General features: G+C 68.9%; 71 protein-coding genes (1 of these 71 cut by a window edge). 41 read left to right on the forward strand and 30 right to left on the reverse strand.

The features are described 5' to 3' along the window. Positions 1-142, reverse strand: partial view of a rhodanese-like domain-containing protein gene (locus G6O54_RS04105; RefSeq protein WP_250846712.1) — the start only. Its footprint begins 239 nt before the window's first position; 142 of the gene's 381 nt are visible here — the first part of the coding sequence; its start codon is at positions 140-142; the stop codon falls past the left edge of the window. A gap of 849 nt (positions 143-991) precedes the next feature. On the opposite strand from G6O54_RS04105, the gene G6O54_RS04110 reads away from it, so the two are divergent. The 7 genes from G6O54_RS04110 (at position 992) to G6O54_RS04140 (ending at position 10,558) form a co-directional block, all read left to right on the forward strand. Next, the gene (locus G6O54_RS04110; RefSeq protein WP_165220417.1) at positions 992-2,155 is read left to right on the forward strand and encodes a DUF1559 domain-containing protein; all 1,164 of its coding nucleotides are present in this window, start codon (positions 992-994) and stop codon (positions 2,153-2,155) included. Between the two features lie 121 nt (positions 2,156-2,276). Then, positions 2,277-3,299: a TolB family protein gene (locus tag G6O54_RS04115; protein WP_165220420.1), complete on the forward strand. Its 1,023-nt coding sequence runs from the start codon at positions 2,277-2,279 to the stop codon at positions 3,297-3,299. Between the two features lie 163 nt (positions 3,300-3,462). Further along, positions 3,463-5,505, forward strand: a complete 2,043-nt coding sequence (locus G6O54_RS04120; protein ID WP_165220423.1) for an alpha-amylase family protein — start codon at positions 3,463-3,465, stop codon at positions 5,503-5,505. A 185-nt stretch (positions 5,506-5,690) separates the two neighbouring features. Then, complete coding sequence (locus tag G6O54_RS04125; protein WP_165220426.1) at positions 5,691-6,149, forward strand: hypothetical protein; 459 nt, start codon at positions 5,691-5,693, stop codon at positions 6,147-6,149. A 296-nt stretch (positions 6,150-6,445) separates the two neighbouring features. Beyond that, complete coding sequence (locus G6O54_RS04130; RefSeq protein WP_250846713.1) at positions 6,446-7,444, forward strand: DUF1559 domain-containing protein; 999 nt, start codon at positions 6,446-6,448, stop codon at positions 7,442-7,444. Positions 7,445-7,478: 34 nt separating this feature from the next. Then, positions 7,479-7,874 carry a hypothetical protein gene (locus G6O54_RS04135; protein ID WP_165220429.1) on the forward strand — a complete coding sequence of 132 codons (396 nt, stop codon included), beginning with the start codon at positions 7,479-7,481 and terminating at the stop codon, positions 7,872-7,874. A gap of 20 nt (positions 7,875-7,894) precedes the next feature. Next, positions 7,895-10,558 (forward strand): carboxymuconolactone decarboxylase family protein, encoded by a 2,664-nt coding sequence (locus tag G6O54_RS04140; RefSeq protein ID WP_165220432.1) that lies wholly within the window; start codon positions 7,895-7,897, stop codon positions 10,556-10,558. Positions 10,559-10,626: 68 nt separating this feature from the next. On the opposite strand, the gene G6O54_RS04145 is transcribed toward G6O54_RS04140, so the two are convergent. From G6O54_RS04145 to G6O54_RS04155, 3 genes are all read right to left on the reverse strand, one after another. Beyond that, the gene (locus G6O54_RS04145; protein WP_165220435.1) at positions 10,627-11,061 is read right to left on the reverse strand and encodes a retropepsin-like aspartic protease; all 435 of its coding nucleotides are present in this window, start codon (positions 11,059-11,061) and stop codon (positions 10,627-10,629) included. A gap of 73 nt (positions 11,062-11,134) precedes the next feature. Next, entirely contained in the window at positions 11,135-12,415 is a 1,281-nt protein-coding gene (locus tag G6O54_RS04150) for an aminotransferase class V-fold PLP-dependent enzyme (protein WP_165220438.1), read from the reverse strand. An 88-nt stretch (positions 12,416-12,503) separates the two neighbouring features. Continuing rightward, on the reverse strand, positions 12,504-14,327 hold the full coding sequence (locus G6O54_RS04155; RefSeq protein WP_165220441.1) for a glycoside hydrolase family 9 protein: 1,824 nt from the start codon (positions 14,325-14,327) through the stop codon (positions 12,504-12,506). 193 nt (positions 14,328-14,520) lie between these two features. Between G6O54_RS04155 and G6O54_RS04160 the strand changes: the two genes are divergently transcribed. The 6 genes from G6O54_RS04160 to G6O54_RS04185 are packed head-to-tail and all read left to right on the forward strand — an operon-like array spanning position 14,521 to position 19,846. Beyond that, complete coding sequence (locus tag G6O54_RS04160; protein ID WP_165220444.1) at positions 14,521-15,933, forward strand: sugar porter family MFS transporter; 1,413 nt, start codon at positions 14,521-14,523, stop codon at positions 15,931-15,933. Then, the gene (locus G6O54_RS04165) at positions 15,930-16,883 is read left to right on the forward strand and encodes an ROK family protein (protein ID WP_165220446.1); all 954 of its coding nucleotides are present in this window, start codon (positions 15,930-15,932) and stop codon (positions 16,881-16,883) included. The genes G6O54_RS04160 and G6O54_RS04165 overlap by 4 nt, the downstream gene beginning before the upstream one ends. After that, complete coding sequence (locus G6O54_RS04170; RefSeq protein WP_165220448.1) at positions 16,880-18,637, forward strand: class I mannose-6-phosphate isomerase; 1,758 nt, start codon at positions 16,880-16,882, stop codon at positions 18,635-18,637. The genes G6O54_RS04165 and G6O54_RS04170 overlap by 4 nt, the downstream gene beginning before the upstream one ends. Before the next feature lie 6 nt (positions 18,638-18,643). Then, positions 18,644-19,219: a glucose-6-phosphate isomerase family protein gene (locus G6O54_RS04175; protein WP_165220450.1), complete on the forward strand. Its 576-nt coding sequence runs from the start codon at positions 18,644-18,646 to the stop codon at positions 19,217-19,219. Positions 19,220-19,229: 10 nt separating this feature from the next. Beyond that, a complete protein-coding gene (locus G6O54_RS04180) occupies positions 19,230-19,637 on the forward strand; it encodes a phosphomannose isomerase type II C-terminal cupin domain (protein ID WP_165220452.1) in 408 nt (135 codons plus the stop codon). Further along, positions 19,634-19,846: a type II toxin-antitoxin system HicB family antitoxin gene (locus G6O54_RS04185; protein WP_165220454.1), complete on the forward strand. Its 213-nt coding sequence runs from the start codon at positions 19,634-19,636 to the stop codon at positions 19,844-19,846. Before G6O54_RS04180 ends, G6O54_RS04185 begins: the two co-directional genes overlap by 4 nt. A gap of 81 nt (positions 19,847-19,927) precedes the next feature. Here G6O54_RS04185 and G6O54_RS04190 read toward each other — a convergent pair whose 3' ends face one another. After that, positions 19,928-21,466 carry a glycine hydroxymethyltransferase gene (locus tag G6O54_RS04190; RefSeq protein WP_165220456.1) on the reverse strand — a complete coding sequence of 513 codons (1,539 nt, stop codon included), beginning with the start codon at positions 21,464-21,466 and terminating at the stop codon, positions 19,928-19,930. A 220-nt stretch (positions 21,467-21,686) separates the two neighbouring features. Here G6O54_RS04190 and G6O54_RS04195 point away from each other — a divergent pair, with 220 nt between their 5' ends. The 5 genes from G6O54_RS04195 to G6O54_RS04215 all read left to right on the forward strand — a co-directional run bounded on the left by G6O54_RS04195 (position 21,687) and on the right by G6O54_RS04215 (position 27,926). Beyond that, positions 21,687-22,607: an NAD(P)-dependent oxidoreductase gene (locus G6O54_RS04195; RefSeq protein WP_165220457.1), complete on the forward strand. Its 921-nt coding sequence runs from the start codon at positions 21,687-21,689 to the stop codon at positions 22,605-22,607. 1,106 nt (positions 22,608-23,713) lie between these two features. Then, a complete protein-coding gene (locus G6O54_RS04200; RefSeq protein WP_165220458.1) occupies positions 23,714-24,010 on the forward strand; it encodes a YbeD family protein in 297 nt (98 codons plus the stop codon). A 157-nt stretch (positions 24,011-24,167) separates the two neighbouring features. Next, positions 24,168-25,307, forward strand: a complete 1,140-nt coding sequence (locus G6O54_RS04205) for an arsenate reductase/protein-tyrosine-phosphatase family protein (protein WP_165220459.1) — start codon at positions 24,168-24,170, stop codon at positions 25,305-25,307. A gap of 887 nt (positions 25,308-26,194) precedes the next feature. Then, entirely contained in the window at positions 26,195-27,247 is a 1,053-nt protein-coding gene (gene queA, locus G6O54_RS04210; protein WP_165220461.1) for a tRNA preQ1(34) S-adenosylmethionine ribosyltransferase-isomerase QueA, read from the forward strand. Between the two features lie 175 nt (positions 27,248-27,422). Further along, positions 27,423-27,926: a DUF5658 family protein gene (locus G6O54_RS04215; RefSeq protein WP_165220463.1), complete on the forward strand. Its 504-nt coding sequence runs from the start codon at positions 27,423-27,425 to the stop codon at positions 27,924-27,926. On the opposite strand, the gene G6O54_RS04220 is transcribed toward G6O54_RS04215, so the two are convergent. The 7 genes from G6O54_RS04220 to G6O54_RS04250 form a co-directional block, all read right to left on the reverse strand. Beyond that, positions 27,895-30,915 carry a secretin GspD/PilQ domain-containing protein gene (locus G6O54_RS04220; protein WP_165220465.1) on the reverse strand — a complete coding sequence of 1,007 codons (3,021 nt, stop codon included), beginning with the start codon at positions 30,913-30,915 and terminating at the stop codon, positions 27,895-27,897. The genes G6O54_RS04215 and G6O54_RS04220 overlap by 32 nt on opposite strands. Before the next feature lie 363 nt (positions 30,916-31,278). After that, the gene (locus G6O54_RS04225) at positions 31,279-31,995 is read right to left on the reverse strand and encodes a DUF3568 family protein (protein ID WP_165220467.1); all 717 of its coding nucleotides are present in this window, start codon (positions 31,993-31,995) and stop codon (positions 31,279-31,281) included. A gap of 166 nt (positions 31,996-32,161) precedes the next feature. After that, a complete protein-coding gene (locus G6O54_RS04230) occupies positions 32,162-32,530 on the reverse strand; it encodes a hypothetical protein (RefSeq protein WP_165220469.1) in 369 nt (122 codons plus the stop codon). 13 nt (positions 32,531-32,543) lie between these two features. After that, entirely contained in the window at positions 32,544-33,146 is a 603-nt protein-coding gene (locus tag G6O54_RS04235; RefSeq protein WP_165220472.1) for a hypothetical protein, read from the reverse strand. Positions 33,147-33,150: 4 nt separating this feature from the next. Beyond that, positions 33,151-33,708 carry a hypothetical protein gene (locus G6O54_RS04240; protein ID WP_165220475.1) on the reverse strand — a complete coding sequence of 186 codons (558 nt, stop codon included), beginning with the start codon at positions 33,706-33,708 and terminating at the stop codon, positions 33,151-33,153. Positions 33,709-33,727: 19 nt separating this feature from the next. Then, on the reverse strand, positions 33,728-34,207 hold the full coding sequence (locus G6O54_RS04245) for a type IV pilin protein (protein ID WP_165220478.1): 480 nt from the start codon (positions 34,205-34,207) through the stop codon (positions 33,728-33,730). After that, complete coding sequence (locus tag G6O54_RS04250) at positions 34,204-35,298, reverse strand: type II secretion system F family protein (protein WP_165220481.1); 1,095 nt, start codon at positions 35,296-35,298, stop codon at positions 34,204-34,206. Before G6O54_RS04250 ends, G6O54_RS04245 begins: the two co-directional genes overlap by 4 nt. 255 nt (positions 35,299-35,553) lie before the next feature. On the opposite strand from G6O54_RS04250, the gene G6O54_RS04255 reads away from it, so the two are divergent. From G6O54_RS04255 to G6O54_RS04300, 10 genes are all read left to right on the forward strand, one after another. Next, positions 35,554-36,024, forward strand: coding sequence for a type IV pilin protein (locus G6O54_RS04255; RefSeq protein ID WP_165220484.1), 471 nt, complete (start codon positions 35,554-35,556; stop codon positions 36,022-36,024). A 185-nt stretch (positions 36,025-36,209) separates the two neighbouring features. Next, positions 36,210-37,721, forward strand: coding sequence for a hypothetical protein (locus tag G6O54_RS04260; RefSeq protein ID WP_165220487.1), 1,512 nt, complete (start codon positions 36,210-36,212; stop codon positions 37,719-37,721). Then, complete coding sequence (locus G6O54_RS04265; protein ID WP_165220490.1) at positions 37,718-38,347, forward strand: GspMb/PilO family protein; 630 nt, start codon at positions 37,718-37,720, stop codon at positions 38,345-38,347. Before G6O54_RS04260 ends, G6O54_RS04265 begins: the two co-directional genes overlap by 4 nt. Then, complete coding sequence (locus G6O54_RS04270) at positions 38,344-38,988, forward strand: hypothetical protein (protein ID WP_165220493.1); 645 nt, start codon at positions 38,344-38,346, stop codon at positions 38,986-38,988. Before G6O54_RS04265 ends, G6O54_RS04270 begins: the two co-directional genes overlap by 4 nt. A 60-nt stretch (positions 38,989-39,048) precedes the next feature. Continuing rightward, positions 39,049-40,785, forward strand: a complete 1,737-nt coding sequence (locus G6O54_RS04275) for a GspE/PulE family protein (RefSeq protein WP_165220496.1) — start codon at positions 39,049-39,051, stop codon at positions 40,783-40,785. Positions 40,786-41,385: 600 nt separating this feature from the next. Further along, positions 41,386-41,928 (forward strand): hypothetical protein, encoded by a 543-nt coding sequence (locus G6O54_RS04280; protein WP_165220499.1) that lies wholly within the window; start codon positions 41,386-41,388, stop codon positions 41,926-41,928. 157 nt (positions 41,929-42,085) lie between these two features. Continuing rightward, a complete protein-coding gene (locus tag G6O54_RS04285) occupies positions 42,086-43,021 on the forward strand; it encodes a hypothetical protein (protein WP_165220502.1) in 936 nt (311 codons plus the stop codon). Further along, positions 43,018-43,356, forward strand: a complete 339-nt coding sequence (locus G6O54_RS04290; protein WP_165220505.1) for a hypothetical protein — start codon at positions 43,018-43,020, stop codon at positions 43,354-43,356. Before G6O54_RS04285 ends, G6O54_RS04290 begins: the two co-directional genes overlap by 4 nt. Before the next feature lie 748 nt (positions 43,357-44,104). Next, on the forward strand, positions 44,105-44,311 hold the full coding sequence (locus tag G6O54_RS04295; RefSeq protein WP_165220508.1) for a PDDEXK family nuclease: 207 nt from the start codon (positions 44,105-44,107) through the stop codon (positions 44,309-44,311). Between the two features lie 139 nt (positions 44,312-44,450). After that, entirely contained in the window at positions 44,451-45,200 is a 750-nt protein-coding gene (locus tag G6O54_RS04300) for an SDR family NAD(P)-dependent oxidoreductase (RefSeq protein WP_165220511.1), read from the forward strand. A 94-nt stretch (positions 45,201-45,294) separates the two neighbouring features. Here G6O54_RS04300 and G6O54_RS04305 read toward each other — a convergent pair whose 3' ends face one another. After that, positions 45,295-48,573, reverse strand: coding sequence for a tetratricopeptide repeat protein (locus tag G6O54_RS04305; protein ID WP_165220514.1), 3,279 nt, complete (start codon positions 48,571-48,573; stop codon positions 45,295-45,297). A gap of 511 nt (positions 48,574-49,084) precedes the next feature. On the opposite strand from G6O54_RS04305, the gene G6O54_RS04310 reads away from it, so the two are divergent. Both G6O54_RS04310 and G6O54_RS04315 read left to right on the forward strand, forming a co-directional pair. Beyond that, the gene (locus G6O54_RS04310; protein ID WP_165220517.1) at positions 49,085-50,113 is read left to right on the forward strand and encodes a DUF1559 domain-containing protein; all 1,029 of its coding nucleotides are present in this window, start codon (positions 49,085-49,087) and stop codon (positions 50,111-50,113) included. A 167-nt stretch (positions 50,114-50,280) separates the two neighbouring features. Further along, positions 50,281-50,685: a hypothetical protein gene (locus tag G6O54_RS04315; protein ID WP_165220520.1), complete on the forward strand. Its 405-nt coding sequence runs from the start codon at positions 50,281-50,283 to the stop codon at positions 50,683-50,685. 73 nt (positions 50,686-50,758) lie between these two features. On the opposite strand, the gene G6O54_RS04320 is transcribed toward G6O54_RS04315, so the two are convergent. The 3 genes from G6O54_RS04320 to G6O54_RS04330 are packed head-to-tail and all read right to left on the reverse strand — an operon-like array spanning position 50,759 to position 54,036. Next, positions 50,759-51,361 carry a hypothetical protein gene (locus G6O54_RS04320; protein ID WP_165220523.1) on the reverse strand — a complete coding sequence of 201 codons (603 nt, stop codon included), beginning with the start codon at positions 51,359-51,361 and terminating at the stop codon, positions 50,759-50,761. A 45-nt stretch (positions 51,362-51,406) separates the two neighbouring features. Beyond that, entirely contained in the window at positions 51,407-53,569 is a 2,163-nt protein-coding gene (locus G6O54_RS04325; protein ID WP_165220526.1) for a xanthine dehydrogenase family protein molybdopterin-binding subunit, read from the reverse strand. Then, positions 53,566-54,036, reverse strand: a complete 471-nt coding sequence (locus tag G6O54_RS04330; RefSeq protein ID WP_165220529.1) for a (2Fe-2S)-binding protein — start codon at positions 54,034-54,036, stop codon at positions 53,566-53,568. The genes G6O54_RS04325 and G6O54_RS04330 overlap by 4 nt, the downstream gene beginning before the upstream one ends. Positions 54,037-54,344: 308 nt before the next feature. On the opposite strand from G6O54_RS04330, the gene G6O54_RS04335 reads away from it, so the two are divergent. Then, complete coding sequence (locus G6O54_RS04335) at positions 54,345-54,767, forward strand: hypothetical protein (RefSeq protein ID WP_165220532.1); 423 nt, start codon at positions 54,345-54,347, stop codon at positions 54,765-54,767. 13 nt (positions 54,768-54,780) lie between these two features. Here the strand turns inward: G6O54_RS04335 and budA are convergent, their stop codons facing one another. Both budA and G6O54_RS04345 read right to left on the reverse strand, forming a co-directional pair. After that, complete coding sequence (budA, locus tag G6O54_RS04340; RefSeq protein ID WP_165220535.1) at positions 54,781-55,605, reverse strand: acetolactate decarboxylase; 825 nt, start codon at positions 55,603-55,605, stop codon at positions 54,781-54,783. A 159-nt stretch (positions 55,606-55,764) separates the two neighbouring features. Beyond that, positions 55,765-56,271, reverse strand: coding sequence for a hypothetical protein (locus tag G6O54_RS04345; RefSeq protein ID WP_165220539.1), 507 nt, complete (start codon positions 56,269-56,271; stop codon positions 55,765-55,767). A 216-nt stretch (positions 56,272-56,487) separates the two neighbouring features. Between G6O54_RS04345 and ybaK the strand changes: the two genes are divergently transcribed. From ybaK to G6O54_RS04360, 3 genes are read left to right on the forward strand one after another with little or no spacing between them, the layout of a single operon-like run. Next, positions 56,488-56,976: a Cys-tRNA(Pro) deacylase gene (gene ybaK, locus G6O54_RS04350; protein ID WP_165220543.1), complete on the forward strand. Its 489-nt coding sequence runs from the start codon at positions 56,488-56,490 to the stop codon at positions 56,974-56,976. 4 nt (positions 56,977-56,980) lie between these two features. Beyond that, complete coding sequence (locus G6O54_RS04355) at positions 56,981-58,663, forward strand: DUF885 domain-containing protein (protein WP_165220546.1); 1,683 nt, start codon at positions 56,981-56,983, stop codon at positions 58,661-58,663. A gap of 22 nt (positions 58,664-58,685) precedes the next feature. Beyond that, positions 58,686-59,801: a hypothetical protein gene (locus tag G6O54_RS04360; RefSeq protein WP_165220549.1), complete on the forward strand. Its 1,116-nt coding sequence runs from the start codon at positions 58,686-58,688 to the stop codon at positions 59,799-59,801. A gap of 68 nt (positions 59,802-59,869) precedes the next feature. Here the strand turns inward: G6O54_RS04360 and G6O54_RS04365 are convergent, their stop codons facing one another. The 6 genes from G6O54_RS04365 to G6O54_RS04390 all read right to left on the reverse strand — a co-directional run bounded on the left by G6O54_RS04365 (position 59,870) and on the right by G6O54_RS04390 (position 67,081). Continuing rightward, positions 59,870-62,389 carry an ATP-binding protein gene (locus tag G6O54_RS04365; protein ID WP_165220552.1) on the reverse strand — a complete coding sequence of 840 codons (2,520 nt, stop codon included), beginning with the start codon at positions 62,387-62,389 and terminating at the stop codon, positions 59,870-59,872. A gap of 397 nt (positions 62,390-62,786) precedes the next feature. After that, positions 62,787-63,350 (reverse strand): IS200/IS605 family transposase, encoded by a 564-nt coding sequence (gene tnpA, locus G6O54_RS04370; protein WP_165220555.1) that lies wholly within the window; start codon positions 63,348-63,350, stop codon positions 62,787-62,789. Positions 63,351-63,542: 192 nt separating this feature from the next. After that, positions 63,543-64,451 carry a lipase family protein gene (locus G6O54_RS04375; RefSeq protein WP_165220558.1) on the reverse strand — a complete coding sequence of 303 codons (909 nt, stop codon included), beginning with the start codon at positions 64,449-64,451 and terminating at the stop codon, positions 63,543-63,545. 68 nt (positions 64,452-64,519) lie between these two features. Beyond that, on the reverse strand, positions 64,520-65,113 hold the full coding sequence (locus tag G6O54_RS04380) for a leucine-rich repeat domain-containing protein (protein ID WP_165220561.1): 594 nt from the start codon (positions 65,111-65,113) through the stop codon (positions 64,520-64,522). Positions 65,114-65,283: 170 nt separating this feature from the next. Then, positions 65,284-65,937, reverse strand: a complete 654-nt coding sequence (locus G6O54_RS04385) for a DUF1345 domain-containing protein (RefSeq protein ID WP_165220564.1) — start codon at positions 65,935-65,937, stop codon at positions 65,284-65,286. A gap of 40 nt (positions 65,938-65,977) precedes the next feature. After that, entirely contained in the window at positions 65,978-67,081 is a 1,104-nt protein-coding gene (locus G6O54_RS04390; RefSeq protein WP_165220569.1) for a Gfo/Idh/MocA family protein, read from the reverse strand. A 356-nt stretch (positions 67,082-67,437) separates the two neighbouring features. Here G6O54_RS04390 and G6O54_RS04395 point away from each other — a divergent pair, with 356 nt between their 5' ends. Next, complete coding sequence (locus G6O54_RS04395; protein WP_165220572.1) at positions 67,438-68,337, forward strand: sugar phosphate isomerase/epimerase family protein; 900 nt, start codon at positions 67,438-67,440, stop codon at positions 68,335-68,337. Between the two features lie 34 nt (positions 68,338-68,371). On the opposite strand, the gene G6O54_RS04400 is transcribed toward G6O54_RS04395, so the two are convergent. Next, positions 68,372-70,519: a hypothetical protein gene (locus G6O54_RS04400; RefSeq protein WP_165220575.1), complete on the reverse strand. Its 2,148-nt coding sequence runs from the start codon at positions 70,517-70,519 to the stop codon at positions 68,372-68,374. A gap of 361 nt (positions 70,520-70,880) precedes the next feature. Here G6O54_RS04400 and G6O54_RS04405 point away from each other — a divergent pair, with 361 nt between their 5' ends. Beyond that, complete coding sequence (locus G6O54_RS04405) at positions 70,881-72,284, forward strand: tetratricopeptide repeat protein (RefSeq protein ID WP_165220612.1); 1,404 nt, start codon at positions 70,881-70,883, stop codon at positions 72,282-72,284. Positions 72,285-72,315: 31 nt separating this feature from the next. On the opposite strand, the gene G6O54_RS04410 is transcribed toward G6O54_RS04405, so the two are convergent. Beyond that, the gene (locus G6O54_RS04410; protein WP_165220615.1) at positions 72,316-73,458 is read right to left on the reverse strand and encodes a hypothetical protein; all 1,143 of its coding nucleotides are present in this window, start codon (positions 73,456-73,458) and stop codon (positions 72,316-72,318) included. A gap of 244 nt (positions 73,459-73,702) precedes the next feature. On the opposite strand from G6O54_RS04410, the gene G6O54_RS04415 reads away from it, so the two are divergent. The 3 genes from G6O54_RS04415 to G6O54_RS04425 all read left to right on the forward strand — a co-directional run bounded on the left by G6O54_RS04415 (position 73,703) and on the right by G6O54_RS04425 (position 80,101). Next, positions 73,703-75,475: an SUMF1/EgtB/PvdO family nonheme iron enzyme gene (locus tag G6O54_RS04415; protein ID WP_165220635.1), complete on the forward strand. Its 1,773-nt coding sequence runs from the start codon at positions 73,703-73,705 to the stop codon at positions 75,473-75,475. Positions 75,476-75,823: 348 nt separating this feature from the next. After that, positions 75,824-78,841, forward strand: a complete 3,018-nt coding sequence (locus G6O54_RS04420; RefSeq protein WP_165220638.1) for a protein kinase domain-containing protein — start codon at positions 75,824-75,826, stop codon at positions 78,839-78,841. 63 nt (positions 78,842-78,904) lie between these two features. Then, on the forward strand, positions 78,905-80,101 hold the full coding sequence (locus G6O54_RS04425; protein WP_165220641.1) for a hypothetical protein: 1,197 nt from the start codon (positions 78,905-78,907) through the stop codon (positions 80,099-80,101). Positions 80,102-80,125: 24 nt separating this feature from the next. Here G6O54_RS04425 and G6O54_RS04430 read toward each other — a convergent pair whose 3' ends face one another. Together G6O54_RS04430 and G6O54_RS04435 are read right to left on the reverse strand one after the other, a co-directional pair. Further along, positions 80,126-81,583 (reverse strand): RecQ family ATP-dependent DNA helicase, encoded by a 1,458-nt coding sequence (locus tag G6O54_RS04430; RefSeq protein ID WP_165220644.1) that lies wholly within the window; start codon positions 81,581-81,583, stop codon positions 80,126-80,128. 278 nt (positions 81,584-81,861) lie between these two features. Next, positions 81,862-85,020: a PVC-type heme-binding CxxCH protein gene (locus G6O54_RS04435; protein WP_165220647.1), complete on the reverse strand. Its 3,159-nt coding sequence runs from the start codon at positions 85,018-85,020 to the stop codon at positions 81,862-81,864. 582 nt (positions 85,021-85,602) lie between these two features. Here G6O54_RS04435 and G6O54_RS04440 point away from each other — a divergent pair. Continuing rightward, a complete protein-coding gene (locus G6O54_RS04440; protein ID WP_165220650.1) occupies positions 85,603-86,232 on the forward strand; it encodes a mobile mystery protein B in 630 nt (209 codons plus the stop codon). A 231-nt stretch (positions 86,233-86,463) separates the two neighbouring features. Here the strand turns inward: G6O54_RS04440 and G6O54_RS04445 are convergent, their stop codons facing one another. Beyond that, on the reverse strand, positions 86,464-86,922 hold the full coding sequence (locus G6O54_RS04445) for a hypothetical protein (protein WP_165220653.1): 459 nt from the start codon (positions 86,920-86,922) through the stop codon (positions 86,464-86,466). Beyond that, a complete protein-coding gene (locus G6O54_RS04450) occupies positions 86,919-87,275 on the reverse strand; it encodes a winged helix-turn-helix transcriptional regulator (RefSeq protein ID WP_165220656.1) in 357 nt (118 codons plus the stop codon). Before G6O54_RS04450 ends, G6O54_RS04445 begins: the two co-directional genes overlap by 4 nt. Before the next feature lie 117 nt (positions 87,276-87,392). Between G6O54_RS04450 and G6O54_RS04455 the strand changes: the two genes are divergently transcribed. Then, positions 87,393-88,142 (forward strand): SDR family NAD(P)-dependent oxidoreductase, encoded by a 750-nt coding sequence (locus tag G6O54_RS04455; RefSeq protein WP_165220658.1) that lies wholly within the window; start codon positions 87,393-87,395, stop codon positions 88,140-88,142. Positions 88,143-88,328 lie beyond the last annotated feature (186 nt).

The raw sequence follows: 88,328 nt of genomic DNA on the forward strand, positions 1-88,328 counted from the left end.
CGATGGCGCAGAAGGTCCTCTCCATCGGCTCGCGCACGTCCAGCAGCGTCATCGGCTCGCCCGACCGGAGCCGTCGCTGGACATCCAGCGGCGCCAGCTCGGGGATCTCCGGGAAGGGGTTCGGATCGCTCGCGGGGCTCACGGTGCGGCCTCGGCTGGTTGGGGCGTGGGCTTCGTCCCGACTCACTTGGCGGCGATCGGGATCGCGAAGTCGCCGAGCATGTTCCGCCAGACTGAGTGGATGTGGTTGGCGTCGTTCTGCGTGTTATTGAACTCGTAACAGGTTAACGAACGATGGCGCCGCCGCCAGATGCCTCCGGGACGAATCGGCCCGTCGACCCGCTCCCCGACCTGGTGCGAATCAGGACCCGTCGCGACCTCGTGCCGGGCTTCGTGGGCGATCCCCTCGGGGTCTGCTCGAGGCCGCCGCACGCTGCAACGTGCCGGCCTTCCGGCCTGGATAGAGGGGACCGGATACCGACGCCGCCGTCGCCGGGCCCTCGGACCATGTCGCGGTCGAACCGCGCACATACGAGCGAGGTTGGCCACATTCTCGGGGCGTCTTGTTGACAATGCATATAAATCCTGTATGACTAGTATGAAATAAGGGTGACGGCTACGGGGCCGGGCATCAACGGAGGAGACTCGGAGAGTGAGTCTCGCGGCAACGAACTCGGGACGGAGAGTGAGGAGGATGATGATGGGCCGATCTCGACGCCTGGTATGCGTCGCGGTGGTCGTGGCCGTCGTCGTGGGTTTTCCCGGATGCGGTAGCGGGGACGGCCAGCCCCCGAGGGGCTCCATCGTCACGCCGCCCCGAGACGGCGCCGGCGATGTGCCGAAAGGTGCGGAGAAGTCGGCCGGGAAGGGCGTGGTCAAGCCCACCGGGAAGAAAGGGACGACCGGCCCTTGATCCCGCACGCGATCGCCGGGGGATTGTGCCGGCAGCGAGAGACCTTACCGAATTCACCCTTAACGGCTGGAGGCTCACATGTCACACCGCAGCGCGTCGCGAATCCGGACGGGCCGAGGCTTCACCCTGATCGAACTCCTGGTCGTGATCGCGATCATCGCCGTCCTGATCGCGCTCTTGCTCCCGGCCGTGCAGTCGGCCCGCGAGGCCGCCCGTCGGGCCCAGTGCGTCAACAACCTGAAGCAGCTCGGCCTCGCCCTGGCGAATTACGAGTCCGCGAACTCGTCATTCCCCATGGCCTGGTTCTGGAACTTCTGCGAACAGGGGGCCACCTGCAACGGCTTCGGATCGCCCGACATCGGGGACGGCTTCGGGCCCCTGGTCGCCCTCCTGCCGTACTACGAGCAGGGCCCGCTTTGGAACGCGTACAACACGAGCGTCCAGCTTTACGGTGACACGAATTCGACGATCGACGGGACGGGAGTCGCGACCCTCTGGTGCCCCAGCGACGGGTCGATTCAGGGATATCGCGCCGTCTACGCCCCGAACGAACTCTTCAACAACCTGCCCCACCCCATCACCTTTTCGAACTACCGCACGAGTTGGGGCTTCTGGACCGGGAAGTCCACCGGGGCCCAGGGCACCGGCGAAGCGGTCGCCGACAATGCCCATCGACTTACCGCCCTGGCCCAGTTCAACGGACCCTTCGTCCCCAACGGGTACGGGACGGCGGGCGGCGCCGTCCTCACGAGCCGGAAAGGCGTCGCCAGGGCGCCGGTGCGACTCGCCGCGGTCACCGACGGGACGAGCAACACCATCGGGTTCAGCGAGCTGGCGCACGGCCTGCTCTCGAACGTCGTCCCGACGGGCGGTTCGCACTCCCCCTTCGATGACCGAGGCTGGTGGGTCGGGGGGAATCTCGGCGACTCGAGCTACACGCACTACTGGCCCGTCAACCCCCAGAAGCGAAGCAACGTCCGCCCGCAGGATCAGGGCACCGCGTTCCTCCACGGTGCATCCAGCTTCCACCCCGGGGGAGTCAACGCGGCGTTCGTGGACGGCTCGGTCCGTTTCATCAAGGAAACGATCGACACCTGGTCCTACGATTCGGCGACCGGCTATCCCGTCGGCGTGACGAAGGACGCCTCGGTTTGGGTCCCCGGCGTCGGCACCAAGGTCGGGGTCTGGCAGGCCCTCGGATCGATCAACGGCGGCGAGGTCATCAGCGCCGATCAATACTAGGCCACGGACGGCGGCGCAGAAGGCGAGGCGGGGCAGGGGATGGATCCCCGACCCCGCCTCGATTATTACAACAGCATCAGGGACAATCCATCATATTTTTGTCACCAGGAGAGAGCATACCATGAAGCGTTTCGCCGCAAGCCTCGCCGCCGCGATGGCGTCCGTGGGGCTCGGGATGCCGTGTTCGGCCCTCGACGAGCCGAAGGGGCGTCCGCAAGCCCCCGCGAGCACGTCTCAGGAGCTACCCGTCCGGGAGGTCCCGGGCGTGGCGGAGGGCGGCGAAGCGTACTTCTCGCCCGACGGCAAGGCCCTGATCTTCCAGGGGAAATTCCCCGGGGACTCGGCGTTCCACGTCTACACGATCAACATCGACGGTTCGAACCTCAGGAAGATCAACGACCGGGGTGCCGATGCCTGTTCCTTCTTCCGGCCCGACGGCAAGGCCCTGGTATGGACCTCGACGCGGGACAACCTGGACCTCCCCCCCGGGAATTTCTCCGACCCCAAGAATTACCCGCAGGGCGCCGAGCTCTACCTCTCCGACCTCGACGGCAGGAACGTGACCCGCCTCACGCACAACCGCGACTACGATGCGGAGGTCACCTACGCCCCGGACGGCCACAAGATCCTCTTCGGCCGCCAGATCGGCGGCAAGATGGACCTGTGGACGATGAACCCCGACGGCTCGGACCAGCGGCAGATCACCTTCTCGCCGGACTTGCAGGAAGGGGGTGCGGTCTACCTTCCGGACAGCAAGACCATCATCACCCGGGCCTGGAAGAAGTCCGAGGAGCACCTGCCTTCACGAGACATGCAAGTCTATACGCTCAATGAAGACGGTTCGGACTGGAAGCAGATCACGTCCGGGCCCGGGACGCACTGGGCGCCCTACCCGGCTCCGGACGGGATTCATGCGGCCTACGTCAAGTTGCTGCCGCCGCGCAACTTCGAGATCGTCCTGCTCAACCTCAGGACCGGTGAAGAGCGTCAGCTCACCAGCAACCCGGCGTTCGACGGCTTCCCCGCGATCTCGCCGGACGGCAAGCTCCTGTCGTTCTCCTCGGGCCGGGATGCGAAGCCGGGGACGCGGAAGATCCGCCTCTACCTGATGGACATCTCGTCGTTGGGCATCGGACCGAAGTGAGGGGATGTGGCCGAGCGCCCTGCCGGGGACCGTCGCAAGCCCTCACACCGGGAGGGCTCGCGAGCCACTTGCCCCGGCCTGGCGGGCGCGGCATCCTACGGTCAGGTCCGCGGATCTCCATCCTCCCCTGGCACGCCTCCCTCCCCACCCCGGTGAACTCCCAATGATCCCGCCCCTCCTCCGGCGTCGTCGCGCCCCACGCCGTATCGCGCTCGCCCTGGTCCTGCTCACGACGCCCGCCCTCGTCCGCGCCGCGGACCCGCCCCGACTTCGACGATCGGAGAGCTTCCTCGGCATCCACTTCGACTTCCACGCCGGTCCCGACTGCAAGGAGGTCGGCAAGAACACCACGCCCGCGATGGTCAACCGGATCATCGACCTCGTGAAGCCGGATTACCTTCAGATCGACTGCAAGGGACATCCCGGCTACACGAGCTATCCGACGAAGGTCGGCAATCCCGTCCCGGGCTTCGTCGGCGACCCGCTCCGGGTCTGGCGCCAGGCCACCGCGCGGCGGGGCGTGGCCCTCTATACGCACTACTCGGGCGTCTACGATCAGCACGCCGTGGAGGCGCATCCCGACTGGGCCGCGACCCACGCCGACGGATCGAAGGACGCGAACGCGACGACCCCATTCGGCCCTTACGCCAACTCGCTCCTGATCCCCCAGCTCCGCGAGCTCGCCGGCGCCTATGGCGTGGACGGGGTCTGGATCGACGGCGACTGCTGGTCCGCCGTCCCCGACTACGGGGATGCCGCGGCGCGGGCGTTCCGCGCGGCCACCGGCTTCACGAGCCTGCCGAAAGGCCCGGGCGATCCTGCCTGGCGTCCTTTCCTGGACTTCCACCGCGACGCCTACCGCGATTACCTCCGCCGCGTCGTGGCCGGCGTGAAGGCCACGAATCCGGGCTTCCAAATCTGCTCCAACTGGGCCTTCACCGATCACATGCCCGAGCCCGTCTCGGCCCCGGTGGACTTCCTGTCGGGCGACTTCTCGCCGCAGGACAGCGTGAACTCCGCCCGGCTCTCGGGCCGCTATCTGGCCCGGCAGGGGATACCCTGGGACCTGATGGCCTGGAGCTTCACCACCATCCCCAGCAAGACGACCACGCCGGGCCGCAACACCAAGTCCGCGGTCCAGCTCCAGCGCGAGGCCGCGGTGATCCTGGCCCTTGGGGGGGGATTCCAGGCGTATTTCGTCCAGCGACGCGACGGATCCGTGGACCTCGACCGCATGCCCGTGATGGCCGAGGTCGCCGCCTTCTGTCGCGCCCGGCAATCTCTCTGCCACCACGCGCAGGCCGTCCCCCAGATCGCCTTGCTCTTCTCCACGCCGGCCCACTATCACGGCGTGAATCAGCTCTTCAGCCGCGACAACGAGCGACTGGGCGGAATCCTGGCGGCACTCCTGGAGTCTCGACACTCGGTGGAGGTCCTCGGCGAGCATCATCTCGCCGGCCGGCTGGACGACTACCCGCTCATCGTCGTGCCCGAATGGGAATACCTCGCCCCGAGCTTCATCGCCGACCTGAAGGGCTACGTGAAACGGGGCGGCAACCTCCTGCTGGTCGGCGCCGAGTCCGCCGCGCTCTTCGCCGACGCGCTGGACGTCAAGCCGGACTCGGCGACTCCCTGGGGCATCCACCTGGAGCACGAAGGTTCCATCACCGCCCTCCCAGGCACCGCCCCAGGTTTCATCCTGGGACACCGGGCGAAGCCGTTCGGCACGCTCCACCCGACCGACACCGACAGGGCGGCGAGCCGCCCCGCCGGGGCCATCGCCTCGTCCGGGAAGGGGAAGATCGCCGCGACCTTCTTCCCCATGGGGCGTGCTTACAACCACGAGCCGAACGGCAAGGCCCGCGCCTACCTCGACGCCCTCACTCGGTCGCTCTTCACCGATCCGATCGCCGTCGTGACCGGCTCCCCCGCCTCCGAGGTGGACGTCCACGTCGCCACAAAACAGGGCCGGCTGCTCGTCAACCTGGTGAACGCCTCCGGCCCGCATCGGACCGAGCCGGTCTTCGATGCCATCCCCCCGGTCGGCCCCCTGGACGTCGTCCTCCGCGTCCCAGCCCGACCGGCCCGCGTCACGCTCGAGCCCTCCGGCGTCGAACTGCCATATCGGCATGAAAGCGGACACATCCGATTGAGCGTCCCCGGCGTCGCCGTGCACGAGGTCATCGTCGTCGAGCCCGCGAAGTGATCGCGATTCTTGAATTTTCAATTTTTCCAATCTTCCCAGAACCGCGGGGTGACCACTTGTTCGCCGGCCGTCGATTCGCTTAGCTTATCTCACCCAAGCGGCCCGGAGGCCCAGCTCGACGTCCCTGATCGGGAGGAGCGGGCAACCTTCGCCGTCACGTTCCCTCGTGTGAGAGACGCACCCCGGTGCCCAGGTTTTGCCCCTCCAACTGGACGTCGACGCGCCTCATCGGGACGGCCCTGGCCCTCCTGACGGTGGTCCTGTGCGCGCCGGATCAGGCGAGGGCGGGGTGCTCTCACGGCACGGCCGAGCTCCCGGGAATCCACGATCCGCTCGCGTTCCTGCGGCAGACACAGGCCCTGGGAGCGATCGTGGATCCCGATGAAGACGCCGAGGCTCGTTCGCCCAGGAAGGGCTCGCCGGGCCGATGCCATGGGCCCTCATGCTCGGGCCGCTCGGGTTTGCCAATCGTGCCGGCCTCGGTCGTCTCGCCCCGGTTCAGCCAGTGGGCGGCGGTCCATCCTCCGCTCCAGCCGGCCGCGCTCGCTCGCGACACGCTCCGTGCCGACGACCGAGTCGTCTGGTCCAATCCCCTCGCCGATCCCATCTTCCACCCTCCCCGCGTGGCCTGCCCCGCCTCCTGACCGTCGGGGCGAGCCTTGTAGGCCTGCGCCCCCGACTGATACCCCGAGTCTCGGCGGCGCTCTTCCCACGCCGCCTCCTCGACACCGTTGACTCGTCCTCGCCGTGCCCTGCGTTCAGGGCACGAGGGACCGTCCATCCACGCGCCCACTGATCCACGGCATCGAGCCAGCTCGCGACGTGATCCGTCCCGGGGTGTCCTGCATCCTCGGGGCATCCGACGATCGCGACCGGATCGGGGTGCGCGCCTCGTCAGCCTTCGACATCCATCATCGCCCCGTACTCGAGAGGATTCACCATGAAGTCCCGGATCATGCGCGCCGGTTTCACGCTCATCGAGCTGCTCGTCGTCATCGCCATCATCGCCGTCCTGATCGCGCTGCTCTTGCCGGCCGTCCAGTCGGCCCGCGAGGCGGCCAGGCGTGCCCAGTGCACGAACAACCTGAAGCAGCTCGGGCTGGCCGTGCATAACTACCTCAGCTCGCACGGCCGCTTCCCGATCGGCCGCGGAACGCGCCCTCCCCGTCCGTACGACATCACGTCGCGATACAACTACTCCGGCTTCGCCCAGCTCCTGCCGTTCATGGAGCAGAAGCCCCTCTATGACTCGATCAACTTCAACCTGACCATCCCCGTGCAGGATGGGAACACGACCGTCCTGGTCACGACGGTCAGCTCTTTCCTCTGCCCGACGGAGAGCCAGCAGGTCCCGTCCGGGACGGCGGGGACGAACTATCGGTTCAACGAAGGGGCCAACACGCTCTATTCCTACGGCGAGACCGATACCGGCTCGGTGAACACGGACCAGCCGGCGCCCAACGGTCCGTTCTTCCCCGAGCGGTCCATCCTCCTCAGCCAGGTGACCGACGGGACGAGCGGGACGGCCCTCGCCTCGGAGAAGTTGTTCGGCGACTTCAACCAGGGCATCCCGACGATCCGCCGCGACGTCTACGTCGGCTCCACGTGGCCCCCGAACATGGAGCAGGCGTTCCTGGACTGCGAGGCCACCGACAATTCCAGCATCCCCACCAACGGCGAGTCCAACGCTGGCACCCCCTGGATCGACGGGTTCCTCCACACCTCGATCTACAAGTCGAACGCGACGCCCAACAAGAAGTCCTGCTACTTCTACCCCGCGCGGCTCGTGATGACGGTCTCGAGCAACCACCCCGGCGGGGTGAACGTGGCGATGTGCGACGGCTCGGTCCGCTTCGTCAAGGACACGATCAACCGCAACACCTGGCGGGCCATCGGCTCGATGAACGGCGGCGAGGTCGTCTCGGCCGACCAGTATTGACCCGGCCCAACCCCTCGCGACAGGAGATACGCCCATGAATAACGTCGACACTCGCCGTGCCGCCGGTCGGATGGTCTTGCTGACACTGGCCGCGGCCCTCGCCGGCTGCGAAGGCACCTCGGCGCCGGCCGTCGCGCCCCAGGAGAAGGCCCGTCAAACACTGGACCAGGCCCTCACGGCCTGGTCGGAGGGGAAGACCCCTGAGGCCGTCAAGGCAGGGAGCCCCTCGATCCTCGTCGAGGATCCCCAGTGGAAGAAGGGCCTGGCCTTGAAGAAGTTCGCCGTCAAGGGGGACGGCAAGCCCTCCGGCGCCGAACGCATCTTCACCGTCACCCTGACGCTGTCCGACTCCGGCAAGGAGAAGGTCCAGGAGGTCGACTACAAGGTCGGCACGGACCCCATCCTGACCGTATTCCGATCCATGTTCTGATCATCCGGGAGATCCACCTCATGTTGAACCGTCGACTCCTTGCGCCCCTGGCGGCGATCCTCCTGGGCGCGCCGGCCATGGCCGCGGCCGGCGCGAACGAGCCGCTCGCGCCGCTCTCGAACGCGGACGCCTGGAAAGCCCTGCCGGAGGCAACCGCAGGCACGGGCCAGGCCCTCCCCGCCTGGGCGCGGAGCCTCGCCCGCGAGATGCCCCGAACCGCCGCGGCCATGCTGCGGGTCGATTACGTCCAGCGGGCGAAGAGCCCGCTCGACCCGAAGCTCCGCGCCGCCATGCGATGGACGGCCGCCCACGCAAACCACTGCGCCTACGCCGAGTCCTACGCCCTGGCCGATGCCCGCCGCGCCGGCCTCTCGGATGAAGCCGCCTCGGCGCTTCGCACCGGCGATCTCTCCGGCTGGTCGCCCGCCGAGCGGGCGGCCCTGGGGTTCGCCCGCAAGATGACCGTGGCCTCCTCAACCGTGACGGACGATGAGTTCGCCGCGCTCGTGAAGGCGTACGGAGAGAAGGACGTCGTCGCGATGGTCCTCCTGCTGGCCTACTCGAACTTTCAGGATCGGCTCCTGACGTGCCTGGGGACCGCGGTTGAGCCCGACGGGCCGTTGCCTCCACAGGACGTACAGTTTGCCCCGGGCGGTCTGCAGGGGCAGATGCTCGCATTCCCGAAGAGCAACTCCGCGCTCGCCAGCCCGACCGGCAGGGATATCGTCCCGGACGACCCGAAGTGGGCGGCCGTCGGCTACGACGACCTGCAGGTGAAGCTCGAACGGCAGCGGAACCGGACCACTCGCGTCCGGGTCCCGACCTGGGACGAGGTTGTCCGCGGCCTGCCGGCCGACTTCCGTGCGCCCCAGAAGCCGGTCCGGATCGTCTGGACGCTCGTCTGCCTGGGCCACCAGCCGGAGCTCGCCTCCGCCTGGGAAACCCTGATGCGTACGGCCGGGGCAGAGTCGCGCGGGAAGCTCGATCGGGTCTTCTCCCAGGGCCTTTTCTGGGTCGTCACGAAGACGGTCGACTGCCCCTACTGCATGGGCCACTGCGAGATGAACTGGGAGGTCGCCGGCCTGGACCGGTCTCAGATCGCCGAGCGGAGCCGCCTGCTGGCGGGCGACGACTGGTCGAGCTTCCCGCCCGAGGAACAGCGTGCCTTCGCGTTCGCCCGCAAGCTGACCGGCGATCCGGGGTCGGTCACGCGGGACGACGTCGGCCAGGTGATCCGCGACTTCGGCCTCGCGCGAGGCATCAACGTCCTCGTCTACGCCTCACGGTGCAACTACATGGTCCGGGTCTCCAACGGCTTCCAGCTCAGCCTGGAGCGTGACAACGTGTTCTTCGACTACTACTCGCAGGAGAAGCCCGCGGCGCCCGCCGCGGTCCCCGTCGCGAGTCGGATCGACGAGGAGACCTGGAAGCGCCTGCCGGCGGCCGTCACCGGCGGCGGCCAGCCTCTCCCCTCCTGGGCGCACGCCGTCGCGACCAGGTTGCCGCGCACGACGGCCGCGATGCTCGAGCTGGATCATGCCCAGCGGACGAAGAGCCCCCTCGATCCGGCCCTGCGGGCGAAGATGCGCTGGGTCATCGCCCACGCCAATCACTGCTCGTACTCCGAGGCCACGGCCCTGGCCGACCTGAAGCGCACCGGCGCGGACGAGGCCGTCCTGCGGACCCTCACCGGAGATCCGGCGGCCTGGCCCGAGGCCGACCGCGAGCCGCTTGAATTCGCGCGGCTGCTCACCGTCGCCGCGCCGACGATCGGCGACGACCTGTTCGCCCGGCTCCGCGAGCGGTTCGGCGACAAGAAAGTCGCCTCGATGGTGCTGCTCGGGGCCTACGGCAACTTCCAGGATCGCATCATCCTGGGGCTGAACCTCCCGCTCGAGCCGAACGGGCCCCTGGCTCCCGTCGACGTGAAATTCGCGCCCGGGTCCATCCAGATGACCCCTCCGCCGCTGGTCCGGAACGAGAAGCCGAAGCTGCTGGATCACGGCGACACGGTCGTGGACCGCGACCCCGAATGGTCGGAGCTGTCCTACGACGAGCTCCAGTCCCGGCTCGAACGCCAGCGCGGGCGCTCGACCAGGCTGCCGATCCCGAAGTGGGACGACGTGAAGCAGAAGCTCCCGCCGGCCATGACGGCCCGGCCGATCAAGGTGGTCTGGACGCTCGTGTGCCTGGGATACGTCCCGGAGCTGGCGCTCCCCTGGAGCAACGCGACGAGGACGCTCTGGGCCGAGTCCCCCACCGACCGTGTCTTCGAGGAGAGCCTCTTCTGGGTGGAGACGCGGGCGATCCGCTGCAACTACTGCATGGGCCACTGCGAGATGCTCATGGAAGTGAGCGGGCTCGACAAGTCGGAGATCGCCGACCGCACCCGCCGGCTCGCGAGCGACGACTGGTCCGCGTTCCCGCCGGCCGAGCAGCGGGCCTACGCCTACGCCCGCAAGCTCGCCAAGTCGCCCTGGCAGCTCACCTCGGCGGATTACGCCGCCCTGGAGAGTGACCTCGGCTCTGAACGCGCGATGTCGGTCTTCTGGTGGCTCTGCCGGGGCCTCTACATGACCCGCGTCTCGGACGGCTTCCAGCTGCCGCTGGAACGCGAGAACGTCTTCCGGAACTTCTATCCGCCGGGGCCGGTCCAGGCTCAGGCCGGCCCCGCCGCGAAGTGACGGACGTCACCTCGACGAGCCGTTCCATCCGGGGCGGCTCGTCTTTCCGCGTGGCCCGCGTGCGCCTTTCAATAGAGCTCGTAGCTATGCTCGCCGCCATGCGCCGGATTCCCGATCAGCGTGCGGCTCCGGAGGTCGACGACGAAATCCAGGTGCGCCAGCGGCAACTGGCCAATCAGGACCGGAATACCGTCCGGGACTTCCAGCACGTCCATCGTGCAGGAGCGCCCCTGGATGGTGAGCCGGACTGCCTCGTAAAGAGAGGCCTCGGCCACTCCCGTGCTTGTCCGGATTCGCTTCCTGGTGACAGGGCTGAGCCCCAGTTCCTTGATCAGCCTCGTCGGCAGGGAGAGGAGCGTTGCACCCGTGGCGACGAGGGCATCGGGAATTGTGATCGATCTGGCTTGCTCGGCGGATTTCAACTTCTGCTCGACGGCCCAAAGATCCTCGAGATTCTCAATCTTCACTTCCGCCGTCACCCGTCCCACGTCTTGCGTCCCCATCGGTATGCCTCCATCGGGAGCACCAGCCCGGTCGGCCTGCCCTCATTCGATCGTGGGCCCCGATCAGATCACCTCACCCAATCGCCTTGATTGCCTTCAGCACCGACTCGGCGAACACATCCACATCCTCAATCGACGCATCCACGTTCGGCGTGGCGCGGATGCCGTCGAACTCGTCGTGGGTGATGGCGACGGTGACGATGCGCCTTTTCTCCCAGAGCCACTCCGTCAGCTTGCCGGGCTTCAGGCCCTCGACATGGAGGAGGCCGATGCCGCTGGCGCGTTCGGTCTCCTGCGGGGAGAGGAGCCGGGCCCTCGGATTGGCGTCGGCGATCTGGGTGGCCCACCGGGATCGGAGGTAGCGAAGCCTCGCGATCTTGCGGTCCGCGCCGATCGATCGATGGAACGCCAGCGAGCCGGCGATCGCGTTGTGGATGGCCGCCGGATGGGTGCCGATCTCCTCGAACTTGCGGATGTCGCCGGTCAGCGACTCGGGCGCCGCCAGCAGGGGCCAGACCTTGGGGATCATCTCCTTGCGGACGTAGAGGAAGCCGGTGCCGATCGGGGCCAGGAGCCACTTGTGGAGGCTCGTCGCGTAGAAGTCGCAGCCCAGGTCGTCGCGGCGGAACGGGAAATGGGCGAAGGCATGGGCCCCGTCCACGAACGTCTGGATTCCACGCTCGCGAGCCATGGCCACGACCGCGTGGACCGGGAGGATGTTCCCGGTCAGGTTCACGACGTGGGTGATCTCGACCACCTTCGTCCGCGGCGTGATGGCCTCCCGGAAGCTGGCGATGACCTTCTCGGGCGACGGGGCCGGGCCGCCGAAGGAGACCGTCTTCACGACCACGCCGTCGCGGCGGGCCCGCTGGGCCCACATGTTGAGCATCCGCGGGTAATTCTGGTTCGAGACGATGACCTCGTCGCCCCGCTTCAGGTCGAGTCCATTGATGAGGATTCCGAGCGACTCCGAGGCATTCCGCGTGATCGCCATCTCTTCCGGGTCGCAGCCGAATTCTCGCGCCAGCTCGCGTCGGACGGACTCGATCCGGGGCTCGAGGACCTGCCACATCTGGTGGGCGGGCGCGACGTTCGAGAACCGGAGGTCGCGGAACATCGCCTCCAGCACCCCGATCGGCGCGGGGGCCACGCCGCCGTGATTGAAGTTGATCAGCGTGCGGTCGGAGTCGAACGCGCGGCGGATCTCGGCCCAGTAGTCCTCGACCTCGGCCAGTTCGTCCGGGTGCCGACCGGCTCCGATTTCGGCGGCCCGGACCAGCCGTTTCGACGCGTCCGCCGCGAGACATGCGGCACCAATTCGGGCGAGGAACCCGCGACGATGACTCTCAAGCATGCTGCCGCCTTCCGGTTTTCGTGGACGCCGCTGCGTCCGTTCCTGGCACCCCGATCATCGAGGATTGACGGGCTCGTCGTCCAGAGGGTCAGCCCCCTCGACCGCCGAGGATGGCCATCAAGATCGCCGAGGCCGTGCCGTCCATCGTCGGCTCGTTCGTGACGTAGTCCTTGAGATCGTCGTGATAGACGGCCCGGGCATCCTGGAAGGGCCCCAGCGGGTCGGGCTCGGTGATCGACACGCCGAGCTGGGACCGGAAGATCCGCTCGTAGACCGGGCCGTCCACGAGCGCCCCGCGGACCGACCGCCCGGTGAGCCGCGTCGTCTGGAGGTGAACGTCGCCCGGGGACCTGCCGCCGACGCCCGAGAACATCGCGAATCCCCACGGGTTGCGGCCGAGCAGCCAGTCGCGGTTCCTCGCGGCCAGTCCCCGGAACGACGCATCGCCGGACATCCTCTCGTAGAGCTCGCACTGCGTGACGAGGGCCACCACCAGGTTGTTCGAGCACCAGATGAACGGCACGCCCACGCGGTACGGGTTGCCGAGCCCGGCCTTCACGCATCGTTCGATCCCCACGCGATAGTAGCCCGCGAGGCGGTTGCGAAACTCCTCGTCCACCTGGTCGTGGAGCCGGTAATGCCCCAGGTTCATGAACGGGTAGAAGCCGTAGTGCGGGGCCCGCTCGAGTCCCATCCAGCCCTCGGCCGCGGCGAGCGCGGCGTACCGTTTCGCGTCGCCCAGATAGCCGGCCTCGCCGGTGGCGCGGTGCAGCTCGGCCGCCCCCCATTCCATGTCATCGGCCCAGGTCGATTCCTCGTAGCGGTACGGGGCGCCGTAGGAATTGCCCTGCTGCGAGCCCTCGCGGTCCCGGCCCATGGCATAGACCTCCCGGCCGGCCTTCAGGCAGCGGTCCGCGAAGGCTCGCTCGCGCGGGTCGTCCTTCCAGACCTGATACGCCAGGGCCATGGCCGCCGCGTAACGCCCGGCGATGTTCGCCACGCCCGTCGATTTGCTCTGGTACTTGCCCAGGCCCTGGGGCCGACCGTCGGCGAAGTAGACGACCCGGGCGCCTCCCTTTCCCCAGCCATAGTCGGCGATCTCGTCCTGGGGGAGCCGGAACCCGGCGTGATCGCGATCGTCGGCGACCTGGTGATAAAGCTCGCCGGGCCCCGGATGGAGCTTCAGCATCCACTCCAGCCCCCACCGCGCCTCATCCAGGAGGTCCGGCACGCCGTTGCCGCCGGGGTCGCCCTGGGCGTCCACCCGATCCGCGAGCCCGGCGGACCTCGGATCGCGACGGCGCGTCCCTTCCAGGTAAGCGACGAGCATCTGCGCCGTCGCGTTGCCCGAGGTCATGTGGTACTTGAGCAGGTCCGCCGCGTCATGCCAGCCGCCGCGGGCGTCGATCTCGGTCCCGGCCGCGCGCGGGCCGTAGGCCGTACGCCCGTCGAGCTGGTGGCACTTCGACTTCAGCCAGGGATTGTATCCGCACCGCTGCTGCCTCATGAACTCGAGGAGCGCGTCGGGCAGCTCCGCGAGTGGCTCCCGCGCGATCGTGAAGGGGAGCGAGCGACTCGTCCCCATTCGGAGGACGTAACGCCCGGGCTTCGTCAGCGAGGTGAAGTCGAGCTCGGCGTGCGACGTGAACCGCCCCCACGACTCGCCCGGAAGGACGGCCGCGCGGCCCTCGAAGGCGGGTCCGTCCGAACCCTCCGGCGTGACGACGAATACCGGGGGCAATTCGGCCTCGGAGAATGCCAGCGCGACCTTGACGCCGCCCGGCGAATATCCCAGCTGGCTCGCACGGAGGAAGACCTCGGCGGCCGACGAGGGGACGGAGCCGAACATGACGGCGGCGATCACGGCCGCGACTCGGATCGGTTGGCTGCGGGATCGGGTGGTGCGTGTCATCAGAAGAACCTCGAGGGCCGGTCGGCATGGTCGCAGCCGCGATCGTAATTCCCGGGCTTCCTTTGCGTCGAGCCGGCACCTCCCTGCATTCCGCCGGGGATCCGCTAAGATGGGGGATGGTCCGGAGGCGATTCGGCCTCGAATCTCCCGCGCGGCCGGCCTCGGACCGGACCAGACTTGCGATGAGGCAGACATGACCAGCCCTTCCTCCGCGAGCCTCCCGACGCACGATCGGGCGGCGGCGGCCCGCTACGTGCTCTTCGCCACGGGCGTGACCGCGATCGGCGGCTTCCTGTTCGGGTACGACACGGCCGTGATCAACGGCGCGAACTCGTACCTCAAGGTGCACATGGGGCTGACGCCCACGCAGGAGGGACTGGCCGGTGCGAGCGCCATCCTCGGCTGCATCCCCGGCGCGATGTTCGCCGGGATCCTGAGCGATCGCTTCGGCCGCCGGACCATGCTCTTCGTCTGCGCCTTCCTGTACGCCATCTCGGGCGTCCTGTCGGCGATCCCGCGGAGCTTCGAGCCCTTCCTGGCAGCTCGCTTCGTCAGCGGCCTCGGCATCGGCGCGTCGTCGATGATCTGCCCGGTCTACATCGCGGAGATCGCCCCGGAGCGGTATCGCGGGCGGCTCGGCACGCTCTTCCAGCTCGGCATCGTCTCGGGGATCTTCCTGACCCTGTTCATCAACCGGCAGATCCAGGCCCTGGGCGACGAGGCCTGGAACACGACGACCGGCTGGCGCTGGATGCTCGGGATGGAGGCCGTCCCCGCGGTCGCCTTCATCGGCCTCCTGCTCGCCGTGCCGGAAAGCCCGCGATGGCTGGCCCAGCGCGGGCGAGAAGACGAGGCGAGGGCCATCCTCGAACGGGCGGGGGGACCGGAGAACGCCGGACGTGAGATGGCCGCCATCAGGGCGGCGGGGACTCAAGAGGAAGGCCGTTTCTCCGAGCTCCTCTCCGGCCCTTTCCGCAGGCCGCTCGTGCTGGCGATGCTGCTCATGGCCTTCTCGCAGTTCTGCGGGATCAACGCCGTGATGTACTACTCCACCAAGATCTTCGCCACGGCCGGCGGCGACGCGGATGCGGCCTTCACCTCCTCGGTCTGGGTCGGACTCGTCAACCTGCTCTTCACGTTCGTCGCCATCGGCTTCGTGGATCGCGCGGGGCGTCGTCCGCTCCTGCTGGTGGGGACCGCGGTCCAGGCCGTGGCGCTCGGGCTGGTGGGCTGGATGTTCCAGACGCATCAGCACGGCCACGGGCTCCTGGCGTGCATCATGCTGTTCATCGCCGCGTTCGCGATGTCGATGGGGCCGATCGGCTGGCTCTTCGCCTCCGAGGTCTTCCCCAACAAGGTGCGGGGGCGGGCCATGTCGCTCGCGGCGCTGACGATCTGGGTCTCGTGCTTCATCGTGGCCCAGACATTCCCCATGCTCCACGACAACCCGTCGATCGGCCCCGCCCGGACGTTCTGGATCTATGCGGCGGTCAGCCTGTCGTCGTTCCTCTTCGTGCTCGGCTGGATCCCGGAGACGAAGGGGCGGACGCTCGAGGAAATCGAGCGGATGTGGGAACGTCGCGAGGCCGGGGGATACCGCCCATGACCATCCTCGCCTGCGACATCGGAGCGACCCGGATCAAATTCGGCCTCGTCCGCGACGGCCGCGTGCTCGACCGCGACTCGATCCCGTCCCGATCGGAACGAGGGCTCGCCGAGCGGCTTCCGGACCTGGCCGCGGCGCTCCGCGGGCTGTCGACCAGGCTGGGCGTTGCGATCGCCGATTGCGAGGGCATCAGCGTCTCGATCGCGACGCTCGTGGATGTGGCCTCGGGGAGGCTGCTGGCGGAATACGGCCGGTTCCGCGACATGCCCTCGCTGGACCTTCGGGCCTGGGCCCGGTCCGAGTTCGGGCTCCCCCTCGCGCTCGAGAACGACGCCCGGATGGCGGCCATCGGCGAGTGGCGTCACGGCGCGGGCCGCGGCAGCGACGACCTCGTCATGATCACCTTCGGCACCGGGCTCGGGACGGGCGTCGTGATCGAGGGCCGCGTCCTCCGCGGCCGGCACGCGCAGGCCGGCTGCCTGGGCGGACACCTGACGGTCCGTTACGGCGGCAGGCCCTGCGGCTGCGGAAATGTCGGCTGCGCCGAGGCCGAGGCCTCCACGGCCACGCTGCGATCCGTCGCCGAGCAGGCTCCCGGCTTCGACCGCAGCTCGCTCCGTCACGCCGCGAAACTCGAGTACGACCTCGTCTTTCGCGAGGCCGCCGCCGGAGACCCGTGCGCGGTGGCCATCCGCGATCAGAGCCTGCTCGTCTGGTCCTCGCTGGCGGTGAACCTGATCCACGCGTACGATCCGGACGTCCTGATCCTGGGCGGCGGCATCATGGCGAGCGCGGAGACCATCCTCCCCGCCATCCGCGATTTCGTGGCACGACACGCCCACACGCCCTGGGGCAAGGTGCGGGTGACGGCCTCGCAGCTCGGCGATGACGCCGCACTCGTGGCCGGGGAATGGCTGCTCCGCGAACAGGCCCTGGATGTGAACCCATGAGACGATCGACTTACGATAGGTTCCCCTTCGTCGCGGTCCCGGACGGTGAGGACGCGTGCGTGACCGGCTGGGACGCGATTGCGGATCGATTGCGGAAGGCCGTGGCAAAGCGGCACGCGGCCAGGTCCGTCCTGGCGGTGGAATGCTACCCGGGCGTCCACGAGGCCGATCTCGCACGCGAGCTGGAGACGCGGCTGGAGCCGGCCCTCGTGTTGCGATCGGCGGATGCCATGCTCTCGCCCCAGAAGGTCGACGACTTGGTCGCGCCGTTCCTCGGCGGCGACGACCGCGTCTTCGGCTTCTTCTGCGGCCTGAAGCTGCCGCAGTTCTTCGACGCCGACCGCGTGCGGCGGGCTCGCGAGGCGATCGATCGGGTCGAGGAGGGCCTGATCGTGATCGTCGGCTGCGGCGCGACGCTGATCCACCAACCGGACGTCCTGGTCTACGCGGATCTCGCCCGCTGGGAGGCGCAGATGCGATTCCGCCGCGACGAGGCCAGCAATCTCGGCGTCGAAAACCGCACGCTCGCCGCCGGCCTGCAATACAAGCGGGCCTTCTTCGTGGACTGGCGCGTGGCCGATCGCTGGAAGCGCCCGCTCATCGCCCGATGGGATTTCGTCCTCGACACCAATAACCCCCGGGAGCCGAAGCTCGCCGAGGGCGAGGCCGTGCGCCGGGGATTGCGGCGGGCCGTCACGCGGCCGTTCCGCGTCGTCCCTTTCTTCGACCCCGCCCCCTGGGGCGGGCAGTGGATGAAGGAGACCTTCGACCTCGATCGATCGGCGCCGAACTACGGCTGGTGCTTCGATTGCGTGCCGGAGGAGAACAGCCTCCTGCTCGGCTTCGGCGACGTCCGGCTCGAAATCCCCTCGATCGACCTGGTATTCGACCAGCCCCGGGCCCTCCTGGGAGAGGCTGTCCACGCTCGGTTCGGCGACGAGTTCCCGATTCGCTTCGACTTCCTGGACACGATGGGAGGCGGGAACCTCTCGTTCCAGGTCCACCCGCTCACGGAGTACATCCAGCAGCAGTTCGGCATGCACTACACGCAGGACGAGAGCTACTACATGCTCGACGCCGGCCCCGAGGCGAGCGTCTATCTCGGGCTCCGCGACGGCGTGGACCGCGCGGCCATGGCTCGCGACCTCCGCGAAGCCCAGGGAGGCGGAGCCCCGTTCCCGGCGGAGCGGTACGTCAACCGCTGGCCGGCGCGGAAGCACGATCACTTCCTCATCCCCGCCGGGACCGTCCATTGCAGCGGAGCCGAGTCCATGGTGCTGGAGATCAGCGCGACGCCCTACATCTTCACGTTCAAGATGTGGGACTGGGGCCGGCTCGGCCTCGACGGCCTGCCCCGGCCGGTCCACCTGGATCACGGGCTCGCGAACGTCCAGTGGGACCGCACGACCGACTGGACGAGGGAGAACCTCGTCAATCGCATCGAGCCCGTCGGCCGCGGCGACGGCTGGCGCGAGGAGCGCACCGGGTTGCACGAACGCGAGTTCATCGAGACCCGCCGCCACTGGTTCACCGGGACCGTCCCGCATGATACTCGCGGCGGGGTGAACGTGCTGAACCTCGTGCAGGGCGAGGAGGCCGTCGTGGAGAGCCCGGCGGGGGCCTTCTCGCCGTTCCTCGTCCGCTTCGCCGAGACGTTCATCGTGCCCGCGGCCGTGGGGCCTTACACGATCCGGCCCCACGGCCCGTCCGTCGGCCTCGAATGCGCCACGATGAAGGCTTCTGTCAGGACCTGATCCGCCATGCTCGCCATCGACGAGATCCTCTCGCGCTACGATCCGTCCACGGGGGCACTCGACGGCAAGCCGGCCGTGCGCCGGCACCTGGCGGACCTCCGGGGCTGCTTCGCGGATGTCCGTGCCTACGAGTCCGCGCTCGAACGCGGCAACCCGCTGGTCTACTCGGTCGCGGCCGTGGAACCGGCCCGCGGCGAGGGGGACCTCGGTTACGGCATCGGGCTGATCGTTCCCGGCAAGGTCGGCCGCGAGTACCACATGACGAAGGGCCACCTCCACGCCTGGCGGCCCGCGGCCGAGTTCTACTTCGGCCTCTCCGGCGAGGGCGTCATGCTCCTCGAGGACGAGGCCACCGGCGCGAGCCGCATGGTCCGACTTCGACCACACGAGGCGGTCTACGTCCCGGGCCATACGGCCCATCGGACGATGAACGTCGGCGCGGTCCCGCTGACCTACCTGGGCGTCTACCCGGCCCGCGCCGGCCACGACTACGGCGCCATCGCCGAGCGGAATTTCCGCGGCCTCGTCGTCGAGTCCGGCGGACAGCCCACCCTGGTGGATCGGGCGTCCTTCATCCCGTGAGCGAATCATCATGCCAGACTACGTCATCAAACCGATCCCGGCCGAGATGCCTCCCGTCTCCTTCGTCGAGCGCCCCTGGGGAAGCTTCAAGCAATATGCCAACAATCAGGACTGCACCGTCAGCCTGATGACCGTCCTCCCCGGCCAGCGACTCAGCCTCCAGTCCCACACCGGCCGCGCGGAGCTCTGGATCGTCCTGGACGACGGGGCCGTCGTCCAGGTCGGCGACGAGGAGTCCGTCCGCCAGGCCGGTGACGAGGTCTGGATCCCGGCCAACGCCACGCACCGCCTCTCCTGCCGCGGCGACAGGCCGGTGCGGGTCCTCGAGGTGGCCTTCGGCAACTGGCAGCAGGACGACATCACGCGGTACTCGGACGACTATGCGAGGCCGATGGCCGGCACAGGAGGCGATCGATGAACCGAGGACTCACGATGAACGTCGCGCGCGAGGGGGACGGCTTCGTCGCTCACTGTCCCGAACTTGACATCGCGAGCCAGGCAGATTCCATCGAAGCGGCGAGGGACAACCTGCGCGAGGCGATCGACCTCTTCCTTCAATGTGCCCCCGATGACGAGTTGGAAAGGCGGCTGAAGGACAAGAGAAACGGGAGTCCGCAGATATTGTAGGGTGTGTCAAGCGAAGCGTTGACACACCCTATAAGGGACGTTCATATCATCGCCGGTGGATAGTTGACTTCGACGCCCGGCTCACTTCCCCCCGAAATGCTCCTGCAAGAACGCCAGGTCGAGCTCGGGGTAGACCGGGTATGAGTCGAGCAGGCCGGTCACCCGGGCACGGGCAGCTTTCTCGACATTCTCATCGAGCGTGTATTTCGCCTTGTCGCGGCCGCCCGACTTGCTGGTGCCCGGGGTGATGGCGCGGAGGACCTCGGCGACGACGGAGGCGACCTCAGTCATCTCGGCGGGGCCCATGCCCAGGGTGGTGACGGCCGGCGTGCCGAATCGGAGTCCGCTGGTGTACCACGGGCCGTTCGGGTCGAACGGGATCGGGTTCCGGTTCAGGGTGATCCCGCACCGCCGGATGGCCTCCTCGGCCTGCCGACCGGTGATCCCCAGGGCGGAGCCGACATCGACCAGGACGAGGTGATTGTCGGTCCCGCCGCTGATGACCTTGAGGCCCTGCTTGAGGAAGCCTTCCGCGAGCGCCCGCGCATTCTCGACGATCTTCGCGGCATAGGTGGAGAACTCCGGCCGGAGGGCCTCGGTGAAGGCCACGGCCTTGGCGGCCATCACGTGGGGCAGGGGGCCGCCCAGGACGAGCGGACAGCCGCGGTCCACGTGCTCCTTGAACGCCTCGTTGCAGAGGACCAGCCCGCCGCGAGGCCCGCGCAGGGTCTTGTGCGTCGTGGTCGTCACCACGTCGGCGTAGGCGATCGGGTTCTCCTCGCCCGTGAGGACCTTGCCGGCGACCAGGCCGGAGAAGTGGGCCATGTCCACCATCAGGACCGCCCCGACCTTGTCCGCGATCTCGCGCATCCGGCGATAGTTGATATTTCGCGGGTAGGCGCTGAAGCCGGCCAGCAGGATCAGCGGCTTCACCTCGAGGGCCTGCTTCTCGATCGCGTCGTAGTCGAGGAGCAGCGTCTCCCGGTCCACCGTGTAGCCGTGGGCCTCGAACATCTTGCCCGAGGCGTTCAGCCGGTAGCCGTGCGTGAGGTGGCCGCCGGAGGCCAGGTCCATCCCGAGGAGCCTCTGGTTCCCCAGCGCGTGGCGGACCTCGTTCCAGCGGGCGATCGGCATGTTCGTCCAGTCGGCCGGCACCAGCTTGTCCGGATCCTCGGCGCCGAGGATCTTGGCCATCGCCGGCAGCTCGACCTTCGCCCGGAGGATCGCCCAGAAGGCGACGAGGTTGGCGTCGGCCCCGCTGTGCGGCTGGGAGTAAGCATGCGCGGCGCCGAAGAGCCGGCGGGCACGCTCGTTCGCCAGGTCTTCCACCGAATCCACGTTGTCGCAGCCGGCGTAGAACCGGTGATGGGGGATGCCCTCCGCGTACTTGTCCGTCAGCAGGTTCCCCATGGCGCACTGAGTCGCCAGCGACGAGTAGTTCTCGCTGGCGATGAACTTGATGTTCCGCCGCTGGTCGGCGAGCTCCTGGACGACGGTCCGCGCCACATCGGGGGCGACGGCGGCGACCGTCTGGAGATTGGCGAGATACGCAAGGAAGCCCGGCGCGACCTCCGCAACCGACTTGCGACCGAGATACGACTGGATCAGTGATTCTTGCATGGATGGCCCTGGTGTCGGGATCGAAGGAGGGTTGAAGCGGGATCGCCGCGGATGGCGAGCGTCTCGCAGGCTCCTTCGCGGTCGGTATAATCGGGCGAGGAGAAGAGATTGTAATGGCCCGGGACGCACGGGCTCAAGACGTCCTGGCCGCGGCGGGAGTCCGGCTCGGGCAAAGTCTCCTCAACGCAACATCATCCCGCAACTGATCTTGGAGACAGCCATGGATCTCTCGTTCGCCCCCGGCAAAACCCGTATCGGCTGGATCGGCACGGGCGTGATGGGTTCCTCCATGTGCGGCCACCTGATCGCGACGGGATATTCGGCCACGGTTTACAACCGGACCGCGGAGAAGACACGAAGCCTGGCGGAGAAGGGGGCCTCCGTCGCCTCCTCGGTCGCCGAAGTGGCCCGTTCGTCCGACGTCGTCTTCACGATCGTGGGCTACCCCCGCGACGTCCGCGAGGTGATCCTGGGGGCCGAGGGGATCGTGGAGTCCGCGAAGTCGGGGACCGTGGTGGTCGACATGACCACGAGCGAGCCCGCGCTCGCCGTCGAGATCGAACGGGCGGCCAGGGCGAAGGGACTTCACGCCGTGGACGCGCCGGTCTCCGGCGGCGACATCGGCGCCCGCGAGGCGCGGCTGTCGATCATGATCGGCGGCGACAAGGCCGTCGCCGAGGCCCTCCGGCCGCTCTTCGAGGCCATGGGGAAGGTGATCGTCTACCAGGGCCAGGCCGGTTCGGGCCAGCATACCAAGATGGTCAACCAGATCCTGATCACGTCCGGGATGATCGGGGTCTGCGAGGCCCTCCTCTACGGGCATAAGGCCGGGCTCGACCTGAACACCGTGCTCGAGAGCGTCTCCAGCGGCGCGGCGGGCTCATGGAGCCTGGCGAACCTCGGCCCGCGGATGATCGCCGGGAACTTCGAGCCGGGCTTCTTCGTCGAGCACTTCCTCAAGGACATGGGCATCGCCCTGGCGGAGTCGCGGCGGATGAAGCTCGCCCTCCCCGGCCTCGCCCTGGCCGAGCAGCTCTACCGGGCCGTCGAGGCCCAGGGCCTGGGTCGAAAGGGAACCCAGGCCCTCCTGCTGGCCCTGGCCGACCTCTCCCGCGTGGACTGGCCGACCCGACCTCGATAAGTCTTCTATCCCACTCGTGGCATTCGGGCCTCTCACCCCCGCCTTCTCCTCATCCTGCCCGCATTTACCTCGGCCCGAGGCAAACATTGCCCGCGAAACGTGCAACACCGAGCGCAGCCGCGCGAAAAGCGCCCGCTCGGTGTTCTTCTCCGTTTTTTCCGCAATGCCTTAATAAGAGAGACTCTTAAGTCTGATAGAATTCGGCGATCAGGAAGTTGCGGAACCGCGGCGCGCGACTTGCTCAACGATCGTTTGGAGCGATCGTGCCCGCCAACCCCGGCCACGCCGACGACTCAGGAGACCGAGAATGCTGATGTTGTTCTGGACCCCCTACCATCTCCTCCGGTCGTTCACGAAGAACCGACTCACGTCAGACCGATAACTCCTCTTCGAGGAGCCCGGACCAACCGCCCACGAATGCCGCCAACCTCTTCCGGCCTTCTGTCCGTGTCCCGCCGGTCCTGCAACCCATCTCGGATGCGTCATCGAATCGAGACGCGGGATCCGTCGGCAATCGGTTCCGTGCATTTGCGACAGCAAGGCCCGGCCAAATCCACAACGGGGCAAGAGGTCCCGACCAGGATCCCTTGAGATCAAGCCGGGCGTCGGTTATATCTTAGGTTTTCCCTCCGACTTGATCGTGACGCCGTCGGATACCTGGAACCGCAGGTCCTGATTTTCGAAAGCCCCGAGGAGAACGCATGGCCAGTCGTCGCCGTGGAAAGGGTCGCCGCAAGGTCGGCCGGAAGAAGCGTCGGATGCGCAGCCGGATCCGCCATCGCAAGAAGTAATGCCCGCCATCGCTTTGAGGCGTAACCGACCGGTACGCTCGCCGTTGGACGCGACCCCACCTGGCCGTCATGCCCGGCGCGGATCGTCCAGGCGACGCTCCCCGCCTCAGCCCCACCAACCAGGCGATTCCGATGCATGCCCCGGCGCCGGCCCTTCTCGGCTCCGGGGCCTTTTTCGTTGGGTTGAGGCCGCGAAACCGAGGCGACAGCGAAAAACGACGTCATCGATTTGTCTCCGATTGGGTCCGCCTCCTAAGATGAATTGGTGAATCGCCAGCTCGCGACAGGACCGCGGATCTCGCGGAAGAGGGGCCCATGGAAGAAAACGTCGATCATCGCCCTTCGGTGGAACTGCTCGAGTCGACGCATCTGTTCCCGGGCGTCTACCGGATCAAGGCCATCGGCCGAAGTACCGGCGATTTCGAGCGGCGGGTCGTCGAGGCCGTCGTGGGCCATCTCGCCGCGCCGTCGGAGCTGGATCACTCGGTGCGGAGCACGCCCGGGGGGCGGCATCTCGCCGTCACGCTCGACATCACGGTTCAGAATGCGGAACAGGTTCGCTCCATCTATGCCGCGATCCGAGAGCTGGAAGGGCTGACGCTCCTCTTCTGAATGGTATCCGCGCCAAATCATCGCCCTCCCTCGATTTCATTTCCTCTCCCGGAACCCTCGGCTATGATGCTCAGGCGGCCGGCGAGACGCCGCAAGGGCCATTCATGCGTGGCGTGCAACGGGCCCGCTCAGGACTCCTCGAGGACCCCGGCAAGCGATGATCGAAGCCTCCTCGACGCCCTCCCCCCCGGCGCAGTGGATTGACCTTTCGCGGTGTGACGATCCGCGCGACGCCGTTCACCAGTCGGTCGCCTGCCTGGCCCAGGGCGGTGTGCTCGGCGTCGTGACCGAGGCGGCCTCTGCCCTGGCGGCCAGTACCCTGAGCCCCGGGGGACTGGGCCGGCTTCGATCCCTCTGCCGACTGGCCGAGGACGAGCCGCTGCCGGTCCTGGTGCGCGGGGCCGAGGAGTCACGCGACTGGGCCCCCGCGATGCCCGCCGCCGGTCGACGACTGGCCGAAAGGCTCTGGCCCGGTCCTCTGGTGCTGCAACTTCCCGAGGCGGCAAACGCGGGGCTCTCCGGCCGGCTGCCGAGTGAGGCCCGGGACCTGATCGCCCCTTCGGGGGAGCTCGCGCTCGCCTGTTCTCCGGAGCCGTTCCTGCGGGGCATCCTGGAGCTGATCCCCGGCCATCTGGCCATGGGCAAGGCCTCCGAGAGTCAGGCCGCGTCCGGGACTTCTCCGGGCCTCCGCGGACTCCGCGGGCTCGACCTGGTCGTCGATTCGGGTTCCATCCCGTCGGGCCGGGAGAGCACGCTCGTCCGCGTCGACGGCCAGGGCTGGTCCATCCTCCGTCAGGGGGCCATCGACGAACGGACGCTCGTGCGGATGTCCTCCCGGATCATCCTGTTCGTGTGCACCGGCAACACCTGCCGCAGCCCGATGGCCGAGGCGATCTGCAAGTCTCTGCTCGCTCGCCGGTATGCCTGCGACGCGGAACAACTGGAAGAGAAGGGGATGGTGGTCCTTTCCGCGGGGGTCGCCACCGCCGGGGGCTCTCCGGCCACGAGCCAGGCGGTGGAAGTCCTACGGTCGCTGGGCGGGAACCTCGGGTCGCATCGCAGCCGCCGGGTCACGGCCGACCTGGTCCGCCAGGCCGACCACCTCTTCGCCATGACGATGGACCACCTGGACGCCCTGCTCGACGTGGTCCCCGAGGCGGCGCCCCACGCCATGCTCCTTGACCCACAGGGCCGCGACGTCCCCGACCCCTTCGGCTCCGACCAGGAGGTCTACCGCCAGACCGCCCAGGCCATCGAGGCCATGATCCGAGAGCGACTCCGCGAGCTCGAGATTTGAATCACGCTTCGATCGATCGGGGCTCTTCTCCCCGCCCCGAACTCCCGAGAGGGAAGCGTTTCTACCACGGATAGCGCGGATGGCACGGACGGGGACGGGGGGAGGAATTGAGCCAGAGATGGACACCGATAAACACTGATTCGATTTGGAATCAAATCCCGAATTCAGGTTAGGGGATCCCGACTCTCCGCCGGCCCGCTCCAACTCCAAATCCGACTCCGACCCCAGCCCCTTCATCCCCCCAGCCCCACCCCTTTCTACTTTCCCCTCCCTCTCCTCATCCCCATTCCTTCCCTCCGATCCCTCTCTCTCTCCCCATCGGTGTTCATCTGTGTTTATCTGTGGCTCAATTCCTCCCCCCGTCCCCATCCGTGGATCAAGCCCTCCGGATCCCATCTGCGGTCCTTCGCCGCCCGCGGCGGCTGGGACGTGTTCGAGTACTGGGCAAATCCGTTGGGGTGGACGGAGATGGTGCGCCGGGAGTGAGGCCGACGCGACCGGATTGGTTCTCAGGTAGAAGATCCCGGCGGCGGCCTGTGGTGGAACGAGAGCAGGCGGTCCCGCCGCAGGATTCCACTTTCGCCGCGAGGGGCTCGGGGGTAGCCTGGCTCATCGTCGGCCTCCCTGGGGACGAGTCTGGATGGGGCCCGGTCCCGAGCGGGGAGGTCCACGAGCCCGGGAAAGGGGGACAGGCGCCTCGAAGACTCGGAGCCAGTCCCCGTTTCCCTCAGCCCCCGGCCTTGTGGGACAGATCCTCCGTGCGCCAGCCCATCCTCGTCGAGTCCACGGCGTCCGGTGACTCCATCGGGCCGAGCCTGGTTCCGGGAGTGAAGGGGGCCTCGTTCGCGATTGCTTCCGCTCAAGCCCACCCCCCCGGAGCCACCCGCGTGCTCGCCTCCGAGTTCGACTTCGACCTGCCCGATGAGCTGATCGCCCAGCATCCGGCGGCGGCCCGCGAGCATTCCCGGCTGATGGTCGTCCGCCGCGACGGTGGCCGCATCGAGCACCATCGGTTCGACGAGCTCCCGGCGCTGCTGGGCGGTGGCGACATCCTGGCGAGGAACTGCACGAGGGTCGTCCCGGCCCGGCTGATCGGCCGCCGCGAGGCGACCGGCGGCAAGTGGGAGGGGCTCTTCCTCCGCGAGATCGAGGGAGGCGGCTGGGAGATCCTGGCGACCACCCGCGGCCGGCCCGCGGCCGGCGAGTGCGTCGTCATCGGCGAGGACGGCGATCGCGGCCTCCGACTGCGCCTCGAATCCCGCGGCGACGAGGGCCGGTGGGTCGTCCGGCCGATGCCCTCGTCGACGCCGTCGTCGTCGACGCTGGAGCTGCTCGATCGATATGGCCGGATCCCCCTGCCCCCCTACATCCGCAAGGGCCGCGCGGGCGAGGAGGATCGCGAGCGGTATCAGACGGTCTTCGCCCGGAGTCCCGGCTCGGTCGCGGCGCCGACGGCCGGGCTCCACTTCAGCGAGGGGGTCTTCCGGGACCTGGCCGCGAAGGGGATCTCGTGGGTCGACCTGACGCTGCACGTCGGCATCGGCACGTTCCGGCCGATGGAGGCGGAGCGGATCGATGACCACGTGATGCACGCCGAATGGGCGGAGCTGACCGCCCACGCCGCCCTTGCCCTCAACGCCCGCCGGGCCGCCGGCGGGCGGGTCGTGGCGGTGGGCACGACCTCGGCGAGGACGCTGGAGTCGGCCGCGGCCGGGGGCTCGATCGCGGCGTTCTCCGGCCCGACCGACCTGTTCATCCGCCCCGGGCACAACTTCCGGGGGCTCGACGCCCTGATCACGAACTTCCACCTCCCGCGGAGCAGCCTGCTGGTCCTCGTCAGCGCCCTGGCGGGCGTCGAGCTGATCCGCGCGGCCTACCGCGAGGCCGTGGCGCGACGCTACCGGTTCTTCAGCTACGGCGACGCGATGCTCATCGTCTGATGCCCCGAGATGGCGATGTTGTCGCGCGGAATCGGGGCGGTTGCTTCCGGTCATCAACGGGTCCCGGACGACCCACCCGGAGGTACTTTCGAGTGGCGGCCACACCTCGGCCCCCGGGCGAGGGGACGGACCCATCGCCGATGCACGATGCAGGCCACGAGGAACCACCGCGAACATGACCTACGGACGACCGGAACCCTGCGGAGCCGGATCCGGAGCCGGCGAGGCCCCGGCCACCCCTTTCCGTCGCGACATCCCCGACCGGCGGAGGCGACCGACGGGGCCGCTCGACGCCCTGCGGATCTTCGGCCGGCGCGGGCGAGTCCGCCGGGCCCCGGATCGGGTGGGGGCCTACTTCCTGGATCGATTCGACGCGACCACCCTGGCCTTCACCCTGGCGATCCTGGCGTTGAGCCTCATCGACGGCCTGCTGACGATCGAGCTGCTGGACCGCAACGGGGAGGAGATCAACCCCGTGATGCGGCACTTCCTGGGGCACGGCCACGGCCCCTTCCTGATGGCGAAATACTGCCTGACCGCGGCGGGGCTACCGTTCCTGGTCGTCTTCAAGAACTGGCCGTTCTGGGGCACTCGCTTCCGGGTCGGCTACCTGCTGCCGCTGGTCCTGGCCCTTTACGTCGCCCTGCTCACTTATCAGCTCCACCTGCTGCACGGCTGAGGGGCCGGGCATCGGCCGGCAGGAGCAGCCGCATCCCGACGTTCACGCCGCCCGCCTCCGCGAGCATGTCCTGGTTGAGCGCGGCGATCTCGCCGCCGCGGCCCGGATCGCCGAGCCGATCCTGGGCGATGCTCCGGAGCGTCTCCCGGCGACGGACGACGTGGATCACGAGGCCGGCATCGGCCGGGAGGACCTCAGCAGCCTCGGGGGCGGCCGGCGACGGGGTCGATGCGGCCGCGGTCGGCGCGGCGGCCGGCACGCCGGCCGATACCGGGCCGTAGGTCGCCGGCTGGATCGCGGCATCGCGGGTCGCCTGCCTGGCCGGTCGCGGCGCGGACCCGGACTGTGGCTGTGGCTGTGGCTGTGGCCGCGCCGGGGGCCGAGCGGCGGGGACGTCCTGGAGCTGGTCGCGGGGCGGGATCACCAGGCGGGTGCCGGCGCCCAACGCCCCGGGCCAGGCGACCGCGGACCGGTTGGCCCACCAGAGGGGCCGGGCGAGGTTGGACGAGCCGTAATATCGTTCCGAGAGGGAGCCGAAATCCTCCCCCGCGGCGACGACATGCCGCCTGGCGGCGGCGGGTGCGGCGGGAGCGGGAGCGGCGGCCGTCGCGGCCGGCGTGAACGGGACGGGCGTCAGGTCCGGGATGTTCGACCCGGCGTGACGAGGTGCCTCGCGGGCCTCGATCGAGGCCCGCGCCACGCCGGTGTCCGACTTCGGCGGCTTCGAGGGCCGCCCCGTTCGGGCCGCGGCGACGGCCGGGGCCTGGGGTTGATCGGAGGATTCGAGCGTGTCCTTGAGCTCGGCCTTCGAGGCGTCGATCGTCTCCGCTCGCAGGAGCATGGTCCCGGAGAAGAAGGCCTTCTCCATGGACGAGGGGCTCGGCCCGGGCTTGTTCCCGGGCGATGGCGACGCGGGCGTCGGGGCGGGCGCCAACTCCATCTCCGGGGCCGACGGCGAGGCGGCGGCGCCCCGGTCGGGCCGCTTCGGGCCCCCCGCGAGAGGCGTCGCGGCGCCGGCGGCGGTGATCGCCAGGTCCCTCGTGCCCGCGGCCCCGATGGCCCCGGCGGGCGTCCCGGCGCGGCGCCCTCGCGTCCAGGAGGTCCGGGCGGCCGCAGGCGGCGCCGCGGCGGCGACGGAAAGGGGCGACGCCCCCGCGGCCGCCCCCTGCGGCTTGCGGGCCGAAGCCGCCGCCATCTCCTGGCCGGCCGACTCCGGCGACCAGATGTGGGGCGTCAGCAGGACGACCAGTTCCCGCCGCTTGTCCAGCTTGTCCTTGAACCCGAAGAGGTGGCCCACCACCGGCCACCGGCTGAGGCCGGGGAGTCCCTGCGACTGGTAATCGTCCTCGTCTTCCATCAGGCCGCCGATCACCAGCGTCGCCCCGTTGGGGACCATCACGTTGGTCGTCAGCTCCGCCGTGGTCGCGCTCGGGAGGTCATCCACGACCGCCCCCTGGCTCCGCTCCGGGTGGATCTCCAGCCGGACCATGCCGTCGCTGGAGACGAACGGCCGCAGCCTCAGGAGCGTGCCCACGTTCAGGAACTGGACCTGCTGGATCGTGCTGGTGAAGTTCTGCGAGAGGGTCCGGAAGCCCAGCCGCGAGCCGAGCTGGATTTCCGCCCGCTGCTTGTTGAGCACGAGGACCCGCGGGCTGGCCAGGACCTTGGTGCTGCCGACGGTCTCGAGCGCCCGGATGAATCCGGTGATGTTGTTGGAGACGAATCCGTACTTGATCCCGTTGGTCGAGGAGGCGAAGCCCGCGGGGTCCACCGGCGTCCCGGAGGCGATCTTGCCCGCGGCGGTGAGCACCTGCGCCGGGGTGAAGCCGGTGTTGGCGTTCAGGGCCGCCCCCGCGCCGACCACGCCGAGCTGCTGGCCCAGGTTGTCGACGACCGCGAAGTTGACGCCGAGCTGCTGCTCCTTGTCCAGCTCCACGCTGATGATGACCGCCTCGATGAGCACCTGCACCGGCTGGATGTCCAGCCGGGCCACGATCTGGTCGATGATCTTGAGGTTGGACTCGTAATCCTGGATGACCAGCACGTCGTTGCCGGACATCGAGGCACCGCCCGTCGCCGGCTGGGTACCGCGCTGGATCGTCCCGGCGCCGCCGCTGACCACCGCACCGCTGCCGACCCCCCCCGCGCCGACCGCCCCCCCCATCCCGGTCCCCATGCTCCCGCCCGTGGCCAGCGTGGAGGCCTCGCTGACGCCGAACTGGTAGTTGGGGGTGGTCGCGAACCGCTTGCGGCCGACGTCCTCGCTCAGGAAGGGGGTGAGCATCACCATCAGCTCGTCCGCCCGGACGTAGTTCAGGCGGTAGACCTTGGTGATGATCCGCTCCTTCTTCTTGTTCTCGGCATCGTCCTTCAGCTCTTCCCGCGAGTAGATGAAGCGGATGTCCCCCTCGGTCTTCTCGACCAGGTCCGCCAGCTTGAGGACCGACTTGAGCAGGTCCTCGAGCGCGATCTTCTCGAAGTTGGCCGTGATCGTGCCGGAGACCTTGGGCGAGATCAGGATGTTCAGGCCGCCGCGACGGCTCAGGAGCTCCAGCAACTGGCGGACGTCCAGCTCGTTGGTGTGGAGGGTGACCAGCCCGTTGTCCTCGAACCGGACCTCCTGCGGCTGGATCGCGGCATCGGCCTTGCCGCCCTTGGCGTCGAGCTTGTTCCCGCCGTCGGGCCCGGGCCGGGCCGATGTCGGGCTACTCCCCCGCCCCTGCCCGCCCGCGGGTGACAGCGGCAGGGCCGGCGGCAACGGGTCCTTCCCGGTCGATGCAGCCCCCCCAAGCCCCGGAGTCGGCGGGGGCGGAGTCTGCCCGTCCTGGACGGCCGGACCGGACAGGAGCGTCAAGGCCGGTCCCGAGCCCGGCCCCGCGGCAGGCGGGTCGGAGCCGTCGGCTTGTGTCCCGGCACCCAGGCACGGCGTCAGGACAAGGCCGAAGCCCGCCAGCACCGCCCCAATCCCCGTAAAAGCTGTCCGGTTCAAGGGATACAACCCTCGCGATTGCAGTCAAGGTTTCGCCGGCATGCCAACGGGCCGGTCCCCTGGATGGAAGCCGACGTCGCAGGACAGGCCGCGGACCGGGCAAGATATGCAGCGCCCGGCCCCGTCTCTCCCTAGATTCGGCGGCCCAGAAGGGCAAACTTAAGCATTGTTCCGATGATGATGGTCCGTGAAGAATTGCCGGTTATGCCGAAGCGTCAGGATAAACCCCTTGAAGCACCTGGCCAGGCACGCGCACGGCCAGGACACGCGCAAAGGTCCGGCCGCCCTGCGACGGGGCGGCCGGACCTGCCTTGGTTTCCGCGATCCTGGCTTCCGCGACCTCGCCCTTCCCCCTCGACGCGTTTAGAGGGGGAACTGGCCGCCGCCGAAGTAGCTCGGGCCGTAAGGACTGACCACCTGGCCGGGGTAATAGGGCCGGTTCGGGTCGAACGGCGGGGGGATGATCCCCGAGCCCTCGCCGGTGACCGGCGCGGTGAACTCCGGCCGCAGGATGCCGGAATCCTGGCCCGGGCGAAGTCCCTCCCCTTCCAGGGTGATGGGGGGCTCTCCGCCGGCGACCGGCGGCGGGACCGGGGCCGGGTGATTGGACCGGCGGGTCAGGGTCGGCTCCATGGGCATGTAGTCTCGCGGCAGGGTCCCGAAATTCAGGGCCACGCGGCGCAGGACGTCGCGGGACAGGTCCTCGTCGCCGATGTGCGCCGGGCCGAACGTGATCCGCATGTTCGTCATGGCGTTCTGGGGCGTGAGGGTGATCGTCGTGGTACGGCCGTCCGGCGCTTTCGCGGTCATGGCCTTCGCCTCGTCCCCTTCGGGCTCGGCCGGGTGGATGTGCGTGAAGCCCAGGTCGCGGAGGGCCTCGAGCGCCGCGCTCTCGACCTGCGGGAGCGGGAACTGGAAGACCTGGGAAGAGACGCCGCAGAAGTTGTAGAAGGCGTAGTCGCTGGCGGCGACCCCCGGGATGCTCCCCACGGCGCGATACCAGCCGGGGAGGGCGCACCCGCTCACGGTCAGGGTCAGCCCGATCAGCATGGTAGCCGCAATGGCAACGTTCCGGCGCATCACCCCGCCTCGATCGCTCGGATGCCCGCTCGCCGCGCCGCCAATCCATCGGCGGCCCTCGCGCGGGTTGGTCCCTCCTGGTTTCGTCGCGACGGAGGCGCCGGCTTCAATGATTGTGCCGGCCGGGGCGAGACGGCCGGGGCTGACGATCGGCGGGCCCGCCCGGTCAGTTCTGCGGGATGGGCGGGAGCGGTGTGTAGCAGGTCCCCGGCGCGGCGGAGACGGTCCAGTCCGACGCCCCCGACCCCGGGGTGAATGTCACGGTGAAGTCCTTGCCCTGGACCGTGACCCCGTAGGACGTCGTCGCCCGGGGCATGGCCGGAGTCCTGTCCAGGTACAGGATCGCCAGGCCGATCGCGTCGAGCTCGCCGGCGTCCAGGTCGTCGCGCCGCACCCGCGCGGACTCGGCCCGGAGGAAGCTCGCCGTGGTCCGATAGACGGCCGCCCAGAGGCTCAGGAGCAGGACCAGGAAGAGCAGCACGATCGTCAGCGAGGAACCGCGACGAGGACGATGTGCACCGTGGAGGATCCTCATGTCATGTCCGACCTCAGTCCGGCCATTGCACCTGGAAGACGTACACGCCCTGGAAGCTCGGGACGGCCCCGCGGCCCGGCGCGGCCGGGTCGGGCCGGGGATCGGGATACTGGAAGGTCAGGGTGATCTTCGGGCCGCCGGCGCCCGGCTCGACCAGGAAGCCGGCGACGTGCCGGGCGACGGCCACCGGGGCGGTCCCGGGCGTCTGGCTGCGGACGAGCTCGGTGCCGACCTGCTGGTAGGTGACGGTGTACTGGCTCACCTCTCCCAGGCCCGAGAACGTGAGCGTCAGCGCGGCGCCCACGTCGGTCGGCGGGGCCCCCGTGAGCCGGCAGTCGGCGAGCGTCCCCCGCGACCCGCCGCCGTCGGGGGTGAGATAGCCGCCCAGGTCGCGGCAGAGCGCCTCCGCCGCCAGCGATGCCTCCAGGGCCAGCCTGGTGCGGCCGTCGACCTCCGCGGCCGGCCTGGCGAACGCCGCCACGGCCCCGGCCAGGAGCAGCGCCAGGATCCCGCTCAGGACGGTCGCCACGACCATCTCCGCGACCGTGAAGCCCCCCCGGCGGTCCCGCGCCTTCCGCCTCCGGCCGATCGTGCGACAGCGACTGGCGGTCCACACGGGGTCAGGGCCCCCCCTTCGCGCCGACGACCGCCGAGACGCCATTCCGGCCGACGGAGGCGTCGGGCCGGAAGGCCGACAGGGTCAGGGTGCTCGACGAGGGCGTGAAGGTCGCCGCCGCCGGGCTCGTGGCCGGCACGACCTGGGTGCTCGCCTCCCACGCCTCGTGCTGGCTGTCGTAGGCCCACTGGGTGATCCTGGCCCTCCCCGCGAGCTTCCGCGTCCATCGGTTGGTCCAGGGGGTGATCTGGTAGTAGAACAGCGGGCCGGCCGTGGCCGTCTGCAGGCCGCCGTCCTCCACGAACGGGTTCTTGCGCATGGTCACGGACGTGATGCTGTACGGCTTGATCGCGTGATAGACGCTGGAATTCGCCGAGGTCAACGGCTGCTCCCGCTCGAGGTATCGGGCCTGGCGGATCTGCGTGATCACGTACGGGCAGAGCCCGGCCAGCATGACGCCCAGGACCGCGAAGGCGATCTCCATCTCCAGCAGCAGCGACGCCCGCCTCGACCGCCGCGTGGCCTCGCACCGATCGGGATGGCTGGGACCGACTCTCCACATCGCGCCGCCTCAACTCGTCTCACTCGAACCCGACCCGGATGTCCTGCTCGCCGCTTCGCGAGAGCGTCCCGGACACCTTGCCGTCCTGCGTGATCGTCAGGGTGCCCGTCCAGGAGCTGCTGTTGATCCGCGTCGCGGTCACCGCGAACGAGGACGGGTCCGCCGCGGCGACGCCGTAATAGTAGTATGCGTCCGGGCTGGATGGCGCCGCGATGTTGATCGACGGGTCGAGCAGGTCGGAGAGCTGGGTCAGGTCCGCCGTGTAGGTGCGGTTGCGCAGCCAGTAGATCCGCTCGGCCGTCCAGATCGCCCGGAGGTTGGCCCCGGCGACGTCCAGCCGCGACGACTCGAGCGCCCGGCTGAACCTGGGCAGGGCCATGCTCATCAGGATGCCCATGATGACGAGCACCACCATGGACTCGACCAGGGTATAGCCACGGGGGCGGCCCGAGCCCCGGGCCACGGCCTCATCGCGGCTCCCCGCCGCCGGGCGCCTCACTTGACGTTCCCCGCCATCTCGAACATCGGCATGTAGATCGCCAGCATCAGGCCGGCGATCGTGGTGCCCATGAACATGATGATGATGGGCTCCAGCATCTTGGTCACCTTGAGGATCATGGACTCCATCTTTTCCTTGTAGAAGGGGGCGACCTGCTCCATGACCAGGGCGAGCTGGCCGGACTCCTCCCCCACCTGCACCATGTTGGTGAGCATGGGCAGGAAGATGCCCGTCTCTTGCAGCGAGAGGTAAAGCGACTTGCCCGCGGCCACCCGCGAGCCCACCCGCTCGAGGGCGTCGCGATAGAAGGGGTCGTTCTGGAAGATCCCCTTGATCGTGTTCATGGTCTCCATCATCGGCACCCCGCTCTTGAGCAGCAGGGAGAGGTTGGAGGCGAACCGGTACATCGCCATCTGCACCATCAGCTCGCCGATCGTCGGCAGGATCATCAGGCAGCCGCCGACGTAGCGGCGGCCGGCCTCGGTCTTCATGAACTTGCGGAAGGCGACGGCCACGACGACGATCGTGATCACCCCGTAATGGCCGTAGGCGACGATCGCGTTCGAGGCGTCGACCACGTACTGGGTGATCGCCGGCAGCTTGGCCCCCATGTCGTTGAACATCTTGGCGAAGGTGGGGACGACCATCCAGAGCATGACCGTGACGGCGATCACCGCCACGCAGATCAGGACGCACGGATACATGAGCGAACCCTTGACCTTCCGCTTGGTCTCGCGGGAGTCGCGGATCTGCTTGTTCAGCTCGACCAGGACCATCGCCATCTTGCCGGTCACCTCGCCGGTGCGGATCGCCTCGATCCAGGCGAATTCGAAGACCTGCGGATAGGCCGCGGCCGAGGCGTGGAAGGTGCTGCCCGCGGCGACCTTGGCGGTGATCTGCTCGAGGATGGCCCGGAGCTTCACGCTCTCGGTCTGCGCCGTGGCGATCTTGAGCGACTGGAGGAGCGGCGTCCCGGAGCCGACCAGGGTGGAGAGCTGGTGGAAGAAGGCCAGCGTGTCCTCGAGCTTGGCGGCGCGGTGCGGCTTCTTGGAGACCCGGGCGTGTGCCACGACCCATTCATCGAACGGCAAGGCGACCTCCTCGCGCCCCGGCCGGGGCGATCCCACCTGTCGGAAAACTGCTCCCTAGCGGCGGCGCATCCACGCGGTCGACACCCACTCTCAACTCTAGGCCACGCCCGCGGGCGAGGCGTGCGCGTCCTCGTCGCGGGCCCAATCCCCCTCGATCCCGCCTCGATTTGACGGACGCACGGCGTGACCTAGGGTTGCACTGTTCCCGGCGGAAGTCCCCCGGGTGAAGATGTCCTAGAAGGAGAGTGCGACACCATGACCCATCGTCTGCCCTACCCCAAGGCTCGCAAGGGCTTCACCCTGGTCGAGCTCGCCGTCGTGATCGTCATCATCGGCGTGCTGGCCGCCTTCGGCGTCCCCCGCTTCCTCAAGTCGGTGGAGCGGTCGAAGGCCTCGGAAGCCTTCGCCTACCTCGCGGCCGTCCGGTCGTCCCAGGAGCGGTATCTCGCCCAGTACGGCGAGTACTCCTCTGACGTCACCAAGCTGGACATCCAGTATCCCGCCCCGGCCTACTTCGCCGTCGGCGCGATCACGGCGACCCAGAGCACCTGGACCCTCACGCTCACCCGCACCGGCGCATCGGCGGGCTACGGGGCCTACACCGTGACCTTCACGGACCAGGGCTATGACACCGCGAACTCCACCATCAGCACGATGGGCGACATCAATCCGATCAGCAACAACTCGGCCAACTCCAGCGGCGGCAGCGGCGGCGGCGGCTCCTGATCCGCCCCCCCCGTCGTCTCGTCGCACTCCCCCGGAGCGGGCGTCTCATGACGGCCGCCCCGGACCGCCGGCTCACCCGGCCAGGGCGGACGGATCGGATCCGCCCGCCCTTTCTGCTTCACCCGAATCCATCCCGAGAAGGCCCGGGCCGAGCCCGGGCCGGCCGCCGAGCCTGGAGCACCGCGTTGGCCTCCCGCAACTGGCTGCAACATCGGCCCGCCATCGGCCTGGTCATCGGCCAGCAGCAGGTCGCCCTCAGCGTCGTGGCCACCACGCCGAGGGGCCGCCGCGAGGTCGTCCGCGACCTCCGAGAGTATGAGGGCGACGCCCTCCCTGCCGCCGTCCACGACCTGCTCCGGCCGTGGCTCCCCCCGGCCCACTCCAGACACCCCGGGCCCTGGGTCCAGGTCGCCCTGCCGGAGTCTCGGGTCTTCCAGTCCGCCATGGCGATCACCCCCTCCAACCGCCTCTCCTCGCCCCAGAACTTCTTCCTCGAGGCCGTGCAGTCGACCAACCTCAGGGCCGAGGACCGGATCCTCGACCTGATCAAGCTCGACGTCGGGAAGAACCCGCTGGCCTGCCTCTGCGCCTGTCCGCGGGCGCTGGTCGCGGCCCTGGCGGAGATGTTCGGCCAGATGGGGGCCCGGCTGGCCATCCTGGAGCCCTCGCCCGCCGGCCTGATGCGGGCCGCCGCGGCGGTCGCCCCCGCGCCCCGCGGGCGGCAACTGACCATGCGCTTCCTCCTGGGCAAGCGGCGGGCCATCGGCATCGCGGCCGTCGGCGTCCAGCCCCTCTTCTGGCACGGCTTCGACCTCGCCCCCGGCGACGAGACGGCGTCGGTCCTGGCCGCCCACTCCACGCTCTGGATGCTCGGCCGGCACAGCAAGATCGCCGCCCCGGTCGACCGCGTCTATCTCCACGGCCGGCCCGACCTCGAGCTCGCGATCGACCCGGAGAAGTTCCGGAAGCGGACCGGATCCCGGCTCCTCCGCCTCCCGGGGCCGGACCACGACATCGCCTCGGCCGCCATGGGCGTCGCCCTCAACAACCCGCTGACCGAGGCCGACGGGCACAACCTGGCCCGCGAGTTCAAGCCGCCGGTCCCGATCGGCGACATCTTCCCCTGGGCCGAGGTCCTCCTCCAGGGCGCCATGGTCGCGGGCGTCTCCCTGATCCTCCACGCCGCCGCCGCGGACGTCGACACCCGGTATCGAACCGCCCGGGCCGAGGCCGCGGCCTTCACCTGGCTGAAGGACCAGGACCAGTCGAAGCTGGACGCCGAGAAGAAGCTCCTGGAGACGAGGCTCAAGACCCTGGAGGCCTTCCGCCAGTCCCGGCTCGACTGGTCGACCCAGCTCCGGATCATCGCCGAGGACACGCCGGACACCACCATCATCACGTCCCTCGTCGGCGACAACGAGACCGACCTGGGCAGCAAGGGCGGCCTCGGCAAGGGCAAGAAGCAGTTCATCGTCAACTTCGCGACCCCCCTGGGCGCCGACGGCTCGATGCCCGGCGAGATCGACCGGTTCATCTCCGAGCTCCGCGCCGAGCCGGCGATCCTCGGCCATTTCCCCACCATCGAGGTCTCCGGCCTCCGCACCGGCTCGCTCAACAACGACAAGGGTGCGGTGGCCCAGTACAGCGTCGTCTGCCTCCCCGGGGCCGAGGCGACGGGAAAGGGCAGGCCCAGATGACCTCGCCGGAGAAGCCCGCCGGATCATCCGCCGGGCGGCTCATCCTCGGGCAGCTCCGCGACCCGCTGCGGCTCCGCTTCGCGCTGGCCGCGGCGTTGCTGGCGACCTGGTATTTCGGCTTCTACGCCCCGACCACCGACCGGATGACGGCGACCTCGGGCCAGATCGACGGCGAGCGGAAGCGGGCCGCCACCGCCGCCCAGATCGAGGACCTCCGCAAGCGGCTGGCCCCCTTCGACGACCAGGTCCCCCCCCAGGCCGGCCCCAACGAGCTGATCCAGTACGTGATGGCCAAGGTCCGCAGCTCCCCGGTCAAGCTCGTGGACCTGAAGCCGCTGAAGGTGAAGGAGTTGGGCGTCCTCCAGGCCATCGGCCTGCACCTCCAGGTGGAGGCATCCTACGAGGACCTGGACGCCTTCCTCGCCTGGGTCCACAACGACCGCCGACTGCTCCGCATCGACGCGCTCAAGGTCGAGCCGGCCAAGTCCTCGGATCGGCTCGCCATCACCCTCGACCTGCTCAGCCTGGCCGACGCCTCGCCGGGCAAGGACAGGCCGGGCGCGGGCAAGCCGGCGGCCGCGGGCCCATCCACGGTCGCGGCGACCGGATCGGGGGTGAAATCATGAGCAGTCGGGCCCTCCTGCGACTGACCCCGACCCTCCTGATCATGGCCGCGATGGGCTATGCCGCCTACGCGATCTCCGCCGCCCCGGCGCCCGCGTTCTCGCCGCCGGCCGCGGCCCCCGCCGCCCCCCCGCCGAAGGCCGCCGGTGCGGTCGCCGAGGCGCCGATCCCGGACCGGGGCCGCAACCCCTTCACCGTGGTGGTCCGGGTCGATCCGGAGAATGGCGACGGACGCCCGGCCGGCGCGGACGGCGCCGCCGACCCGCTGATGGCGACGGTCCGCGGCCTGACGCTGAACGCCACCTTCGTCCAGGGGCGCACCCAGCTCGCCTCGATCAACGGCCGGCTCTATCGCCAGGGCCAGCGGATCAACGGCCCGGACGACGCGGAGACGCCGCTCGCCGTCGCCCAGGTCGGGCCCGCCCACGTCGTCCTCGTCGCCGGCGGCACCCGCTACACCCTCGGGTATCCGGAGGACCTCTCCGCCCCCAACCCGGCCGCCGCCTCGGCCCCTCGCGGCGCCGCGTCGGCGCCGCCCCGCGGCCGCGCGGCCGCCCCCCGCGCGGGCTCTCGCGGCGGCCCCGTGATCCCCGGCGCCGGCCCCGGACCGCCCCGGACCGGAGCGGCGCCTCCGCGACGCTGACGATCGCCCCCGGGCTCCTCCGTAGGGAATCGCAACCGATCAAGGTAGAGCACGACCTTCATGAGCACCGCCCTCGACAGCACCGGCGTCCAGCCCCTGATCCTGGAACTCCTCTCTCGCAGCGAGCGGTTCGACCTCAAGCACGTCGAGACCCTGGGCGAGATCGTGGAGAAGGCCGGCCCGGGCCATCTGCCGGAAGTCACCCTGATCCGCGGCGGCCACATCGCCGACCGGGAGGTCGCCGACATCTATGCCGACGACCTCTTCCTCCCCCGCGCCCCCCAGCTCGCCGACCCCTCGGCCATCGACAAGGAGCTCGCCAGCCTCCTCCCGGAGAAGCTCTGCACCGACAAGTACCTCTGCCCGGTCGGCCTCCGCGAGGATGTCCTCGACGTCGCCTTCGTCTCGCCCGAGTCCATGGGGGTCGTCGACGAGCTCCAGCTCCTGACCGGCTTCCGGATCAACCCGCTCATCGCCCCCCTCTCCCAGGTGGAGGCGCATCTCGAGGTCCTCTACCGCGCCAACCGCGAGAGCAAAGCCATCGGCGAGGGGGGCAGCGACTTCCTCGACGACGGCCCCCGCGAGGCCGAGGGCGACGAGAACATCCTCAACCTGGACACGCCCCCGCCCAACGACGAGAACGGCCGGATCGTCCGCCTGGTCAACCAGCTCCTGGAGCAGGCCCTCCGCAACGGCGCCAGCGACATCCACATGGAGCCCTTCGAGGACGGCAGCAAGTTCCGGCTCCGGATCGACGGCATCCTCCACGAGCTCCCCTCGCCGTCGAAGTCGGTCTTCGTCATGCTCCTCTCCCGCCTCAAAGTGCTGGCCAAGATGGACATCGCCGAGAAGCGGATCCCCCAGGACGGCGCGATCGGCCTGAAGTCCGGCGACAAGCGGGTGGACCTCCGCGTCAACACCGTGCCGACCGTCCACGGCGAGAAGATGGTCATGCGAATCCTCGACAAGGCGGCGATCCCGCTCGACCTGACCAACCTCGGCCTGGACGAACGCCAGTCCATCGACCTCATGGAGTCGATCCGCTCCCCCCACGGCCTGGCGCTGGTGACCGGCCCGACCGGCAGCGGCAAGTCCACCACGCTCTATGCCTGCCTCAACCTCCTCAACGAGCCGAGGCACAACATCTGCACCGTGGAGGACCCGGTCGAGTACAAGTTCAAGGGGATGAACCAGGTCCAGGTGAAGAGCCAGGTCGGCCTGACGTTCAGCTCCGCCCTGCGGGCCTTCCTGCGGCAGGATCCGGACATCATCATGGTCGGCGAGGTCCGCGACCAGGAGACCGCCGAGATCTGCCTCCGCGCCGCGCTCACGGGCCACTTCGTGCTCTCGACGATCCACACCAATGACGCCCTCTCCGCCGTGACCCGCCTCCAGGACATGGGCATCGAGCCGTTCCTGCTGTCGTGCACCCTCCGCGTGCTCGAGGCCCAGCGGCTGGTCCGCCGCCTCTGCCCGAAATGCAAGGAGCCCTACGAGGTCGACGACCAGCTCGCCGAGCGCCACGGGCTGACCCCCGGCGACGTGATCTACCGCCCCAAGGGCTGCCTCCAGTGCCGCCGGATGGGCTACCGCGGCCGCGTCGGCGTCTTCGAGATCATCCGCATCACCCCGCGGCTGACCCAGCTCATCCAGAAGCGGACCCCGCTGGACCAGCTCCGCAAGGCCGCCCGCGAGGAGGGCATGAAGATGCTCTACGACTGCGCCATCGACAAGGTCCGCCAGGGCTTCACCAGCCTCGAGGCCGCCCTCAGCGTCACCATGGCCGAGGAGGAATAAGCCCTCGCCCCGGCGGACCCGGCTTGGGTTCGCTCGTCACCTTGACGACCGAACCCATCGCGACGTTACCATATTCCATTTAACGACTTGCGCCATGAAACCGCCTCGTTCGTGGGCCCGGTTTTCCCATCTTCCGCCGGCCCGCGTCGTCTCCCCGCGGGCCGGCGGAACCCCATTCCTGATCCCGAAACCGGATTGCCAAGGAGCCGCGTCGAGGCTCTGCGCTTCGCGCGCAATTGCCCCCCTCTCCTAATAATCCTCAAATACGGTCCGTCGGTTTCACGCCAGCGAACGGATTTCGCGCGATCGCGCGGAAAAGCCGACATCGGATCGCCGGGCCTGGGCGCTCCGCTCCGGGTTAGCTCGCCTTAAAGTGGAGCCATCGACGGCCAACGGCCCCACAGGGCGAAAGGCTCACGGCAGCCATGCGATTCCCCCGGATATCGACCCGAGGACTGATGATGGCCGTCGCGGCCGTCGCCGTTCTGTCTTACGCCGCCCGCATCGCCGACTCGATCGAGTACGACTGGCCGTGCCGATGGCTCCAGCACGAGTGGCGGTGCTGCGAGGCGTGTCGTCCCTCGATTCAAGGATCATCTCATGCGTAAACCCTCCCGGATGATGCCGCCATCTCGATCGGCCCCGATGACCTGGCAGGAAACACTCGGCTGCTCGACCACCTGCGCGGTGATCTTCGCTGGACTGGCCTTCCTCTGCCCGGTCATCCTGATCATCGCCCCCGCCATCGTCGTGATCGCCGGGCTTTTCCTCACCGCCATGGGAAGGATCCTCGACGACCGGCTCTCTCGGCTCGCGGCCGAGCGGCCCGGGGAATCGATCTGCACATTCGCTCGGTCGTTCGACTATCGGACGATCGACACCTGGGTGATCCGCGCCGTCTTCGAGGGGCTCCAACCCTGCTGCCGGTTCCGTCACGGCGTGCTGTCGCTCCGCGCCGACGACGATTTCGACAAGGTCCTCTCCATCGACGACGAGGACCTGGAAGACCTGGTCGTCGAGACGGCCCGTCGTGCCGGGCGATCTTTCGATGACTACGAGAAGAACCCCTTCTACGGGTCCATCCGGACGCCCCGCGATCTCGTCCATTTCCTCGTGAACCAGCCGCGGGTCGCATCCGGTTGAAGGCGTCGATTCTCGGGGGCTCTTCTCCTGCCCCGGGATCCCGGTCCGTGATAGAATCACGGTCGGCCGAATGGCGATACGGATCATTGAGGGTGAGCTTCCATGTCCCGATGTCTGTGGACGTCTCCCCGGCTGCATGCACGACCAGGAGGGCTGCGTGAGCACCAGCTCCACCGAAACACCGCTCGTCGTATCCACTGACGGGACTGCCGGCCCCTATGTCATCGTCGCTGCGGATCGGGTCGACTCCGTCGTCAAGGCGCTCCGGGATGGTCACATCTCGGTAGCATCGGAAGGGGAAGCCGTGATCCTTGATGGCCGACCGGCTTTCGTGGTCATCGACCTCGGACCGGATTCGGATATCAAGCGGGCCCAGGCAATCCTTGACGAGATCGGCGGCGGGCCCCAGGTGTCGGGACCCGACCGGCGGGCCCCCGACACCCCCCTCGAGATGATCATCAAGGGGCCGGCCGCGGAGATGGAGGCATTGAACCGGAGGATCGAATCCGGGTCGCCCACGGGCTGGGACCGGCGCAAAGACCTCGAGTTTCGGGCGAGGAAACTGAGGGCACGCGGGGCTGGTGCTTACTGCTTCTCCAGGAAGCTGGGCCCGGACGATCCGGAGTTTGCCATCTGGCTGGAACCCCGCGGGGCCGGCGAGATCTACGTATCGTCGATCGTCCCGCTCGGAGCCGGCCAAGCCTATAGTATCGATCGGCACAACGCGATCCTGGAGGACTTCGAGGAGACATTCGTCGGGCCGATGACTCAAGGGCTCAAGGCTCGCCCGATTCTCTACGATCCCCCACGTGGACCGTCGCTCGAGGATCTGCTGCCGGTCGAGACCATGAGCCGGCTGGCGGGCTTCTCCGACGCCGCCAACAAGAACGCCTTGCATCCCCTCGACATCCTGAGATGGAACGAATTCGTCGCCGCGTCGCATGCGGATGATGCGGTGGTTGATGGACCCATGCTCTCCGATTGGCTCGCAGGCCAGGGCTGGCAGGAACCCGAGAGGCGAAGGCTCGTCGAGGACTATCAGCGGGGACGCGCCTTGCTCAGCATCTACGACGAGGCGCGGGCGGAGCGATGAAGAGCATCGAGGCCCTCGCGTCCGAGCTCATCGCTGCCCCGAAGCCGCTCCTTTGCCTGGATACCTGCGTGTTTCTGGATGTCATCACCGCCGGTAACCGGGGGGGCGTCGATCTCATCGAGGTAACTCGGCGACTCTCCGACATCCTGGTCAACACGCCCGATCGACTCCGGCTCATCGTGACATCGCTGGTCGTGTGGGAATGGCTCCAGCGTCGCGAGGAAGTCCGCAACGAGCTGGAGAAATGGCTCAGGAAGACCGACGACCAGATTCCGGAGATCCATCGATCCTGGGAGCGTCTGGGCCGCCCCCTGGCGACCCTCCGACCGAGTTAGAACGACCCGGACCTCGTCGATCGCCTGACCAAGCTGGCGGAGTCGCTCCTCCGCGGTTCCACCGTCCTCCGCGAGGATCCGGCCTGTGTCTTGCGTGCGCTCCAGCGCGTGAAGCGGAAGCAGAGGCCGTCTCACAATACGCAGATCAAGGACTCGATCCACCTGGAGACGTACCTCGAATTGTCTCGTCGCCTCACCGCCGCGAATTACCCCCAACCGATCCTGTTTACGAGCACAAACAGCGCGGATTTCTGGAAAGACAAGAGCTCTGCAGAACAGCCTCATGCCGAACTGGCCGACGAGCTAGCAGCGGCTGGGCTCACATTCCTCGGCAGGTTGCCCCTTGCCCTGCGATACCTCGGACTCCTCGGGCCGACCTCCTCACACGACTCGCCACGGTCTCCCCCCACCTGAATCTGCGAAACGCTCGGGCTCCGCGACTCGACTCAAGAGGGGCGAACCGCCCCTCATCCGCCTTCCATCTCGGTAGAGGCCCCTGCCACCGCCGTGCCCATGACTGATCCCGAGTCGAGGCGTTTACGTCGCCGATACACCCGAGTTGTCGGATGACGGCCGTTCATCTGCTCGATGCTCCATGGCAGATCGTTCTGGCCCCTCCGACCCATCTCCGGTCCGTCGCCGGACGAGCTTTTGCTCATCGTGGGCCCGGCAGAAGAGGTCGCCGAGACCGACCAGTTCCTTCGGCGATTCCAGGGAGCGGCAGGTCCAGCCTTGCTGGGGTGTCATCATGGGGAAGTCATTGCCGAGCGGCCGCCCCGACGACTTCGCCGCCGGCACCCTCGTCGTCTGGGACGTCGACCCGATCGCACGTCACGTCCACGCCTACCACGCCGAGGATCGCGATCATCCGACGACCTACCTCCCCGGCCAGGAAGCCGACGCCGAGCCGGCCGTCCCCGGTTGGCGGATCGCCGTGGATCGCCTCTTCCCCTGAGCACCGACGCGAGGATTGCTGTCGCCTCCGGCTCGCTCCGTCCCCGAGTACTTACAATAAGGTTAGTACTTGCCTCGAAGAAATCCCTGCCTAGGATGTCCGCGTTCGGTCGGTTTTTCATCAAGGGGAGGGCCATGCGATGGGCAAGCTCGACGGCAGGGTGGCGATCGTGACGGGTGCGTCCAAGGGGATTGGCGCGGCGATCGCGCGGCACCTGGCGGCGGCGGGGGCGTCGGTGGTGGTGAACTACGCGTCCAGCAAGGAGGGGGCGGACCGCACGGTGAAGGAGATCGAGGCGAAGGGGGGCAAGGCGGTCGCGGTGCAGGCCAACCTGGCCGAGCCGGCGGAGGTCCGCCGGCTCTTCGCGAGGTCGAAGGAAGCGTTCGGCAAGCTCGACATCCTGGTCAACAACGCGGGGGTCTACCAGTTCGCCGCGCTCGACGAGATCACGCCGGAGCACTTCCACGGGATGTTCAACCTGAACGTGCTGGGGCTGATCCTGGCGACTCAGGAGGCGGCCAGGCAGTTCGGGCCGGATGGGGGGAGCATCATCAACATCAGCTCGGTCGCCGCCACGGCGGCCCCGCCGACCGCGTCGGTCTACAGCGCCACCAAGGCCGCGGTGGACGCGGTGACGAGGTCCCTGGCCCAGGAGCTCGGCCCGCGGAAGATCCGGGTCAACTCGATCAACCCCGGCATGGTCGAGACCGAGGGCACCCACGCCCAGGGCATCCCCGACAGCGAATGGCGGCAGCAGATCGAGGCCCAGACCCCGCTCGGCCGGATCGGCCAGCCCGATGACATCGCCCCGGCCGCCGTCTACCTCGCCTCCGACGATTCCTCCTGGGTGACCGGCGAGACGTTCTTCATCGGCGGCGGGTTTCATTGATACCGCGAGATCGGGGCCGACCACTTCCGAAATCCGGGTCGGCGAAAGCCGGCTCGCCGATTACCGGGCAACGCGGACTCATCGAGCCCACGGATCAGGTCGCCGGGCTTGGAGCATCCCGAGACACGGCCTCGATCACCGCGCGGAACTGCTGCTCGACCTCCTGAGGCGACTTCCCCATGGCTTCTAGGAGGCTCATGTAGTTGTCTACTGCGGTCCGAAGCCTCGGGTGCTCGTCGGCGGTCCGCCCTTGGATTCTTACAACGAATTGTAGCGCTCGCCTCATCAGCGGCTCGGCCTCGGCCAGGCGGTTTGTGTTCCGCAGCAGCGCCGCCAAGTTGTTGAGCTCCTTGGAGAGGCGCGAGTAGTCAGGTCTGTGGCTCGCCTCGTCGATCGCCAGCGCCCGCCTCATCAGCGGCTCGGCCTCGGCCATACGGTCCGTGTCTCGCAGCAGCGCCGCCAGATTGTTGAGACCGATGGCCACGCGGGGGTGGTCGGGCCCGTAGATCGCCTCGTCGATCGCCAGCGCCCGCCTCATCAGCGGCTCGGCCTCGGCTACACGGTCCGTGTCTTGCAGCAGCGTCGCGAGGTTATTGAGACCGATGGCGACGCGCGGGTGGTTGGGCCCGTACCTCGCCTCAATGATTACCAGCGATCGCCTCATCAGCGATTCGGCCACGAGGTGCCTGCCACGTCTGTAAAAATACATGCCAAGATCGCGCATCAACCTAGACGTCGGCTCTGCGATCTTATATTCGTCCGCATGTCGGCTAACCACATCCGCATGGGCAGCCAGGAGTGCCCAGGTGTCCCATGTGCGGACATCGCCGGAGTCGTCCTGCGCGACGTCGTTCACCGCGAGGAGTGCGAGCACCAGCGTCTCCTCGCGGTCGGCCTTAGGGATGCGGCCCCGCGTCACCTCCTGGACCAGGCGGTGGACCAGCACCGCCTCTCCCGTCGCATCGTATCTCGCCAGCGAGTAGCCCATCAGGCCCGCCAGCGCCTCGCGCGGCTCGGACAGGGCCTCGACCAGCGGCCCGGACTCGATCAGGAACAGCGGCACAGGGTCCGCGGCCAGCCAGGACAGCACGTCGAGCAGCCGCCGCTCCGCCTCGGCGAGCTGCGCGAAGGTCGTCTCCCACGTCACCGCCACGCTCGCCGGATAGCCCATCAGCCGCTCGTCGTGCCACGCGAGCACCTCGCGGCGCTTCTCCTCCCACTGCCGCAGGTACTCGGCCAACGACAGCCGCTTCTTCTCGATGTACGCCCCGGCCTGCTCCAGCGCCAGCGCCAGGCCCCCCAGCTCGTCCGCGATCGCGGCCGCCCGGTCGGGGTCGTCGGGCTGCTGCCGCCGCCTGGGGGTCCGCTCCAGGAGGAACGACACTCCATCCAACTGATCCAGTACATCGATCTCCAGCGGCGCCACCGCGGGGCTGAAGTTGCCGACCCGCGAGGTGATCAACACATGACCCTGCCTCAGGCGTGGGAGGGTCTTCTCGACCTCCTTCGCCGCTTCCTCGGTATCCACGTTATCCAGGATGAGAAGCCAGCCGCGGTTGGCCTCCAGCCACGCCAGCACCGCCGACAGTCGTTCCTCGGCCGGGGCCGTCTCCGACGAGACCCCGAGGACCTTGGCGAGGCCCGCCAGGTTGGCCCTCAGCTCCGCCCCGTCCGGCGACGCCACGAAGAGCAGCGCGGCGTAGTCGTCGATCTGCCGCCAGGCGTACTCGACCGCGGCCCGCGTCTTGCCCACGCCCCCCAGACCATGCAAGGCCAACGTGGTCACGATGGCCGCCGCCGTGACGTCCGGCGAGCCGAGCTGGGCGCGGAGGTTGGCGAGGAATTGGTCGCGGCCCTTGAACCGCCTGCCGATCGATCGCAGCGGGATGTTGCAGGGCTTGTTGACCGATGCGAGTTGCCCCTTGGAATCAGCGGCGGTCGGAACCGGGTCGTCGGATTTCTCCAGGTCCCCCGCGAGCTGGCGATCGGCGGCGTCGAGCTTCCGGTCGATCACGTCGCGGACCGGCCGGGAGAGGTGGAGAGGGCCTGGAGCCGCCGCCGGAGCCCGCATCGCGCTGACGACGACGGCGTCGAGTTCATCCCGGCCGATCGACGGGTTCGCCTCGATGGCCTTCGAAACGGCCTCGATGGCCTCCGAGGCCGCGAGGAGCTTCGGCGGCTTCGGAGCGGCGGCGGGGAGGACCAACCCGACCCGGGACGCCAGGTCGGTCCGGATGAGCCCGATCGGGATCCCCTGGTTGTATTTCGGATGCCCCCATTCCGGGTCGCCGTAGTGGTGCAGGGCGACCAGCCGCCAGTCCTTGTCGAAGACGGGCGAGCCGGATGAGCCCGCCTCGGTGTTGATCGCGTACCGCACCCTCAGCCCGCCGAACATCGGCTCGACTCGTGGCTCGGTGTCCATGGCCAGCTTCAGCGGCAGCCCCTTCGGATGCTGCAGGATCATCAGGTAAGCCAGCCCCTCGAGGGCCGGCTGCTGCTGCGGCACCTCCACCCAGCCGCGCGGCGACTGCGTCACGGGGAACACCTCGTTGCCGATCTCGCGGTCGAGTCGCACCAGCGCGTAGTCGTACTCGCCGGCGACCGGCGGCGGTGAGTCCGGGTTCCCTTTCTTCTCTCCTTCCGAGTACGGCGCGCTGCCGATCAGCCATGGCTTGCCCGCGCCCGTCGCGCCGGAGAGCCCGACCTGGATGCCCTCGGCCGCGCCTCCCGCCCCCTCCCTCGCGTAGTCGAACAGGAACCGGACGGCCGAGGCCGGGCTCTTGCCGAGGATGACGGTCTCGAGGACGTGGTAACACGTCAGGAGGAGATCCGGGCCGACGAGGAACCCGGTCCCCATGGTCGGTGTCGGGCCGTTCAGCTCGACTCGGCAGACCTGCCCCTGGGCCGTCTGGAGGTTTCGACTCCAGATTGCCGCATCGAAGAACCCGAGGTCGGCGCGGATGGTCCGCTCCAGGCCCGGCGCCCTGGCCGGGACGACGCCCTCACTGGCGCCGGACCTTTGCACGTCGATGGCGGGCTCGCCGTGGAAGACCCTTTCGTAGTCCGCGGCGACCTTGTCGTCGCCCGGTTGCTGGCCAGCCCTGGTCGCAAGCTGGGTCGTGAAGGTGCGGAACAGCTCCTGGATATCGTCCCGCCTCGGCCGCTCCGCCGCCACCGCGGCGATGAGGTCGGGCATCGAGCCCTGTTGGATCGCATACTGCAAGAGGTTGAAGACCCGCGTCGAGAATGGGCCCGGGCCGACGATCTGGTCGAGGTCCAGGTCCAGGCGGAACCTCAGAATCTGCCGAAGCCCGGCCTCGTCGAACGCGCCGAGGATGGCCTGATGGAGCTTCTTGAGATCATCCCCATTCATGGCGGAGCCTCTCAGGTTGGCCGGGGACGCCGCGGGGAGCCCGAAACGGGCGTCAAGGAGCTGAGACCGTTGATGTTCGCGAACCAATTATGCGGGCATCGACCACGCGATGCAACTTCGGGAGCATGTGGCGGTCGCTCCGCCCTGGCTCGACTGGCCGGTCCCAAAATGCGGCCGGACATTCCTTTCGAACCGCGAACGGAGGCTGAGAAGGACGCTGGCTGGTTTCACGGCGAATCATCGTGGTGCGCATCCCCCTGGAGACATCGGTCGGCACCCCTGGCTCCGGGCTCTTCCCCCCCTATCCCTTGCGGCGTTCGAGGCGCCGGCGCGGACAGGAAATCGTCGCGGACGGCGAAATCCTCGCCAGGCGATCGCGTCGAACGCGACCACAAGGATCGCGCAAGTTTCTTGACAGCCCGATCCTACGGCCAGCGAAATCCGTGGTATCACGTTTGCTTGGGACCGGCCCTTCCGATCCCGAGCACCGAACCCCACAGGACTTCGCCCCATGGCCAGACGCCCCGCCTTCACGCTCATCGAATTGCTGGTGGTCATCGCGATCATCGCGGTCTTGATCGCGCTCCTGCTGCCGGCGGTCCAGTCGGCGCGGGAGGCGGCGAGACGCGCCCAGTGCACCAACAACATGAAGCAGCTCGGGCTGGCGCTGCACAACTACGAGCAGACGATCAACGCGCTGCCGCCGCAGGTCGTCCTCGCCGGCCCGTCGGCGGGCGTGGTCACGTGGTCCAATGGCTTCGGGGCGCACGCCCGGATCATGCCCTTCGCCGAGCAGGGGCCGCTCTTCGACACGATCAACTTCACGGTCGACATGCAGACGCCGCCCAACACGACGGTCTCCTCGGCGCTCATCGGGTTCCTCGTCTGCCCGAGCGAGGTGCGGCCGAGCACGCGCGACCTCACCGACGGCACGCGGTACGGGATCGCGAATTACGGGTTCGTCACGGGCGATTGGTTCGTCTGGGGCGGGCTCGGGAACACGCGGAGGGGGCGTTCCGCGTTCGGCCCGAACATGTCGCGGCGGTGGGCGGAGTTCCAGGACGGCCTCAGCAACACCCTGCTGATGTCCGAGGGCAAGGCATTCGTCACCTACTATCGCGACTGCCCGGCGCTGGCGAACATCCAGGATCCGGACAACATCCCGGCGCCCAACGCCGATCCCTACACGGTCGCGCCGGAGTACCTCGGCGGCTGCGCCCTCCGCGTCGAAGAGGGCCGCACGCAGTGGTTCGAGTCGGGCTCGCACCACACCGGGATCACCACGGCCTGGCCGCCGAACAAGCGGATCCCGGGCGGCCCCGGCAAGATCTACGCCGACGTCGACCTGACGAGCAGCCGGGAGAAGCTCGGGAGGCCGACCTTCGCCGCGGCGACGGCCCGCAGCTTCCATCCCGGCGGCGTCAACGCCCTGATGGGCGACGGCTCGGTCCGGTTCGTGAAGAGCACGATCGACGGCTACACCTGGCGCGCCCTCGGCACCGTCGCCGGCGGCGAAGTGCTCAGCGCCGACGCGTATTAAGTGCTCGGTCAACACTCGGAATTCGGGTTGCAGGACAGACAGGAATGTCTGTCCCCCCGGGTTTAAAGCCAGGTGTGTTGGAGATTTCGGAGGACAGGCATTCCTGCCTGTCCTGCTGCCAACCCGAACATCAAGCTGTGACAAAGCACTACGCGGGGGCCGCGACGATGTCGAGATCGATTCGGGGCCGCACCACCGCGGCCCTCATCCTGGGCTTCGGACTCGCCACGGCCGCGGGATGCGGCGGGCAAACGGGCACCGGCTACGCCCCGACCTCCGATGAGGCCCTCGCCCTGACCCGCACCGCCCTGGACGCCTGGTCGGGCGGGAAGGTCGCCGAGCTCTCGCGCCGGGATCCGCCCCTCCGCTTCGTGGACCCGGCGCAGGCCCGCGGGATGGCACTGATCGAATACAGGATTCTCGACGGGGAAGCACGACAGACCGGCCCCGTCGTGGACGTGCCCGTCGAGCTGAGCGTGAAGGCCCCGAAAGGCAAACCGCAGTCCATCAAGGCCGTCTACCAGGTCGCCACCCAGCCCACGGCCGCCGTGCTCCGCAACGACCCGGACTGAGGCGACGACGCGTCCATGCCGTCGATGCATGCCGGCCTCGGGGAGCTTCTGGCACGGGCAGGCCGGCCGCGGTTCATTCCGGGGATGCGGCGCCCTTCTCCACCCAGTCGCGGAATCGCCGGGCGAACTCGTCGTGCGGGAGCGGCGGCTTGGTGCGGCCATCGCCGGGTTCCCACCCCCACAGGACGAGCTTGTCGTGGCTGACATGCTCCACCAGTTGCTCCAGCGACTTGCCGCCGTTTCGACCGGGGTCCTTGAGCTGGTCGGCCAGCTCGCGCGGGCTCTTCCCCTGGAAGACGAGCGGCTGGTCCTTGCGCGGCAGGTGCCACGTCGGGTTGCCCGGCGGCAGGTTCTCGCCCCGGAGGTTGGTGTCCTGGTGGCAGTTCGCACATTTCAGCGCGTACTTCCCCTTGCCGTCATCCCCGCGTTTGACGTTCTGAAGATGCACGTGGCTGTCATCCCCCTGGAGCGGGGCGTCGCCGGACGGGTGGCAGTTCATGCAGCGCGGGTGCATCAGGACCCTGTACACGTCGAGGAACGCCGCGCGGGCCCCGGCGTCGTCCTTCTCGGCGGGTCGCGCCAGGGCGGCCGCATCGCGGCGGGCGGCGAAGGCCACGGCGGCCGCGGACGCGACGGCCAGGAGCAGGAGGACGCGACGGATCGGCAGGCCGGTCATGATGGGGCTCCTCGGGGACGCACGGGATGACTCGCCGGCTCGGTCCTAGGCCGACTTCAGGTCGGCCGCCCGGATTGGTAGTCGTCGCAGGCGCTTGCCGCAGGCCGCGAAGATCGCGTTCGCCAGCGCCGGGGCCACGCTCGGGACGCCCGGTTCGCCGACGCCGCCCATCCTGTCGGTGCTGGGCACGATGTACGGCTCGACGACGGGCATCTCGTGCATCCGCAGCAGCGGATAGTCGTGGAAGTTCCGCTGCTTCACCCGCCCGTTCTCGAAGCTGATCTCGCCGTGGAGTGCCGCGGTCAGGCCGAAGGCCGTCCCCCCCTCGAGCTGGGCGAGGATCGTGTCCGGGTTCACCACCGGGCCGCAGTCGATGGCGGCGACGACGCGGTGGACCCGCACCTTGCCGGCCTCGGAGACCGAGACCTCCGCGACGTGTGCGGCGTAGCTCCCGAACGACTCGTGCACGGCGATGCCGCGGCCGCGGCCCGGCGGCGTCGGCCGGCCCCAGCCCGCCTTCTCGGCGACGAACTCCAGCACGCGCCGGACCCGCGGGTGCTCCCCGAGCAGGCCGCGGCGGAACTCGAGGGGATCCTTGCCGGCCGCGTGCGCCAGCTCGTCGATCAGCGTCTCGACGACGAAGGCCGTGTGCGAGTGGCCGACGGACCGCCACCACTGGGTCGGCACGCCCTCCGGCGCCTGATGCCAGTCCACGCGGATGTTCGGGATGGCGTACGGCAGGTCCGCGGCCCCTTCCACGGCCGTCATGTCGACGCCGTCCTTGATGAGCATTGCGAAGGGGGTGCCGACGAGGAACGACTGGACGACCACGTGGTGCTCCCAGGCCGCGGGCGCCCCGGACGCGTCCAGCGCCGCCCGCACGGCGTGATACGCCCGCGGGCGATAATAGCCGCCGCGGGTGTCATCCTCGCGGGTCCAGATCACCTTCACCGGGGCCCCCACGGCCCGGGAGATCTGCACGGCCTCGCGGACGAAGTGGCCGTCCAGCACCGCCCGTCGGCCGAAGCCCCCGCCGAGCAGGGTGGTGTGCAGCGTCACCTGCTCCGGCTTGAGGCCGGACTCCTGCGCCGCCGCGTCGCGATCTCCCGTCTGGAACTGCGTGCCGACCCAGACCTCGCAGCGATCGGCCCGCACGTCCGCGACGCAGTTGAGCGGCTCCATGGGCGCGTGGGCCAGGTAGGGCAGGTCGTACTCGGCCTCGAACGTCCTGTCCGCCTTCCTCAGCGCCTCGGCCGCGTCGCCGACCTTGCGCGCTGCCACGCCGGGCTGCTTCGCCAGCTCGGCATAATGTTCGAGCTGGGCCCGGCTGTCGAGGCCGGAGAGCGGCCCATCGTCCCAGTCCACCTCGAGCGCCTCTCGCCCCTTCTTCGCGGGCCAGAAACCATCGGCGACGACGGCGATCCCGCGAGGGATCTGCAGGACGTGCCTGACCCCGGGCACGGCGCGGGCCCTGTCGGCATTGAAGGACTTGACCTTGCCGCCCAGGACCGGCGGGCGGGCGACCAGGGCGACCAGCATCCCCGGGAGCTGCACGTCCAGGCCGAAGACGGCGCCGCCGTTGACCTTGTCCGGGGTGTCGAGCCGATGGGTCGACCTGCCCACGATCCGGAAATCCTTCGGATCCTTGAGGGCGAAATGCTCCGGCGGTTTCAGGTCGGCGGCCTTCTCCGCCAGCCTGCCGTAAGGAATCCGGCGGCCCGAGGCGGCGTGGACCACGCGGCCGGGCTCCGTGCCGCACGTCGCCGGCTCGACGCCCCATTCGGCGGCGGCCGCGGCGATGAGCATGGCCCGGGCGGCCGCCCCGGCCTTGCGCACGCGCTCCCACTCGGTCCAGGTGCTGGTGCTGCCGCCGGTCATCTGGACGCCGTACACGGTGTGGTTATAGACCGCCGCGACCGGCGCCGCCGCGAATCGGACCTTCGACCAGTCGGCGTCGAGCTCCTCGGCGACCAGCATCGGGACGCTCGTGTAGGGCCCCTGCCCCATCTCCGAGTGGTTGACGAGGACGGTCACGGAGTCGTCGGGGCCGATCCGCACGAAGGCGTTGAGCGCGAACGGCTCTTCCCTGGCCTCCGGCGGCCGCGCCGGGGCGAGCGAGGGCAAGTGCAGGCCCAGCACCAGGCCGCCCCCCGCGAGCAGGCCGGTGCGGAGGAAGTCCCGTCGGCTGACGTTGACGATCTCGCTCATTTCTCGGCCCCCTTCGCCGCCATCTCGGCCGCGGCGTGGATCGCCTTGCGGATCCGCGGGTAGGTGCCGCAGCGGCAGAGGTTGCCGGACATGGCGTCGTCGATGTCGTCGTCGGTGGGCCTCGGGGTCTCGCGCAGGAGCACGGCGGCGGCCATGATCTGGCCCGACTGGCAATAGCCGCACTGGGGCACTTCCTGCTCGATCCAGGCCGCCTGCAGCGGATGGCTCAGGTCAGGGGCGAGGCCCTCGATCGTCACCACCTTCTTGTTGGCGGCCCGCCGCACGGGCGTGACGCAGGACCGGACGGCCTCGCCGTCGAGGTGGACGGTGCAGGCGCCGCAGACGGCCATGCCGCAGCCGAACTTCGTCCCGGTCAGGCCGAGCGTCTCGCGGAGGACCCACAGCAGGGGCGTATCGTCCGCGACCTCCACGGCGCGTTCCTGGCCGTTCACGTTGAGCTTGATCACGGATGTGGCCTCCCGTTGTCCAGTTCCTGTCAGCGCGGCGGAGCGACGCGGCCGATCGCGGGAGAGGGTCGAACTGCTGCGGGAAGATCATACGCCGTGACCGGTCAAAGGCAAGATGGCGGCCGCCCGCCGAGCCCTCGCCACCGCGGCGTGGCCGGGGCCGGGGCCGGGGCGGGAGGGATTTCGGCGGATTTCCGTTCGTACGCTCCGATGTTCACGGCCGCCACGCGGGCGACGCTTGCACGGGAGCATCGGGCCGGCGATGATCGCGCCCGGGTCATCATGCCTCGAACGGGAGCGATGTTGTCGTGCGATTCATCCGGGACAGCTTGCTGATCGTCGGCTCCGCGTCCCTCGGGACCATGCTCGGCTTCTTCGGCCTGGTCTTCCTCGCCGGGATGATGGCCCGACCCGGGCAGGAGCCCTGGCAGACGGGATTCGGCCAGTACATGGGCGGGCTCTTCTGCGGCGCCCCGCTGGGCCTCCTATCCGGGATCATCGCGGCCTTCGCGTGGCTCCGCGCCCGCGAGGCGCCGGAGGGCTGGGACGTGTTCGTCTGGCTGGGCATCGTGGCGGGCCTGGCCGTCGGGCCGTTCCTGGCCGAGCGCCTCGGCCTCCGGCAAGGATTCGGCTGGTGGGGCACGGCGCTCGTCGCCGCCTCCTCCGCGACGCTGGGGGGCATGGTCGGCAACGGGCTCTCGGCGGCGGCGCGGGCACGCGGCTCGCGATGAGACGGGCGTCGCCTCACTCTCTCCCGGCACCCCGCGAGCTCTCCACGCGGTGGAGTTCCTTGCTCCGGTCCTTCACGAGGTCGGCCTGATCGAAGTCCGGGGAGGGATCGAGCACGATCGACCATTCGCCGCAGACGTCGTGGCGGACGCGGCCGTCGCGGACCTTGACGTCGAGGATGTGGCCGCCGGTCTTGCGGTCGGCCGAGAGGAAATGCCAGTGATAGCCGGGGACGTTCAGGCCGCCCGCCCAGGCCGGGCTGCGGAGGCCGATGAGCGTCCCTTGCTGGTCCGTCCTCGTCCAGACCGACTGGCCCTTCGCCACCTCGTCGAGCGGCCGATAGGGCGGCTCCTGGCGGGGCACGCTCCGCATCGTGAGCGAATCGAACCGGCCGTCGATCCGGACGGCGACGAAGTGGTTCTTCTGCGGCATCGCCCCGTCGAGCCGGGCTTCCAGCTCTTCCAGGCGATCCGCCTTCGGGCAGTCGCGCTCGCCCTGGGGCGCGAAGGTCGTGACCGAGGCGAACGGCGTGGACCGGGCGGCGGGGACGTCCTCGACGACGCCGTCGCCCCGGACCTGGTACGCCTTCCCGTCCACGATGATCAGCTCGCCGTCGAGGTGATCGAGCGTCCCGAGCCCGAAGTCGCCGTGCCGGAGCAGCTCGGCGATCGGCATCACGCCGTCATACCGCCCGACCATCAGCGCGTCGATCACGGAGACCTGCGTCAGCCGATGGGGGGCCGGCGCGGGATGCGACCCGGGCGAGCACGCCGGGATGAGGAGGCAAAGGGCCAGGGGAAGACAGAAACACGCGCGAACCTTCCGAGGGTGTGAAGTCATGGCGGCTTCGCGGAGCGGACCTCGCAACGACAGCATGGGTGACCTGCGACGCGTCCATTCTCGCGACCTCGCGGCCTGTACGCAACGATCCGCGATCGGTGCGCCGTCCATCCGGCTCGCGCCTGCCCCGATCCAGTGCTTGCTGCACCCTTCCGGCTCTCACGCCATGAGGACCTGACTCCGGCGCATCCGCGCGCCGACGGTCGCGGGGTTGTACTTGTCGTCGAAGCCGCAGGGGGGGAGCGTCTCCTCGGCGGCCTTGCTGTCGGTCGTGCCGGGCGCTCCGTTGACGTGCGCCAGCTCGTGGATGAGCGTCGCCGCGATCCAGCGGACCGGTTCCCTGAGCGTGAAGACATAGCTCGCGATCGAGATGTCGTTCTTGTACGTGATCCCGAAGAGGCCCTCCTCCGTGTTGGAGTTGTAGCTGATCCAGATGCCCGGGTCCTTCCAGAGGGCGCCGAAGTCCCTACCCTTCGGCAACTTGGAGAAGGCGACATTGCAGCTCTTCAGGGTCTTCTTGCTGGCGAGGACCTGCTTGTCGATCTCCAGGAGCGCCGCGGTCACCAGCCTGATGTGCTCCTCATTCTTGAAGGGCTCCCAGGTGCTCCCGTCGCTGGTCCGGAAATTGGTCTCGTGCTTCGAGCTTTCTCGGTTGATCCTCGGCATGGCCCACCCCGGTCTATCGGTACCCTCGGATTGAATTCCCATTTCCACGTCTACATCGCGATTGGAACGCCAGGCGGACGAGTCGGCGGCCATTTTCCGCGATCGCCACCCCGCGACCTTCCGGGCCCCGGGCTGTTTCGCTACGCTCGGGAGAGACTCCGCGAGCGGTGCAGACCTTCGGGGAGCGGTATCGGAGGTCGGACTGGAGGTCGGATCGTGTCCGTGAGCAAGACCAACGCCGTCCGCCTGCTGGAGACGGCCGGCATCCCCTTCGAGCTCAGGCCCTACAAGGTCGACCCCGATGACCTCTCGGCCGAGTCGGTGGCGAGGAAGGTCGGCATGCCTCCGGAGCAGGTCTTCAAGACGCTCGTCGCCCGCGGAGAGAAGCACGGGGTCTGCCTGGCCGTCGTCCCGGCCAACTGCGAGCTCGACCTCAAGGCCCTGGCGAAGGCGACCGGCGACAAGAAGGTTGACACCGTCCCCCTCAAGGACGTCGAGCCCCTCACCGGCTACATCCGCGGCGGCGTCACCGCGATCGGCTGCAAGAAGGATTATCCCGTTCTGCTCGACGAGACCGCCGAGCTGTTCGACCTGATCGTCCTCTCCGCCGGCCTCCGCGGGCTCCAGGTCATGCTCGCTCCGGCCGACTACATCCGCATGACCAGGGCCAGGCTCGCCCCCATCGCCCGTGACAAGGACCATTGAACTCATGAACCTTCTTCTGATCATCGCCCTGATCCCGGCGTCCGCCGTCGCGGCCGACGGGCCGTCGCCCTTCGCGAAGTTCGCGGACGGATACTTCGCCTCCCGGTTCGCGGCCCATCCGACCGAGGGCACCTCCGTCGGCCTCCACGAGTACGACACCGCCCTCGACGACGTCTCGAAGCCGAGGGTCCTGGCCCGGATCGCCGAGCTCAAGGCCCAGCTCGAGGCGCTCCGGGCCCTCCGCGCGGGGGGGCTCTCGTTCGACGACGAGATCGACGCCGAGACGATCGAGGGGCAGGCCCGCGGCGAGCTCCTGGACCTGGAGACGCTCCGGGTCTGGGAGGTCAACCCGATGGTCTACGCCGGGCTCCCCGGCGGGGCGATCGACGGCCTGATGAAGCGCGACTTCGCCCCCAAGGCGGAGCGACTCCGCGCCGTGATCGCCCGCGAGAAGGCGATACCCGCCGTCTTCGAGGCCGCCAAGGCCAACCTCACCAACCCGCCCAGGGAGTTCACCGACCTGGCCATCCGGATGGCAACGGGTTCCGTCGGCTTCTTCGAGGGCTCGGTGACGATGTGGGCGAAGGACGCCGCGGGAACCGACGCGGCCCTCCTGGGCGAATTCACCAAGGCCAACGCCGCGGTCATCGCCGCGGTCAAGGGTTTCGCCGCGTGGCTAGAGTCCGACCTGAAGCCCCGCTCCACCGGCAAGTACGCGATCGGCACCGAGCACTTCCTGGCCAAGCTGAAGTACGAGGAGATGGTCGAGCTCCCCCTGCCGGAGCTCCTGGCCCGGGGCGAGGCTCAGCTCGACAAGGACCACGCCGCATTCCTCGAGACCGCCCGCAAGATCGACCCGAACAGCTCGCCGGCGGACGTCATGAAGCTCCTCTCGAACGATCATCCGACGGCCGAGGACCTGATCCCGAGCGTCCGACGATCCATCAACGACGCCCGCCGCTACCTGATCGAGAAGAAGATCGTCACCATCCCCTCCGAGGTCCGGCCGAAGATCGAGGAGACGCCGCCCTATGCCCGTTCCGGCAGCTTCGCCTCGATGGACACGCCCGGCCCCTACGAGAAGAAGGCCACCGAGGCTTTCTATTACGTCACGCCCGTGGAGAAGGACTGGGACGCGAAGCACGCGGAGGAGCACCTCCGCCTGTACAACCCGCCGGTCGTCGCCATGATCAACGTCCACGAGGCGTACCCCGGCCACTACCTCCAGTTCCTCTACGCCCCGCGCTACCCGACGAAGACGCGCAAGCTGATCGCCTGCGGGACCAACGCGGAGGGCTGGGCCCACTACAGCGAGCAGATGATGGTCGACGAGGGCTTCGGCGGCGGCGACCCGAAGATCCGCCTCGCCCAGCTCCAGGAGGCCCTGCTCCGCGACTGCCGCTACGTCGTCGGCATCAAGCTCCACACCGAGGGCTGGACCGTCGAGCAGGGCGCCGCGTTCATGGTGGAGAAGGGCTTCCAGGAGCCGGCCAACGCCTTCGAGGAGTCGCGCCGCGGGGCGTATAACCCGACCTACCTGTATTACACCTTCGGCAAGATCGAGATCCAGCATCTCCGCGACGAGTACCGGGCGAAGAAGGGGGGCACCCTCCGCGACTTCCACGACGCGTTCGTCGCCCAGGGGGGCATCCCCTTGCCGCTGGTCCGGAGGATCCTGTTCCGGTGAACGAGCCGAGGAGGGCCGCATCGTGAAGGTCACCCGCTCCACCTTCCAGGCTCAACGGACGCGCCGGTTCGGCGTCGCCAACCCGGAGCGGATGCGGCTTGCGTTCTGGGAGCGGATGGTCCGCGACGCGGAGGCGGCGCGGGCCGATGAGGAGGCGGAGATCGAGACGCCCGGGGCCGGGCGGTGGCGGACGCCCTACGACGTGCGGTGCCATTTCGGCCTCGATGGCGACTACTCGGTCGGCCCGATCTGGTGCTTCGATCGCATGGGGATGTCCCGGACGGAACTGGCGGACGGGAGGACGATCTACATCACCAAAAAACACAAGGACTACTACGACCCGGATTTCTGCATCTACAACGATGTGGTCATCCTCCGGCCGGGCGGATCGGTCGAGATCTACGGATATCCGGAGGACCTCTTCCCGCCCACGGATTTCCACACGGCCACGCTCGTCGGCGGCCGGCTGATCCTGATCGGGCGGGTCGGGTACAACGGCAAGCGGCATCCGGGGACGACCCCCGTCTTCGCGCTGGACGTGAGCCGCTATCGCATCGAGCCCATGTCCTCGCGGGGCGAGGTCCCGGGTTGGATCTTCGGGCACGAGGCCGAGTTTGACCCTGCTCGCGGGGCGATCGTCATCCGAGGCGGCGAGGTTGAGGCTCCTGCGCCGGACGATCCGAGCAAGCGGGTGATCCGTCGCAACTTCGACGAATACGCCTACCACATGGACGCCGCGATTTGGGAGCGACTCACCACGAAGGGATGGCGACACTTCTCCATTCGATTGCCGCGACGGAAGCGTTTCAGCTTCTCAGACCGACCCGACCTCATGCGCGAGCTGATGAGGTCCATCCACCCCGACAGGGATCCGGCGGAGGACATCTTCACCTACATCGAAGTGGCGGCCATCATGCCGGAGACCATCGCCTATCAGGCTGCGTCCCTGGACCCCCATCAGGGCGCCCGGATCACGGTCGACGGCGTCCCCGTCTCGATCGGCAATGACGCCGGGGGCATCGAGATCATCGTCGAGGGCGACCTCGGCGGCGACGGCGCCGAGGCACTGGCCCGCGAGATCCTCCGCCGCGTCGAGGCCGATTGCGGCCGATCCTGCATCCTGGAGACGCTGGCCTGAGGGTCAGCCGGAGGGTGCGTCCGGGCTTCGCCCGCCGCACGCTCCGCGTTGATCACATCAACGGACTCTCAATAGGCAGGCCGTGGCTCGCCCTTGGTGCCCGTCGTCCACGGCGTCCACGCCAGGACGACCTGCTCCGCGGTGATGTCCGACTTCTTGGGGGTCAGCTCGATCGTCTCGAGGGCGAGGGTCTCCGGCCGGGTGGTGGCGTCGAGGTGCTCGACCTCGTCGCGGAACTCGGCCTCGAGATCCGTGAAAGCGGTCAGCGCGGCGTCGAGTTGGTCCTGGGCCGAGCCGACGCCGCTGCCGGTCTCATAGGCCTTGCCGGCGTCCTTCGCGGCCTTCGTCACCTTGGTCACGTTCGTCTTGCTGATCGGCTTGCGGCCGAGGAAGGCGCCCAGGATCGAGCCGCCGATGGAGACGGCGGCGTCCCACTTCGCCTGGCTCGCCTTCGCCTGCTCGCGGTCGAGGCGATCGCGGGCCCTTTCGACGTCGGCCTGGACCTTCGCCCGCTTGGCCGCGTACTTGGTGCGCAGGTTCTCGATGGCCTGGTCGCGGGCCTCGCGCGAGCCCTGGGAGAGCCTCAGGCGGAAGTCGCGCTCGGACTCGCCCACGCGCGAGAAGGCCTTGAGCGGCGGGTAGGACCAGATCGTGAGCTTCCGCTCGCGATAGAGGTAGTTCTTCAGCGACTTCGTGTAATCGCCGTACGATTTGGCCCGCGCCAGCGGCGACGGCAGCGGCGCGAAGCTCGCGCCGGCCTCCGGAAACTTGTCGAGCTCCGGGACGCGATCGGCGTGGACCTCCGCGTCGTCCCACGGGTCGGCCGGGACCTCATCGCCGACGAGCTGGAGCAGGCCCAGCGTCTCCCAATCGTCGATGCCCGTCTTCTTGTCGGCGTAGTGCAGCCGGGCGACGCCCAGGATGCCCGGACGATACCGGACCGCCCCGCCGACGCCGGCCGCCACGGAGGCCGTCATCCGCCTCGGCACGAAGAACTGAGGCACGTCCGGCGGCACGACCGGTCGCGATCCCGACGACGATTCCGCCCGCGAGGTCGGCGGCGACGGGGGCGCCTCGACCGGCTCGCGTTCCGGCGCCGATTCCTGCACCCTGGGCGCGGGCGTCGACGGCACCCTGGCCTTCGCCCCCCCCTGCTCCGCCCGCGCCTTCTTCACCGGCTCCATCAGGGACTGGATCTGATCGCGGGTGAGCGGGCCGCGGAGGTACGAGAGCGCCCACCGCGACTGGAAGACGACCGGGGCGTCCTCGTGGACGTTGCTCATCAGGAAGATCCGGTTGCCCAGGCCGGAGAGGAGCTTGTCCATGGCGTCGCGGTCGAAGCCGTGGCCGGCGGCGGTCGAGGCCCCTTCCAGGCCCTCGAGCACCCGGTCCTTGTCGCGCTTCGTCTGGAGCCGGCCGAGGAACCAGGTCCCGGTGTTGGAGAGCCCCTTGTAGTCCAGGTCCATGGGGTTCTGCGTGGCCAGGACGATCCCCAGGCCGAAGGCCCGCGCCTGCTTCAGCAGGGTGAGCATCGGCATCTTCGACGGCGGCTTGGAGATCGGCGGGAAATAGCCGAAGACCTCGTCCATGTAGAGGATCGCCCGCAGCGAGGACGTCCCCGGCTGGGTCCGCATCCAGCCCAGCACCTCGTTCAGGAGGATCGTCACGAAGAACATCCGCTCGGCATCCGCCAGGTGCGAGATCGAGAGGATCGACAGCCGCGGCTTCCCCTCCTTCGTGTAGAGCAGGCTGCCCACGTCGAGCGCATCCCCCTCCATCCAGGCGGCGAAGCCCGGCGAGGCGAGCAGGTTGTTGAGCTTCATCGCCAGGCCGAATCGCTCCTTGGCCGGGTAGAACGTCTCCAGGTCGATCACCCCGACCTTGTCGAACGGCGGCTGCTGGACCTCGTGGATCAGCGCCGACATGTCGAGGTCGCGCCCCGCCCGCCACGACGCGTCCAGGATGTTGGAGAGGAGGATATGCTCGCGGCTCGAGATCGGATCCGCCTCGACCCCGAGCAGCGCCAGCAGGCCGGAGGCCGCCGAGGCGTACCGCTCGCGATAAGCTTCCGCGTTATTCAGCAGCGCCTTCGGCGGCGCGTTGAAGGAGCGCAGAACCGTGAGGGGCAGGCCGGCGCCCGAGCCAGGCGTGTAGATGGCGAGGTCGGCCGCCTCGTGGAGCCGCTCGATCCGGCCGCCGTCCTGGCCGGTCGCCTCCAGGCCCTTGCGCCAGGTCTCGGCGACCTTCTCGGCGTACTCCTCCTTCGAGACCCCCTTGCGCGCGGCCTCGTCGGGGTCGACCCAGGGGGCGAAGTCCTCGCCGCGGAGCTTCGGGAAGGTGAGGAGCAGGTCCGAGAGGTCGCCCTTGGGGTCGATCGCGATCACGGGGATGCCGTCGATCGCCGCCTCCTCCAGCAGCGAGATGCAGAGCCCCGTCTTGCCGCTCCCCGTCATCCCGACGCAGACCGCGTGGGTCGTGAGCTGCTTGGAGTCGTACAGTATCGGCGTGGCCGTCGCCGCCTTCTGCTTCGGGTCGTACTCGTTGCCCAGGTAGAACTGGCCGAGCTTCTCGATGTCCATGTTCTTCATGGAGATGTCTTTCGATGAGATTTCAGAGAGCGGCACAAGGGAGCGTCCCGCATCGCAGGAGGCCACCTTCGAGGAGAATCATCCATGGACCAAACTAAGATCACACGAGTGACCACGATCGTCAGATCGTGGTTCGGACGGGGCGCAGCCCCCCAGCCTCGCACGTCAGTGCGATCCGCTGGGCCGGCCAATGTTCGCCCCCTGGTGGTCCGGCTCACGCCGGAAGCTGGTGGCTTCGCCCGTCCGAACCACCCGCTCACGCGGGTGGTCACGTCGTTGGCCATCGGTCCGACCCATGACGTGACCACGATCGTCGGATCGTGGTTCGGACGGGGCGCAGCCCCCCAGCCTCGCACGTCAGTGCGATCCGAACGGACGGGCATTCGCCTGGTGCATGTCAATCCCATTCGTCTCCCTCAGCACCAGGTCGCGGGCCGTCGTCGGGTTGCATTGCTGCTGTGGTCAGGAACTCGTCGACCTCCGCGAAGTGTGCTTCCAGGGCCCGAAGGTCGTGGTGATCGTCCTGCTTCCCGATGTACGCGAGGATGGCGAAGACCGGCCGGTCTCCCAGGGTCTCGACGTGGTAGCCTCGCCCCCAGAATCGCCTCGACCCGAAGCGGGACTCGAGATGGGGAAAGCGTTCGAACAACTCCTTGCTGGTATTCGTCTTGATCCAACGCATCACCTGCGAGGGCGCGTGCGCCGGGCGGAGCCGAGCACAAAGATGGACGTGATCGGCGGCGACGGCCAGCCCCAACAACTTGACACCCTTGTTGAGGCATATCGAGTCGATCAGGTCGACGAGAATCGGCGAAAGCACCTGTCCGAGCACCTTTCGATTGAACCGGACTCGCCAGACGAAGTGATAATCCAGCCTGTAATGCGTGTGGCCACCGAGGTCATATTGGCGTACGGCTCGCGGATCTTCGATCAATCGCGTGGTCATGTAAGTCGGACGCATGCGAATCTCCGATGGCACGGCCCTTCCTGAAAGACCCGCGAGGCGCAAGCCTCGTCGCTCATGGTGCCAGACTGCCGGCGCCCGATCGTCGGTTTGCCCGGTCCGGCTCACGCCGGAGGCTGGCGGCTACGCCCGTCCGAACCACCCGCTCACGCGGGTGGTCACGTCGTTCGCGATTCCCTCGGTCAGGCATCAAGTCCTTACTCCGGGATTGGCGCTCTCGTCCGCCGGGGCGTCGCCGCATTTCGCCTTCACCCGCTCCTGGTAGTGGCCGATCATGTGGGCCGAGATCCGGCCGACGACGGCCTCCCAGACGCGATCGACCTGGGTCGCCTGGAGCAGCCCGTCCACGGCCGAGCCGGCCGACTGCTTGAGCGTCTCGATCGCCGCGGCGGCCGCCGCCATGGCCTTCAGCTCCACCTCGGTCTGGCAGTGCGAGTAGGCATTGGCGATCAGGCTGACCGACGGCAGCAGCGGCACCGGATCCTCGAGGTTGACGTACCGGAAGATCCGGCCGGCGAACTGGTCCTCGAAGGCCTTCGAGGCGGCCGGGTTGCCGATCATCGGCGCCCCGAACGTGACCACCTCGTGGACCGAGAGGAAGCTCCGCTCGAGCCGCCAGGCCGCCATCAGGGCGAGCGCCCCGCCCAGGCTGTGGCCGGTCACCCAGAGCGGCCGCTCCTTGGCATCCACCGCCCCCTGCACCGCCGCGAGGAGCGGATCCCAGATCTCCGCCAGGGCCCCCATGAACCCGCGATGGAACCGCGCGCCCACGCCGGCCGCGGCGAAGTCCGTGCCGATCCGGCCCTCGGGGATGATCAGGTAATTGTTCGCGTTCGTGAGCAGCCAGTCCTTCAGCCCGTCCAGGGTCGTCGGCGCCTGGGAGCCGCGGAAGGCCACCACGATGGCCCCGTCATTCTGGCCCACGTAGACCTGCGTGTTGTCCGCGCTGATCAGGCGGGCCTCCAGCCCGAGCTCGTCGCGGAAGGCCGAGGCCGCCTCGGCCTCGTCGAAGTAGGCCAGGCTGCACGCCTCGGCCAGGAACAGCGCGTTCCTCGGGTCGCCGGGCTTCGTCGGATCCAGCACCAGGGGCGAAGGCATCGCCACGTTCCTCCGAGATCAGGGTCGAACCGAGATGGGACGCGAGACACGGGACAGCTTGAGTGGGCCTACCGGAGCGCCCGGCGGCCGGCCCTGGCCTTCTTCCATTCGTCCACCGTCTCCTTGCCGACGCCGGTACCGCTCAGGTCCAGTTGCATGAGCGACTCCTTGCCGCCGAGCGCCCCCTTGAAGCCGCCATCGGTCACCTTCGTGTTCTTGAGCCTCAGGGTGGCGAGCGCGGGGAGATCCTTGAGGACGTCGAGGCCGGCGTCGGTGACGGCCGTGTTGCTGATGTCCAGCTCCTTGAGGCGGTCCATCCCGCGGAGCCCCTGCAAGGTCGCGTCGGTCACGTCGGGGTTGGCCATCTGGAGCACGACCACGTCCCGCTTCGAACCGAGCCAGCCGTAATCCTTGCGGTCCCAGCCGGTGATCGTGATGTGCCGCTCCCCGTCCACGATCCGTTCCCGCGGCCCCAGGTCGATGGGCATGAGCAAGCGATAGATCGCCGGGAACGTGATCAGCGCCAGCCCCAGGGCGATCAGCCCGAGCGGGGCTAGCCCCTTGCGCCAGTTGCGGAAGGCCCGGAAGACCAGCCCGATGCCTCCGACCAGGACGCACGCCAGGCCGGCCAGGTTGAAGTAGAGCGCGTAGTTGTCCATCATCGTCGTGGCAGGCGACCTCGTGATTCCGATTGTCGTCGACGCATCGCGCAGAATCCGCCGTGACGGGATGCGATGCGCTCCAACGAGCCCCGCCCCCCCGCGACCGGCCCATCATACCACGGGGCCGCCCGGCTGCTCCACGCCCTCACGCCGGCTCTCTTCCGCGGCGGTCAGAAGAAGCTGGCGCCCACGTTGACGGTCAGCGCCAGGATGGTCGCGTTGAAGAAGAAGGCGAAGGCGCAATGGAGGGTGGCGATCCGCCTCATGGTCCGGGAGGTCAGGCCCACGTCGGCCGTCGCGCAGGCGGTGCCGATGACGAAGGCGAAGTAGATGAAGTCCCAGTAATCCGGCGCCTCATGGCCGGGGAATTCGAGGCCGCCCTCGGGGTCGTCTTCCGGCCCGGCGTAGTACTCGTGTGCATAGTGGATCGCGAAGATCGCGTGGGCGAACGCCCAGGACAGCAGGACCGTGAGGCTCGCCAGCGCGACGTGCTGCCAGCCGTCGCGGCCGGACATCGACTTCGCGGCGGCCATCTCCGCCATGGTCCCCCCGAGGCTGACGAGCGCCGAGACGGCGACCAGGACGAGGATCGCGATCTGCCCCTCGTCCTGCATCGCCGCGCGGTGGCGGATCTGATCGATCCCCGATCGCGCCATCATGACCGTCGCCAGGACGAGATAGAGCGCCGAGGCGCAGTCCCACGCCACGAGCAGCCGCGTCGAGACCCTCCATCCCTGGGGCAGCAGGAACCAGAGGACCACGCCGACCGCCGCCGCGGTGAAGAAGCGGGGCTGGGCCTTCAGGAAGAGGACGGGGTTGATCATCATCCTGCTCCCGAGGCTACGGCGGCGGCGGCCGGCAACCCTACCTCCCCCCCGGGACGCGCAGGGGACGGACCGGCTTCCCCTCGCGGCCGGATCGGTAGATAGCATCGATCAGGGCGACGACGCGGCGCCCCTCCTCGGCGGTGACGGCGGGGGGGCGATCGTCGAGGATCGCGCGGAGGAAGTCCGCGATCTGGAGGCGGTGATAATGGAGGATCGGGTCGATGGCCGCGAACTGCGCCACGTCCTCGGCCTCGTACCGAGCGAGCGCATCCTCCTCGCCGGGGATCGTCCAGACGTCGTTGCGAGGGGGCTCGGCGATCGGGGTCATCCCGGCGATGAACGTGGGGCCACGGTCGGTCTCCACGCCGATCGAGGCGCCGGTCTCGCCGTGGATGTGGACCTTGGTGTGCAGGCCCGGCTTCTGGGAGAGGCTGCTGACGATCGACCCGAGCCCGCCGCGGGCGAACCGGAGCGAGGCCACGACGGTGTCCTCGACCTCGACGTACGGGTGGTTCAGGTTGGACCAGTAGGCGGAGACCTCCGCGACGATGTCCCCCATCAGCCAGAGGAGCAGGTCGAGCATGTGGGGCGACTGGTTGATCAGCACGCCGCCCCCCTCCGTGTCCCAGCGGCCTCGCCACGGGTCGGATCGGTAGTAAGCCTCGTCGCGCCAGCTATACATGGTGAAGCCGCCGAGGACCGGCCGTCCCACCTTGCCCGCGTCGATCGCCCGCCTCATCCGCAGGACAGGCTCGAACCACCGCCGCTGGCTGATGACGCCGAGCTTCACCCCGGCCCGACGAGCCGCGGCGATCATGTCGTCGCAGTCGTCCACCGAGGCGGCCATCGGCTTCTCCACCAGGACGTGCGCGCCGGCCTCCGCGGCCAGGATCGTCGGCTTCGCATGCTGCGGGTGGGGCGTGCAGAGGAAGACGGCCTCGACCCGGCTGGACCTTAGCAGCTCGCGGAGGTCGGCGAACGGCGCGACGCCGAACTCCTCCCCGAAGGCCGCCGCCCGGGCCGGGTCGGGGTCGCAGGCCGCGACGAAGTCCGAGTCCTCGAGCGATCGCAGGGCCTGAGCGTGGATCCGACCGACCTTGCCGCAGCCGACGAGCGCCGTGCGGACGGGAGTTCTCGACATGACCTGCCTTTCGCGTCTTGCGGGCGCCTCGCCCCGTTCCCATCGAGCGGGCCTTCGATCGACAGCCCCCCGGACGGGTATCCGAGGCGACGGCCGACTCGTGCCGGTCCTACTCTCGAGGGAATATGTAGGCTCGCGGGGGCCCCACGTCCACTCTCGCAGGCTGATCTTCCTCGGGCAGGAGAAGGCCCGCCTGTGCGCCCTCCGCCTCATCAAGGCGGCAACGACTCTATGATACCATGGACCCAGAGTCATCCTAGTCGGCTTCCACGAGCTCAATCTTCCACGAAACGCACCGACCGGTGCACGACCGACGACTCGGCCCGTCGTCGCGGGCGAGGACTCCGGAGGGCGCCATGACATTGAAGCTTGCCGCATTCCCCAAGTGCTACATCGACCAGATCGCCGGGGACCGGACGATGTCGGTCTTCGACTGGATCGAGATGGCCCGTTCGCTCGACGCGGATGGCCTGGAGATGTATGACGGCTTCTTCGAGAGCCTCGATGATGCCTACATCGATTCGGTCGGCGAGGCGATTCGAAATGCGGGCTTCGCCATGCCCATGCTCTGCTGCTCCCCGGACTTCACCAACCCCGACCCCGACGGCAGGAAGCGAGCCGTGGCGAGGGAGGCGCAACTCGTCGCCGTCGCCCGGCGGCTCGGCGGCGCCGGGGCGGTCTGCCGCGTCCTCTCCGGCCAGCGCTACCCCGAGGTGGGCCGGGAGCAGGGGCTGGCCTGGGTCGTCGAGTGCATCCACGAAGTCCTGCCCGTTGCCCGCGAGCACGACGTGATCCTGGGGCTGGAGAACCACTACAAGGACGGGTTCTGGAAGTATCCCGAGTTCGCCCAGAAGCAGGACGTGTTTCTCGCCCTGCTCGACGCCATCCCGGACCGGACCCACTTCGGCGTCCAGTACGACCCGTCGAACGCGATCGTGGCCGGCGACGACCCGATCGAGCTCCTCCGCCTGGTCGCCGATCGCGTCGTCAGCATGCACGCGAGCGACCGGTCGCTCGCCGAGGGGACGACGATCGAGGAGCTCCGGCAGAGCGACGGCACCCTCGGCTACTCACCCAACCTCCGGCACGGCGTGACCGGCAAGGGGCTCAACGACTATGATGCGATCTTCAGCATCCTGGCCGAGCACGACTACAAGGGCTGGGTCAGCATCGAGGACGGGATGAACGGCATGGAGGAGATGGCCGAGTCCCTGGCGTTCCTCCGCCGGATGATCGCAAAGCATTTCTCGCCATGAAGCCCACCGCATTCCCGCTGAGCCCTGCGACGGTTCACTGCAGGTCGTCCAGCGTGGGCAGGAGCGGCTGGCGGCCGGCCGTCGCGGGGGATGACGCGGCCGGCCCAGGCTGCGGCAGGGAGGCGATCGCCTCCGCGGCCACGGGGCGGACGCAGAGTTCCTGGCTCGACCCGGGATACAGATCCAGCGCGGCCGAGCCCGGCGCCACCCCGACGGTGACCTGGCGCGTCTCCTCAACGACCTTGCTGGAGGCCGGCTGGCCCTCCTCGCGGACGAATCGGATCGAGATCGGGTAATTGCCGGCCACTTCCAGCGTCTTGCGCGCGGGGACGATCCTCGCCTGGTCATCGACGTCGCACTGGAAATCGCAGCCGTTGGCCGAGTTGTCGATGACCACGGTGAACGTCGGCTTCATCAATTGCCAGGCCCGATCCGCGACCGAGAACCGATACGTGCCCGGGGCCAACTGGTAGGTGATGGCGCCAAGGCTCCTGCCCTGATCGTAGGTGATCCGGGACTCGGCCGTGACATCATGGGTTCGCGACTCCCCGGGCTTCAGCTCGTAGGAGACGCCGTCGGTCACGTAATTGACGGAGGCGGGAGCGTCCCTGTCGTTGGTGATCAACGCCCCGGAGCGGGCGGGCGGCTTCGGAGCCTCGGGCAGCGGGGAGACGAGGCGGTTCAGGAGGGGGACGCCCAGGTCCGCAAGGCCAGCCTCCCGGACATCGATCGCGCCACCGCCCGTGCCCCAGAGGCAGACCCGAGGATCGATCGCCTGGACGCTATCCCTGGGCAGGCCGGGGTAGGACACGATCCAGAGGTTCCTGTCCATCGTGACCGCCGTCTCCGCGGCGCTCCGGGCCTCGGCAAGCCTTTGCCGCAGCTCGGAGAGGTTCCGTAGCCGGGAGGCCTCGGCGCGGACCTGATCGGGGGATGGCACGCCCAGGTCGACGAATTCGGGAGTCCGGGCGACCTGATCGTAGGACCTGAACAGCGCCTTCGACGCGCGGTCGAGATCGGCCGCCGACTGCCCTGCGAGCAACTCCTTCTTGAGTGCGCCGAAGCGGGCGCTGACCTCGAGCTTGGAGGGATAGACCTGGGCCCCCGCGTCGACGACCTGGTCGATGATCAGCCCCTGGCGGAGCTCGTCGGCGTCCTGGTACTTGATGTTCTTCCGAGCCAGGCGGTACTGGGGCGTATCCTCGGTGAACGATCGCCTGTAGATGGCGAGGAAGGCCGCCTCGTCGGCCTCCCCGAAGAGGGCCACGCGGAGGTTGTTCTCCAGGCGGTCGATCCCCTCCTCGAGGGATCGAGTCAGCTCCTGTCCCAACGCCTCGCGGACCATGGGGCGGGCGGCAGGGAGGCGGGTCCGGACGGGGCTGCTCGCGATCGCCGCGGGGCGTCCCTGCTCGGGGATGATGTTGGCGGCCGGCGTGGCCGGCCCCGTGGTGTTCGGGCGTGGCGAGGCCGCTGCGGTCGCCGCCGGCGCGGGCGTCGTCGGCGCCGCGACGGCGACGTAGGGACGGCCGTCGGGGTAGTACCAGTTCCCGTCGGTGGCCTGGAACGGCTGGCCGGGGTTCGCCGCCGACTGGGCGGCGACGTAGGGGCGGCCGTCGGGGTAGTACCAGTTCCCGTCGGTGGCCTGGAACGGCTGGCCGGGGTTCGCCGCCGGCTGGGCGGCGACGTAGGGGCGGCCGTCGGGGTAGTACCAGTTCCCGTCGGTGGCCTGGAACGGCTGGCCGGGGTTCATACCCGGCCGGGTATTGCCGGTCGTGGTGGGCTGGCCGTCAGGGTAGCGCCACCTGCCGTCCGGCCCCAGGATCGGCTGGCCGGGATTCGTGACCGTCGGATTGCCGTCGGTCTGTCCGCGACGGCCGTTCGATACCTCCCCCGGGCGCTGTCTCTGGGGCTGCTGCCTGTCTTTCCCGCCATTCCCTTGAAGCGGGACGTTACCGGGGATGATCCGCCCGCCGAGGCCTTGAAGCGGGAAGTTACCGGGGATGGTCATCCCGCCGTTGCCCCTCTGCCCGCCGACGCCAGGTGCCGCGTCCTGCTGGTAGTTCGACTGGCCGCGCTGGCCGCCGCCGATCCGGAACTGGGCGAAGACGGACTCGGGGCTCGCGAGACGGCCGATCAGCAGGATGGAGAACGACACGAGGCCAGCCCGGTTCGGCGCACGCATGGCGATCCACTCCGTGTCGAGAGGGTTCGATTCCGGGGCTCGTCTGGCCCCCGGGGCAGCTCGGGATGTGGGACGGACGCCGGAAGGCGACCGATCCCCAGGATATCATCCGCGTTTTTCAAATCCCCTGAAAAAATGCGACGATTTCCCGGCACGTGACATTTCGCCCCGGGTATTATCCTCGTCCCGTCTCCCCTCGGACGGCCTTGTGCAACCTGGACCGCTCCTCGCTTCACCGGGTTCGGAGTCCGGATCGTCCGGCGGATACCTATAATGGAAGTATGGTGCGCATCCGCGGTCCGGGCCGACCCGGAAGGCCCGAAATCTCCCGCCGGGTGACGATTCCCGAGGAATTGAGCCCATGTCACGATCTCGACGCCTCGGCATGATCTGGGCGACGCTCGGCATGGTCGCCATGCTCGGGTCGGCTTCGCCGCTGCATGGCGACACCTACGCCTTCCTGGTCGGGGTCTCGGAATACGAGAGGAAGGATGAGGTGAAGGCACTCCGGTTCGCCTCCGACGACGTGATCGCGTTCGGCGGGGTGCTCCGCAACGCCGGAGTGCCGGCCAGGAACATCGTCCTGATGCACGACCGGCAGACGAATCCCCGCTTCAGGCCCTCCGGCAAGAACATCTTGAGGGAGATCCACCTGCTGCTGGCGACGCTCGAGCCCGAGGATTCGCTCGTCGTGGCGATGGCCGGACACGGGGTGGAGATCGGCCGGGACGGGGAGAGCTTCTTCCTGCCGGCGGACGCCGACCTCAAGGACCCTGCGACGCTCATCAGCATCAAGACCTTCAGCGAGGAAATCGAGAAATCCCAGGCCGGGCTCAAGCTGCTCCTGGTCGATGCCTGCCGCAACGATCCCGAGGCCGACAACGCGCGCGGACTGGGGGTCACGATGAAGCCCCCACGCCTGCCCTCCGACGTCCCCCTGCCCAGGGGGAGCGCCGCGCTGTTCAGCTGCAACAGCGAGCAGCGGAGCTTCGAGGACCCGGTACTCCGCCACGGCATCTTCTTCAACCAGGTGATCCGGGCGTGGAGCGGGGACGCCGACCTGGACCGCGACCGGCGGATCACGCTCGAGGAGCTCGAGACGTTCGTCCGCCGCGAGACCAAGACCCACGCGCGGGACGCGCTCTCGGCGATCCAGACGCCGGTCTTCCGGGGCGACCACGAGGCCGCCAAGGGCTGGGTGGTGGCGACCCTGTCCAGGCCGCGGGCATCGGCCGGCGGCGGGACCGTCGAGATCATCGATCGGGCCGAGGCCATGCGCCGGCGGGGCGAGGACGCCGCGGCCGAGCGCGATTTCGCGAAGGCCATCCAGGCGGATCCGAATTCCGCGAGGGCGCACCTCGGCCTGGCGCGGATCCATCACGCGAAGGGGCGGCTGCCCCAGGCCATCCGGGAGTACGCCGAGGCCGTCCGGCTCGACCCCGCCGACGCCCAGGGCTTCGTCGGCCGGGCCACCGCCCTCGGGGCCCAGGGCGACCTCAAGGGCGCCCTGGCCGACTACGAGCGGGCGATCCAGATCAATAAGGACCTCGCCGTCGCCCACGTCGGGCAGGGGGCGATCCTCATCCGGCTGAATCGCGCGGCCGAGGCGATCGCGGCCTGTGCGCGGGCGATCGAGATCGACCCCGGAAACGCCAAGGCCTACTTCAATCGGGCCGTCGCCCGCGAGACGGCCGGAGACAGGGCCGGGGCCGCGGAGGACTTCCGCCGGGCGGCCCAGCTCGACCCGCGCCTGGGCACCCCCTGAGCCGTCCCGGCCTCCCTCGCCTCGATCGCACTCACTTGCCCGGATCCGGCGCCGCGACAGGATCATCGTCCCTGGTGTAGCGGACGCTGATCGCGGCCCGCAGGCGGCCCGTCTTGCGCTCGACCTCGGCGAGATCGGCCCCGGTGATCGGCCCTCGCGCGGTCGCCCGGACGGAGCGGGCTTCCATCCCCTCGTCGGGGGGCGGGTTGCCGTTCGTCGGCCAGGCTGCGGCGAAGCATGCGGTGATCATGCCGAGTTCCGCGGATGGCACGTTCAAGCGCTCGGCCGCGGCGCTCCCGGGATACTCGGTCACGACGAACTCCTCCGCCAGGTCGTTCGTCCGGTGCCATCCGCTGATCACGCCGCTGGAACGCGGGGGGATGATCACGTAGCTGTATTCCGGATGCTCGCTGAACGTGAAGAGGCCCAGGCCGTCGATGGTCAGGGTCGCGGCCACCTCGAACGGGGCGTCGTTGATCAGCTTGATCGCGTACCGCTCGCTGGTGCGAATGCTCAGATAAGCCTGACCGTCCACGACCTTCGCCGGACGAGGCCGGATCGCCCCGCCTCGGGAGGGTCCGGCCAGGACCTCGATCGCGAAGGGGCTCTTCGGGCCGGCCGAGATCCGGCCGGAGGCGACGTGGGCCGTCGGCTTCTGGAGCCCCCGCCGGATCGCTCGCTCGCGATCCACCTGGACGGGCTCGATCGGGACGGACATCGTGGCCCCGACCAGGCCGGCGATCGAGGTGAGGTTGTCGACATCCACGCTCTGATCGGCCAGCGACCGGCCGCTTTCCCGGTCGACCACGCGGCCGTGGATCCGTACCACGACGGTCTTCCGGGCGGGCTCCTCGGCCTGTCCGTAGTCGCCCATGACCTCGAGCCGCGAGCCGTTCTTCACGAGCACGTCCCGCCGCTTCAGCTCGCCCTCGAGCGCCTTGCGGATCCCGGGCGCGCCGTTGACCGCCAGGTTTGCCGGGGCGGTGAACGAGCGGAGGACGATCGTCGCCTCGCCCTCGGCGTCGACCGCCTGCTTGATCCGTTCCGCCAGCTTGCCCAGCGCGCGGTTCAGGTCGTCCGCGCGGGCCGGGGCCGCCGGGATCGCGACGTTGAGGGCGAGGCAGAGCGAGAACGCGGCGAGGGCTCCGGCGCGGCCGGTCGACGTCAGGGGCATGGCATTGTCCTGGTTCCGGCTTGATTTGTTGGTCCCGCGAGGCCCCCGGGCGGATCGACACGACTCAGACTAACTCACCCCGCGGCCCGCAGGCAATCGGGAGCGAGATCCGGCCCGCGGCGTCCCGGCCGCGAAAAGCACTTCGACCCGTCCTTGTCTCGCCCGACACAATGGGACAACATTGCCGTTCTATCCTTGCCCCGGAATAACCGGGCCCGGACGCCCCGAGATCGAGGCGATCAGAATGCGTGATCGACGTCTGCTCCGGATCGCCGCCGCACTCTTCCTGGCCCCGCTTATCGCGTCGCCGGCGCCGGCCCAGCGACGGGCGAAGCCGGGAGAGGCGTACGCGCTGCTCGTGGGGGTCCGGGCCTACGACCCGAACGAGTTGCACGAACTGGCGTATCCCGAGCACGACGTGACCGCCCTGTCGGAAGCCCTCCGCGCCGGCGGCTACAGCGCGACGAACGTCGTCCTGATGACCCAGACGCTGGGCGCCACGCGGCCCCGGCTCCTGCCGCTGGCGGCCAACATCCGCAAGGAGCTGAAGCTCCTCCTCCAGGACCTTGAGCCGGCCGACTCGGTCGTGGTGGCCTTCGCCGGGCACGGCGTGCAGTTCTCGGGGGAGAAGTCCAACTTCTTCTGCCCGGCGGACGCGAAGCTCGCCGACCGCTCGACGCTGATCCCGTTGGACGACGTCTACAAGGAGCTGGAAGCCTGCAAGGCCGGGCTCAAACTGCTCCTGGTCGACGCCTGCCGCAACGACCCGCGGACGAAGAACTCGCGGTCGAGGGCGGAGGTCGAGCTCGAGAGCCTGAACCGGCCGCAGGTGGTCCCGCCCCCGGGCGGGGTGATGGCCTTCTTCAGTTGCTCCGAAGGGGAGAAGGCCCAGGAATATGAGGAGCTGAAGCATGGGGTCTTCTTCCACTTCGTGATCAAGGGCCTCGGGGGCGAGGCCGACCTGGACGGCGACGCACTGATCTCTCCCGAGGAGCTGGCGCAGTACGCCAGACGCCGGGTGCGGGACTACGTCAGGGAGAAGAACGGCGTCCGGCAGATGCCCGAGCTGCGAGGCACCACCCGCGACCTCCTCCCGGTCGTCCGCCTGGCCCGCCGGGCCGAACCCGACGCGACCCGGGACCGCCCGAGCCGCGGCGGCGAGGCCGCGGCCCCGATCTCCAACAGCCTGGGGATGAAACTCGTGCCGATCCCGGCCGGCGAGTTCCTGATGGGCTCGACGGACGACGAGGACGCGGAGGACGACGAGAAGCCGAGCCGCCGCGTCCGGATCACGCGGCCCTTCCTCCTGGGGACGACCGAGGTCACCGTCGGCCAGTTCCGACGGTTCGTCGAGGCGACCGGCTATCGCACCGAGGCGGAGCGCGGCGGCAAGGGATGCCGGGGCTGGAACGAGTCGAAGGCGAAGTTCGAAATCGACCCCAGGTACTCCTGGCGCGGCCCCGGCTTCCCACAGGCCGACGATCATCCGGTGACGAATGTGACCTGGAACGACGCCGAGGCCTTCTGCACATGGCTGGGCTCCCGGGAGGCGACGACCTACCGGCTGCCGACGGAGGCCGAGTGGGAGTATGCCTGCCGCGCCGGGACGACCTCGCGATTCTCCTGCGGCACCGATCCGGAGGCGCTCGCCTCGGTCGCGAACGTGGCCGATGGGACCGCCAGGTCGAAGTTCCCCGACTGGACGACCATCGCCGCCGCCGACGGCTACGTCTTCACCGCCCCCGTCGGCAAGTTCCGCGCGAACGCCCGTGGCCTCCACGACATGCACGGGAACGTCTCGGAATGGTGCCAGGACGGCTACGACGCGCGCGCCCATAAGCATTCGCCCGCCGACGATCCGGTCGGGCCGAAGGACGCGTCTCGCAAGGTGTACCGCGGCGGGAGCTGGGCCGACGAGCCCCGGTACGCGCGGTCCGCCCGCCGCGTCGGCATCAAGCCCGATTACCGCTGCTACGACCTGGGCTTCCGCGTGGCCCGGGCCGCGGCACCTCCCTGATCCCCCCGGCCGGCGGGATGGCTTCGGGCTACCGCCGCCGTCGCTGATCGATCCCGGGGGGGGACGTCCGTGCCCCGGCGGAGCCGGACCGCCGAGGGCGCAGACACGGATTCGCGATTCGTCCGTTACATCCGGGCGGCGGAGATAGGACAATGTCGAGTCTCGGGAAGGAATCGCCCCGGCACTCGTCAGGCACCCTGAGAACGGCGGTCCGGAGGAGGACGATCCCGATCCGGCCCGAGCGCCACGCCCGGATCCTATGGGATTGGAAGTGGGCCTCGTGCCGGCCGGGGCGGCCACGACTCGATCCTCGAGAGGCGGGACGACACGTTCACCCCGGAGGCCGTCATGACGCTCCGCCTCGAAGCTGACGCCGAACCCGTCACCGGGTATCGCCTCGTGCGAAAGCTCGGCGAGGGGGGCGTGGGCGAGGCCTGGGAGGCGATCGCGCCGGGAGGCGTCCGCGTCGCACTCAAGTTCATCCGCCTCGGCTCGGCGCTCGCCCGGCCTGAGATGCGCTCGCTGGATTTCATCCGCGACATCCGCCATCCCCACCTCCTGGATATCCAGTTCATCGTCCAGGTGGACGATCGCCTGGTCGTGGCGATGCCGCTGTGCGACAAGTGCCTGACCGATCGCCTGACGGAATGTCGCCGCGAGGGCCTCTCCGGCCTGCCTCCGGATGAGCTGATCGGCTACATGGGCGAGATGGCCGCCGCGATCGACTTCCTGAATGAGCCCCGGCATCGAGCGGCGGACGGCACGCTCGTGGGGATCCAGCACCGCGACATCAAGCCTCACAACGTGTTCCTGGTGGGCGGCTCGACGCGGCTGGCGGACTTCGGACTGGCCAAGGTGGTGAAGGACGGCCTCGAGGATCATTCCGGCTGCATGACGCCCCACTACGCGGCGCCCGAGCTGCTCGAGGGCAAGATCAGCAACCGGAGCGACCAGTATTCGCTCGCCATCACGTACGTCCAGCTCCGGACCGGCCAACTTCCGTTCCGAGGCCCGGTCGCGGACGTGATGCTGGGCCACCTCCGCGACGAGCCGGACCTCTTCGGCCTGCCGGTCGGCGAGCGGGCCGTCGTCGCCCGCGCCCTCGCCAAGAAGCCCGATGACCGCTGGCCAAGCTGCCGCGAGTTCGTCCGGGACCTCGAGCGGGCGGACCGCGATCGGGCCCGGCGGCGCAGGCAAGAAGACCTTGCCGAGCCAACCGTCGCCCCGGGTGTCGACCTGACCTGGAGCCCAAAGCCGCCGTCGACTCATCCGGCCGCCGTCTCGACCGCCGTCAAGGAGACGCCCGATCCTCGCCCCGTCGCCGCGGCCGACTGGAAGGGCCATGAGCCGGCGCCGCGGCACCGCCTGGGCCGGGCGATCGGCCTGGCGGCCGCGCTGGCGGTCGTCGGCCTCCTCGCGGTCCTGGCCGTCCCGCTCGCCACCCGGTGGTCATCGCTCAAGCGCGAGCAGGCGAGGCCCGATGCGGGTGGGCCGGCACCTGAGCCGTTGGCCGGGGCCGCCGAGAGCCCGTCGTCTCCGCCCCCTTCCCTGAATCTCGTCATGGCGAAGGAGGAAGCGAAACCCGGCTCGCCTCCTCACCATGAGGAAACGGGAGGGCGCGGATCGACCGAGCCTCAACGCGTGACTCCCGGGCCGGACTCGAAGCCCGCTCCGAAGCCCGCGGCCGATCCCAACCTGCCCGTCAAGGCTCGTGCCTTCCTCAAGGCGCAGTGCCATCGCTGCCACGGCGTCCGGTTCGAGGTGCCCGGATATGACGTGCTCGACCGGGACGGCCTGGTTGCCAAGCGGGGCGAAGGGCAGAAGCCGTACGTCACGCCGGGCAAGCCCGAGGACTCGGAGCTGTGGAAGCGGCTGGGCGAGGACAGGGACATGCCCCCGTCCGGACCGCTGCCGGACGACACCGAGCGCGCGATGATCCGGGACTGGATCGCATCCGGCGCCACCTTCCCCCGCGACGGCCGCCGCAAGCCGGTGAGCGATGCCGACATCCTGGGGACGATCGTCGGACACCTCCGGCGGCTCGACCCGGCCGAGCGGCCTCGCTGGCGATACTTCACGCTGGCCAGCCTGCACAACAACCCCGGCGTCCCCGACGAGGAACTGCGGCTGGCGCGGGCGGGGATCTCCAAGCTCCTCAACAGCCTGAGCAGCCGGCGCAAGATGGCGGTGCCGGAGGCCCTGGGCCCGGAACAGGCCGTGCTGGCGATCGACGTGACCGCGCTGGGCTGGGATGCCCGCGAGATCTGGGACCAGATCCTCAAGCGGTATCCTTACGGCCTCAGCTACCGCAACCGCCCCTCCGGCGATCCGCTCCGCCCGCTGGCCATCGAGCTCGAGGAGCTCGTCGGCGAGGACGCCGGGCCGCCGGACGTCCGCGCCGACTGGTTCCTGGACGCGGCGGCCCGCCCCGCGCTCTATCAGGCGATCCTCGATATCCCCGCGACCGCCGACAAGCTGGAGGCCCGGCTCGGCGTCGACGTCCGTCGCGATTTCCTCAGCGACCAGCTCCGCCGGGCCGGGTTCACCACGAGCGGCGTCTCCAGCCAGAATCGGCTCGCCGATCGCCACAATCTGGCCAGCGGCTACTACTGGAAGAGCTACGACTTCCGGAACACCGACGGCACGGGCAACGTCTTCCGCTACCCGCTCGGCCCGGCCTTCGCGGACAATCCCTACCCGAGGCTGGCCTTCGAGCATGCCGGGGGCGAGATCATCTACAGCCTTCCCAACGGCCTCCAGGCATACATGCTCGTGGACGCGAAGGGGGACCGGATCGACAGCGGCCCGGCCGAGGTCGTCGGCGACTCGATGCGGACCTCCGGCACGACCCTGATCGTCGCCGGCCTCTCGTGCATGGCCTGCCATCGCGACGGCGTCATCCGCTTCCAGGACCGCCTCCGCGCGGGGACCGCCGCGGCCGGCTCCGCCCGCGAGAAGGTGGAGCGGCTCGTCCCGGCGAAGGCGGAATGGGACAAGATCCTCGCCGGCGACGAGGCATTGTTCCTGGCCGCGGCCGAGCAGGCGACCGGGCCCCTCCTCCGGGTCGGCGCGGATGAGGGGAAGCCGGTCCGCGACTTCCCGGAGCCGATCACGGCCATCGCCCGCCGCTACCAGAAGGACATGGGGGCCGACGCCGTCGCGGCCGAGCTCGGCATGGCGGACTCGAAGGGCCTGCTCGACCGGATCCGCGACAATCCCGCGCTCGGCAAGCTCGGCCTGGGCGTCCTGACCGACGGCGGCACGCTCAAACGCTCCGAATGGGACTCGCTCAAGGATCGGACCCTCTCCATTTTCCACGAGGTCAATCTCCAGATCCGTCGCGGCACCCCACAGCGGAGGTATTGATCGTCCATGCCGGCGGAGTGGCCTGGATTCGGCCCGATCGATCGAAATCGGAGGGAAAGGGCAGTGAAGTCGCGAACAAGCTCGAATGATCGAAGGTGGTCAAGCCGGGCCTTCCTGCTGTCGGCGGCCCTGTCATTCGCGGCCAGCTCCTGGGCCGTCGCGGCGGGCCCGCTCGAGGCGGAGATGGCCGAGCTGGCCAGGCAGGTTCACGGAGCCGTCAGGGACCGAGGCAACGCGGTCCAGGTCGGCGAGTTCGTCGCCAGGGGGGACGTCGCACGCCACGGCGCGACCGGCGGGCCGGCCATCGCCAGGTCGCTGATGGAGCAGCTCCAGAAGAGGGGCGTCCAGACCACGAGCAAGGCCGACCTGATCGTCTCCGGCGAATTCCGGGACATCACCGACAAGGCCACGAAGCTGACCGCGCTCATGATCAAGGCGCACATCGAGGATCGCCAGGGCGAGCCGATCCTGGAACTCGCCTCCCGCGGGGTCTTCGACCTGACGACCTTCACCTCCCTCACCGGCATCACCCTGATCGCACCCCCGAAGGCGAAGCCGGAGGAGCGTGAGAAGGCCCTCAATGACGCCCTCGACGCGGTCAAGCCGCCCCACCTCGACAGCACCCGGATCTCGGCCCGCTCGGGGAGCCCCTACTCGATCGAGATCCTGGTCGGGCCGGACCCCGGCGAGGGGCCGCTCGACCTCCAGTCGTACCGGCCCCGGGCCGCCACGATCGGCAAGGACGGCCTGGCGTTCGTCAACATTCATCGAGGCGAAGTCTACGCCGTGAAGGTGACCAACCGGGCCGATCACGACCTGGCGGTCACGCTCGCGATCGACGGCCTGACGATGTTCGCCTTCAGCGAGACCAAAGGCTACGAGGTCGTCATCGTCCCGAAGGGCAAGGAGGGCGTCATCCCCGGCTGGCACATCACCAATGAGCGGTCCGACGCCTTCCACGTCTCCGAGTACGCCCGAAGCGCCGCGGCCAGGCTCCTCCCCTCGTCCTCGACCATCGGGACGATCAGCGTCAGCTTCAAGGCGGCCTGGCCCGGAGACGCGCAGCCGCCGGCCGACGAGGGGGACGTCGACGGGCGCAGCCGCGACGCCGACGCCACCGCGCGCGGCAAGCGGGTCGACGCCAGGGATACACGTTATGGCGAGATGACCCGCAACGTGGGCAAGCTCCGCGAGTCGCTGAGCGTCCATTACAACAAGGCCGTCGAGCCGGCCGACCTGCCGGGCTCGAAGCCGAACTGAGCGGGGACCCGCGATGGCGTGTCGTCACGACGCCTTCCGCAGCGTGGCCTCCGGCCAGCCCCGGCCCCCGGTGCAGTTGTCGCAACGGCCGCACAGGGCATGGGTCGTATCCGGTTCGAAGTCGTCGAGGACGTACTGCCAGCGACATCCCCGCCGCTCGGCCAGCTCGAGGATCCTGCGGAGCTTGAGCTGCTCGCGGTGCTCGCGATCCTCACACTCGCGCGCGATCCGCCCGAGCTCGCAGGCGGTGAGCTCCGGCTCGAGCAGGAGGAAGCGGCCGGCGAGGTCCTCCTTCACTACGCGACGGGTCCGGAAGAGGTTGAGCGTGGCCTTGAGTCGCGTGGGCGGCAGCGGCGAGATCGCCTGCAATTCGGACAGCGTCGGCGGGGTCTCGCTCAGTCGCCTGAGGGCGTGATGGGCGTTGACCAGGTCCTCCGCCGATGGATGACGGCCGGCCTGGAAGAAACGGTGGAGCTTCTGGTCGTCCTCCACGTAGACGAGCTCGCAGAGGGCGGGCTCGCCATCGCGGCCCGCGCGGCCGATTTCCTGGTAGTAGGCCTCGAGCGTCCCGGGCAGGTGGGCGTGGATGACGAAGCGGATGTCCGGCTTGTCGATCCCCAGGCCGAATGCGTTCGTGGCCACCATCACCGGGAGCTCGCCGCTCATGAACGCGTCCTGGCTGGCGGCGCGATCGGCGGCCCTCATCCGCCCGTGGTAGGTCGCCGCGGGGAGTCCGTCCTCGCGGAGCCGGTCGGCGATCTCGCCCACGGCCTTCACGGTCGCCGCATAGATGATCCCGCCGCCGAGCCCGGACCGCGCACACCGCACCACGACCTCGGACACGCGATCAAGCCTCTCGCGCTCGTCGCGGGCCCGGGTCACGGCGAGGTGCAGGTTCGGCCGGTCGAAGCCCGTGTGGACGACGCGGGCGTCAGGGATTCGGAGCTGACGCAGGATGTCCTCGGCCACGTCGCGGGTCGCGGTCGCGGTGAGGGCCAGCACGGTCGGCCGGCCAAGGTCCTCGATCGCGTCGCCGAGCGCCAGGTATTCGGGGCGGAAATCATGCCCCCACTGGCTGACGCAGTGGGCCTCGTCCACGACGAAAAGGTCGACCCGCGTGCGGCGTAGCAAGGCCCGGAACTCCGGGACCGCGAGCTGTTCCGGAGTCGTGAAGAGGAACGCGGGGAAGCCCCCGGCGATCGCCGCCTCCGCCGCAGCCCGCTCCGCAGCCGAGAGCGAGCTGTTGATCACGAGGGCGGCGAACCCCCGGGCGCGGAGTGCCTGGGCCTGGTCCTTCATGAGGGCGATCAGCGGGCTGACGACGACCGTGGCCCCCTCCATCTCCAGCGCCGGGAGCTGGTAGCAGAGGCTCTTGCCGGAGCCCGTGGGCATGAGCACCAGCGTGTCCCGCCCCTCGAGCGCCGAGCGGACCACCTGCTCCTGGCCGCGTCGGAACTCGTGGAATCCGAAATGTTCACGCAACCGGCTCGATAGCGAGGCGCGGTCTTGGGCCGACCCCGCGGCTGAAATCCCTGGCATTGGCCTGCTGCCCTCGATCATCCATCGCCGCGAGGCCCGGAGAGGCCGGCCTCGAAGGCCCTGGCTCGTCGCCACGGCCCAAAGATAGGGCAAACGCGATGCCGGGAATGAGCGAACCACGGAGGCGCATTGGCACGGGGTCGAGGAGGCGGAGCACGTGGCTACCGGAGGCGGCCCCGGCCGCCGGATGGGCGAACCGAGGCAGCCCCATGAGCGCGTGCTCACCGGCACGCCTTGAGGAAGGCCACCAGGTCCGCCAGGTCTCGTTCGGTGAGCTGCTGATCCAGGCCGGCCGGCATGACCGAGACGGTCCCCGGGCGGATCTCCTCCACGTCGGATCGGGCGATCCGCGCCTCCTGGTTCACGCCCGTGACCAGGAAGAGCTCATCGGAGGTCTCACGCTTGAGCAGGCCGCTCGTGACCTTGCCGTCGGACGTGGCCACGACGATCGGCTCGAAGCTGCGGACGAGGCTGGCGCTCGGGAAGACGATCGCCTCCAGGAGGTCCCGCTCGGTCCGAATCTCGCCGATCTTGGTCAGGTCCGGCCCGACGTCGCCGCCGCGATAGCCGATCGCGTGGCAGGTGAAGCAGGAGGCCTTCTCGCTGAGGAAGACGGCCTGCCCCTTGCGCACGTCGCCGCCGGCGAGCTTGGTGCAAAGGTCGTCGACCCGCGCCCGCTGTTTGGCGGCGTCGGCGTTGAGCTTGGCGTAGACCGCCTCGGCGGCGGCCTGGACCGGGGCCCCGTACTTCGCGAGATGCTGCTTGATCAACTCGGCCCGCAGGCTCGAGAGCGACGGCGACTCGCCCAGGGCCTTGACCAGCCCCAGGCCGACCGCCTCGTCCGTCGATTGCTCGAAGGCCGTCAGCAGGCGATCGACCTCGAGCGGCCCGGCCGTCCGGAACGCGGCGGTGAGGTCCTTGAGCTGGGCCGCGGAGAGCCCGGCCGCCGCGATGGCCGCCGCGGCCGAACCCCGGATCGCCGATGGCTGATCGCGGTCCAGGTGCTCGACGAGGAAGCCCAGCAAGGCGTCGTCGAGCGGCCTCACGCCCCCCGGGACCGCGGCCAGGGCCGCCAGCCGGAGCGCCTCATCGGCCCTGCCGTCGCGGCCGATCGCGGTCAGGACGGGGATGAGTGGCTTGCCCCGGTCCGCGGAAGTCGCCAGCGCCGCGGCGGTCGCCACGCCCTGGCGGGTGAGCTCCAGAGCCTCGGGCTTCTCGCCCCTCGTTGCGAGCGCCTTCGTCAGCGACGCGATCCACGAACCGGGCGCGTCCTTGAGGCCCGCGCGGGCCATGGCGCGCGCGGCGATCAGGCGGGACCCCGCCGGGGCCGTCGCGTCGGCGAGCACCTCGGCGAGCAGGGCCTGGATCTCCGCCGAGCCGGCGAAGCGGGCGAGCAGCCGTTCCAGCTCGGCCCCGTCGGCGACGCCGGCCGGCCCCTTCGCCAGCCGCTCGCGGCAGGAGCCGGCGAGGGCGCCGCCCCACTCGGGATGCCGGCCCAGGATCCACGACGCCGCCTCGCGGAGCGGCGGATCGGTCGAGGTCAGCAGGCCGGCGACCTCGCGAGGGTCGAGCGAGCCGCCTTCCATCTGATCCAGGGCGATGATCGCCCCGCGGCGGACGGCCGGGTTGGGCGATTGGACCGCTTTCGCGGCGGCGTCGCGGTCGCCGATCTCGATCGCGGCGTAGATCAGGGCATGCTCGAGCTGACGGTCCGTCTTGTCGGCCAGCCCTTGCAGGAGCGCGGGCACCGCCGATGGATCGCCGATCCGCCCCAGCGCCTCGGCCGCGGCACGGCGGCCGTGGGCCGAGGGCTGGCCGAGCTTCGCCACGAGCAGGGCGACGGCATCCCGGTCGCGGTGAAGGCTGGCGACCTGGATCGCCGCCCGGGCCGTGTCGGGATCGGGATCCTCGATCGCCGACCGGACGAATGACCTCGCGACCGGGGCCTCGATCCGCGCCGCCGTCCAGACGGCATTGCGGCGGCCGAGCGGCGACGTGACGTTGTGGGGAGCGAGCGCCAGGATCGCCGCCTCGCCGCGCTTGCCGAGGGCCTCGATCGCCCGATGCTGGACGGCCGGGCGCGGGTCGCCCAGGAGCTTCGCCAGGTCGTCGGGGGAGAGCCCCTTCCAGTCGATCGCCAGGCCGCGCGGATCGGCCACGCGCGGGGCGTCCTTGCGGCGGACGCGGTAGACGGCGCCCAGGACGTCGGGCTTCTGGATCTGCGAGCTCGGGCAGCAGAGCTTGTACCAGCCGCCGGTGTCCACGACGACGAGGCTGCCGTCGGCGTCCTCGACGACGTCGGTCGGGTGGAAGTCCACGTCCGGGCTGGTGACGAACGGCTCCTCGGTGGCCGTGAACGTCGAGCCTTCCGGCTTGAGGACGTGCCGGCTGACCTTGTGGAGGTTGAAGTAGCAGGCGAAGAGGTTGTCGCGATACTCCGGCCCGAGCGCATCGGACTCGTGACGATTCAGGCCGGCGGGCGCGGCCGGCCCCATGTGCAGGAGCACGGGCATCACCTCGGGCCCGGTCCACCTGTGGCCCGGCTCGAAGATCGGGGAGTGGACCTTGCCGTAGATGCCGCCGTAGATGGCGTGGATCAGGCCGTCGCGCTTGCCCCCGCCGGGCTGTTGCAGGAAGGTGCAGGTGAAGATCCGGTCGCCGCCGGGCGTGAAGGTCACGTCCACGGGGTTGTCCATGCCGCCGGTCATCACCGGCTCGATCTCCGAGCCGTCGGGCCGGGCGCGGAAGATGTGGGACGCCTTCGAGGCGTAAGGTGCCTTGCCGGGCCGATCGATCCTCTGCTCGGCGAAGGCCCCCTTGCACCAGTAGATGCGGCCGTCAGGCCCGAGATACGGCCCGTGCAGGTCGTTGGCGCAGCCGGTGAGCGTCCGGTGCAGCCACTCCTCGCGACGGTCCGCCACGCCGTCCCCGTCCGTGTCGGTGAGCTTCCAGATGCTCGGCGGCGCGGCGACGAAGAGCGAGCCGTCGTGCCAGAGCGTCCCCTCGGGGAACATCATCCGGTCGGCGAAGACGGTCCGGGTCTCATACCGGCCGTCGCCGTCCTTGTCCTGCAGCTTGACGATCCGATGGGTCCGTTCCACGAGCTGCTTCTGGACGGGATCGTTCGAGCCGGAGGAGTCGGCGACGTAAAGCGCCCCGGCCTCGTCGAAGGCGACCGTGATCGGCCGGTCCGTGACCGGCGGCCCCGCGACCAGCTCCGCCACGAACCCGTCCGGCACCTTGAGCGTCCGCTCGCCGATCTTGAACTCGCCGGCCGGGGCGGATGCGGAGATGCCGACCAGGCCCGAGAGGAGGCTCAGCCCCACGACCAGGATCGGGCCCCGCCCCCGCGAGCGCCCGCCGCGTGCACTGGTATTCATCAAAGTACAAACTCCCTCTTGCGCGTGGAACCCGATTCACCGCGAACCGAGCGACCGCTGCGTGATCCCGCCCCGTTGCGTCAACCGCCCGGCCGTTGCCCGCGGGACGAAGGACCGAAGGGGGTATTCTACCACGGATGGCGCCGATATCACGGATGAGATGCGGGCGGCCCGGTGGCCCTGACCCGCGGGGGTTGGGCGTCTGCTATCCGCTTGGCGCAACAGGGCATGGGGCCTAGAATTTGGCGTAGATTGAATGCCAGAATTCACCGCTTCCCGAGAATGCAGAGGTTTCCGGTCAGGCTCGTCCCTGGAATTCGATCGAAGCAGCGAAGACCGGCCATCTCCGATCGACGGACCTCAGGGGAAGCAAGAGGCTTCAGAGGTGCAACCATGTCTCCTCAGAGCGTCCATGCCGAGAGCTTGTGGCAGCGTCGTCGCCGCGCCCTCGTGAAGGCGCGGAGGCTGACGAGCATGCTTCAAGGAACGATGGCCCTGGAAGGACAAGGCCTCGACAAGAAGGCGCTTTGGGCATTGACCAAGGAGTCTGCCCGCGAGCTTCTGAGCTTGGATCGCTAGCCCATGGTCGATCGGATCAAGGTCATCTTCGGTGACTCTCTTCCAGGGGAAACCCCGATCGATGATGCCTCTGGGCTGAAGATCTTCGGCCTTACCACCCGGGCGCAGCTCAACTTCGAGGAAGCTCGGAATATCCGCAAGGCTCTCCTCAAGTATTTCGGAGGCGACCTGTCTGAAGAGCTCGCCCCCTTCGACCTGGAGTGGTCCAAGGCCCTCCATCGCGAGATGTTCGGCGATGTGTGGGACTGGGCCGGGCTGTTTCGCTCCCGCGATCTCAACCTCGGGGCCCCCTGGCTCCAGGTCCCGCAGCGGCTTCACGATCTCTTCGAGGACCTCAGATTCTGGGAGACGGAAGGGATCGACCTGATGATCCAGGCGACACGGCTCCATCATCGAGCCGTCGCGATTCATCCCTTCCTCAACGGGAATGGTCGCTGGGCGCGGATGCTGACGAACATCTGGCTACACCTTCACGGACTCGCGGACATCGCCTGGCCTGCCATGGAGGGCACGACGAGCCCGATACGGGGGGAGTACATCGAGGCCCTCAAGAGCGCCGACAATGGAGATGAAGAGCCCCTCCTCAGCTTGCACCGGCAGTATCTCAGGGACGAACCGCCGCCCGCGAGCTGATGGTCCCGGCGTGTACACACCCGCCGCAACTCATGAGGGTCCGATGGACGGCCGGCGCGGGGACAAACAAGTCATGATCACGTCAATGTTTTTTGCCTCGACTAAACTATCTCTCTTCGTCACCATGACGCCCGTTGCCTTGAGAGAGTACATCCCGCGACTACACCCGTCACCTCCGGACCAACTCGGCTGCCGGTGCCGGTCCAATCCGTGGCAACACGTCTCTTGAGCTCATTCGCTTCGCAAGGGCCTGTGGTATTTCGGCAATCGAACGGACCCGGCAAGTCCCCCCCACAGCCATCGAACTACCCTCGCCGCCAGGACATGGAACGCCACCAGCGCGAACTCCATCCCCAGGTTCGCGAGGAAGCCGAATCGGGCCGGATCGGGCCCCCTGAGGGCGTCATACAGGACGTGGATGGCCGCCGTGCAGGCGAGGGCGAGGAGGCCCATGGCCAGCAGGAGCATCCCGCCGTAGGCGACATACCGGCGGGTCACCCAGTACCGCGGGATCAAGGCGCGGTGGTTGATATGGACGGCCGCGGCGAAGGTGATCACCAGGAGCAGGCTGGCGAGGACGTTCAGCCCAAGGGTCGGATGATTGTCCCGAGAGACGATCACCCAGAAGCCCAGGACGGCGGCCCAGGCCAGGGCCCGGTGCGCGATCCTGCGTCGCGCCGCAAGCGTCATCGCGCCGATACCACCTCCGCCCGCCTCGCCTCGATCCGGGCGACGTGAGCGGTGCCCCACTCGCAGAGCGGGCGGAGGGCCTCCGCCAGGGAGACTCCGAACTCCGTCAGGGCGTACTCGACCCGCGGCGGGATCTCGCGGAAATCCGTCCGCGAGACGATGCCGTCGGCCTCCATCTCGCGGAGCTGCTGGATCAGCATCTTCTCGCTGATCCCCTCCACCAGCCGCCGCAGCTCCCCGAAACGTCGCGGCGTACCGGCCAGGTTCCAGAGCACGATCGGCTTCCACTTCCCCCCCACCACCGCCAGCGCCGCCTCCAGGCCACAGCCAGTCAGCGGCCTTCGCCTCGCCATGATCGGACCTCGATTCTCGGATGATACTTACGAAAAGGTTGGTACTTGCCTTGTCGATAGCTTCCTCCATAATACCGCCCGGTGAGAGAGATCAACAGTCCCGGGGGAGGCGGATCGATGGGCAAGCTCGACGGAAAGGTCGCGGTGGTCACGGGGGGGAACAGCGGGATCGGCCTGGCGACGGCCAGGCGGTTCGCGGCCGAGGGGGCGCGTGTCGTGATCACGGGCCGGAGGAAGGAGGAGCTCGACCGGGCGGTCGCGGAGATCGGCCGTGGCGCGATCGGCGTGCAGGGAGACGTCGCGAGGCTCGACGACCTGGATCGGCTCTACGCGACGGTCAGGGAGAAGCACGGGCGGATCGACGTGCTCTTCGCCAACGCGGGGATCGCGGAGTTCGCGAAGCTCGGCGAGATCACGGAGGAGCACTTCGACCGGATCTTCGGCATCAACGTGAAGGGGCTGCTGTTCACCGTGCAGAAGGCGCTGCCGCTCTTCGCCGACGGCGGGTCGATCATCCTCAATGCCTCGATCGTCTCGATCACGGGGATGCCGGCGTTCAGCGTCTACAGCGCGACGAAGGCGGCGGTGCGGTCGTTCGCCCGGAGCTGGACGACGGACCTGAAGGATCGGAAGATCCGCGTCAACGCGATCAGCCCCGGGCCGATCGACACGCCGGGCGTCGATGGCGTGGTCGGCTCGAAGGAGGCGGCCGACCAGTTCAAGGCCGGCCTGGCCAGCCAGGTCCCGCTCGGCCGCATCGGCGACCCGGACGAGATCGCCAAGGCGGCCGTGTTCCTGGCCTCCGACGACGGCAGCTTCGTCACCGGGATCGAGCTGTTCGTGGACGGCGGGATGGCGCAGGTCTGAGCAGGCTGCGCCGCGATGAGCATCTCGGCGAATGGTTGGCAGTCGGGACGCTCGCGAAGGTAGAGTGAACTTGCGCGAGTCGGCTCGATGGAGAAGGAGGGGAGGGGAATTGCTCAGTCTCATCGCCGCCTATTCGATTTTCGCAGCCGTGCCGCTCTTCGTGTTCGCTCAGCTCTTCGTGAACGA

This window comes from Aquisphaera insulae, assembly GCF_011064615.1.
GTDB lineage: Bacteria > Planctomycetota > Planctomycetia > Isosphaerales > Isosphaeraceae > Aquisphaera > Aquisphaera insulae.

What these genes read in the sequence shown, in the direction of transcription:
- G6O54_RS04215 (WP_165220463.1), top strand. Translation starts at nt 27,423, where the DNA reads ATGACCTACGGACGACCGGAACCCTGCGGAGCCGGATCCGGAGCCGGC.
- G6O54_RS04200 (WP_165220458.1), top strand. Translation starts at nt 23,714, where the DNA reads ATGGAAGAAAACGTCGATCATCGCCCTTCGGTGGAACTGCTCGAGTCG.
- G6O54_RS04300 (WP_165220511.1), top strand. Translation starts at nt 44,451, where the DNA reads ATGGGCAAGCTCGACGGCAGGGTGGCGATCGTGACGGGTGCGTCCAAG.
- G6O54_RS04405 (WP_165220612.1), top strand. Translation starts at nt 70,881, where the DNA reads ATGTCACGATCTCGACGCCTCGGCATGATCTGGGCGACGCTCGGCATG.
- G6O54_RS04290 (WP_165220505.1), top strand. Translation starts at nt 43,018, where the DNA reads ATGAAGAGCATCGAGGCCCTCGCGTCCGAGCTCATCGCTGCCCCGAAG.
- G6O54_RS04115 (WP_165220420.1), top strand. Translation starts at nt 2,277, where the DNA reads ATGAAGCGTTTCGCCGCAAGCCTCGCCGCCGCGATGGCGTCCGTGGGG.
- G6O54_RS04135 (WP_165220429.1), top strand. Translation starts at nt 7,479, where the DNA reads ATGAATAACGTCGACACTCGCCGTGCCGCCGGTCGGATGGTCTTGCTG.
- G6O54_RS04110 (WP_165220417.1), top strand. Translation starts at nt 992, where the DNA reads ATGTCACACCGCAGCGCGTCGCGAATCCGGACGGGCCGAGGCTTCACC.
- budA (WP_165220535.1), bottom strand. Translation starts at nt 55,605, where the DNA reads ATGACTTCACACCCTCGGAAGGTTCGCGCGTGTTTCTGTCTTCCCCTG.
- G6O54_RS04410 (WP_165220615.1), bottom strand. Translation starts at nt 73,458, where the DNA reads ATGCCCCTGACGTCGACCGGCCGCGCCGGAGCCCTCGCCGCGTTCTCG.
- G6O54_RS04365 (WP_165220552.1), bottom strand. Translation starts at nt 62,389, where the DNA reads ATGAAGAACATGGACATCGAGAAGCTCGGCCAGTTCTACCTGGGCAAC.
- G6O54_RS04380 (WP_165220561.1), bottom strand. Translation starts at nt 65,113, where the DNA reads ATGATGGACAACTACGCGCTCTACTTCAACCTGGCCGGCCTGGCGTGC.
- G6O54_RS04390 (WP_165220569.1), bottom strand. Translation starts at nt 67,081, where the DNA reads ATGTCGAGAACTCCCGTCCGCACGGCGCTCGTCGGCTGCGGCAAGGTC.
- tnpA (WP_165220555.1), bottom strand. Translation starts at nt 63,350, where the DNA reads ATGCGTCCGACTTACATGACCACGCGATTGATCGAAGATCCGCGAGCC.
- G6O54_RS04415 (WP_165220635.1), top strand. Translation starts at nt 73,703, where the DNA reads ATGCGTGATCGACGTCTGCTCCGGATCGCCGCCGCACTCTTCCTGGCC.
- G6O54_RS04275 (WP_165220496.1), top strand. Translation starts at nt 39,049, where the DNA reads ATGAGCACCGCCCTCGACAGCACCGGCGTCCAGCCCCTGATCCTGGAA.
- G6O54_RS04440 (WP_165220650.1), top strand. Translation starts at nt 85,603, where the DNA reads ATGGTCGATCGGATCAAGGTCATCTTCGGTGACTCTCTTCCAGGGGAA.
- G6O54_RS04455 (WP_165220658.1), top strand. Translation starts at nt 87,393, where the DNA reads ATGGGCAAGCTCGACGGAAAGGTCGCGGTGGTCACGGGGGGGAACAGC.
- G6O54_RS04195 (WP_165220457.1), top strand. Translation starts at nt 21,687, where the DNA reads ATGGATCTCTCGTTCGCCCCCGGCAAAACCCGTATCGGCTGGATCGGC.
- G6O54_RS04450 (WP_165220656.1), bottom strand. Translation starts at nt 87,275, where the DNA reads ATGGCGAGGCGAAGGCCGCTGACTGGCTGTGGCCTGGAGGCGGCGCTG.
- G6O54_RS04170 (WP_165220448.1), top strand. Translation starts at nt 16,880, where the DNA reads ATGAGACGATCGACTTACGATAGGTTCCCCTTCGTCGCGGTCCCGGAC.
- G6O54_RS04205 (WP_165220459.1), top strand. Translation starts at nt 24,168, where the DNA reads ATGATCGAAGCCTCCTCGACGCCCTCCCCCCCGGCGCAGTGGATTGAC.
- G6O54_RS04445 (WP_165220653.1), bottom strand. Translation starts at nt 86,922, where the DNA reads ATGACGCTTGCGGCGCGACGCAGGATCGCGCACCGGGCCCTGGCCTGG.
- G6O54_RS04240 (WP_165220475.1), bottom strand. Translation starts at nt 33,708, where the DNA reads ATGTGGAGAGTCGGTCCCAGCCATCCCGATCGGTGCGAGGCCACGCGG.
- G6O54_RS04230 (WP_165220469.1), bottom strand. Translation starts at nt 32,530, where the DNA reads ATGAGGATCCTCCACGGTGCACATCGTCCTCGTCGCGGTTCCTCGCTG.
- G6O54_RS04145 (WP_165220435.1), bottom strand. Translation starts at nt 11,061, where the DNA reads ATGGGGACGCAAGACGTGGGACGGGTGACGGCGGAAGTGAAGATTGAG.
- G6O54_RS04155 (WP_165220441.1), bottom strand. Translation starts at nt 14,327, where the DNA reads ATGACACGCACCACCCGATCCCGCAGCCAACCGATCCGAGTCGCGGCC.
- G6O54_RS04395 (WP_165220572.1), top strand. Translation starts at nt 67,438, where the DNA reads ATGACATTGAAGCTTGCCGCATTCCCCAAGTGCTACATCGACCAGATC.
- G6O54_RS04185 (WP_165220454.1), top strand. Translation starts at nt 19,634, where the DNA reads ATGAACCGAGGACTCACGATGAACGTCGCGCGCGAGGGGGACGGCTTC.
- G6O54_RS04225 (WP_165220467.1), bottom strand. Translation starts at nt 31,995, where the DNA reads ATGCGCCGGAACGTTGCCATTGCGGCTACCATGCTGATCGGGCTGACC.
- G6O54_RS04295 (WP_165220508.1), top strand. Translation starts at nt 44,105, where the DNA reads ATGGGGAAGTCATTGCCGAGCGGCCGCCCCGACGACTTCGCCGCCGGC.
- G6O54_RS04265 (WP_165220490.1), top strand. Translation starts at nt 37,718, where the DNA reads ATGACCTCGCCGGAGAAGCCCGCCGGATCATCCGCCGGGCGGCTCATC.
- G6O54_RS04120 (WP_165220423.1), top strand. Translation starts at nt 3,463, where the DNA reads ATGATCCCGCCCCTCCTCCGGCGTCGTCGCGCCCCACGCCGTATCGCG.
- G6O54_RS04130 (WP_250846713.1), top strand. Translation starts at nt 6,446, where the DNA reads ATGAAGTCCCGGATCATGCGCGCCGGTTTCACGCTCATCGAGCTGCTC.
- G6O54_RS04355 (WP_165220546.1), top strand. Translation starts at nt 56,981, where the DNA reads ATGAACCTTCTTCTGATCATCGCCCTGATCCCGGCGTCCGCCGTCGCG.
- G6O54_RS04420 (WP_165220638.1), top strand. Translation starts at nt 75,824, where the DNA reads ATGACGCTCCGCCTCGAAGCTGACGCCGAACCCGTCACCGGGTATCGC.
- G6O54_RS04255 (WP_165220484.1), top strand. Translation starts at nt 35,554, where the DNA reads ATGACCCATCGTCTGCCCTACCCCAAGGCTCGCAAGGGCTTCACCCTG.
- G6O54_RS04435 (WP_165220647.1), bottom strand. Translation starts at nt 85,020, where the DNA reads ATGAATACCAGTGCACGCGGCGGGCGCTCGCGGGGGCGGGGCCCGATC.
- G6O54_RS04160 (WP_165220444.1), top strand. Translation starts at nt 14,521, where the DNA reads ATGACCAGCCCTTCCTCCGCGAGCCTCCCGACGCACGATCGGGCGGCG.
- G6O54_RS04385 (WP_165220564.1), bottom strand. Translation starts at nt 65,937, where the DNA reads ATGATCAACCCCGTCCTCTTCCTGAAGGCCCAGCCCCGCTTCTTCACC.
- G6O54_RS04305 (WP_165220514.1), bottom strand. Translation starts at nt 48,573, where the DNA reads ATGAATGGGGATGATCTCAAGAAGCTCCATCAGGCCATCCTCGGCGCG.
- G6O54_RS04150 (WP_165220438.1), bottom strand. Translation starts at nt 12,415, where the DNA reads ATGCTTGAGAGTCATCGTCGCGGGTTCCTCGCCCGAATTGGTGCCGCA.
- G6O54_RS04400 (WP_165220575.1), bottom strand. Translation starts at nt 70,519, where the DNA reads ATGCGTGCGCCGAACCGGGCTGGCCTCGTGTCGTTCTCCATCCTGCTG.
- G6O54_RS04345 (WP_165220539.1), bottom strand. Translation starts at nt 56,271, where the DNA reads ATGCCGAGGATCAACCGAGAAAGCTCGAAGCACGAGACCAATTTCCGG.
- G6O54_RS04315 (WP_165220520.1), top strand. Translation starts at nt 50,281, where the DNA reads ATGTCGAGATCGATTCGGGGCCGCACCACCGCGGCCCTCATCCTGGGC.
- G6O54_RS04165 (WP_165220446.1), top strand. Translation starts at nt 15,930, where the DNA reads ATGACCATCCTCGCCTGCGACATCGGAGCGACCCGGATCAAATTCGGC.
- G6O54_RS04375 (WP_165220558.1), bottom strand. Translation starts at nt 64,451, where the DNA reads ATGCCTTCGCCCCTGGTGCTGGATCCGACGAAGCCCGGCGACCCGAGG.
- G6O54_RS04175 (WP_165220450.1), top strand. Translation starts at nt 18,644, where the DNA reads ATGCTCGCCATCGACGAGATCCTCTCGCGCTACGATCCGTCCACGGGG.
- G6O54_RS04280 (WP_165220499.1), top strand. Translation starts at nt 41,386, where the DNA reads ATGCGTAAACCCTCCCGGATGATGCCGCCATCTCGATCGGCCCCGATG.
- G6O54_RS04320 (WP_165220523.1), bottom strand. Translation starts at nt 51,361, where the DNA reads ATGACCGGCCTGCCGATCCGTCGCGTCCTCCTGCTCCTGGCCGTCGCG.
- G6O54_RS04190 (WP_165220456.1), bottom strand. Translation starts at nt 21,466, where the DNA reads ATGCAAGAATCACTGATCCAGTCGTATCTCGGTCGCAAGTCGGTTGCG.
- G6O54_RS04180 (WP_165220452.1), top strand. Translation starts at nt 19,230, where the DNA reads ATGCCAGACTACGTCATCAAACCGATCCCGGCCGAGATGCCTCCCGTC.
- G6O54_RS04140 (WP_165220432.1), top strand. Translation starts at nt 7,895, where the DNA reads ATGTTGAACCGTCGACTCCTTGCGCCCCTGGCGGCGATCCTCCTGGGC.
- G6O54_RS04270 (WP_165220493.1), top strand. Translation starts at nt 38,344, where the DNA reads ATGAGCAGTCGGGCCCTCCTGCGACTGACCCCGACCCTCCTGATCATG.
- G6O54_RS04325 (WP_165220526.1), bottom strand. Translation starts at nt 53,569, where the DNA reads ATGAGCGAGATCGTCAACGTCAGCCGACGGGACTTCCTCCGCACCGGC.
- G6O54_RS04310 (WP_165220517.1), top strand. Translation starts at nt 49,085, where the DNA reads ATGGCCAGACGCCCCGCCTTCACGCTCATCGAATTGCTGGTGGTCATC.